Source organism: Maritalea mobilis, assembly GCF_004363175.1.
In the GTDB taxonomy this organism is placed as follows: Bacteria; Pseudomonadota; Alphaproteobacteria; order Rhizobiales; family Devosiaceae; genus Maritalea; species Maritalea mobilis.
Map to the genome: position 1 here is coordinate 1,326,446 of NZ_SNYR01000001.1, position 113,890 is coordinate 1,440,335.

General features: G+C 50.8%; 118 protein-coding genes, 1 tRNA gene, 1 other RNA gene, 1 pseudogene and 1 riboswitch (1 of these 122 only partly in view). Of the genes and pseudogenes, 50 read left to right on the forward strand and 71 right to left on the reverse strand.

Annotation, left to right across the window (positions count from 1 at the left end):
* Positions 1-31 precede the first annotated feature (31 nt).
* Positions 32-108: transfer RNA gene (locus ATL17_RS06325), tRNA-Met, on the reverse strand.
* Between the two features lie 251 nt (positions 109-359).
* Here ATL17_RS06325 and ATL17_RS06330 point away from each other — a divergent pair.
* On the forward strand, positions 360-1,004 hold the full coding sequence (locus ATL17_RS06330; RefSeq protein ID WP_133571898.1) for a YiaD family glycine zipper/OmpA-like lipoprotein: 645 nt from the start codon (positions 360-362) through the stop codon (positions 1,002-1,004).
* Between the two features lie 70 nt (positions 1,005-1,074).
* Here ATL17_RS06330 and ATL17_RS06335 read toward each other — a convergent pair whose 3' ends face one another.
* Positions 1,075-2,301 carry a retropepsin-like aspartic protease gene (locus ATL17_RS06335; RefSeq protein ID WP_133571899.1) on the reverse strand — a complete coding sequence of 409 codons (1,227 nt, stop codon included), beginning with the start codon at positions 2,299-2,301 and terminating at the stop codon, positions 1,075-1,077.
* Positions 2,302-2,479: 178 nt separating this feature from the next.
* Here ATL17_RS06335 and ATL17_RS06340 point away from each other — a divergent pair, with 178 nt between their 5' ends.
* Together ATL17_RS06340 and ATL17_RS06345 are read left to right on the forward strand one after the other, a co-directional pair.
* Positions 2,480-3,709: a putative DNA modification/repair radical SAM protein gene (locus ATL17_RS06340; protein WP_133571900.1), complete on the forward strand. Its 1,230-nt coding sequence runs from the start codon at positions 2,480-2,482 to the stop codon at positions 3,707-3,709.
* A complete protein-coding gene (locus tag ATL17_RS06345) occupies positions 3,706-5,181 on the forward strand; it encodes a UdgX family uracil-DNA binding protein (protein WP_133571901.1) in 1,476 nt (491 codons plus the stop codon). Before ATL17_RS06340 ends, ATL17_RS06345 begins: the two co-directional genes overlap by 4 nt.
* On the opposite strand, the gene mnmA is transcribed toward ATL17_RS06345, so the two are convergent.
* Positions 5,178-6,317 (reverse strand): tRNA 2-thiouridine(34) synthase MnmA, encoded by a 1,140-nt coding sequence (mnmA, locus tag ATL17_RS06350; protein WP_133571902.1) that lies wholly within the window; start codon positions 6,315-6,317, stop codon positions 5,178-5,180. The two genes, ATL17_RS06345 and mnmA, sit on opposite strands and share 4 nt — an antisense overlap.
* A gap of 282 nt (positions 6,318-6,599) precedes the next feature.
* Here mnmA and ATL17_RS06355 point away from each other — a divergent pair, with 282 nt between their 5' ends.
* The 11 genes from ATL17_RS06355 to ATL17_RS06405 all read left to right on the forward strand — a co-directional run bounded on the left by ATL17_RS06355 (position 6,600) and on the right by ATL17_RS06405 (position 17,461).
* Positions 6,600-8,135, forward strand: coding sequence for a flagellar hook-length control protein FliK (locus tag ATL17_RS06355; RefSeq protein ID WP_166638913.1), 1,536 nt, complete (start codon positions 6,600-6,602; stop codon positions 8,133-8,135).
* An 11-nt stretch (positions 8,136-8,146) separates the two neighbouring features.
* Positions 8,147-8,818 carry a flagellar hook assembly protein FlgD gene (locus tag ATL17_RS06360; protein WP_133571904.1) on the forward strand — a complete coding sequence of 224 codons (672 nt, stop codon included), beginning with the start codon at positions 8,147-8,149 and terminating at the stop codon, positions 8,816-8,818.
* Between the two features lie 148 nt (positions 8,819-8,966).
* Positions 8,967-9,245, forward strand: coding sequence for a CtrA inhibitor SciP (gene sciP / locus ATL17_RS06365; RefSeq protein ID WP_133571905.1), 279 nt, complete (start codon positions 8,967-8,969; stop codon positions 9,243-9,245).
* A gap of 204 nt (positions 9,246-9,449) precedes the next feature.
* Positions 9,450-11,084, forward strand: a complete 1,635-nt coding sequence (gene fliF, locus ATL17_RS06370) for a flagellar basal-body MS-ring/collar protein FliF (RefSeq protein WP_342775928.1) — start codon at positions 9,450-9,452, stop codon at positions 11,082-11,084.
* Between the two features lie 3 nt (positions 11,085-11,087).
* A complete protein-coding gene (gene fliG / locus ATL17_RS06375) occupies positions 11,088-12,155 on the forward strand; it encodes a flagellar motor switch protein FliG (protein WP_133571906.1) in 1,068 nt (355 codons plus the stop codon).
* Positions 12,156-12,872: a FliH/SctL family protein gene (locus ATL17_RS06380; RefSeq protein ID WP_133571907.1), complete on the forward strand. Its 717-nt coding sequence runs from the start codon at positions 12,156-12,158 to the stop codon at positions 12,870-12,872.
* Positions 12,872-13,231, forward strand: coding sequence for a flagellar motor switch protein FliN (fliN, locus tag ATL17_RS06385; RefSeq protein ID WP_425462417.1), 360 nt, complete (start codon positions 12,872-12,874; stop codon positions 13,229-13,231). The genes ATL17_RS06380 and fliN overlap by 1 nt, the downstream gene beginning before the upstream one ends.
* 10 nt (positions 13,232-13,241) lie before the next feature.
* A complete protein-coding gene (gene flbD, locus ATL17_RS06390) occupies positions 13,242-14,612 on the forward strand; it encodes a sigma-54-dependent transcriptional regulator FlbD (protein WP_133571908.1) in 1,371 nt (456 codons plus the stop codon).
* Between the two features lie 29 nt (positions 14,613-14,641).
* Entirely contained in the window at positions 14,642-16,783 is a 2,142-nt protein-coding gene (gene flhA, locus ATL17_RS06395) for a flagellar biosynthesis protein FlhA (protein WP_133571909.1), read from the forward strand.
* A 9-nt stretch (positions 16,784-16,792) separates the two neighbouring features.
* The gene (locus tag ATL17_RS06400) at positions 16,793-17,092 is read left to right on the forward strand and encodes a YciI family protein (protein WP_133571910.1); all 300 of its coding nucleotides are present in this window, start codon (positions 16,793-16,795) and stop codon (positions 17,090-17,092) included.
* 6 nt (positions 17,093-17,098) lie between these two features.
* Entirely contained in the window at positions 17,099-17,461 is a 363-nt protein-coding gene (locus ATL17_RS06405; protein ID WP_133571911.1) for a GFA family protein, read from the forward strand.
* A 37-nt stretch (positions 17,462-17,498) separates the two neighbouring features.
* Here the strand turns inward: ATL17_RS06405 and ATL17_RS06410 are convergent, their stop codons facing one another.
* Positions 17,499-18,716: an MFS transporter gene (locus ATL17_RS06410; RefSeq protein WP_133571912.1), complete on the reverse strand. Its 1,218-nt coding sequence runs from the start codon at positions 18,714-18,716 to the stop codon at positions 17,499-17,501.
* Between the two features lie 179 nt (positions 18,717-18,895).
* Here ATL17_RS06410 and ATL17_RS06415 point away from each other — a divergent pair, with 179 nt between their 5' ends.
* Positions 18,896-19,486, forward strand: coding sequence for a HupE/UreJ family protein (locus tag ATL17_RS06415; RefSeq protein WP_133571913.1), 591 nt, complete (start codon positions 18,896-18,898; stop codon positions 19,484-19,486).
* 38 nt (positions 19,487-19,524) lie between these two features.
* Here ATL17_RS06415 and ATL17_RS06420 read toward each other — a convergent pair whose 3' ends face one another.
* From ATL17_RS06420 to ATL17_RS06435, 4 genes are all read right to left on the reverse strand, one after another.
* A complete protein-coding gene (locus ATL17_RS06420) occupies positions 19,525-20,919 on the reverse strand; it encodes an L-serine ammonia-lyase (RefSeq protein WP_133571914.1) in 1,395 nt (464 codons plus the stop codon).
* 147 nt (positions 20,920-21,066) lie between these two features.
* Positions 21,067-22,104, reverse strand: coding sequence for a permease (locus ATL17_RS06425; RefSeq protein ID WP_133571915.1), 1,038 nt, complete (start codon positions 22,102-22,104; stop codon positions 21,067-21,069).
* A complete protein-coding gene (locus ATL17_RS06430) occupies positions 22,097-22,441 on the reverse strand; it encodes an ArsR/SmtB family transcription factor (RefSeq protein ID WP_133571916.1) in 345 nt (114 codons plus the stop codon). Before ATL17_RS06430 ends, ATL17_RS06425 begins: the two co-directional genes overlap by 8 nt.
* 183 nt (positions 22,442-22,624) lie before the next feature.
* Positions 22,625-23,050, reverse strand: a complete 426-nt coding sequence (locus ATL17_RS06435) for a hypothetical protein (RefSeq protein WP_133571917.1) — start codon at positions 23,048-23,050, stop codon at positions 22,625-22,627.
* A gap of 182 nt (positions 23,051-23,232) precedes the next feature.
* Between ATL17_RS06435 and ATL17_RS06440 the strand changes: the two genes are divergently transcribed.
* Complete coding sequence (locus tag ATL17_RS06440) at positions 23,233-24,948, forward strand: ABC transporter ATP-binding protein (RefSeq protein WP_133571918.1); 1,716 nt, start codon at positions 23,233-23,235, stop codon at positions 24,946-24,948.
* An 8-nt stretch (positions 24,949-24,956) separates the two neighbouring features.
* Here ATL17_RS06440 and ATL17_RS06445 read toward each other — a convergent pair whose 3' ends face one another.
* Positions 24,957-25,880, reverse strand: a complete 924-nt coding sequence (locus ATL17_RS06445) for a cation diffusion facilitator family transporter (protein ID WP_133571919.1) — start codon at positions 25,878-25,880, stop codon at positions 24,957-24,959.
* Positions 25,881-25,894: 14 nt separating this feature from the next.
* Entirely contained in the window at positions 25,895-28,066 is a 2,172-nt protein-coding gene (locus ATL17_RS06450) for a heavy metal translocating P-type ATPase (RefSeq protein WP_133571920.1), read from the reverse strand.
* Between the two features lie 225 nt (positions 28,067-28,291).
* Here ATL17_RS06450 and ATL17_RS06455 point away from each other — a divergent pair, with 225 nt between their 5' ends.
* From ATL17_RS06455 to ATL17_RS06470, 4 genes are read left to right on the forward strand one after another with little or no spacing between them, the layout of a single operon-like run.
* On the forward strand, positions 28,292-29,182 hold the full coding sequence (locus ATL17_RS06455) for a siderophore ABC transporter substrate-binding protein (RefSeq protein ID WP_133571921.1): 891 nt from the start codon (positions 28,292-28,294) through the stop codon (positions 29,180-29,182).
* A gap of 6 nt (positions 29,183-29,188) precedes the next feature.
* A complete protein-coding gene (locus ATL17_RS06460) occupies positions 29,189-30,148 on the forward strand; it encodes an ABC transporter permease (protein ID WP_133571922.1) in 960 nt (319 codons plus the stop codon).
* The gene (locus ATL17_RS06465) at positions 30,123-31,082 is read left to right on the forward strand and encodes an iron chelate uptake ABC transporter family permease subunit (RefSeq protein ID WP_208111129.1); all 960 of its coding nucleotides are present in this window, start codon (positions 30,123-30,125) and stop codon (positions 31,080-31,082) included. The genes ATL17_RS06460 and ATL17_RS06465 overlap by 26 nt, the downstream gene beginning before the upstream one ends.
* Positions 31,079-31,831 (forward strand): iron ABC transporter ATP-binding protein, encoded by a 753-nt coding sequence (locus ATL17_RS06470; protein ID WP_133571923.1) that lies wholly within the window; start codon positions 31,079-31,081, stop codon positions 31,829-31,831. Before ATL17_RS06465 ends, ATL17_RS06470 begins: the two co-directional genes overlap by 4 nt.
* 75 nt (positions 31,832-31,906) lie before the next feature.
* On the opposite strand, the gene ATL17_RS06475 is transcribed toward ATL17_RS06470, so the two are convergent.
* The 9 genes from ATL17_RS06475 to ATL17_RS06515 form a co-directional block, all read right to left on the reverse strand.
* A complete protein-coding gene (locus ATL17_RS06475; protein ID WP_133571924.1) occupies positions 31,907-32,659 on the reverse strand; it encodes an ATP-binding cassette domain-containing protein in 753 nt (250 codons plus the stop codon).
* 1 nt (position 32,660) lies between these two features.
* Positions 32,661-33,866: an alanine racemase gene (locus tag ATL17_RS06480; RefSeq protein ID WP_133571925.1), complete on the reverse strand. Its 1,206-nt coding sequence runs from the start codon at positions 33,864-33,866 to the stop codon at positions 32,661-32,663.
* An 8-nt stretch (positions 33,867-33,874) separates the two neighbouring features.
* Positions 33,875-34,816: an ABC transporter permease gene (locus ATL17_RS06485; protein WP_246028635.1), complete on the reverse strand. Its 942-nt coding sequence runs from the start codon at positions 34,814-34,816 to the stop codon at positions 33,875-33,877.
* 102 nt (positions 34,817-34,918) lie between these two features.
* On the reverse strand, positions 34,919-35,968 hold the full coding sequence (locus ATL17_RS06490; RefSeq protein WP_133571926.1) for a substrate-binding domain-containing protein: 1,050 nt from the start codon (positions 35,966-35,968) through the stop codon (positions 34,919-34,921).
* 20 nt (positions 35,969-35,988) lie between these two features.
* Positions 35,989-37,236, reverse strand: a complete 1,248-nt coding sequence (locus ATL17_RS06495) for a M20 family metallopeptidase (RefSeq protein WP_133571927.1) — start codon at positions 37,234-37,236, stop codon at positions 35,989-35,991.
* Positions 37,229-38,443 carry an ROK family transcriptional regulator gene (locus ATL17_RS06500; protein WP_133571928.1) on the reverse strand — a complete coding sequence of 405 codons (1,215 nt, stop codon included), beginning with the start codon at positions 38,441-38,443 and terminating at the stop codon, positions 37,229-37,231. The genes ATL17_RS06495 and ATL17_RS06500 overlap by 8 nt, the downstream gene beginning before the upstream one ends.
* A 206-nt stretch (positions 38,444-38,649) precedes the next feature.
* Entirely contained in the window at positions 38,650-39,063 is a 414-nt protein-coding gene (arfB, locus tag ATL17_RS06505; protein WP_133571929.1) for an alternative ribosome rescue aminoacyl-tRNA hydrolase ArfB, read from the reverse strand.
* A gap of 83 nt (positions 39,064-39,146) precedes the next feature.
* Positions 39,147-39,557 (reverse strand): VOC family protein, encoded by a 411-nt coding sequence (locus ATL17_RS06510; protein WP_133571930.1) that lies wholly within the window; start codon positions 39,555-39,557, stop codon positions 39,147-39,149.
* An 8-nt stretch (positions 39,558-39,565) separates the two neighbouring features.
* Positions 39,566-39,934, reverse strand: a complete 369-nt coding sequence (locus ATL17_RS06515; RefSeq protein ID WP_133571931.1) for a VOC family protein — start codon at positions 39,932-39,934, stop codon at positions 39,566-39,568.
* A 39-nt stretch (positions 39,935-39,973) separates the two neighbouring features.
* Here ATL17_RS06515 and ATL17_RS06520 point away from each other — a divergent pair, with 39 nt between their 5' ends.
* Positions 39,974-40,510, forward strand: a complete 537-nt coding sequence (locus tag ATL17_RS06520) for a winged helix-turn-helix transcriptional regulator (protein ID WP_133571932.1) — start codon at positions 39,974-39,976, stop codon at positions 40,508-40,510.
* Here the strand turns inward: ATL17_RS06520 and ATL17_RS06525 are convergent, their stop codons facing one another.
* The 5 genes from ATL17_RS06525 to fliI all read right to left on the reverse strand — a co-directional run bounded on the left by ATL17_RS06525 (position 40,511) and on the right by fliI (position 45,323).
* A complete protein-coding gene (locus ATL17_RS06525) occupies positions 40,511-41,545 on the reverse strand; it encodes a glutathione S-transferase C-terminal domain-containing protein (RefSeq protein ID WP_133571933.1) in 1,035 nt (344 codons plus the stop codon).
* A 103-nt stretch (positions 41,546-41,648) separates the two neighbouring features.
* Positions 41,649-42,296: a hypothetical protein gene (locus ATL17_RS06530; protein WP_133571934.1), complete on the reverse strand. Its 648-nt coding sequence runs from the start codon at positions 42,294-42,296 to the stop codon at positions 41,649-41,651.
* 95 nt (positions 42,297-42,391) lie between these two features.
* Positions 42,392-43,381: a phosphoribosylaminoimidazolesuccinocarboxamide synthase gene (locus tag ATL17_RS06535; RefSeq protein WP_133571935.1), complete on the reverse strand. Its 990-nt coding sequence runs from the start codon at positions 43,379-43,381 to the stop codon at positions 42,392-42,394.
* Between the two features lie 168 nt (positions 43,382-43,549).
* Positions 43,550-43,963 carry a flagellar export protein FliJ gene (fliJ, locus tag ATL17_RS06540; RefSeq protein WP_133571936.1) on the reverse strand — a complete coding sequence of 138 codons (414 nt, stop codon included), beginning with the start codon at positions 43,961-43,963 and terminating at the stop codon, positions 43,550-43,552.
* A gap of 28 nt (positions 43,964-43,991) precedes the next feature.
* Positions 43,992-45,323, reverse strand: a complete 1,332-nt coding sequence (gene fliI / locus ATL17_RS06545) for a flagellar protein export ATPase FliI (RefSeq protein WP_133571937.1) — start codon at positions 45,321-45,323, stop codon at positions 43,992-43,994.
* Between the two features lie 389 nt (positions 45,324-45,712).
* Here fliI and ctrA point away from each other — a divergent pair, with 389 nt between their 5' ends.
* Positions 45,713-46,414, forward strand: coding sequence for a response regulator transcription factor CtrA (ctrA, locus tag ATL17_RS06550; RefSeq protein WP_133571938.1), 702 nt, complete (start codon positions 45,713-45,715; stop codon positions 46,412-46,414).
* A gap of 61 nt (positions 46,415-46,475) precedes the next feature.
* Here the strand turns inward: ctrA and ATL17_RS06555 are convergent.
* The 8 genes and pseudogenes from ATL17_RS06555 to ATL17_RS06590 all read right to left on the reverse strand — a co-directional run.
* Positions 46,476-47,045: pseudogene (locus tag ATL17_RS06555) on the reverse strand (CheR family methyltransferase); the annotation flags it as partial.
* 15 nt (positions 47,046-47,060) lie between these two features.
* A complete protein-coding gene (locus tag ATL17_RS06560; protein ID WP_166638914.1) occupies positions 47,061-47,294 on the reverse strand; it encodes a protein-glutamate O-methyltransferase CheR in 234 nt (77 codons plus the stop codon).
* The gene (gene cheB, locus ATL17_RS06565; protein WP_246028662.1) at positions 47,287-48,384 is read right to left on the reverse strand and encodes a chemotaxis-specific protein-glutamate methyltransferase CheB; all 1,098 of its coding nucleotides are present in this window, start codon (positions 48,382-48,384) and stop codon (positions 47,287-47,289) included. Before cheB ends, ATL17_RS06560 begins: the two co-directional genes overlap by 8 nt.
* Positions 48,385-48,411: 27 nt before the next feature.
* Positions 48,412-48,777 carry a response regulator gene (locus tag ATL17_RS06570; protein ID WP_133571942.1) on the reverse strand — a complete coding sequence of 122 codons (366 nt, stop codon included), beginning with the start codon at positions 48,775-48,777 and terminating at the stop codon, positions 48,412-48,414.
* A gap of 14 nt (positions 48,778-48,791) precedes the next feature.
* Entirely contained in the window at positions 48,792-49,247 is a 456-nt protein-coding gene (locus ATL17_RS06575; RefSeq protein ID WP_133571943.1) for a chemotaxis protein CheW, read from the reverse strand.
* Positions 49,247-51,916 carry a hybrid sensor histidine kinase/response regulator gene (locus ATL17_RS06580; RefSeq protein ID WP_133571944.1) on the reverse strand — a complete coding sequence of 890 codons (2,670 nt, stop codon included), beginning with the start codon at positions 51,914-51,916 and terminating at the stop codon, positions 49,247-49,249. Before ATL17_RS06580 ends, ATL17_RS06575 begins: the two co-directional genes overlap by 1 nt.
* Positions 51,917-52,048: 132 nt before the next feature.
* Positions 52,049-52,699, reverse strand: a complete 651-nt coding sequence (gene chpT / locus ATL17_RS06585; protein ID WP_133571945.1) for a histidine phosphotransferase ChpT — start codon at positions 52,697-52,699, stop codon at positions 52,049-52,051.
* A 126-nt stretch (positions 52,700-52,825) separates the two neighbouring features.
* Positions 52,826-53,356 (reverse strand): YHS domain-containing (seleno)protein, encoded by a 531-nt coding sequence (locus ATL17_RS06590; protein WP_133571946.1) that lies wholly within the window; start codon positions 53,354-53,356, stop codon positions 52,826-52,828.
* 132 nt (positions 53,357-53,488) lie between these two features.
* Between ATL17_RS06590 and ATL17_RS06595 the strand changes: the two genes are divergently transcribed.
* A complete protein-coding gene (locus ATL17_RS06595) occupies positions 53,489-54,061 on the forward strand; it encodes a DUF1134 domain-containing protein (RefSeq protein WP_133571947.1) in 573 nt (190 codons plus the stop codon).
* A gap of 155 nt (positions 54,062-54,216) precedes the next feature.
* Positions 54,217-55,374 carry a coiled-coil domain-containing protein gene (locus ATL17_RS06600; protein ID WP_133571948.1) on the forward strand — a complete coding sequence of 386 codons (1,158 nt, stop codon included), beginning with the start codon at positions 54,217-54,219 and terminating at the stop codon, positions 55,372-55,374.
* Between the two features lie 12 nt (positions 55,375-55,386).
* On the opposite strand, the gene ATL17_RS06605 is transcribed toward ATL17_RS06600, so the two are convergent.
* Entirely contained in the window at positions 55,387-55,743 is a 357-nt protein-coding gene (locus ATL17_RS06605; RefSeq protein ID WP_133571949.1) for a DUF6476 family protein, read from the reverse strand.
* Between ATL17_RS06605 and ATL17_RS06610 the strand changes: the two genes are divergently transcribed.
* Together ATL17_RS06610 and rpoH are read left to right on the forward strand one after the other, a co-directional pair.
* On the forward strand, positions 55,742-56,752 hold the full coding sequence (locus ATL17_RS06610; RefSeq protein WP_133571950.1) for an RluA family pseudouridine synthase: 1,011 nt from the start codon (positions 55,742-55,744) through the stop codon (positions 56,750-56,752). The genes ATL17_RS06605 and ATL17_RS06610 overlap by 2 nt on opposite strands.
* 185 nt (positions 56,753-56,937) lie before the next feature.
* A complete protein-coding gene (rpoH, locus tag ATL17_RS06615; protein ID WP_133571951.1) occupies positions 56,938-57,810 on the forward strand; it encodes an RNA polymerase sigma factor RpoH in 873 nt (290 codons plus the stop codon).
* An 11-nt stretch (positions 57,811-57,821) separates the two neighbouring features.
* Here the strand turns inward: rpoH and ATL17_RS06620 are convergent, their stop codons facing one another.
* Together ATL17_RS06620 and ATL17_RS06625 are read right to left on the reverse strand one after the other, a co-directional pair.
* Entirely contained in the window at positions 57,822-58,451 is a 630-nt protein-coding gene (locus tag ATL17_RS06620) for an FMN-binding negative transcriptional regulator (protein WP_133571952.1), read from the reverse strand.
* Positions 58,429-59,139, reverse strand: a complete 711-nt coding sequence (locus ATL17_RS06625) for a thiamine diphosphokinase (protein WP_133571953.1) — start codon at positions 59,137-59,139, stop codon at positions 58,429-58,431. The genes ATL17_RS06620 and ATL17_RS06625 overlap by 23 nt, the downstream gene beginning before the upstream one ends.
* Before the next feature lie 39 nt (positions 59,140-59,178).
* Positions 59,179-59,270: riboswitch (TPP riboswitch) on the forward strand.
* 71 nt (positions 59,271-59,341) lie between these two features.
* Between ATL17_RS06625 and thiB the strand changes: the two genes are divergently transcribed.
* From thiB to ATL17_RS06640, 3 genes are read left to right on the forward strand one after another with little or no spacing between them, the layout of a single operon-like run.
* Positions 59,342-60,352, forward strand: a complete 1,011-nt coding sequence (gene thiB, locus ATL17_RS06630; RefSeq protein WP_133571954.1) for a thiamine ABC transporter substrate binding subunit — start codon at positions 59,342-59,344, stop codon at positions 60,350-60,352.
* Positions 60,324-62,009: an ABC transporter permease family protein gene (locus ATL17_RS06635; RefSeq protein ID WP_166638915.1), complete on the forward strand. Its 1,686-nt coding sequence runs from the start codon at positions 60,324-60,326 to the stop codon at positions 62,007-62,009. Before thiB ends, ATL17_RS06635 begins: the two co-directional genes overlap by 29 nt.
* Positions 62,002-62,619: an ATP-binding cassette domain-containing protein gene (locus tag ATL17_RS06640; RefSeq protein ID WP_208111131.1), complete on the forward strand. Its 618-nt coding sequence runs from the start codon at positions 62,002-62,004 to the stop codon at positions 62,617-62,619. Before ATL17_RS06635 ends, ATL17_RS06640 begins: the two co-directional genes overlap by 8 nt.
* 4 nt (positions 62,620-62,623) lie before the next feature.
* Here the strand turns inward: ATL17_RS06640 and ATL17_RS06645 are convergent, their stop codons facing one another.
* Together ATL17_RS06645 and ATL17_RS06650 are read right to left on the reverse strand one after the other, a co-directional pair.
* Positions 62,624-64,939, reverse strand: a complete 2,316-nt coding sequence (locus ATL17_RS06645) for a hypothetical protein (protein ID WP_133571957.1) — start codon at positions 64,937-64,939, stop codon at positions 62,624-62,626.
* Positions 64,940-64,998: 59 nt separating this feature from the next.
* Entirely contained in the window at positions 64,999-66,291 is a 1,293-nt protein-coding gene (locus ATL17_RS06650) for an adenylosuccinate synthase (protein ID WP_133571958.1), read from the reverse strand.
* Positions 66,292-66,457: 166 nt separating this feature from the next.
* Between ATL17_RS06650 and ATL17_RS06655 the strand changes: the two genes are divergently transcribed.
* Both ATL17_RS06655 and ATL17_RS06660 read left to right on the forward strand, forming a co-directional pair.
* Positions 66,458-67,441 (forward strand): DMT family transporter, encoded by a 984-nt coding sequence (locus ATL17_RS06655; protein ID WP_133571959.1) that lies wholly within the window; start codon positions 66,458-66,460, stop codon positions 67,439-67,441.
* Complete coding sequence (locus tag ATL17_RS06660) at positions 67,434-67,646, forward strand: SlyX family protein (RefSeq protein WP_133571960.1); 213 nt, start codon at positions 67,434-67,436, stop codon at positions 67,644-67,646. The genes ATL17_RS06655 and ATL17_RS06660 overlap by 8 nt, the downstream gene beginning before the upstream one ends.
* A gap of 100 nt (positions 67,647-67,746) precedes the next feature.
* On the opposite strand, the gene serA is transcribed toward ATL17_RS06660, so the two are convergent.
* From serA to ATL17_RS06675, 3 genes are all read right to left on the reverse strand, one after another.
* Positions 67,747-69,330: a phosphoglycerate dehydrogenase gene (gene serA / locus ATL17_RS06665; protein ID WP_246028636.1), complete on the reverse strand. Its 1,584-nt coding sequence runs from the start codon at positions 69,328-69,330 to the stop codon at positions 67,747-67,749.
* A 77-nt stretch (positions 69,331-69,407) separates the two neighbouring features.
* Entirely contained in the window at positions 69,408-70,568 is a 1,161-nt protein-coding gene (locus tag ATL17_RS06670) for a phosphoserine transaminase (protein WP_133571962.1), read from the reverse strand.
* A 172-nt stretch (positions 70,569-70,740) separates the two neighbouring features.
* Entirely contained in the window at positions 70,741-71,442 is a 702-nt protein-coding gene (locus tag ATL17_RS06675) for an outer membrane protein (protein WP_133571963.1), read from the reverse strand.
* Between the two features lie 165 nt (positions 71,443-71,607).
* On the opposite strand from ATL17_RS06675, the gene ATL17_RS06680 reads away from it, so the two are divergent.
* Positions 71,608-72,543, forward strand: a complete 936-nt coding sequence (locus ATL17_RS06680) for a DMT family transporter (RefSeq protein WP_133571964.1) — start codon at positions 71,608-71,610, stop codon at positions 72,541-72,543.
* A gap of 19 nt (positions 72,544-72,562) precedes the next feature.
* Here ATL17_RS06680 and glmM read toward each other — a convergent pair whose 3' ends face one another.
* From glmM to ATL17_RS06740, 12 genes are all read right to left on the reverse strand, one after another.
* Positions 72,563-73,906 carry a phosphoglucosamine mutase gene (gene glmM / locus ATL17_RS06685; protein WP_133571965.1) on the reverse strand — a complete coding sequence of 448 codons (1,344 nt, stop codon included), beginning with the start codon at positions 73,904-73,906 and terminating at the stop codon, positions 72,563-72,565.
* A gap of 107 nt (positions 73,907-74,013) precedes the next feature.
* Positions 74,014-74,646 carry a LysE family translocator gene (locus tag ATL17_RS06690; protein ID WP_133571966.1) on the reverse strand — a complete coding sequence of 211 codons (633 nt, stop codon included), beginning with the start codon at positions 74,644-74,646 and terminating at the stop codon, positions 74,014-74,016.
* A 103-nt stretch (positions 74,647-74,749) separates the two neighbouring features.
* On the reverse strand, positions 74,750-76,687 hold the full coding sequence (ftsH, locus tag ATL17_RS06695; protein ID WP_133571967.1) for an ATP-dependent zinc metalloprotease FtsH: 1,938 nt from the start codon (positions 76,685-76,687) through the stop codon (positions 74,750-74,752).
* Between the two features lie 166 nt (positions 76,688-76,853).
* On the reverse strand, positions 76,854-78,152 hold the full coding sequence (gene tilS, locus ATL17_RS06700) for a tRNA lysidine(34) synthetase TilS (RefSeq protein ID WP_133571968.1): 1,299 nt from the start codon (positions 78,150-78,152) through the stop codon (positions 76,854-76,856).
* The gene (gene ybgF / locus ATL17_RS06705; protein WP_166638916.1) at positions 78,146-79,186 is read right to left on the reverse strand and encodes a tol-pal system protein YbgF; all 1,041 of its coding nucleotides are present in this window, start codon (positions 79,184-79,186) and stop codon (positions 78,146-78,148) included. The genes tilS and ybgF overlap by 7 nt, the downstream gene beginning before the upstream one ends.
* 146 nt (positions 79,187-79,332) lie before the next feature.
* Positions 79,333-79,821 carry a peptidoglycan-associated lipoprotein Pal gene (pal, locus tag ATL17_RS06710; RefSeq protein WP_133571970.1) on the reverse strand — a complete coding sequence of 163 codons (489 nt, stop codon included), beginning with the start codon at positions 79,819-79,821 and terminating at the stop codon, positions 79,333-79,335.
* A gap of 185 nt (positions 79,822-80,006) precedes the next feature.
* Entirely contained in the window at positions 80,007-80,825 is an 819-nt protein-coding gene (gene ygiD / locus ATL17_RS06715) for a 4,5-DOPA-extradiol-dioxygenase (protein WP_133571971.1), read from the reverse strand.
* A 90-nt stretch (positions 80,826-80,915) separates the two neighbouring features.
* On the reverse strand, positions 80,916-82,229 hold the full coding sequence (gene tolB / locus ATL17_RS06720; RefSeq protein WP_246028637.1) for a Tol-Pal system beta propeller repeat protein TolB: 1,314 nt from the start codon (positions 82,227-82,229) through the stop codon (positions 80,916-80,918).
* 56 nt (positions 82,230-82,285) lie between these two features.
* Positions 82,286-83,320, reverse strand: coding sequence for a cell envelope integrity TolA family protein (locus ATL17_RS06725; protein ID WP_133571973.1), 1,035 nt, complete (start codon positions 83,318-83,320; stop codon positions 82,286-82,288).
* A 2-nt stretch (positions 83,321-83,322) separates the two neighbouring features.
* Positions 83,323-83,772 carry a protein TolR gene (gene tolR, locus ATL17_RS06730; protein ID WP_133571974.1) on the reverse strand — a complete coding sequence of 150 codons (450 nt, stop codon included), beginning with the start codon at positions 83,770-83,772 and terminating at the stop codon, positions 83,323-83,325.
* A complete protein-coding gene (tolQ, locus tag ATL17_RS06735; RefSeq protein WP_133571975.1) occupies positions 83,772-84,476 on the reverse strand; it encodes a protein TolQ in 705 nt (234 codons plus the stop codon). The genes tolR and tolQ overlap by 1 nt, the downstream gene beginning before the upstream one ends.
* A gap of 198 nt (positions 84,477-84,674) precedes the next feature.
* Positions 84,675-85,700: a DUF418 domain-containing protein gene (locus ATL17_RS06740; protein ID WP_133571976.1), complete on the reverse strand. Its 1,026-nt coding sequence runs from the start codon at positions 85,698-85,700 to the stop codon at positions 84,675-84,677.
* Positions 85,701-85,778: 78 nt separating this feature from the next.
* Between ATL17_RS06740 and ATL17_RS06745 the strand changes: the two genes are divergently transcribed.
* Complete coding sequence (locus tag ATL17_RS06745) at positions 85,779-86,330, forward strand: TetR/AcrR family transcriptional regulator (protein ID WP_133571977.1); 552 nt, start codon at positions 85,779-85,781, stop codon at positions 86,328-86,330.
* On the opposite strand, the gene ybgC is transcribed toward ATL17_RS06745, so the two are convergent.
* The 14 genes from ybgC to ATL17_RS06810 all read right to left on the reverse strand — a co-directional run bounded on the left by ybgC (position 86,327) and on the right by ATL17_RS06810 (position 96,088).
* Entirely contained in the window at positions 86,327-86,749 is a 423-nt protein-coding gene (ybgC, locus tag ATL17_RS06750; RefSeq protein ID WP_133571978.1) for a tol-pal system-associated acyl-CoA thioesterase, read from the reverse strand. The genes ATL17_RS06745 and ybgC overlap by 4 nt on opposite strands.
* Complete coding sequence (locus ATL17_RS06755) at positions 86,749-87,204, reverse strand: hypothetical protein (protein WP_133571979.1); 456 nt, start codon at positions 87,202-87,204, stop codon at positions 86,749-86,751. Before ATL17_RS06755 ends, ybgC begins: the two co-directional genes overlap by 1 nt.
* Before the next feature lie 14 nt (positions 87,205-87,218).
* On the reverse strand, positions 87,219-87,704 hold the full coding sequence (locus ATL17_RS06760) for an NUDIX hydrolase (protein WP_133571980.1): 486 nt from the start codon (positions 87,702-87,704) through the stop codon (positions 87,219-87,221).
* 3 nt (positions 87,705-87,707) lie between these two features.
* Positions 87,708-88,196, reverse strand: a complete 489-nt coding sequence (locus ATL17_RS06765; protein ID WP_133571981.1) for an NUDIX hydrolase — start codon at positions 88,194-88,196, stop codon at positions 87,708-87,710.
* Positions 88,197-88,209: 13 nt separating this feature from the next.
* A complete protein-coding gene (locus ATL17_RS06770) occupies positions 88,210-89,022 on the reverse strand; it encodes a metallophosphoesterase (protein WP_133571982.1) in 813 nt (270 codons plus the stop codon).
* Positions 89,023-89,090: 68 nt separating this feature from the next.
* On the reverse strand, positions 89,091-90,134 hold the full coding sequence (ruvB, locus tag ATL17_RS06775; RefSeq protein WP_133571983.1) for a Holliday junction branch migration DNA helicase RuvB: 1,044 nt from the start codon (positions 90,132-90,134) through the stop codon (positions 89,091-89,093).
* 2 nt (positions 90,135-90,136) lie between these two features.
* Positions 90,137-90,655: a hypothetical protein gene (locus tag ATL17_RS06780; protein ID WP_133571984.1), complete on the reverse strand. Its 519-nt coding sequence runs from the start codon at positions 90,653-90,655 to the stop codon at positions 90,137-90,139.
* A 1-nt stretch (position 90,656) separates the two neighbouring features.
* Complete coding sequence (gene ruvA, locus ATL17_RS06785; RefSeq protein ID WP_133571985.1) at positions 90,657-91,274, reverse strand: Holliday junction branch migration protein RuvA; 618 nt, start codon at positions 91,272-91,274, stop codon at positions 90,657-90,659.
* Complete coding sequence (gene ruvC, locus ATL17_RS06790) at positions 91,271-91,780, reverse strand: crossover junction endodeoxyribonuclease RuvC (RefSeq protein WP_133571986.1); 510 nt, start codon at positions 91,778-91,780, stop codon at positions 91,271-91,273. Before ruvC ends, ruvA begins: the two co-directional genes overlap by 4 nt.
* A gap of 120 nt (positions 91,781-91,900) precedes the next feature.
* Positions 91,901-92,890 (reverse strand): copper chaperone PCu(A)C domain-containing protein, encoded by a 990-nt coding sequence (locus ATL17_RS06795; protein ID WP_166638917.1) that lies wholly within the window; start codon positions 92,888-92,890, stop codon positions 91,901-91,903.
* A 40-nt stretch (positions 92,891-92,930) separates the two neighbouring features.
* Complete coding sequence (locus tag ATL17_RS16880) at positions 92,931-93,335, reverse strand: DUF2946 family protein (protein WP_166638918.1); 405 nt, start codon at positions 93,333-93,335, stop codon at positions 92,931-92,933.
* A gap of 26 nt (positions 93,336-93,361) precedes the next feature.
* Positions 93,362-94,108, reverse strand: coding sequence for a YebC/PmpR family DNA-binding transcriptional regulator (locus tag ATL17_RS06800; RefSeq protein WP_133571988.1), 747 nt, complete (start codon positions 94,106-94,108; stop codon positions 93,362-93,364).
* An 81-nt stretch (positions 94,109-94,189) separates the two neighbouring features.
* On the reverse strand, positions 94,190-94,978 hold the full coding sequence (locus ATL17_RS06805; RefSeq protein WP_166638919.1) for a CPBP family intramembrane glutamic endopeptidase: 789 nt from the start codon (positions 94,976-94,978) through the stop codon (positions 94,190-94,192).
* Positions 94,979-95,014: 36 nt separating this feature from the next.
* Positions 95,015-96,088: an NAD-dependent epimerase/dehydratase family protein gene (locus ATL17_RS06810; RefSeq protein WP_133571990.1), complete on the reverse strand. Its 1,074-nt coding sequence runs from the start codon at positions 96,086-96,088 to the stop codon at positions 95,015-95,017.
* A 92-nt stretch (positions 96,089-96,180) separates the two neighbouring features.
* On the opposite strand from ATL17_RS06810, the gene ATL17_RS06815 reads away from it, so the two are divergent.
* Positions 96,181-96,747: a TetR/AcrR family transcriptional regulator gene (locus ATL17_RS06815; protein ID WP_133571991.1), complete on the forward strand. Its 567-nt coding sequence runs from the start codon at positions 96,181-96,183 to the stop codon at positions 96,745-96,747.
* Here ATL17_RS06815 and ATL17_RS06820 read toward each other — a convergent pair.
* The 5 genes from ATL17_RS06820 to ATL17_RS06840 form a co-directional block, all read right to left on the reverse strand.
* Positions 96,744-97,562: a TIGR00282 family metallophosphoesterase gene (locus ATL17_RS06820; protein ID WP_133571992.1), complete on the reverse strand. Its 819-nt coding sequence runs from the start codon at positions 97,560-97,562 to the stop codon at positions 96,744-96,746. The genes ATL17_RS06815 and ATL17_RS06820 overlap by 4 nt on opposite strands.
* Positions 97,563-97,583: 21 nt before the next feature.
* Complete coding sequence (locus tag ATL17_RS06825) at positions 97,584-98,201, reverse strand: 5-formyltetrahydrofolate cyclo-ligase (RefSeq protein WP_133571993.1); 618 nt, start codon at positions 98,199-98,201, stop codon at positions 97,584-97,586.
* A non-coding RNA gene (gene ssrS, locus ATL17_RS06830) (6S RNA) lies at positions 98,198-98,356 on the reverse strand. Before ssrS ends, ATL17_RS06825 begins: the two co-directional genes overlap by 4 nt.
* 43 nt (positions 98,357-98,399) lie before the next feature.
* On the reverse strand, positions 98,400-98,780 hold the full coding sequence (locus tag ATL17_RS06835) for a cell division protein ZapA (RefSeq protein ID WP_133571994.1): 381 nt from the start codon (positions 98,778-98,780) through the stop codon (positions 98,400-98,402).
* A 13-nt stretch (positions 98,781-98,793) separates the two neighbouring features.
* Positions 98,794-99,081 (reverse strand): DUF4164 family protein, encoded by a 288-nt coding sequence (locus ATL17_RS06840; protein ID WP_133571995.1) that lies wholly within the window; start codon positions 99,079-99,081, stop codon positions 98,794-98,796.
* A gap of 218 nt (positions 99,082-99,299) precedes the next feature.
* Here ATL17_RS06840 and tkt point away from each other — a divergent pair, with 218 nt between their 5' ends.
* The 16 genes from tkt to ATL17_RS06920 all read left to right on the forward strand — a co-directional run.
* Complete coding sequence (gene tkt, locus ATL17_RS06845) at positions 99,300-101,279, forward strand: transketolase (protein WP_133571996.1); 1,980 nt, start codon at positions 99,300-99,302, stop codon at positions 101,277-101,279.
* A 41-nt stretch (positions 101,280-101,320) separates the two neighbouring features.
* Positions 101,321-102,328: a type I glyceraldehyde-3-phosphate dehydrogenase gene (gene gap / locus ATL17_RS06850; RefSeq protein WP_133571997.1), complete on the forward strand. Its 1,008-nt coding sequence runs from the start codon at positions 101,321-101,323 to the stop codon at positions 102,326-102,328.
* Positions 102,329-102,426: 98 nt separating this feature from the next.
* A complete protein-coding gene (locus ATL17_RS06855; RefSeq protein WP_133571998.1) occupies positions 102,427-103,626 on the forward strand; it encodes a phosphoglycerate kinase in 1,200 nt (399 codons plus the stop codon).
* Between the two features lie 115 nt (positions 103,627-103,741).
* A complete protein-coding gene (locus ATL17_RS06860; RefSeq protein WP_133571999.1) occupies positions 103,742-104,734 on the forward strand; it encodes an NAD(P)-dependent alcohol dehydrogenase in 993 nt (330 codons plus the stop codon).
* A 164-nt stretch (positions 104,735-104,898) separates the two neighbouring features.
* The gene (locus tag ATL17_RS06865; protein WP_133572000.1) at positions 104,899-105,345 is read left to right on the forward strand and encodes a hypothetical protein; all 447 of its coding nucleotides are present in this window, start codon (positions 104,899-104,901) and stop codon (positions 105,343-105,345) included.
* A 2-nt stretch (positions 105,346-105,347) separates the two neighbouring features.
* The gene (locus tag ATL17_RS06870; RefSeq protein WP_133572001.1) at positions 105,348-105,587 is read left to right on the forward strand and encodes a helix-turn-helix transcriptional regulator; all 240 of its coding nucleotides are present in this window, start codon (positions 105,348-105,350) and stop codon (positions 105,585-105,587) included.
* A gap of 81 nt (positions 105,588-105,668) precedes the next feature.
* Positions 105,669-106,298: a class I SAM-dependent methyltransferase gene (locus ATL17_RS06875; protein WP_166638920.1), complete on the forward strand. Its 630-nt coding sequence runs from the start codon at positions 105,669-105,671 to the stop codon at positions 106,296-106,298.
* Between the two features lie 9 nt (positions 106,299-106,307).
* Complete coding sequence (locus ATL17_RS06880; protein ID WP_133572003.1) at positions 106,308-107,312, forward strand: NAD(P)-dependent alcohol dehydrogenase; 1,005 nt, start codon at positions 106,308-106,310, stop codon at positions 107,310-107,312.
* Positions 107,312-108,028: a DUF4386 domain-containing protein gene (locus tag ATL17_RS06885; protein ID WP_166638921.1), complete on the forward strand. Its 717-nt coding sequence runs from the start codon at positions 107,312-107,314 to the stop codon at positions 108,026-108,028. Before ATL17_RS06880 ends, ATL17_RS06885 begins: the two co-directional genes overlap by 1 nt.
* A 250-nt stretch (positions 108,029-108,278) precedes the next feature.
* The gene (gene fba / locus ATL17_RS06890; RefSeq protein ID WP_133572005.1) at positions 108,279-109,346 is read left to right on the forward strand and encodes a class II fructose-bisphosphate aldolase; all 1,068 of its coding nucleotides are present in this window, start codon (positions 108,279-108,281) and stop codon (positions 109,344-109,346) included.
* A gap of 182 nt (positions 109,347-109,528) precedes the next feature.
* Entirely contained in the window at positions 109,529-110,119 is a 591-nt protein-coding gene (locus ATL17_RS06895) for a thiamine phosphate synthase (protein ID WP_133572006.1), read from the forward strand.
* Positions 110,116-111,105, forward strand: coding sequence for a tetratricopeptide repeat protein (locus tag ATL17_RS06900; RefSeq protein WP_133572007.1), 990 nt, complete (start codon positions 110,116-110,118; stop codon positions 111,103-111,105). The genes ATL17_RS06895 and ATL17_RS06900 overlap by 4 nt, the downstream gene beginning before the upstream one ends.
* Before the next feature lie 130 nt (positions 111,106-111,235).
* Positions 111,236-111,799 carry an elongation factor P gene (gene efp / locus ATL17_RS06905; RefSeq protein ID WP_133572008.1) on the forward strand — a complete coding sequence of 188 codons (564 nt, stop codon included), beginning with the start codon at positions 111,236-111,238 and terminating at the stop codon, positions 111,797-111,799.
* Between the two features lie 11 nt (positions 111,800-111,810).
* On the forward strand, positions 111,811-112,602 hold the full coding sequence (locus ATL17_RS06910) for an inositol monophosphatase family protein (protein WP_133572009.1): 792 nt from the start codon (positions 111,811-111,813) through the stop codon (positions 112,600-112,602).
* Between the two features lie 188 nt (positions 112,603-112,790).
* Complete coding sequence (locus ATL17_RS06915; RefSeq protein ID WP_133572010.1) at positions 112,791-113,810, forward strand: flagellar motor protein MotA; 1,020 nt, start codon at positions 112,791-112,793, stop codon at positions 113,808-113,810.
* Positions 113,811-113,890 carry the beginning of a peptidoglycan -binding protein gene (locus tag ATL17_RS06920; RefSeq protein ID WP_133572011.1) on the forward strand. The gene runs 943 nt beyond the window's last position, so only the first 80 of its 1,023 coding nucleotides appear in the window; the start codon lies at positions 113,811-113,813; its stop codon lies beyond the right edge, outside the window.

The window sequence follows — 113,890 nt, forward strand, 5'->3', positions numbered from 1 at the left end:
TCACAACCGGCTGTATTAATGAGAAAAATTTTGGTAGCGGGAGAGGGACTTGAACCCCCGACACGCGGATTATGATTCCGCTGCTCTAACCAACTGAGCTACCCCGCCCCGAAAGACATATCTATAAAGATAGGACAAAGCTGTTTCGCTTTGCTGCGGGGGATATAATGCGGGGCAAGCCTTAATGTCAAGCTGCAATCATGCAAGAAATTTGACATTTCTCAACTTATTTCCCACCCTCCATGCAACGGTGAGGATTCCCATCAAGAAAAAATTATGTAAACAAAATTGAACCATCTTTTTCCTGCCGCATTATCATTTAAGATACAGGTAAATTTTGCCAGCAAACCGAGGCCAATATGAAAAAAGAATTATTACTCGCAACCGTGGCTGCATTCAGCCTTTCGGCTTGTACAACAACAGGGTGGAACTCTAACGCCGTTAAGGGCGGCGCAGGTGGCGCAGCCGCTGGCGCAGTGGCCGGCTTGGTTTATGCATCCGTTGCCAACAAAGACGCCCGCACAGCCGCGCTGGTTGGCGCTGGCCTAGGCGCTCTTACTGGCGCAAGCGTTGGCGCTTACATGGACCGGCAAGAAGCCGAATTGCGCAACAGCTTGGCGAACACAGGCGTAACCGTTACTCGCCAAGGCGACCAGATTATTCTGAACATGCCATCGAACGTAACGTTCCGCACAGACCAGTCTAATGTTGAGCCGCAGTTCTATGAGACATTAAATTCAGTGGCTGCTGTGTTGCAGAAATATCCAAAAACATTGGTTGATGTTTATGGCCACACCGATTCAACTGGCTCAGATCAATATAACCTTGAGCTGTCTAACCGTCGCGCCATGTCAGTGGCCAACTATGTTTCTGGCCGTGGTGTAGACCCACGCCGGGTATATGTGACTGGTTACGGCGAGTCTCAGCCAATTGCGTCTAACGCAACAGAAAGCGGCCGCGCGCAAAACCGTCGGGTAGAAATTCAGATTTCACCTTTGACTTAGTCAGCACGGCTGTCGAATCTAAAACGCCCCGCAAATTTTGTGGGGCGTTTTTTGTTGAAGACCTTACATCTCAAAGCTTAGGCACATGAATGCGCCGCACTTGGCCATCGCGCACCACACGAAGATCAGCGCTTTTGCGAGGGTCAAATTGCCCGATCAACCAGTTAATCTGCCCGCACCTGTTACCCGATTTTGGCAATGCCGCCGAACGACCATTGATGCTGTGCACCTTATCGCCCAATTGCAGCCCAGCATTCGCGGCCTTTGATCCTTTATAGAGTTGCACCACTTCGGCCTGCCCATTGCGATAAGAAATTGAGTAGCCCGCTTCAGCCTTCGCGGAGGCGGCACGACCACGCGGCTCCAAAATAAAGGCACCATTGGGATAATCCAATGTCACAACATGGTCCTGCATGATCCCGGCGCCAACCAATGTGGGGGGATGCGCCCGAGTTGTGGCACGCACATCGCGCAATATATATGAGCCAATTTCAAACTGCTTGAGGGTAAACCGCGCCAACTCCTCAACTTGCCCCATGCCCCCTGCACTTTCCCCCTGATAGCCTGCCCCAATCATGGTGGTGCCAGGCGCAATTGCACCATGCACCTGCGGATTATTCGCTACGGCTTTAAACAAGACGACATGCTCGGAATTACCCGTATCGAACAAAGCTTTTTCCGCTACGCCGCCCACGCGATAGTCAATGATGGGCAAATGCGGATATCCCGTATCATAAAGCTTTTCACGCCGTGCTTTGGTCGACACGCCCAAAGCAGTTGCATTGGCGGCGATAGAAAGTTTTGCTGCCGCATGATCAATGCGCCACGCGCTGCCCGGCAGCAATTCCGAACCCAAAACGCCGTCGGTGATAAAACAATGCCCAACATCCAATCCGCTAAAATCATGCACCAACACGGGCACATTTCGAAAGATGCTGCCGCCTAAATCCAGACGTTCCAATACCGCAATGTCCATGGTCAATTGTGTGCCGTTGGCATCGACACCCTTATTGCGCCCCACAGCGTTTAAGCCGATCTTTTGTGCAAATTGGCTGGAGAAAATGGTTGGCGATCCGGTGTCAAAAATAAACTCGCCCTTGGTGCCATTGGCAACCGCCTGAACATAATATTTGCCGCGTTTAATCTCCATCGGAATATGGCTGACCGCAACCGTGCGCTCGATCATTTTCTTTGCAGGTGCCGGCTTTTCATCCAAGGAAATATCGCCACGAAATTTGCATCCTGCCAACCCGACGCATAATGCCAACGCTACTACCGATAAAACAGACTGTTTCATCCAAAACTCCTAATACTCAACTCAACGCTATATAGCGTTTAAATTTTAAAAATTCAAATAATACTTTAATTTTATAATGCAATAATTATGAACCTTCGATGACAACACTTTAACAAGCATCTGCAATCGAACTCCAATTTCCATTGACATTTTCACCTGGAACATATAGGGAACATTTATGCAAAAATCTTTGAAAGAACGATTGGCCATTTTGTCCGACGCGGCAAAATATGACGCTTCCTGCGCCTCAAGTGGCACCACAAAACGTGATGCGATGGAGAGTGGTGGCCTCGGCTCCACCGAAGGGATGGGCATTTGCCATGCTTACACGCCAGATGGGCGTTGCATCTCGTTGCTGAAAATCTTGATGACCAATTTCTGCATTTATGACTGCGCCTATTGCATCAATCGCTCCTCCTCCAATGTGGCCCGTGCCCGCTTCACGCCAGAAGAAGTGGTGTGGCTCACTTTGGAGTTTTACCGCCGCAACTATATTGAAGGCTTATTCTTGTCCTCGGGCATTATCCGCTCATCAGATGACACGATGGAGCAAATGGTCAAAATCGCTCAAACATTGCGGCAGGAACATAATTTTCGCGGATATATTCACCTCAAAACCATTCCCAAAGCGTCAGACGATTTGATCGAAAAGGCCGGCCAATTTGCCGACCGCCTGTCGATCAATATCGAACTGCCGACAGATAAGGGACTGGAGACCTACGCCCCTGAAAAGCAGCCGCAAAATATCCGCAAAAGCATGGGGCAATTGCGGTTAAAAATCGAAGAGCATGGCGAAAAATCATATAGCGGCAAACGCAAGCGCTTTGCCCCTGGTGGCCAAAGCACCCAAATGATTGTGGGCGCAGACGGCGCAAATGACGCGACGATTTTGGGATCCAGCGCACGCCTCTATTCGAGCTACGGACTGAAACGCGTTTATTATTCCGCGTTCAGCCCCATCCCCGACAGCTCAAAAAACTTACCCCTGATCAAGCCGCCGCTCATCCGCGAACATCGACTGTATCAGGCCGATTGGCTGTACCGTTTTTATGGCTTTGACGTGCACGAAATCACGCAAATCGGGCAGAACGGTATGCTGGATTTAGAGCTTGACCCGAAGCTGGCCTGGGCCTTGGGCAACCGCGGACGTTTTCCCGTTGACGTGAACCGCGCCGATAAAGAGATGCTGCTGCGCATCCCCGGCTTTGGCTTAAAAACGGTCAACCGCATTTTAAGTGCCCGCAAACATAAAAATCTGCGCCTTGAAGATTTAGGGCGCTTTGGCGTGTCCACCGCAAAAGCGCGATATTTTATTGTCGCTGACGGGTGGTCGCCACACCGCACCCTAGACCGCGCGAATTTACGTCAGCTTTTCGCACCACAACCTGAGCAATTACAACTGCTATGAGATATCAGGTCATTTTGGAAGGCCGAGGTGATCTTGAAGAATGGCGCAATGCCGCTAGGGCCTATGTTTGCGCAAATATTCGGCCTGAATATATGGAATGGGTAGTTGAAAAGTCAGCGCCAGACCTGTTCAGCGCGACTGAGCGGCAGCACACGCCCGTCTTGGCACATTTGCGTGAGCATATATTTGTGCCTCCGGCTTTTTTGAAGCTGGCTGAAGCCGCAATATGCCACACCGCACCGGACCGTTTTGATACTCTATATAAGGTACTGTTTCACCTGCAAGATGATCGGTTTCTGCTGAACGACCGCAGCAACTCAAACATCGCACGCCTCCATCAATTGGCCAATAATGTGCGCCGCGATAGCCACAAAATGAAAGCCTTTGTACGCTTTCGCGAAGTGCCCAACGCAGCGGCAAACAGGCGACGCTTTGTGGCCTGGTTTGAACCGGATCATTTTATTGTCGAGCGCACCGCTCCCTTCTTCCAAAAACGCTTCACCGATATGGATTGGCTGATTGCATCTCCCAAAGGCACCGCCGCTTGGGATGGCACGACCCTTAAAACATCACGCAAACCCTCGCCGCGGCCAGAAGCGACGGACCAGATGGATGAACTTTGGCAAACCTATTTTGCCAATATTTTCAATCCGGCAAGATTGAAGCTGAAAGCCATGCAATCTGAAATGCCGAAGAAATATTGGAAAAATATGCCAGAGGCGGCGTTGATCCCTGAACTCATCGAAAAAGCAGAGGCACGGGTGCGCAACATGCATGCAGCACAGGCAAAGCAACCGCCAACATTTCACCAGCGTTTACAAGAAAAATGGAAAGCAGAAGGTGAAGTGCCCTCGCTTTTGTCGCCCTTTGAGCAGTTGCAGCACCAAGCCGCGCAGTGCACAGCCTGCAGCCTGCACTGCAACGCAACCCAAACGGTGTTTGGTGAAGGCGCAACTGATGCATCAATCATGTTTGTGGGCGAGCAACCCGGCGACCATGAAGATTTGACAGGCCGTCCCTTTGTTGGCCCCGCGGGTGAATTGTTTGATCAAGCGCTCAATGCTGCAGGGATTGATCGTTTAAAGATTTACGTCACCAATGCAGTGAAGCACTTCAAACATATCCAGCGCGGCAAAAGACGACTGCATGAACGCCCAAACACGCAAGAAATTGAACATTGTCGCTGGTGGCTGGCGAAGGAATTGGGACTGGTGCAACCCAATGTGGTGGTCGCCATGGGCGCAACGGCCTATCTGTCCCTTTCGGGAGAGCGGAAACCCATTGCGGAAATTCGCGGCGCACCCATTCCCATGGCCAACAATATAATGATGCTCGTCACCACCCATCCGGCAGCGATTTTGCGCATGCCGGATAAGAGAAAGCAGGAAAAAATGCGGGAGATATTTGTGCAAGATATACGGGCAGCCACACATTTATGCGCAACGCTGCCCGCAAGAAACTTAAGCCCTTAAGCGGCTGCGCTCACAGCTTCGGCAATCCAGCCGCCGCCAAGCACTTGGCTATCTTCGCTGTCATCAGCGTAAAATACGCAGGCCTGACCAGGCGAGACACCATGTTCTCCGGCAACCAGCTCCACTTCCACTTCACCATTTACAACGCTAAGCTGCGCGGGCTGTGGTGGGCGTGTGGACCGCACTTTTGCTTCAATGCGAATGGGGCCCATTTCTTCAATTTCACTAAGGCTCATCCCGCCCAGCCAATTCACTTGCTTAAGCTTCACCGCACGGGTGGCCAGTGCTTCATAAGGGCCAACAATCACGCGTTTTTGCTCAGGATCAAGCTTGACCACATAAAGCGGCTCGCCCGCTGAAATACCCAAACCGCGGCGCTGGCCGATGGTGAAATGGATAATGCCATTATGCTGGCCGAGCACACGCCCATCCATATGCACAATATCGCCCGGATCAATAGCTTCAGGGCGCAGCTTTTGAATGATCTGCGCATAATTGCCATTGGGCACAAAGCAAATATCTTGGCTATCGCTCTTCTCGGCCACCACTAGCCCCATATCGCGGGCAATGTCGCGCACTTCATCTTTGGTCATCCCGCCCAGCGGAAAGCGCAAATAGTCGAGCTGTTCCTGGGTGGTGGCGAACAAAAAGTAGCTTTGGTCACGGCTGTGATCGATGGGACGATAAAGCGAATATTGACCATTGCTTTGACGCGACTGAATATAATGTCCTGTCACCAACACATCCGCGTTCAATTCGCGAGAGGCTTCTAGTAAGTCCTGAAACTTGACCGTCTGATTGCACTTCACACAAGGGATAGGCGTTTCGCCGCGCAAATAGCTGTCGGCAAAATCGTCAATCACGCTTTCGCGGAACTTGCTTTCATAGTCAAAAACATAATGCGGAATGTTCAACGACGCAGCCACGCGGCGCGCATCGTGAATGTCCTGTCCGGCACAGCAGGCACCTTTGCGGTGAATGGCCTCGCCATGATCGTAAAGTTGCAAGGTGATGCCGATAACATCGTAACCTTCGCGTGCCATAAGCCCGGCCACAACCGAACTGTCCACGCCGCCCGACATGGCCACCACAACACGGGTGTCCTTGACGGGTTTATCAATACCCAGAGAATTCATTTTACCATCCTAATTGGGGTTAAGGGCCAACGGATAAGGCTCTGCTCATACCAGCAGATGCAGTAATATTCAATCAATTTGCATGAGCCTCGGCAAGCAATGCTGGGCAATTAATGCCGCGTCATCCGGTTAGATTTGCCGCCGAACCATATTCAACGCGCATGCACAGCCAAACGGAACCAACAAAATCGTTACATTTCAATATCTTACAAAAATTACTAAAACTGGCCCGTTACTTGCATGGTTAATGCTGGATAATTGTCAGGTTTGATGGGTGCACACGTGCAAGTAGGTCTACAAAACACACCATTGGTTGATTTTCTTAGTTTCGCGGGCGACGCACAAGGTGCGCTTGAAGGCGACGAAGATGCCGTAAACGGTTTTGAAGCGATTTTGGATGCGCTCATGGGTGGCGATGCGAGCGATATGCGCGCAGCCTTGCACCTGAAAGCCGAGCTAGGTCCATTGACCGGCGAAGGCGAGGTTGAAGTAGACATGAGCGCCATTAAAGATGCGCTTGAAAAGCTGAAGAACGCCCTAGCCCCAGTCGCCGCAGCATTTGATCAATTGCTTGTGCCAGCCCCAAAGCAAATTGCTGATGCCCAAAATGCGTTTGCAGAACTGGCAAGAGCGGTGAACAACCACCCCAAACGTTATGATGCAGCGACCTCGCTGCCAATGGGTATGTACACCGATCAGTTTGGCGCGCTACGTCAGGCAGAAACGGCACAAAACAGTCAAGGCAATCTGCTGCAATTGGGTAAACTGCTGCAACGCTTAGACACCTTACTCGGCGATATGGGCGCGCAAAATGGCAACGCCAATAAAGCAAATATTGACGCGCAACTGGCTGCCCTAGGCACGGACACTGAATTGAGCCCAAAGGAAAATGAAAAACTTTCGCTCAATATTCACGAAATGATCAAACGGTTAGAGGGGCTATCTGAAAAGCTGCCTGAAACCGCCCAAGCCGCCATCGCCAAACTCATTGATAAAAAATCTGCTCAGATTGGCACCGACGGCGAAGCCGACCCGATGGCCAAATTGATGGCAAGTGAAGATGCTGGCTCTAAAAAAGCACTGCAAAATAGCAGCGCCTCAAATTTGATCACCGCAGCCTTGGAAGGCAAGGAAGCGGGCCAAAAAACTGAATTTGGCACCAACCGTGATGGCGCATTCACGCAAAATCAATTGATGGCAGATCAGCGCTATGCAGCGCAACGCCCCGCCCCCAATTTGGCCCAAGCGGCAAAAATGGCCAGCGAACTGGATGTGACCGAAACAGTGGGCGACAAAATACTCAATATTCAGCGCAGCGAGCAATTGCAGCAAACCCAAATCCATTTGGACAAGGTTGCCCATCAACAAGCGCCACAAAAGCAGATCAATCTGCCGGCAATGGCTTTTGAGGTGGTGCGGCAAATTCGCAATGGCGCACAGCGGTTTGAAATTCGCCTCGATCCTCCCGAAATGGGCAAGATTGACGTTCAACTTGAAATGGAGGGTAAAAATGTAACCGCCCGCCTGACCGTTGAACGTGCAGAAACACTAGACTTTTTGCAGCGCGACCAACGTGCTTTGGAACGCGCCTTGCAGCAAGCCGGCTTGAATACAGATAAAGCCAACCTGCAGTTTTCACTAAAGCAGGACCAAAATGGTGGCCAAGGCCAGCAATTTGGACAAGAGCAAAAGCAGCAACAAGCTGGCTTAAAGGGTGACACAGACACCTTGGCCAACAACGCACAAAGCATCACCGAAAACCCATCTCTTGTGTTGCGCGGCACCGCGCGACCGGATGGATTAAACCTTTGGGTTTAGGAGAATAGATTATGGTTTCACCCACATCATCAGTAGGTTCTGGCGCTGGGGCTGGACAATCAGAATTGGCAAACTCCCGCAAAACCATTGCGGAAAACTTCGATACATTTTTGTCCATTCTGACAACACAGCTTAAAAACCAAAACCCGCTGGACCCGCTGGACACAAACCAGTTCACTTCGCAAATGGTGGAATTCACAGGTGTTGAGCAACAGCTGAAAACCAATGAATATCTAGAAGCCTTGATCAACGCGAACCAGCAAAATTTCGCGTCTCAAGCTGTATCCTATATTGGCAAAGAGGTTACCGCCTTTTCTAACCAGGCATCGCTGGAAAATAGTGAAGCAAAGTGGACTTACGGCATGACCCAAGATGCCGAAGAAGCCAACATCACCATTAAAAACAGCGCAGGCGCAGTTGTGTTCACCGAAAAAACAAAGCTTGAAAGCGGCGAACATGATTACACTTGGGATGGGATCGCAAATGACGGCTCCATCGCGCCAGATGGCAAATATTCAATTCATATTGAGGCCACAAATGCTGATGGCGGTAAAATTGACCTTTACACCATGACCGCAGGTATGGTGGAGACCGTGGACTTTGCCGGCAGTGAACCAATTCTGGTTGTAAATGGCACAAAAGTTGAAATGTCAGCCGTCGCAAAAATCGGTTTGCCGAGTTAATCACCTCGGCCAACCCCAATATTTTCCGGGACTTCCGGGCATTTTTCTCAACTCTTAATCAAATCTGACCAAGGCCTTAGCCAAATTTTAAGAGCATCAGGCTAGGCTAGCTCTATTAGTTTTAGGTCAGGTTTGAGTAGTGAGTAAAATGACCGCACAAATGCGTCCACGAGTAAAATATGTCATCGGGCCTGATGGCAGCCCGTTAACAATTGCCGATCTTCCCCCAACCAACACCAAACGTTGGGTGATCCGTCGTAAAGCAGAAGTCGTTGCCGCGGTACGTGGTGGTTTGTTGAGTCTTGAAGAGGCTTGCACCCGCTACACCCTTAGCGTTGACGAATTTCTGAACTGGCAAGCTTCCATTGATAAACATGGTTTGGCCGGACTGCGCACTACTTGGGTGCAGCATTATCGCGACCACTAGGCAAAAATCGCTCTAAAGCGACTACAAATTTTCAAAAGCCCGCCATTTCTGGCGGGCTTTTGTTTTTTACACCACTTTTTTCCCAAATTAATGCACTTTGCGCGAATAGTTAATACAATGTTTACCTTCTGCTAGGTAATTTTTGCCGAGTGGGGTTTTGGATGGTTTCCCCTCGAATCAGACATTTGTAACTCGGGTGGTATTGTGAATAGTTTTTCAGCGATTTTGGCGAGAATGGGAATGGCACGGGTGGCGGCGATGGCCGTAACCGCTGTGCTAATGATCGGCTTCTTCGCATTTTTGATTTTCCGCGTTTCAACACCGCAAATGGCCCCGGTTTATTCAGGCCTGTCCTTTGACGATTCCGCAGCAATCACCAAAGAATTGCGCGCCATGGGCATCCCATTCGAAATCCGTGGCGATGGTGAAGCCATTTCCGTACCGCGCGACCAAATCACCACCATCCGCATGCAACTGGCTGAAAGCGGCCTGCCAACCCGCGGCCAAGTTGGCTATGAAATTTTTGACCAGCAAAACACATTGGGCGCCACAAGCTTTGTGCAAAACGTAAACCATTTGCGCGCACTTGAAGGCGAATTGGCCCGCACAATCTCTTCACTCGCTCGCGTAAAATCTGCACGGGTGCATTTGGTGTTGCCTGAGCGTGAATTGTTCCGCCGTGAAGCCAAGCAGCCTTCTGCCTCTATCGTTTTGGAAGTGCGTGGCGCACTTTCCGCTGGCGAAATTCGCTCCGTACAACATTTGATCGCCTCAGCCGTTGATGGCTTGAGCCCAAACATGGTGTCCATCGTTGACAATGCAGGCACCTTGCTTGCTGCGGGGACAGACGGCGGCGAAGACACATTGGTTTCAACCGCGATCGAGGAACGCACATTGGCAGTGGAAGGCCGATTGCGCAATCGCTTGGAAGACTTGTTGGAAAATGTTGTTGGCGCAGGCCGTGCACGGGTTCAGGTTAGCGCTGAGCTGGACATGAACCGCCTCACCCGCACTTCTGAAAGTTTCGACCCGAATGGCCAAGTTGTGCGGTCCGCCCAAACTCGCGAACTTGCCAATGAAGCCCAGGGCCCAGCAAACAATGGTCAAGTTTCAGTAGCAAATGAATTGCCGGGTGCCACACAAAATGCAGGCGACAATGGCGGCAGCTCAGAACAATCTTCAACCACTGAAGAGACCATCAACTACGAAATTTCCAAGGTCACTGAAACTCAAATCATCGAAGCGGGTGCCATTAAGCGTTTGTCTGTCGCAGTTGTAGTTGACGGCATTTATGAAAACACACCAGAAGGCAATGCCACCTACGCGCCACGCTCTCAGGATGAAATCAACCAAATCCGCAATTTGGTGAACTCAGCCATCGGCTTCGATGCAGACCGGGGCGACCAAGTTGAAGTGGTCAACATGCAATTCGCTGATCGGCCAGACCTAAACTTTGAACCATCTGAATCAAGCATTTTTGACTTTACCCGCGACGATATGTTTGCAGCGCTTGAGATGGCTGTTACACTTCTCATCGGATTGGCATTGGTCTTCTTCGTCATGCGTCCATTGATCAAACGTGTGCTAGAACCAGAAGATCAAACCCCACTTTTGATGGCCGCAGCCGAGGCAGCAGCCGCTGAAAAATCAAAAGCCGTAGCTGATCAAAGCGAGCAAGCCGGTGGCAAAACAGGCGGTGCAAAAGATGCTTGGTTGGAAGAGGTGCAAAGCCTAGGCCAAGCACAAATTCAAGCGATTGAAAAAGTAGGTGCGCTTGTTGAGGAAAACCCCAAGCAAGCCTCAATGATCATCCGCAATTGGTTAAATCAGGCAGCGTAATAAATGGCCGAAGCACAATCAAAAGAACTAGCAACACCGGGCAATCAACTTGTTGTTGAAGAATCCGCCAATCAGCGCGAACTGGCTGGTGACGAGAAAGCCGCTGTGCTGCTTTTGGCGTTGGGGCCTGATTATGGCAAACCAATTTTCCAAGAGTTGGATGATATTGAAATTCGCCAATTGTCTCGCGCCATGTCTCAGCTCGGCCCGATTACCCAAGACATGCTGGACACGCTTTTCGTTCAGTTCATCACCAGCCTCACCACCAATGGTGATTTGGCGGGCAACGTTGATTCAACTGAACGCTTGCTCCTCTCCTTCCTGCCGCAAGAGCGGGTGGATATGATTATGGAAGAAATTCGTGGTCCTGCAGGGCGGAACATTTGGGAAAAGCTGTCAAACGTTCAAGAAGACGTGTTGGCAAGCTTTTTGAAAAACGAATATCCGCAAACCATTTCCGTGGTGCTGACGAAAATTTCAACCGAGCATGCCTCAAAAGTGTTGGCAAACCTGCCAGACGATTTGGCCTTGGATGTGATCCAACGCATGTTGGCCATTGAACCGGTACAAAAAGAGATCGTTGAAAAGATCGAGACCACCTTGCGCACCGAATTTATGTCGACCTTGTCGCACACCCGTCGTCGCGACAGCCACGAGCAAATGGCCGACATCTTCAACGCATTTGACCGCCAAACCGAAGCTCGCTTCCTCACCGCATTGGAAGAACGCGATCTGGAATCTGCCGAACGCATCAAAGCCCTCATGTTTACATTCGAAGATTTGGGCAATCTGGACGGCACCGCCATTCAAACTGTGTTGCAACAGGTGGAAAAGCCATTGCTTACGCTGGGCCTCAAAGGCGCCAACGACGAAACCAAAGAGAAATTCTTGGCCAACATGTCCGCCCGCGCTGCCAAAATGCTGCGCGACGATATGGAAGCCATGGGGCCTGTGCGGCTTAAAGATGTGGATGAAGCCCAATCTAGCATGGTGAATCTGGCCAAAGACCTTGCAGCCAAAGGTGAGATCGTGATCACCAAAGGCGGCAATCAGGAAGAGATGATCGGATAGATGATGGCGCAACCTGCGAAATTCAACTTTGATCTCGACCTCTCCAAGGCGACACGCGATTCTCAACTTATTGAAGACCGAGAGTTGCAGCAGATGCTAGATCGCGCTCGCGCTGAAGGCCATGCCGCAGGTTATGCAGAAGGCGAGCAAAGTGCGCAAACACTTGCATTGCAACAATTGGTAGCGGCAACCCAAAGCCTTGCCAACCAGGCAGGTGCCTTTAACCAAGCAATGGACGAAGCCCAAAACGAACATTTTGCCACAGCGGCGCAACTTGGTGCAACGGTGGGCAAAAAACTGGCGGCACACCTTGTGGCCGCACAGCCTAGCACTGAAATTAAAGCGCTTTTGGCCGATTGCTTATCTACTCTTACACGCGCAGGCCACGTTGCCATTCGCTGCAATGAAGAACTAAGCACCCACATTAAGGAAATCGCTGAAGAACATGCAGCAAATTCTGGCTTTGAGGGTCGACTGATTATTTTGGGTGAACCAGACATTCCACCCGGTGACTGCCGCATCGAATGGTCAGATGGCGGCTTGGTGCGCGAATTTGACACCATCAATGCCCAAATTGAAGAAAAAGTGGCCCAATATGTGATGGCCAAAACGGGCCGTGCGCCCCACCCCGAAACACCCAATACAACCGATCAGGCCCCGCAAGCCAATTATGATGACTTGCCAGCTGATGACATGTTGATTGGAGAGGAAGTGTAATGAGCGATACCGACGATCCAATTGAAAATGAAGGCCCTTCCCTCGCAGATATGGCCGATCAACTAGAAGAAATGCAGCCTGCAGGCGGCGACCAGCAGGACGACAATTCAGACAAAACAGCTTCAGATCTTGAAGCTGTGTTTGACGTGCCTGTGCGCATTTCTGCCGTGCTTGGGCGCACCCGCATGCCGGTTTCTAAATTGCTGCAAATGGATGCAGGCACAATTGTAGAGCTGGATCGCCAAGTGGGCGAAGCCATCGATATTTACGTAAATGATCGCCTTGTGGCGCGTGGTGAAATTGTGTTGGTCGAGAACAAACTCGGCATCACCATGACCGAAATCATCAAGGCGAATTAGGAGTAATAAAATGCGACTTCTGATTATTGGCGCTCTGGAAGGCCAATTAAGCGAAGCGACGAAATTGGCCATGCAAGGCGGCGCAAAAGTTGCCCATGCTGACAGCATTGATGTGGCACTGGCCGCATTGCGCGCGGGGCGCGGCGCAGACTTGCTTTTGGCTGACGTGATGGCCGATATCCCGGGTCTATTGGCAGCGCTTGAAGCCGAACGCATCCATATCCCCGTTGTCGCATGCGGCACCGAAACCAATGCTGCCGCGGCCGTGAATGCCATTCGAGCTGGCGCGAAAGAATATATTCCGCTGCCGCCTGATGCAGAATTGATCGCTGCGATTATCCAAGCCGTTGCGCAGGAAAATTCTGACTTCGTCCACCGCGACCCAGCAATGGCGCGATTAGTGAAACTGGCCGACCAAATTGCACCATCAGAAGCCAGCGTGCTGATCACAGGGGAAAGCGGCACGGGTAAAGAAGTGATCGCGAAATATGTGCACGCCCATTCAAAGCGTGCTGCAAAGCCTTTCATTTCGATCAACTGCGCAGCGATCCCAGATAATTTGCTGGAATCTGAATTGTTCGGCCATGAGAAGGGCGCCTTCACAGGCGCGGTTGGCCGTCGTATCGGCAAGTTTGAAGAAGCAAATGGCGGCACATTGCTGCTCGACGAAATCTCGGAAATGGATATACGCTTGCAAGCAAAGCTGCTGCGGGCCATTCAAGAGCGTGTCATCGATCGCGTGGGCGGCACAAAACCTGTGCCAGTGGACATTCGCATTTTGGCCACATCGAACCGCGATCTCGCGCAAAGCGTTAAAGACGGCCATTTCCGCGAAGATTTGTTGTTCCGCCTGAACGTCGTAAATTTGAAAATCCCAGCCCTGCGCGAACGCCCCGGCGACATCGCAATTTTGGCTGAACATTTTATCAAAAAATACGCCAAAGCAAACGGCGTAGAGGAGCGCCCGCTGTCGCAAGAAGCACGCGAAGAGCTGCTACGCGCGCCTTGGCCGGGCAACGTGCGCGAGTTGGAAAACACTCTCCACCGCGCCGTACTGTTGGCCACCGAAGATGAAATTGACGTGCAGTCTATCCGCTTGCCAGATGGCACCGGATTGGCTGAAGCTGCCGCAGCAAACAATATTGCGGCGCAGGCGGCACAAACAGCGGAAACCGCAACCCGTGCCATGGTGGGCCGCACAGTGGCCGATGTTGAAAAAGAGCTTATTCTCGACACGCTGGACCATTGCTTGGGCAATCGCACCCACGCCTCCAACATTCTGGGGATATCTATCCGCACCCTGCGGAATAAACTCAACCAATATGCACAAGAAGGCGAAACTATTCCTGCGCCCGGCGAGAATCGCGGCAGCGCAGCATAATGATCCAATTTTAAAGGCAAATCACGTCCATGAGCGACAGCCAAACCACGCAACAAGCTGAGCAAACAGCACCATCACGCGGCTTGCCATCAATCGGCCGTATGGTGGAATTGTTGCGTCAGGGCGATTTTGCCTTGGCCTTCGGCATTATCTTCATCCTCGTGGTGCTGATCATGCCTATGCCTGCCATCATGCTCGACATGTTGTTGGCAGTGTCCATCGTGTTCTCTGTGCTGATCATGATGACCACCTTGTTCATCCGCACACCACTGGAATTCTCGGCCTTCCCGACGGTCTTGCTGATTGCCGCAATGCTGCGGCTGGCGCTAAACTTGGCGTCAACGCGTCTGATTTTGGCCAATGGCCACTTGGGCACCAACGCCGCTGGCAATGTGATTGAGGCATTCGGCAACTTCGTGATGCAAGGTAACTTTGTCATCGGCATTATCGTTTTTGCGATTCTAGTGATTGTGAACTTTGTGGTGATCACCAAAGGTTCTGGCCGGATTGCTGAAGTGGCCGCGCGTTTCACCTTGGACGCCATGCCGGGTAAACAAATGGCAGTGGATGCCGACTTGTCCGCTGGCTTGATCGACGAAGATGAAGCCCGCAAGCGCCGCAAAAATCTCGAAGACGAAAGCGCCTTTTTCGGTGCGATGGATGGTGCCTCTAAGTTTGTACGCGGTGACGCTATTGCGGGCCTTTTGATCACCTTTATCAATATTGTGGCTGGCATCATTATCGGTGTGGGTCAACAGCAGCTTTCGCTCGCAGAAGCCAGCAATAACTACACTTTGTTGACCGTGGGTGACGGTCTCGTTTCGCAAATTCCAGCGCTGATCGTGTCCACCGCCGCGGGCTTACTGGTGTCCAAAGCAGGCGTCACCGGCAGCGCCAACCAAGCGCTCGCCGAACAGTTTTCCGGCTATCCCCGTGCCCTTGGCATGACCGCTGGCGTAATGGCCATTATGGCCATCTTACCCGGCATGCCTGCCATTCCGTTTTTGGCCCTCGCCGGCGGCATGGGCTATCTCGCCTATAGTTCGCGCGGCCAAAAAGACAAAAAGGAAGCGATGGAAGTCGCCGAGAAAAAAGCCAAAGAAGTCGAAGAAGAAAGCAGCAAGCCAAAAGAAGCGCCAATCACAGACGCGTTAAAAATGGACGAGCTAAAGCTGGAGCTGGGCTATGGCTTGCTGTCTATGGTGAAAGAGGACGAAACGGGCACTGATCGCTTGACCGAGCAAATCAAAGCCCTGCGTCGCCAACTGGCCACAGATATGGGCATTTTGATGCCTTCTGTCCGCATTTTGGATAATATGCAGTTGCAGCCCAACCAATATGTGGTGCGGATTAAAGAAGTCGATTCCGGCGGCGGTGAGGTCTATCCAAGCCAATATATGGTGATGGACCCGATGGGCAATCAGATTGAATTGCCGGGTACACATACGATTGAACCGACATTCGGCTTGCCTGCAACTTGGATTGATAGTGGCCTGCGGGATGAAGCGGAAATCAAGGGCTACACCATTGTAGACCCAGCTTCGGTGATCTCCACCCATTTGACCGAAATTCTAAAGGCAAATGTGTCTGACCTTCTGTCCTACGCGAACGTACAAGAGCTATTGAACAATCTACCCGCTGAGCAGCAAAAGCTTGTCGATGATATTGTGCCAAATTTGATCTCAGTATCCGGCATCCAGCGCGTACTTCAAATTCTGCTAAGCGAACGTATCTCAATTCGTGACCTGCCCACCATTCTGGAAGGCATTGCCGAAGTGGCTGGCAGCGCCGCCACCGCCAAGCAAATGGCCGAACATGTGCGCACCCGACTTTCACGTCAGCTTTGCGCTGCCAATTCTGGACCCGATGGCAATTTGCCCATCATCACCCTGTCCCACGATTGGGAGAGCGATTTCGCAGACGCTTTAGTTGGCGACGGTAGCGAGCGGCACTTGGCGATGGCCCCTACCCGGTTGCACGAATTTATCAAGGCGGTGCAGCAGGCGTTTGAAGAAGCCGCACAAGTTGGCGAACTGCCCGTGCTGATCACTTCGCCCTCAATCCGCCCGCACGTACGCGCCATTATCGAACGGTTCCGCCCACAAACCGTAGTGATGAGCCAAAACGAAGTGCACCCGCGCGCCAAGCTCAAAACCATCGGAAGCATCTAGGAAACAAACATGAGCGCCCCAACTTCCCACTTTGTCATTTTCCATAAGAAAGGGCCAAAGTGGCCAAGCGAAGGCCTCTCACTAAGTGACCCGATTGCACAGGAACATGCGCAATATTTTGCGCAATTTGTATCTCAAGGAAAATTGCTTGAAGGCGGTCCTTTTCCCGGCCATTCTGGCGGCATGATGATTTTCGACTCGGGCGTTGGCGAAGAAGAAGTCCGCACCATTGCCGAAAACGATCCCGCAAGGATTGCGGGAGTTATGGATTTTGAGATCAAACAATGGATGCGCGTTTTTGGCGCGTAAAGACTTATGATTAAAGGCCAGTGCCATTGCGGCACCATTTCTTATGAATATCGTGACACGCCACCTTACGCCAATCGTTGCAATTGCTCGATTTGCCGCCGCTTGGGCGCACTCTGGATTTATTCTGACGCGAGCAACATCACGATAAATGGATTAGATGACAGCACCAGCATCTCCTATTCTCATGGAGATATGGAACTCGATTTCCGCACCTGCAATAAATGCGGCACCACCATCCTATGGCAAAGCCTTGAAACGCCCGGTGAAGGCCGCATGGCGCTCAACTTGAATATGGCCGATTTGAATGTGATCAATGAGATCCGGGTTCGCCATTTCGACGGTGCAGATACTTGGACCCATCTAGACTAAATTAAATGGCCGCCCTCAACAGAGCGGCCATTTTTATTTATTGAGCAGGGGCCAATTTCGCACTGCGGACAATCAATGCACGCGCCGCAGCAATAGCGGCAAAGACCGCTAAGCTGATCGCGAGCAAACCATAAAGCCCGGAAAATCCGATTTGGCCGATAATGGCCATGCTGGCAAAGGGCGAAACAACCTGCCCCAAAAACACAGACATGGTGAGAAATCCGCCCGCTCTGCCACGATGTTGTGCAGGCGTCACTTTAAGCGCGATCGAGACGAAATTGGGCATAACTGTCGCCAAGCCCCAGCCGACCAGAATTGCCCCAGCCAAGACAGGCCAAAAGCTCGTTGCCAAGGCGAGGATCAAGAACCCGGCGCTCATAAAGACATAGCCAAGCCCCAGTATGCCCGCCGCACCAATTTGCTTATGCAACCGCGCATAAAGCAACGCGGCGATACCGCCAGCAATGGTCAACGCCCCCAATGCGTTGCCCGTCGCCAAAGCTGCATCCAGCCCAAGGCTCTGCAAAAAGAACGGCAATTGGGTCGGCATCACAAAGAACATCATGCTGGTGAGCATTTGCAAAAAGATCATACCGAACAGGATCAATTGCCAGCCTGCTTTTCCAGCTTGTAAATTCTGATTGCTAGCTGTTTTTTGTGTTTCTACAAATCGCTGCGGATCTCTGATTACGCGCCACATCAGAGGCAAAAAGAACGCCGCTAATCCATAAAGCAAAAATGCATATTGCGGAGAAAAGGCCGCCAAAAGTCCCGCCACGAAAATGGCAACAAAGCCACCAAAGTTTCGTGCGGAAATCTGAAGGCCCATCAATTGCTGGCGTTGATCGCCTTCAAAATAATCTCCAATCAAGGCCGTCTGCGCTGTCATGATCAAGGCTACCGCCACGCCCATCACCAGCCGTGACGCAAAAATGCTATTTAGATCAGGCAGAACGACACCTGCCAAACCACTCAACACAAATAGGATAACACCAGAAAGCAGCAAAGCGCGCCGCCCCAGCTTGTCAGCAAGCACACCGATAAAAGGTGCGCACAACACAACGCTGATTGAGGGTGCCGGCACCAACATGCGGGTCAGCAATTCCACTTGTGGGTGATCGGCAAAGCGCATCTCTAATCCGGCAAGTGCTGGGCTTATGGTGGCATTGGCCATCGTCGTCAGCGTTGCAGCCAACAACAAAGCAATACCGCGCGGATCACGCAAAACAGAGTTTGAAGATAATGAAAAGGGCATAGCTAAATCCTTTAAATATGAGCCATGCCCTCCTATTTACAACTTCAAGCTAACTTTAGGTCAAGAGCTTTATTGCCATCAATTTCATTCTGCAGCTTGAATCAAATCTCAATCAGCTTAGAAGTGACATTGCGTGACTCAATTCGAGGCGCAAGATTGACTTAAACAAAGGATCGAAAATGAAGAAATTTCTGACATCGCTCATCTTTTTGCTCAGCTTCACAGCACCAGCATTTGCCCACCTCAACCCAGCCGAACATGGCTCGTTTTCTGCCGGGTTTACCCACCCGATTTTCGGCATGGATCATGTGTTGGTGATGTTCGCCGTAGGCCTTTGGGCATGGCAAATTGGTGGTAAAGCCATTGTTGCTGTACCATCAGCTTTTGTAGCGGCAATGATTGTGGGCTTTGCCCTTTCACTGCTTGGTGCCCCGTTGCCATTTGTAGAGCCAACTATCCTAGCGTCAGTTGTCGCACTTGGCTTGTTGCTCACATTCGCCGTTAAGTTGCCAAGCACCACGGGTGCTGTGTTGGTGGGTGCATTCGCCTTATTCCATGGCCATGCTCACGGCAGTGAGTTGGGCGGCGCCACGGCGCTTAGCTATGCACTTGGCTTCGCGCTGGCCACTGCAACACTACACGCAGGCGGCATTGCGCTTGGCCTCACCATCGACAAACTGTTTGGCACCAAAAATCAAACAGCAATTGCCCTCAGCCGCGCAGTCGGCGGCATGACTGTGTTTGCTGGCTTAAGCCTATTCTTTGCATAGAGATTGATGGAATGGGCGTGAACCTCACGCCCATCTCGCTAACACGCCGTGTAGTTTACGGATAACCCGCCAAGCGACGTTTCTTTATAGCGGTTATCCATATCTTTGCCGGTCTCATACATAGTTTTAATACAGGCATCGAGCGAAATGATATGCTCGCCATCACCATTCAGCGCCAACGACGCAGCGGCAACTGCTTTGATCGCGCCAAGCCCGTTGCGCTCGATGCACGGCACCTGCACCAACCCGTTTACTGGGTCGCAAGTCATGCCCAAATGGTGTTCAAGCGCAATTTCTGATGCGTTTTCAATCTGCTCATTGGTGCCGCCCAAAACCGCGCAAAGTGCGGCGGCCGCCATCGCAGACGCAGAGCCGACTTCACCCTGACAGCCAACTTCAGCACCGGAAATAGAAGCATTATGCTTGATCAGACCACCAATGGCCGCCCCGACCAAAAGCATGTCATATACCTTTTTCTGCGTGGCCCCCGGCACATGCTCTAAATAATATTTGGTCACCGCAGGGAACACCCCCGCCGCCCCATTGGTGGGCGAAGTCACCACTTGGCCGCCAGCCGCATTCTCTTCATTTACCGCCATGGCGTATAGTGAAATCCAATCATTCACCGCATGAGGCATTTGCAGATTAGTGCCACGCTCTTCCAGCAATTTACGGCGCACACCCGCCGCGCGGCGGCGTACTTTCAAACCGCCGGGCAAAATACCATCCAGCTCCAACCCTCGACCGATGCAATTATTCATCACATCCCAAAGCTTTTTCAGCCCCAACTCTAGATCTGTTTCGCTCATATGCGACAGTTCGTTAGCGCGTTTCATCTCGACGATGCTTTTGCCGCTCTTCTTGCCCATCTCAAGCATTTGATTGGCATTTTTGAAGGGGAACGGCACCGACACCACATCGGTAACAGGCAATTGTTCAGACGATTCATACTCATCTTTCGTCATCACAAAGCCGCCGCCAATTGACAGATAGGTCTGGCTGTACCGAACCTCCCCCGCCTCATCTTTAAGGCTCAATACCATTGTGTTGGGGTGCGCCATCTCCTTGGTGTCGTAGTCAAAAATGATGGCGTTATCGCCCTCAAGCCCAATCTTAAAGCCTGAAACAGGTTCAATGCTTTTGCCAATGCGCAACAGCTCAAGCTTGTCTTCAGCTTCTGCACGATCAAAAGTTTCCGGCGAAAAGCCCAACAAGCCGAAAAGCACAGCTTGGTCTGTGGCATGGCCTTTGCCAGTGAAGGCAAGTGACCCTTGCAATTGACATTCAATGTGGCATTTATCGCCGCGGTCAAAGCGGCCTTTATTTTTGATGAGATGTTCTAAAAACTGATTGGCCGCAACCATCGGCCCCATCGTGTGCGATGAGGATGGGCCAATCGACACTTTAAAAACGTCAAAGACGCTAACAAACATTTCAACTCTTCCCTAGCTTATCGCAATACTCAAAATTGATATGCAATTTTGGATGCTTTTGTTTTGCCCTAGGAGTAACGTTGAAAAAGGGCCAGTGCAAAGGAAATTGCACTGGCCCTCATGTAAACTTTCGTCGGTGCGACAATTCTAGCCAGCGGCAATCATCTGATAGATAATGCCGAATAGAATGGCCCCACCAATGCCAAACCCCAGATAGGTGGCAAAGATTTGCTTTTTCACCAGCGAGAAAACCGCTGTCATCGCTGGAATTGAGCTAACCGAACCCGCAATCATAAAGCTCATTGCAGCCCCAACACTCATGCCCTGGCCCACAAGACCATCCACCAGCGGCACCGCCGCATAGGAGTTCAAATAGGCTGGCGCGCCCACCAAAGCAGCAATCGCGATTGGGATAACCCCCTCACCACCAACGAGCTGCACCACAAGCGACGCCGGCACATAGGTGACCAACAAAGCCTCCAACACATAGGCAAAGGCAAGCCATTTGCCCAAGAAGGTGAGATTGCTCAAACCTTCTTTTTTGAAGACTCCAATGCGACCTTGCTCTTGCCAGAATGCCCATTTGGGTTGGCCCTTAAACTTGGACGCACCGCAAGTGGATTTGCGATAATCTGGCTTTAGCGGGTCAGCCAACGCGCCGCGCTTGCCGATAAATTTGAGGCCAAAGCCACCCAAAAGGCCAAGCGACACGGCGAACACGGCTTTGGAGATGGCAAACTCCCAACCGAGCACAGACCCGGTGATGACAAAGGTGGGCGGGTCAATCAAAGGGGACGACAGCCAAAAGGCCATAACTGCCGAAATTGGAGCACCAACCGTCAATAAACCAGCGATAAAGGGGATTACCTGGCATGAACAAAATGGTGCCAACCCGCCCACAAGTGCGGCCGCAAATATCATCTGAACTTCGCGACCTTCAAAAGCTTTGCCGATAACACCTTCAGCACCTGTTGCTTTCAAATATCCGATCAGCAGCACCGCGACCAAAAGAAATGGCAGCGTAGAAAGAAACGCTCTGCTTGCGAATTGAACGATGGGCATAAAGTTCGCCCAATCCAGCACCGCGACAAGCGATAAGATGATGGCAATCATCACCGGAACTTGCGTTAGAAACTTTAAAATATGCCCCGGTGTAACGGGCTGTCGTGCCGAAATGTCAGACATCGCTTTTCTCCCTAACGCCAACTTCGCGCCCATTGTCTGCAAGGCACGCATCAGCACAGCATTGATCAATGATGAAGCTGCCCACATGATTTAAGAAATCAAAATTGGCGCGGCTCACAATTGTGCGCCCCTGCTTTTCTTGATCAATCAGGCCTGCTGCGGCCATAAATTTAAGATGATGATTGAGCGTTGACGCGGCGATACCTGTGCGAGCTTGAATATCCCCCACCAACAAACCGGCCTCGCCAGCACGCACCAAACATAACAATACCTGCAATCGAGGTTCTGACCCCATGGCCGAAAAAGCCTGCGCTGCGCGCTCCAATTCCACAGTCATGTTTTTCTCTTTTCCAATATTTCTATATTTCTAGATATATCGAAATATTGGATCTGTCAAATTGGAAAATGTTATGCATACAGAGATAAATGGGTTTCGTAAGCGCTAGAGTCGCAAATGAAGTAGGGAGACGATCACTTTTTCGCTCTGAAAACGCTGGCAGACATTTCCACTTACAAACGCCTAATCATCGTCGCGAGGTATTGCTGCATATCCTATTTCAGAGATACTTTCCGTTCCCTCTGGTGGCAGACCTCGCCACCTATCTTGACGGCTATCTCCAAAGGAAAATATCGGCAGAAACAGAAATACGAAGCCTACAATCCATGTAAAGAGACGCGCAAAATCAGGCCCTGTCAGCGCTGCAAATATAAAAAGCGCTAACAGGATCACATCAACAACCCAGTTTTTCTTGATTTTATTCATTCGCCTTGCCACCAAAATTATAAGGCCAAGCATGCTGCTTCCAAACAAATACATCACTGGCGAAATATGAGTGGGATATTGCAAAGGAAGGAACACATCAAAATACAACGCGCTCCCAGCCCAAACACAGATTGCAGACACTGCAATTAAGATGAGCGACAGCAATTGGTGGCGAATATGCATAAATCAATCCTAATTAGTGTTTCATCTAAATTGACCCTCGACAATTTTGCCACAGCTCAGAATTAATCGCTAGATTGAGCCACAAAAAGATCGCGCCTCATTGCCATCCAGCCCAATAGCTGAAATTCTGATCAGCTCTCCTGAGCACAATCCTGTTCGACTCCAGCCTTTGGCCTTGCAAAATGTTACGTCGTTTTTTTAGCTATTATGCCCCTTATAAGGGCTTGTTTTTCCTTGATTTCGGCTGCGCCGTTTTGGCGGGTTTGCTTGAGCTCGGCTTTCCGGTTGCCGTACAAGCCTTTGTGGATCAATTATTGCCCAGCCAAAATTGGCCGCTTATTTTTGGTGCCGCTGCCCTTTTGCTGTTCGTCTATTCTGTAAATACGGGGTTGATGGGCATCGTCAATTATTGGGGCCACGCTTTGGGCATTTCTATCGAAACAGATATGCGCCGACAGGCATTTGACCATATTCAAAAACTCAGCTTCAGCTATTTCGATAACAACAAGACTGGCAACCTGATCACCAATGTGACCAAAGATCTGGAGGAGGTTGGCGAGATCGCTCACCACGGTCCCGAAGACCTGTTCATCGCCATCATGACCTTTGTTGGCGCATTTGCACTCATGTTTATGGTGCACTGGAAACTTGCGCTGATCTCAGTATTTGTTGTGCCGATCATGACGTGGACAATCGGCCATTACGGCACGCGCATGACGCAAAATATGCGCACCCTGTTTCGTCAAGTGGGCGACTTCAACACCCGCATTGCTGAAAGTGTGGGCGGCGTACGCGTGGTAAAAGCATTTGCCAATGAAGACCATGAGCGGCACCTGTTCGAACATAACAACGAAAACTATCGCAACACTAAGCTAAGTGCCTATCGCTATATGACAGCGAGCATTGCCCTCACCTATTTCAACACCCGCTTCATCATTGTGCTGACCATGTTGGCTGGCACCTATTTTGTCACCATAGGCGAATTGAGCTATGGCGGCTTTGTTGGATTTCTTTTGTTGGTCAACCTGTTCTTCCGTCCGATTGATAAGATCACGTCGGTGCTGGAAAGCTATCCCAAAGGCATTGCCGGTTTCCGCCGCTTCACCGAATTGGTGGACACACGGCCAGACATTGCCGACAGCCCAAACGCAAAAGAACTGGGCGCGGTTAAAGGCGACATTAAATATAAAAATATCCGCTTCGGTTACGGAGACGACCGCATCTTCAATGATCTATCTTTCGAGATAAAAGCCGGAGAAACCATCGCTTTTGTTGGCCCATCCGGCGCAGGCAAAACCACTTTGTGTTCCTTGCTGCCCCGGTTCTACGAATTGGATGGCGGCGCCATCACCATTGATGGCATCGATATTCGCGACGTGACACAAAGGTCGCTGCGGGCACAAATCGGGATTGTTGCGCAAGATGTATTTCTATTTGGCGGCACCATTCGCGAAAACATTGCCTACGGCAAATTAAACGCCAATGATGAGGAAATCATGGAAGCGCTGCGCCGCGCGGCACTCGACACTTATGTGCTGTCCTTGCCAGAAGGACTAGATACAGTTGTGGGCGAGCGCGGCGTAAAACTTTCGGGCGGACAAAAGCAACGTTTGGCCATCGCGCGGATCTTTTTGAAAAACCCGCCCATTCTGGTGCTGGATGAAGCCACCTCAGCACTGGATACGGCCACGGAAGTCGCCATTCAAAATGCGTTAAACGAACTCTCCAAAGGCCGCACAACCCTGGTGGTCGCCCACCGCCTTGCCACCATCCGCAATGCCGACCGGATCATGGTCGTCAGCAACAACCGCATCATCGAGCAAGGCAGCCATGACGAGCTGTTGGCGAAAAAAGGAGCATACGCGGAACTACATTTCGCACAATTTGGGGAGGGATAGCGGCGTGATTAAGCGCCTGCGTCCTGATGCCCAATAAGTTGCGGATCAGTGCAGGGTTCGTTGTGGGCTTCGATTTCCAGCGTAACATGGGCAATGTCGAATTGATCGTGAAGTTGCTTCTTTAGGGTGTCACGCAACCAGCCAGCAGCCTCCACATCATTGATATTCAACACAAGATGCGCGCTTAACGCGCTTTGATGTTCTTGCATATGCCAGAAATGCACGTGATGAACGTCGGCTACCCCTTCGGTTTGGCGCATGGTTTCAATCACCGCATCAAGGTCAACATCCTCCGGTGCGCCGAGCATGAGAATGCGGATTACACCACCAATCTCAGCAAAGCTTTGCCATAAAATATATCCGGCGATCAAAAGTGTCACGGCTGGATCAATCAAGCGCCAATCATAAAGCAAAATCAACGTACCTGCGAAAATAACCGCGACTGAGCCCAAAGCATCCGCAACATTGTGCAAGAAAGCGGCGCGTATATTCACGCTAGTTTTTGACATGGCGAAGGTGAGCATTGCGGTGACCAAATCGACCACCAACGCAATGCCTGCGATGATGACAATCAACCAGCCATCAACTGGTTGCGGATCAAAAAAACGCATTACGGCTTCATAAGCGAGGTAAAGGCCAATCACGATCAATGTTGTGTAATTGATCAATGCGGCCACCACCTCAGCGCGACCATAGCCAAAGGTCATGCTCTTATCGGCCGGCCGACGCGCAATTTTGCGCGCAACAAAGGCGATGATGAGCGAAATCGCATCAGAAAAATTGTGCAATGCATCTGCGATAAGCGCCAGACTGCCCGCAAAGATGCCGCCAATAATCTGCGCCACGGTCAGCCCCAAATTGACCATAATGGCCCAAAAGACTTTCGCGTCCCCATCATTTGGGTCCACATGATGATGGTGATGATGCCCCATAATCTTACTCCAACTTAACTGGTTTGCTCAGGTCGATACCCAAGCAAGCGCAACGCGTTCAATGTGACCAATACGGTGGCGCCAGTGTCGGCCAAAATGGCGATCCAAAGCCCGGTAAATCCAAAAATCGTCGTAATCAAAAAGATCGCTTTGAGCCCCAAGGCGATGGACACATTTTGCTTGATATTGGTCATCGTAGCTCGCGCAAGGCGGATCTTGCCGGGCACATCCACCACTCTGTCACGCAATATGGCCGCATCCGCCGTTTCCAGCGCCACATCTGTACCTGACCCCATGGCCACACCCACATGAGCTTGCTTCAGCGCCGGCGCATCATTGATGCCATCGCCCACCATCATCACCTGATCATGCTGGGTAAGGCCTTTGATCACCTTCAGCTTATCCTGCGGCATCATTTCTGCTTGAAAATCCACACCAAGGTCATCCGCGATAGCCGATGCGGTACGCGGATTGTCGCCCGTAAGCATGATTGATGCGACATCTAATTGCTTCAATTGTTCAATGGCTGAGCGGGCATCCTCACGCGGCTCATCTCGCAAAGCGATTAAGCCCAGCGCCTGTCCTTCACGATATACTGCAACCACGGTTTTGCCTTCGGCCTCAATCTTTGCCGCAACCACCAAATCAGTTTCGGTCAGAGCACCTTTGCTGAAGGCATATTTCGGACTGGTAACAAAAGCAGTTACGCCCTCAATTGTGGCCCGCACGCCTTTACCTGCCAATGCTTGCTCATCTTTAGACCTGGCAATGTTGAACCCCAATTCCTTCGCACGCGACACAATCGCCTGCGCCAAGGGATGGCTAGAGCTTTGCTCAACTGCGGCCGCAAGTGAAATCACCTCATCTATTTCTGCATGCAGCGGGATAATATCTGTCACTACGGGGCGCCCATAGGTGAGCGTTCCGGTTTTATCGAATGCGACGCGCGTGACCTTTGCGGCTGCCTCAATGACCGCGCCGCCTTTCATCAACAAGCCATTTTTTGCCCCAGTGGCCAATGCAGATGCGATGGAGGCTGGTACCGAGATCACCAAGGCGCAAGGGCAACCGATCAACAACAGCGCCAAACCGCGATAAACCCATGTGCCCCAATCTTGAGCAAAGGCCAACGGCGGTACCAAAACCACCAGCACTGCCGCAGCAATAATGGCTGGCATGTAATATCGGGAGAACCGATCAATAAACCGCTCCGTTGGAGCACGGGCACTTTCAGCTTCCTGCACCAACTGAATAATCCGCGCGATTGTATTGTCTTCCGGATTTTTGGTTACACAGACCCGCAAAGTCGCTTCAGTGTTGATCGCCCCAGCAAACACCTCGTCACCTGGCCCTTTTGCACGCGGCACACTTTCGCCCGTGACCGGACTTTCATCAATGCCACTTTGGCCCTCCACAATCTGCCCGTCCGCTGGCAATCTGTCTCCTGGCCGCACAATCACGATTTGGCCGATCCGCAAATTGGCAGCGGATATTTCCTGCGGCCCAGTTTCTGTTTCCAACAGAGCCGTTTTGGGCACCAAATTTGCAAGGGCCTTAATGCCCTCCCGCGCACGATTGGCCGCCACGCCCTCCAGCAATTCACCGACAGCAAACAGAAAGACCACCAACGCCGCTTCTTCCGCCGCATTGATAAACAAGGCACCCGTGGCGGCAATGCTCATCAACATTTCAATGGTGAAGAATTGTCGCGTTTGCGCCATGGCTAGCGCCCGACGGGCAACTGGAAAGAGGCCAACCAAACAGGCGATGATAAATGCCCAATGGCCAATCTCCGCGCCGGACATCATTTTGATGGCCCAGGCGACCGCGAGGAGCAATCCTGAGCCAATGACCAGCTTACCTTTCGGGGTTTGATACCATTTTGCAGCTGGTGCTGCGCGTTCACTCACTTCCGGCGCGTCGCAGCTTTCCTTATGCACATGTGCATCACTCTCCTCGCGCGCCGCCTGCACGCCAAAGCCTAGCTTTGTGACGATATTCTCAACATCCTGGCGCTGGGTTTGGGCTTGATCCAATGTTACCCGCAATCGCTCATTCATCAGCGCCACATCAACATTTTCCACACCTGGCAAGCGGTCTAAAGCTGTTTTGATTTTGTTCGCACAAGAGCCGCAATCCATTCCGGTTACGGTCCATTCGCACATTTCTTTTTCGACGCGGTCCATCAGATTTTCCGTCTCGTTTTGATGAGTCGGCAATCAAGATAGAACCTCAAGTGACTAGAGCTTCAAGCCCTAATTCGAGAAATTTTATACGAGCGTTCGCCCAACAGGAGTAGAAATTCAATAACAGGATCAAAAAACTCATATTTAATCTAGACTCTTAATTTATTATGAGTTATCCGCTCCACTTAAGGGTCGCACCACACAAAATCCGTTCTGGAGAACAACATGCTACGCTCAATTTTAGTTGCCGCCTCCCTCTTGGCAACGCCCGCATTCGCCGAAACTGTGACCGTAAAAACCTATCAAGGCGACGTCGAAGTACCAGCCAACCCAACCAGTATTTCTGTCTATGACGTATCAGCGCTCGACACGCTGGATGCCCTTGGCGTGAAAGCTGAAGGTGTATTAAGCCCGCACTATGTGTCCTATCTCGATGGGGCCGTTGAAGGCGCAACACCAGTTGGCTCATTCTTTGAACCAGACTTTGAAGCCCTCGCCGCCCTGAACGCTGATCTGGTGATTGCCGGTGGCCGCTCTTCAACCCATGTTGAAGCCTTCACAAAAATCGCCCCCACCATCGACATGACCATCTGGGAAGATACTGTCGGCCAAGGCCTTGAGCGCTTGGATGCCTATGGCAAAATTTTTGGCAAAGAAGACAAAGCCAACGAATTGGCAGACGCGTTTAACGCCAAATTGGACGAAACCAAAGCCTTGCTGGACGGTAAAGGCAAAGCCTTGATCTTGATGACCAACGGGCCAAAAGTTTCAGCCTATGGCGCAAGTGGTCGTTTTGGCTGGTTGCACACCAACCTCGACCTGCAAGAAGCCGCCAAGGATGTTGAACAGTCCACACACGGTGAAGCCGCCAGCTTTGAATTTATCAAAGACACCAACCCAGATATTTTGATCGTCATCGACCGACTGGCCGCCATTGGCCAAGATGGCGAAAGCGCCAAAAAGACTTTGGACAATCCATTGGTGCACGAAACCAACGCCTGGAAAAACGGCCATGTCGTCTATTTGTCATCCGCCCCGCTTTACATTGCAGGCGGCGGCATTCAGTCCATGAACATTATTTTGGACGATATTCAAGCCACCTTTAAAGGCGAATAAATCCAAATGAATCGGGTGGCGACAACATTGATGGCCCTGTTGGTGCTTTTGGTGATCGCCACCCTTTCCCTTTTTGTTGGGGTGATCGACCTTCAACCGAAAAATCTATTCAACCCCGAAGAGTTGGAACTGTTGCTCGTTAGCCGATTGCCACGCACCTTGGCCGTGTTAATCACCGGCAGCGCGCTAGCGGTATGCGGCACCATAATCCAGCTGCTGGTGCGCAATCGATTTGTGGAACCGATGACCGCGGGCACGGGCCAAGGCGCCATGCTGGGCATTTTGATCGCCATTCTCTATTTCCCTTCCGCCTCGCTGATCGTGCAGATTTGCATCGCCGCAACCATGGCATTGATCTCAAGCATTGGCCTAATGCTGATCGTGATCAAACTACCCGCCACCAAGCCGCTTTACATTGCGCTGGTGGGGCTGATCTATGGCGGCATCATCGGCGCCGGGGTCACCTTTGTCGCCTATCAGGCAGACCTTCTGCAATATATTGAGATTTGGACCACAGGTGAATTTTCTGGCGTTTTACAAGGCCGGTACGAAACCCTATGGATCGCCGCCATCGTTGCGCTGCTCGCCTATCTGATCGCGGATCAATTTGCCATTGTCGGTATGGGCCGCACCACCGCCATCAGCTTAGGGCTGAACTATAATCAAGTGGTGGTGCTGGGCCTGATCACCATTTCCATCGTCACGGCACTGACCGTGGTCACCGTCGGCATGATCCCCTTTGTGGGATTGGTGATCCCCAACATTGTGTCCCGCCTCTATGGCGATAATGCGCGGCTTACCCTGCCGATCACTGCCTTTTTCGGCGCAAGCCTCGTGCTGATTTGCGACATTATTGGACGTGTGGTGCGCTATCCATTTGAAATTCCGGTCGGCACCATTATGGGCATCATCGACGCATTGATCTTTTTGTGGATTCTGTATGGGCGAGAACGACATGCCCGTTAAACGCCTTTCATTCCTTGCATTATTGCTTGCCCTCTCAATGGTGCTTTACATGACCATTGGTTCGCGCGGCAATTGGGATTTTGTGCTCGCATTTCGCGGCACAAAATTGCTGGCAATCATCGCGGTGAGCGTCGCTGTTTCGACCTCCACTCTGCTGTTTCAAACCATCGCGCAAAACCGCATTCTTACCCCCTCCATCATGGGATTTGATGCGCTTTATGTGCTGATCATCACCATGATGGTGTACTTCTTTAGTGGCCAAGGCATGTTGTCCTTCGGCTCCTATGGCCTATTTGCCTTCAACACACTGATCATGCTGCTCGCCTCGTTCCTCCTGTTCGGTACGTTGATTTTCGAACATGGTCGCGATCTAACCCGCATGATTTTGACGGGGGTGATCTTGGGCACCCTATTCCGCTCGCTCACCAGCTTCGCCACCCGCATGATCGACCCAAATGAATATGCCCATATTCAAATCGCATCTTACGCCAGCTTCAACAGCTTCAACACAGAGCTGCTCTATATTGGCGTCGCCGTCATCATCGCTTGTCTGATCTTTGTGTGGACCATCCGCCATCGGCTAGACGTAATCTCGTTAGGCTATGATGTGGCGGTCAATTTGGGCGAGAATGTCCGGACCGTGCAATTGCTCGCGCTGGCGGTGATCGCCATTTTGGTGTCGGTGTCCACAGCGCTCGTCGGCCCAGTGGCCTTTCTGGGTTTGCTGGTGGTCAGCATTGCCCACCTGCTCACCCCAAGCCCCAATCACTCCACCCTACTGCTTAGCTCAGCACTTATCTCCTGCATCATTCTGGTGGGAGGCCAAACCATTATGGAACGGATGTTGAGCCTGAGCACACCACTTGCTGTGGTGATCGATTTTGTCGGCGGTCTTGTCTTCTTGCTGCTTCTATTACAAAGGTTGAAAAAATGATCTCTGTACGCAACCTCACTCATCAATTGGGCCAACAAACCATCTTGGATGATCTGAGCCTAACAATTCCCAAAGGCAAAGTGACGGCTTTGGTGGGGGCCAATGGCGCAGGCAAATCCACCTTGCTATCGCTGATCACCCGGCTGATGAAATTGCAAGACGGTCAAATCCTGATCGATAATATGAACGTTGGCGAAACACCCAACGATGCTTTAGCGCGCAAACTTTCCATCCTACCTCAGTCGATACAATTAGAACCGCGCCTCACCGTGCGCGAGCTGGTGAGTTTTGGCCGCTATCCCCACGCCAAAGGCCGGATGCAAAAGCAGGACTGGAACAAGGTGGACGAAGCCCTGACGGTGCTAGATTTGAACGAGTTGGCTGATCGTCAGTTGGACACATTATCCGGGGGACAGCGGCAACGTGCTTATGTGGCGATGACTTATGCGCAAGACACAGAATATATGTTGTTGGATGAACCGCTCAACAATATGGATATTGCCGCGTCTCGCTCACTCATGCGGGTTCTTCGCGAACTTTGTGAACATCATGGGCGCACCATTGTGATCGTGTTGCATGACATCAACTACGCCAGCGGCTATGCCGACAATGTGGTGGCGTTGGCGGACGGAAAAATTGATCAAGAAGGCACCCCACTCGATGTGGTGGACAGTGCATTTTTGCACCGCATTTATGGCACAGACGCCAAAGTGCATATTTTGGACGACCGGCCCTTTGTGCAGGTGTAAAAAACCGCGCTATGACGACAACACAGCGCGGCTTTATGCCCAATGATCGTGGGTAAATTGGCGTGGGTTAGGGACCTAGACGCCGGTGATCATCGAGACAATTTCGTTCTTGTCCGTCTTCGCCGTTTCGCGCACACCAATCTGTTGGCCACGCCGCAAAACACAAATCCGGTCAGACAGGCGGAACACTTGATCAAGGCTGTGGCTGATAATCAACACCGCCAAATTGCGCTCTTTCAACGCCGCGACGTTCTCTTCCACCTTGGCCGTTTCCGCCACGCCCAGCGCCGCGGTTGGCTCGTCCAGCAAAACCAGCTTGGTGGCCCAATGGGTGGCGCGCGCAATGGCGACACCTTGCCGCTGACCGCCAGATAAATTGCGGATCGTGGTTTTGGCAGACGGGATACGCACATCCAGCTCTTTCACCAAATCTTCGGTTTCCTGCACCATGCCTTTACGGTCCAATTGGCCAAACGGCCCCTTGGTTTTCTCGCGCCCCAAAAACATATTCATATAAACCGCTTGCTCGTCCGCCAGCGCCAAATCCTGATAGACCACCTCAATGCCAGACGCACGCGCCTCAGTGGCATCCTTAAAACTGGTTTCCTTGCCATCAATGGCGATGGTGCCCGAGGTGGGCGCATGTACGCCGGAAATGATTTTGATCAGCGTCGATTTACCCGCCCCATTGTCACCCACTAGGGCAACAATTTCACCAGCCTTGAGATTGAGCGAAAAATCCTCAATCGCCACCACGCCGCCAAAGGCTTTGTGGATATTGGTGAGCTGCAACACATCGGCAGCTTGAGTGTTTGAAAGATCCATCATGCTACCTCGGATTTGGCCAGTTTTCGGCTTGACCAAAGATATTCTCAATGGTCTCGACCTTTGGGTTGCCAGTTGAAATGCCCGACACACCAACTGTATAGGCCCGCTTCACAAAAGCCTGCCCGCGGAAGCCGAACACAACGCTGTCGCCTGATTTGGGCTGAACGCTGCCTGTGCAATCGATCATGCCGTAATAATCAATCGCGCTAGTGGGTGGAATATCGACGCTGGCAAGCGCCTTTTCCTCCACCGTTGGCGCGCCGCCGACCAGGGCTTTCACATCATAGTCGGGAAACACCGGATCAATGTAAAGCCCGCCACCAAAGCAATAGGCCTTGTCTTCATGCAGATGCGACACCTCGCTGATATAGAGCACGGCTGGCAGTTCCGGCAAATCTTTGATCGCATGCAATGGCGTGGTGCCGTGCAAGCCATTGCCCGGCTCGCACTGGGTTGCGCCTGCTTTGGCTAAGGCTTCCAACACAACTGAAGAGGTGGTGCCCGGCGCGTTAATCTCAATATCGGTGAACTCAGCATCAATCAAGGCCGCCGCCGCATTTTCCAACGTGGTGAGGTTCGGCGTAGGCTGCACTTCGTGCGTGTCCTGATCAAACAAAAGCGCTGGGAATGTCGTGATCCCCGCAAAGCGCGCGCCATCCATCGAGTCTACCTTGTGGGCAAACTCAACAATCTCGCTCGCCTTGATGCCGCCTTCATGGCCCTTATAAAACACATCGCCATCGGACTTGATGCGCACCAGAACATCCTGCTGACGCCCAGCCTTATGTGCCGCTGCCGCTGCTTCTTGTGCTTTTTCAAGGCTGAACACAGTCCAATATTGCGGCTGCAAATAGCTGGCTACCATCTCCGCTTCAAATTTGGGCACCTGCACCAGATGGCCGATATGACCAACATCCATGTCGGCCCGTTTGCAGGCCACGGCGCAGGCCACATCCACCGCCACCGCTTGATTGACACCACCGCGCATCGCCGCTTGGCAAAAGGCCGAGTTGCGCCCAACCTGCTTGGTCATCGCAAAAACTTTCATGCCCAGCTTGTCGCCTTCGGCGCGCAAGATTTTGGCGTTGTGCTCGACCGCATCCAAATCCAACACATAGGCATTGGCAGGGATTTTTCCCTCTTGATGCAACGCCATGGCCGCTTCGATAAATTTGGGGTTACGTCGCCGCAAAAGATCTAAAAACATGGCTTACCTCAATTGTTCACGTCGCGTAGCGAAATCGCCACCGCGATCAAAATAATCACGCCTCTGACAATCATTTGGTCAGATACGGAAAGGCCCATCAAAATCAGGCCATTGTTCAACATGCCCATCATCAAAGAGCCAACCAGCGCCCCGATAATGGTGCCTTTACCGCCCTTAAGGGCAGTGCCACCAATGATCACCGCGGCAATCACGGTCATCAAATCGCTTTCGCCCAGCGTATAGCGCGCCGCTTGCAACCGCCCGGCATAAAGCAGCCCGGCCAAGCCCGCGAGGCCGCCACAAATCATCATCACTAACAAGCGCACATGCGGCACCTTAATGCCCGTGACTTGCGCAGCGCGGGCATTGTCACCCGTGGCCAACACGTGGGCACCGAATTTGGTTTCGCGGAACACAAAGTGCCCCAGGGCAACCGCACCAATGGTCCACAACACCAATGATGGCACGCCGAACAAAGAGCCCGAGCCAAACATATTGACGAAGCTCTCATTCAACACCGGCACGGAGCGCAGATCAGTCATGGAGCGAGCAACACCAGCAAAAAGCCCCATGGTCGCCAACGTCACAAGGAATGAAGGAAGGCGCAAATAGGCCACCAGCACGCCGTTAAAAAAGCCGATCGCCAATCCGATGCCAAGGCCAGCTAAAACGCCAACAAAGAGCGGATAGTCGCCCAAAACAACAGCACTACCAAGCGCGGCAACGGCCACGATGGAGCCAAAAGAAAGGTCAATTTCACCCGCCGCCAACACAAACACCAAACCAATAGCCATGATGGTGATGGGCGCGGTTTGCAAAACAATATTGGTCAAGTTGCGCTGGGTCAGAAATCCATCATTCCCCAACGTGACCGCAAAGAAGAGAAAGATCAGCAAAAAGCCGATATAAACGACATACTGCGATAGATTGAGCTGCCGTAATTTTTGCATGGTCGATTGCATCATAAAATCCGTTTCGCTGGATGCGCGGTCCCTCCCCGCATCGACAAGCTAGAAGCGTGCCGCGCCCATAAGGCGCGACACAAAAGTTGGTTATTTCGTCACGCTTTCAGGCGCATCGCGATGCAATGATTGCATCCAACCTTCTGACACATTGTCGGCTGTCACAGTCACCGCTGGGGCAACCACAAAGGCTGGGCTTTCTTGACCCAACAAACCGCGTGCAGCAGAGGCGGCCATGGCGCGACCAAGCTCATAAGCTTCGTCTGCAACGATGGCAGACACATTGCCACCACGTACCATGTCGAGTGCAATCGGCTCAGAAAGATCAAGCGTCACCACTTTGGTGGTTTTGTTGCCATTGGCACGCAAAGCAGACAACACGCCTTCAGCAGGGCCCGCCCAGGTGACATAAACACCAGCCAAATCAGGATGCTTCAGCAACATGGCGTTGGCGATATCTTCCGCCCGCGCAGGATCGGAAATGCCAGCCTGTGCCACGATTTCCATGTTTGGATAATCGTTTTCAATGGTGGTTTTGAACGCGTTGTCGCGCTGGTTGGTCACATAATAGGTCGCATCATGATAGATCCAGCCCACTTTACCTGTTTCACCAAGGTCAGCTGCCAAAGCATCAGCCGCTTGCTTGCCCATGGCATACAAATCATCGGTCACGATGGAAGCATAATGCTCACCATGCTTGTACCCGTCAGGCACGTTGGACAAGAAAACAAGCTGAACGTCATTATCAACAGCTTCTTTAAATGCAGCGGCCGAGGCAACTGGATCAAGCGGCAAAGCCAGTACAATGTTTGGCTCTTTGGTCAACACAGTTTCAATGTCTGAACGCTGTTTAGCCGTATCAAAACTCGCATTGGTTGTGGCCACAACTTTAATGCCCAAACGCGTGAATTCGTCTGTTGCACCTTGTGTAACTGCGTTCACAAAATCAGACTGATCGTGCCAAACAAGCGCGGCAGAATAGCCACCACTTTTCAGCGCTTCAACATCACCATCAGCAACCACAACCTCAGTTGAAGGGGTTGCTGTTTCACCATTTGGTCCAATGGTTTGTGCAAAAGCGCCACTGTTCATCAGCAGCGCAGCCAAGCCACCTGCCATCATTTTTGTTAGATTTTTCATGGGTTTCCTTCCTCCATAAATTATTCATCCACGCCACAATAGTGTGCGATGAATTCTGCGAAGGCCGTTATGCCGGCCAAATATTCATTGATTGAAACGCGCTCTTCTAAAGTGTGGCAGTTCGCAATATTGCCTGGCGCGCAATAAACCGTTGGGCATCCCAACCGATCGATCAAAAACGGTGCCTCAGACCAGTAGGGGGCGCCATTAATGACGCCCCGATCAGGCATGGCGCGGTCTAGCGCCTGAGACAATTGATCAATTGCGGGGTTTGAACGGTCAATATCAGTGGGGGAGCCACCGAACTTATGATCCCGACCAGCGGGATATGAAATCTCAAAGCTGCAACCTGTGTCCGCAATGCCGCGGCCAATGGCAGCTTCCAAGGCGGCTACGGCCTCATCCAAGCTTTGACCCGGCAGCACCTTGCAGATCAGCGACAATTTGCAATCGCCCGGCACCGCAATATAGCCGCCGCCTTCAATTTTGGTGATCAGAATAAAGGCTTCGCCCACCAAATCATGATTGGCCGCTTTGCCCATCTGCTCTGAAAGGGTCCAAATTTCCTGCATCACCTGATGGCTGGCTTTCAGCGCATCAATGCCTTGCTCAGGCACGCCAAAGTAGGCGGTTTTGCCCTTAATACTGATATCAGCAATGAAAAAGCCCATTTGCGCAGGAAACACCTGCAATTGGGTTGGCTCTACATACACGGCGAAATCTGGTTTATGTGCATCCAAAAACTTTTGTGAGGTGGTAAGGTGATCAATGCCCGCGCTAATGCCCGTGCCTTCCTCGCCGCTCTCTTCATCACCGATAAAAGCAAAACTCACATCGCCCTTAAGCTTGATGCCCGCCTTATCCAGCAAATCAATCGCAGCCAAACTGGTGCAAATGCCTGCTTTCAAGTCACCTGTGCCGCGCCCCCAAATTTCACCATCAATGATGGCACCGCCAAACGGATCTTCACGGTGATCCCCTTGCCAAAGCTCGCGCCAGCCATCCACATGCACCGTATCCGTATGGCCAATAAACAATAGGTTTTGTCCGCCACCGCTACCTGCGCGTTTACCAAAAATATTGGGGCGACCGGGCAAAAACTCTTCCCAAACAGGCGCCAGCTTCCGGGCCGACATCTGCTCATCCAAATAGCCAACAAAGTTCGCCTCATTGCCCGTGATGCTCTCGCGGGCCACAGCGCCACGCAGCAACTCAACAGCGAGGTTTTCATCAAGGAATGAGCGGAAATCTGGCATGGATTTAGCCATTGGAGACAACTCCCAATTTTGCAAGTTTGGCAGGGGGCAGCGTGATTTCGGCCCCTGGCACGCCACCCGCCAAAAGGGTAGCGTGCACATGGCTCAGGCCCAGGGAGGCGGCGCCGATAAGGGCAGCTTTGCCACCCAAGTCACTGATGTAAAGCTCAACAGGCGATCGCGTGATCAGACCAAATTGCGCCTTAATGCGCGAGAACAACTCTTCCCGACGACCAATCGAACCGCCAAAAACAATCTGCTCCGGATCGATCAATGCGCTGATGGCGGCCACCGCCCGCGCGGTTTCTCGCGCTGTTCGATCCAGCACTTTTTGCGCATGATCATCCTGATCGAGCCGATCAAAAATCTCAGGCACTTCGATCTTTTCGCCTGTCAATTCAAAATAATAGTCGCGCATGGCGTCGGTCGCCGTAACACGTTCCAACGCCCCTTGGCGCAATGATGCATCTTCAAATGGATCCGCACCGAACGGCAAATAGCCCAATTCGCCCGCACCGCCATTTTTGCCGCGCACCAATTCGCCATTGACGATAATGCCCGCACCAATACCCGTGCCGAGCGCCACATAGGCCAAATCGTCCACATGTTGCGCCACGCCGCCCCAATGCTCGCCCAAGACCGCGAGGTTCACATCGTTTTCGATGACCACATCAAAGCCGAGCGCTTTAGATAGCTCGCCAGCAAAATCAATCTCATCCAATTGCGGAATGTTGGGCGCCATATGCACGGCGCCACTTTCATGATCCGGCACACCCGGTACGCCAACCACAGCCAATCGCAACCGATCTTGCTGCAATCCATGCTGGTCCATCATCTCGCGACACAGGCGCGCAATTTGATCAACGACAGCGCCGCCGCCCCTTGGATCTGTCTTCTCGGTAGCCTCGCCAAAAATCTGGCACGCCAGATTAGCAATGGCGACTTTTACCTTGGTGCCCCCGAGGTCAACCGCTGCCACAAAGGCCGCGTCGGGCACCACCTCAAAATTCATTGCCGCGCGGCCCACATTGCCGCGCTCAAGCCCCACTTGCTGCACCCAACCTTCGGATTCCAGCTCTTTTGCGACTTCGGATAAGGTCTGTTTGGAAAGGCCCAAGCGCTTTGCAATAGCAGCGCGAGAGATTGGCCCTTCATGAGCAATCACTTCAAAAACATTACATTTATTAAGTCTGCGAATATTATTTGCCGTTTCGGTCATATAATCACTTCTATTAATTCGTCAACTTACCGAACTAATAGATCGAAACGACAAATACGTCAATTAGAATTTGTTTTGACAGCGAGATCAACTAAGTCAAGATGTATAAAAATTTATTTATATTTCAGCATGTTAGAAGAGATAAAACTCAAAAATATATTTACAAGCACACTGTGGATGAGCATCAATTGCTGGATTTATGCGCCCTACTCCTCAACCTTCCCGCGCAGCTTTTTCACCTCGCTTCTGGCTTTCTTCGCTGCGATACGACGCTTGATCGAGCCATATGTTGGCTTGGTCGCGATGCGTCGTTTGGGCTTTTCCAAGGCACTTAAAATTAGCGCTGTCAAACGTTCACGCGCAATCTCTCGATTGCGTGCTTGCGAACGTGTATCTTGTACGGAAATGATCAACGCCCCATCTTGCGTCCAACGCCGCCCGGCCAAGCGTTTTAACCGTCGTTTCACAGGGTCAGGCAAATGAGGAGATCGCTCAGCTTCGAACCGCAATTCTACGGCAGTGCTAACCTTATTCACATTCTGCCCACCCGGACCGCTGGCCCGAGTGAACTGTTCTGACAATTCCCACTCTTCAATGCTGATCTGGTCGTTAATGCGCAAAAGACTGCCTTTGGCTCCTCATCTTTACCAGATCAACCACATATGAAGCACAAACGCAAAGATGTCGTTTGCTTTGCCGCAGACTAAGGCAGGTCGTAAAGGCTCATGGCATTGCCGAATGGATCGGTAAAGTCGCTATAAATGACCACACCCGGCACCTCAATTGCCTCACCAACATCAATGCCTTTTTCGGCATAGCTGGCTTGTGCTGCAGCCATATCATCAACCAAAAAGCGGATCACAGCGCCTGTTTCCGGCATCTTTTCGGTTTCATAAAGCTGCAACCACATATCGGGCGTGGCTTTGACTTCAAGCACCCCAGGTACAGGCTCGATTATCTCGGCATCTTCACCGAGAAACTTACCATACCAAATTTTCGCTTCATCCAGCGATGTAACCGGCACGGCCACAGTCGCTTCGCTGAATGCTTGCGCTGCAGCGTTACTGGCCAATGCCAGCCCCAATGCCGCAGACAAAATTAAAACACGCATCATTTAGCCCCTTAGCTCAAATCTTCGGCCAACATCAGCGCATTGCCGTCAGGATCATAAAACGTTGCAGTTTTCACCATGCCTTCCACGACATCGGTTTCGCCGTCAAACTTCACGCCAGCGCCTTCAAGCTTGGCACGCGCAGCATCCAAATCATCAATGCCGAAAACTGGCACACAATTGCCCGGCGCTGTTTCCATATGCTCGCCAAGCCCAATCACAACGCCTTTGGTGTTGGTTTTCACTTCAGACCAACCCGCCTCATCTGCGTGATACATGGTTTCAAATCCGAGCATGTTTTGATACCAATCTGCGCTAACATGGCGATCTTTAACCGAAAGCGCGATAGTGATGGTGTCGTTTAATGAAATTAGAGACATGACTTGTTCCTTTGTCTAAAAATATGGTAACTATAAATAATGGACATTAAACAGCTTGTCAATATCACATCGCGGGCATGGGCGGTGCCAATTCTGGCAGCGCTGCATGAAGGTGTGCCGGGCAGACAGGCACCATTATTGACAGCAACAGGCGCCGGGCGCACCGCCTTTGCGCAAAGCATGTCTCACCTAATTGAAATTGGCCTAGTGGAACGCAATCCCGGCCACGGCCATCCATTGCGCCCAGAATTTCGCCTCACACCTCCCGGTAAAATCGGCGCCGAGATTTCTCATAATATTTGGACCCTTGCAGGCGAAGAAAACCAAAATCTTTTGCGCAAATCGTGGACATTGCCGACACTCGCCATCCTCCACACGCCCCATCATTTTAACGACATCCAACGCGCCCTCGACCCGATAACCGACCGCGCCCTCTCCCAAATACTTAAATCACTTGAAGAATGTGAATGGGTGCACCGCAATGTCGATAATGAAGCACGCCCACCTCGCCCCATCTATAGCGCCGCTAACACTGGCAGTAAGATCAGCGCGATTATGGCGCCTTATCTTGCATAGCTAAAAACGGGCTAAACTCGGATCGCGATAAGCTTCGGGATAAGGCTTCGGCGCAAAAGGACCAAGTGGCACCACATTGTTCCACGAGCGGCCAAAATAGCCTTGGCGACAATGGATCAGCGATCCACTTTCCGCCACACCATCCAGCGCATAGACGCGGCAGAGCCATTGCCACAAATAGGGATAATCGAGAATTTTCGCGCCGTTCAATTTCATGCGCACATAATAAACCGGATCATGCCGGTAGAGCGTGGGGAACAACCGCAAATCTGCATCGGCGAAAACATCACCCGTGAGAAAAGGCCGCCCATCGGACAGCAAATCATTGAGGCTGGCCAATGTTTCAAAATAGGCTTCAAACGCCTTTTGATAGACCGCTTGATCAGATGAAAAGCCCGCCTTATAGGCCCCATTATTGATATTGGTGTAAATCAGCTCATTTAGCTGATCAATTTCATCGCGCAGCGCATCATCTTCTGGATAAAGCACCGGGCGTTGTTGATCATCCAACGCACTACCAAGCGCGACCGCATGCCGATCTAACATGCGAATAATCTCCGCACTCTCATTATTCACAATGCGCTTGGAGTGCTTATCATAAAGAATGGGCACCGACTGCTCACTCGCCCCCTCGGCGCGATAAATATCCTTCGCGATCCGAAAGCCATCACCCGTCGCCGTCTCACGCGTACATTCAGACAAAATCTCGCCCGTTAAACTGGCAACCCGATCAGGGCTAAATTCCCAAAGCCCCGCCCCGGCTGGATCATCTTCACCCGTGCGATTGGGAAACGCCACATCCATCGAGATCACATCCTGCAACCCCAACACATTCCGCGCCAAAATCGCTCGATGACACCACGGACAATTGAGCGCCACAAACAAATGATAGCGCCCCGGTTCCGCCGGAAAATCGCCATCGCCAATCTGATCGCGAAACCCGCTGACCCCGCGGACGAACTCCCCCTGCTTGCGCCGGGCGGCGGCGTTGGTTTGATCTTCTTCAGTGGAGGTGTACGTTTTGGTGTTTGTCATTGACGGTCTTTCGAATTTCTCTTTTGGCTAACAGAAAAACATATGGTTTACAGTTGGGAATGCAATGAGATCACCGAAGTGTGATGAATGCCCTGGAGTCCCCCTATAACCGACAATCTAAAATTCCACTTCCCTCCAAATTGATGTGAACTTCTTCGGGAATGCTATACCAATCCAAATCGCGATAGCTCCATCCCAAACGTTGCCCGTTTTCGCGTATAAATGCGTGTATCTCAAACTGGTACTCCTGAGGTGCATGACGTAAACTCCATCTAAAATCACGCCGCGCTATTGAAGAAGCACCCCTCTCAAGCGCCGTACGACACATCAAAATTTTAGATATATCTTCGGCTACCGACACACAGACCAACAAGGTAATTGTTAAAGAGATACTTAACGTCCAAAGTGTTAGGCGCGGCATCAGACACAACACCAAAAACAAAATCAAAAACGTCACTGCTGCAAAATGAGCTAGCTGCGACAGGAAGGGTAGATACCCCATCCAGTCTAAGAGCATTCTCCATAACACAATTGGGGCCACCAATATATTTTGGAACGCGATAAGGTAATCCATTCGAAGGGCAGAATAGACAAAAACTAAAATCGCGAGATGCGTTGCAATGAGACTAGCAAGCCTACGATTTCCGCCCTTGCGAATTCCAAGCAAAGCCCAAAGCCAAATCCCTATTGAAAACGTGGCAGCCAGAAACTTAAAAATTGCAATTGAAATGAAGAAAACCTTCCCCGCCAAACCCGAAATCCAAGCGCAATGATATGACCCTTTTGGGCCAAAGGATGTCCTGACAACAGTTAAAGTGCGACTTTCACTTAATCTTTATAAAGTCATCAGCCAAAACACTCCGGCAATTCTTTCGCCAACGCCGCACGAATACGGTCGCGTGTGGGGACGGAGAAATCAGGCTTTTCGAATTTGGTTCCGGTCAGCTGCTCGTAAAGCGCGATATATTTGTTGCTGAACTCAAGCAATGTTTCCTGTGGAATTTCCGGTATCGGCTCATTGTAGGGATCGCATTGGCTTGCAACCCATAGGCGCAAAAATTCTTTATCCAGACTTTCGGGCTCCTCGCCCGCAGCGAACCGGGCTTGATAGGTATCGGCCAACCAAAAACGGCTGGAATCTGGCGTATGAATCTCATCTGCAACGGTGACTGTACCATTTTCATCCAGGCCAAACTCATATTTGGTGTCAACCAATATCATTCCCCGCTCCGCTGCCAATTCCTGCCCGCGTTTAAACAGCGCAAGGCTTTTCCGCGCCATGTCTTGCCATTGCGCAGTTGTCACCAATTGCGTGTCCAAAATTTCAGCTTCGGTGATCGGCGCATCGTGGCCGCCATCCGCCGGTTTTGTTGTTGGGGTGATAATTGGCTGTGCAAGCTTTTGGTTTTTGCGCATTCCTTCGGGGAACTGATGACCATAAATGACGCGCTCGCCCGATTTATACATCGGCCAAATACTCGTGTTTGTCGACCCTGTCAGATAAGCGCGGACGACAACTTCAATTGGCAGCATTTTCAAATCTTTAGCCAAGACCACATTCGGGTCCGGATAGGAAATCACATGATTGGGGCAAATATCTTTGGTGTGATCGAACCAATAACGCGCAATTTGCGTCAATACCTGCCCTTTAAAAGGAACCGCCGCCAAAACCTGATCAAACGCCGATTGACGATCTGTGGTGACAAGCAAGCGCTGACCATTCGGAAGCTTATATGTGTCCCGCACTTTATTGCGTGTGTAATTTGGCAATTCTGAAAATTCAGCGTCAATCAAGCAATTATCTAAAAATGAAGAGGAGTTGTTTGAATTTGTCATCAATAAGTTCCACTGCGCATATTCAGGAAAACGCGCAACGTAACACCAAGCATCAAACAAAGCATCATAATACTTTGTCTACCCCCAACGCCAAAAAGGTCGCACAGCTTATGCCGTGCAACCTTTCCCAATCTGGGTAAGATCATTGGTCTTTGTTGCGACTTTTGCCTAGCGGCGGTGCTGCCGCATTAGGGCGATTTCATCCATTTCGGCTTGTTCGCGCTTGGTTTCTGCTGCCGCTTCGCGCGCATGTTCGCGCTGATCGAGCAGTTCCACCTTTTTCAAATCTTCCACTGCTTCTGCCAATTCGTCCTGCGCAGCTTCAAGCTTCTCCCGCATTTCATCAGCAGAGGCCATCAAATTGTCGCGACGGGTTTTGGCCGCCTTGGCAAAGGTGGAATAGGCGAAATGATCCATATCGGTGATGCCGGTTTTTTGGTGCTCCACCTCGATCTGCTGATCAAGCTCGGAAGCCATCCGCTCAAAGTCGGCCACCATCATTTCAATTTGCATTACGGTGCGACGCTTTTCGTCCACCTGAAATTTTTTCAACCGAATGAGGCTCTCATTCCGTGATTTCATGACTTGTACTCCTTACCCAACCAAGCCGTCATTGTTCACTGCCCCCAACGCGGGCAACAATTTCTTCGAGCGTTTGATACCCTTCTAAAAGGTTCACCCGCTCTTCTTGACGCTGCGATAAAAACGCATCGAGCGCCGGTGCAATGGAAATGGCGTCATCCACTTTCGGATCTGACCCTGAGCGATATGCCCCCAAACGGATCAATTCCTCCATATCGGCATAAACCGACATATATTCCCTTGCCTTGGTCAATACCGGCTGAAATTCAGTCGGCACACACCCAGGCATGGTGCGTGAAATAGACCTCAAAACGTTTACCGCCGGGTATCTTCCCCGCTCGGCAATCGCCCGTTCCATCACAATGTGACCATCAAGAATCCCGCGAACGGCATCCGCAATGGGCTCATTATGATCATCACCTTCTACTAAAACGGTAAAAAGTCCGGTAACAGAACCGGAATTTTTTAACCCTGGTCCCGCCCTTTCCAATAATTTTGGCAATTCCGTGAAAACGGTGGGCGGATAGCCCTTCGCCGTAGGCGGTTCTCCCGTGGCCAAGCCAATCTCACGTTGGGCCATGGCGAAGCGGGTTAAACTGTCCATCATGCACAAAACGCGTTTGCCCTGATCGCGGAAATATTCCGAAAGAGTCAGCGTCATATAAGCAGCTTGCCGCCGCATAAGCGCGGGCTCGTCAGAAGTTGCCACCACGATAATCGCGCGCTTCAACCCTTCCGGCCCCAAATTATCTTCAATAAATTCCTGAACCTCACGACCACGCTCGCCGATCAGGCCAATAATGGCCACATCAACGTCGGTGTTGCGCGCCAACATAGACATAAGCACAGATTTACCCACGCCAGACCCAGCGAAGATGCCCATCCGCTGCCCATCGCAACAGGTGGTGAAAGTGTTGAGCACCTTAACGCCCAAATCTATTGGGTTGCCAACGCGTGCCCGATCATGCGCCGCAGGAGGCGATGCCCGAAGATTATAAGAGGTAGCCCCACGCATAACCGGACCACCGCCGTCAATCGGCTCGCCTTTTGCGTTGACCACGCGGCCAAGCCAGCTTTCATCCGGCTGCACGGTGCCACCATGAGAATAAAAGATAGCTTTACACCCAAGGCGCACCCCTTCCAGCGCACCAAAAGGCAAACAAAGTGCATGATCATCCTGAAAGCCGACAATTTCGCACATCACGCGACCGCCGCCGCGGGTCTCAATCGCCACCCGACCACCCACGCGCAACTCGCGCACCGGGCCAATAATTTCCACCAGCAAGCCCTGCACGGTTTTCACCCGTCCATAAACTTCCTCGGCATCCATGGCCGCAATATCTGCGATGAGTGATTTCACGTCGCCCCAATCCTTGTGATTCGGTTAATGCTAACGATTCCTTAACCCGGATTCACTATTTTACGGTGAAATCGGCAAAAAAATTTCAGTTTTTGCCCAACAGCTTTTCCCACAGATTCATCGCCAATTCCCCGAGTCGCAAGAGTCGGTTACAATACTTTCTTAAACTAAATTATTAAGTTGATAACCATCATTTTTATCATATTTTTCAAGCACTTAATCTAATTATGTGATAAGTGTAAATGCATATTGCAGAACTGAATTAAACTTTGTTAACTATTTCATATTAGGGTTGAATCAATATCCAGTAGGATTTGTTAACGATCAGGGGCATCGCGAAGGTGTCGTTGGTAAAGGTTCCAAGACGGGACAGGAATAAGGGGAACGACATGCGGGTACTCCTAATTGAGGATGACAGCGCCACAGCGCAGAGTATTGAGCTGATGCTCAAATCAGAAAGTTTCAATGTGTACACCACCGACCTTGGTGAAGAAGGCGTGGATCTGGGTAAGCTTTATGATTATGACATCATTCTGCTTGATCTGAACTTGCCCGACATGAGCGGCTATGAAGTGTTGCGCACATTGCGTGTAGCGAAAGTGCAAACACCGATCCTGATCCTTTCAGGTCTTGCTGGCATTGAAGATAAAGTACGCGGCCTCGGCTTCGGCGCCGACGATTACATGACCAAGCCATTCCACAAGGATGAATTGGTTGCACGTATTCATGCAGTTGTGCGCCGGTCTAAGGGCCACGCGCAGTCAGTTATTCGCACTGGTGATTTGACCGTGAATTTGGACACAAAAACCGTTGAAGTTGGCGGCCAGCGTGTTCACCTCACTGGTAAAGAATACCAAATGCTCGAATTGTTGTCCCTGCGTAAGGGCACAACTCTCACCAAAGAGATGTTCCTGAACCACCTTTATGGCGGCATGGACGAGCCAGAACTCAAAATTATTGACGTGTTCATCTGTAAGCTGCGCAAGAAGCTTTCAGTGGCCACCGGCGGCAAGAACTATATCGAAACCGTTTGGGGCCGCGGCTATGTGTTGCGCGAGCCAGATGAGAACGAACTCTCAGAAAGCGCCTAATCTTAGCATCTGCTTTCAACCCAAATTTCAAACCCCGCTTCGGCGGGGTTTATTTTTGCCCCTAATTTGGTGATTTGAGACGAAACACCATCGGCAAACTTGGGTCGGCAATAAATTTGTCGGTCACCCCTACCAACGTTTCAGATGCGCCTAATACCAAGGCACCACCCTTTGGCAACTGCTGCGCAAGATAGTCGAGAATGCGTTGCTTGGTCTCTAGGTCAAAATAAATCAAAACATTGCGGCAAAAAATCATGTCAAACCGGCCCAGCCGCGCTGGATTGTGCAGCAAATTATGCGGTTCAAACTGCACCATTTGTTGCAATGCAGGCGCAATGTGCCATTCGCCATCTTGTTGGGTAAAGAACTGCACCAAGCGCTGGGCACTTAAGCCCCGCTGCACCTCAAATTGGGTAAATAAGCCTGACTTGGCGCGTGCAAGTGCCGTTTGACTCAAATCGGTAGCCACCACTTCCGCCCCCACATTCAACCAGCGATGCTTCTTTTCCGCCAACAGCATCGCGAGACTATAAGGTTCTTGCCCCGTTGCGGCCGCAGCGCACCAAATACGCAAAGGCCGATTTTCATTCCGCGCGCGCTCAACAGCCTCGGGCAGCAGATCCCGCTCAAACGCATCAAAGGGTTTTTAATCTCGAAAAAAGAAACTTTCATTTGTGGTGAGCGCATCCACCACCGCCTGCTGCACTTCACCTAAGGCCTGCGGCAAACTTGCAGCCAAATGATCGATATGCGCAAAGCCAAAGCGTTTAACCACCGCCTCAAGGCGAGCTTCAATCATATAAATTTTGTTGGCCGATAGCTTAATGCCTGCCTTTGCCTGCATAAACTGACCTATGGCTTGAACACTTTGATCAAGCATATCGACCAGCCTTTTGCCCAGCAGATTGAGAAAGCAGAATTTCCAGCTCATGTCCAAGTTGAGCTAGCCCAACAATTTTATGAGCACTCCCATTGGCAACAGCGGCCCCTGGCATCCCCCAAACCGCGGAAGATTGCTGATCTTGAGCAAACACCCAACCACCAGCTTGCCGCACAGCCAAGGCCCCAGCTGCGCCATCGCTGCCCATCCCTGTAAGCACGCAAACTGCACCTTGCGGGCCATAATGTTTAGCAAAGCTTGTGAGAAAAGGATCAGCGGCTGGACGACAAAAATGTACAGGTGGCGATTGATCCAAATGAAGTTCTAAGCCAGTTGTTTCTGACGCTAGCCGCATATGATAATCACCTGGCGCAACATATAGCTGACCAGTCGATATTGCCTGCCCATGAACCGCCTCGCCACCATCGAAATGGCTGAGCGCACATAAATCTTTCGCCAACAAAGGCGTAAAATGCGCAGGCATATGCTGCACAACAAAAACACTGATTTGCTGACGAAACGCACGCAAATGCGGCATCAACTGCGATAGCGCCAGTGGCCCACCAGTGGATGCCACCAAGGTTAGGCCAGTTATCGGTTGCGACGGAGAAAGTGCAGATTGCTGCTGGCCGGATGAGATAGGCTTATTTCTGGTAGTCGATTTCGGTGCGAGCGCATGGAGTTTGGCCATCAACTCTCGTTCAAAATCGCTTTTAGAAATTGATCCCACACCTGGCTTTGCCAAATAGTCAGCAGCACCAAGTCTTATTGCCTCCAGCGAAATTTTTGCATTTCGCGTTGAAAGTGTGGAAGCCACCAAAATTTTGCATTGGGGCAAAGCCTTCAGCAAATGCGGCAAGGCCGAAACCCCATCCATAACGGGCATTTCCAAATCTAGAATGATGAGATCAGGTTGCATTTTCTTCGCCAAATCAATGGCTTCTGCCCCGTTAGAGGCCGTGCCGACAATATTGAGACGACCATCAGCGTCGATCCAACGACGCATTAAACCGCGCACAATCGCTGAATCGTCGACAAGTATCACCCGTGCCGCCCCCGCTGAACTCGCGGTCGGTTCGTGACCTACCATCAATTTAACTCCTGGTTGGGCTAAGCCCTAATTCTGGTAAAGTCCCAGAAATTTGCCTTCCAAAATCTCACGATCAAAAGGCTTCATCATATATTCATCCGCCCCGGCTTTGAGCGCCATGGCGATGTGGCCCACATCATTCTCAGTGGTGCAAAACACAATTTTCGGCATTTCACCACCAACGTAAGACCGCAATTTCTTTAAAAATTCGAGCCCGGACATAACTGGCATATTCCAATCCAGCAAAATGGTATCGGGCATATTTTTGGTGCATTTCTCAAAGGCTTCTTGGCCGTCTTCAGCCTCATCCACCTCAAAACCAATTTCTTCTAAAATCCGACGCGCAACCTTTCGGATAACGGAGCTGTCATCAACAATAAGGCAGGTTTTCATAATTTTCCCCCGGATCACGCGCAATGCAATAAATCGTGCGATAGCATGCTTTCTATCATGCCATCCACTTTCAATATAGTCATCAGCCGCCCCTTAAAACGCACTGTACCCTGAGCAAATCCGGCCAATTTCGGATCAAAATTTTGCGGACAAGGTTGCAATTGCGCTGACGTAAGCGAGACGACGTCGCTGACACTATCCACCAAAAATCCATACGATTCGTTTAAAAACTGAACATTTATCATTAAATTGGCTGATTTTTCCGCCGACGCGCAGCGCAAAAATTGCCCCAAATTTAACGCCAACACAATCCGCCCGCGCAAATTCAAAACGCCAGCCACAATTTGCGGTGCTTTCGGCACCGGGGTTAGCCTGTCCAGCTTATGCACGTCATTGACCCAGGCAACATCAACGCCAAAAAGTTGGCCGCACACTTCAAAGCAAACAATTTGCATATGATCGTCTTCCATTAGGCCACATCCTTTTCAAGGCGGTTGCGCATTTGGCTCAATGTATCGTCCAACCGCGCGCGGTCATTTTTGGCAATATAGGCCGACATGCCCAGAGCCTTTGCCTGATCACGTGCCTTTGGCTCATCATAAGACGTGAGAGCAATGATCGGTGTTTTGGACGCGTTTGGGGCATCGGCGATCGATTTCGCCAACCCGAACCCATCCATCCGCGGCATTTCAATATCGGTGACGATCAGATCATAGCTTTCGCCGCCTTTAACCCGCTCCATAGCCTCCATGCCATCATGACAGACCGTCACGTCAAAGCCCGCGCTTTGGAAAATGGGCACCAGCATATTGCGGAAGAAGGCGCTATCTTCGGCATATAGCAAACGTTGCCGCTGAGGGCTTGCAGTTTGCCCCTGCCGCTCAAACAGTTTTGGATGTTCCTGCGCCATGAAATACGCCAAGTCCAAAATTTCGGTGGCCTTACCATCAAGAATGGCTGAGCCCAAATATCCGGCCCCTGCCCCATCCAAATCATAATGCGGCGGCGCTTTACAGATATCGAGCACTTGATCAACCACGACACCAAGCAAAAATCCATGATCTTCAAAAACGAGAAGCGGCTTTTGCCGCACACCATTCCAAGATGCTGGGTCAGGCTTTTGCAAAAACACAATCGGCATTAATCGTTCTGTATATTGAAGCGTAAAGCGGCCACCGACCTGCTCAATCTGGTTTAAATCGATCAATTCCAAGCGATGAATAAGCGACAGCGGCACAGCTTTTCGACCCGCCCCTTCAAGCGCAAAACACAGCAATTCTATCTGTTCATTTGAGGTAGGGTCAGCCTGCACATTTTGATGAGCATCGCTATGCTCACTCAGTTCATTTTGCGTGATCAGACTCGCCAAACCTTGCGCGTCCAAAATCATGATCACGCTGCCATCGCCCAATATTGTCGTACCGGAAAAGTGCTTTAAGTCTTTCAACGCACCCACCATCTGCTTCACAACAATTTCCTCTGTGTGGAACACTGCATCCACACAGAGGCCAAAGCGAAACGTGCCAATTTCCAAAACCACAACAAAACCAGTGTCCGCACTGTCCTTTGGCGAAGGATCCATCTGCACGCCCAACGCTGCATCAAGCCGCAATACAGGCAAAAGCTGATCGCGCAGCTGTAAAACCTGCGCCCCATTCATCTCTTCCAAGTAGGCAGCATCTTCACCATGTGACGTATTGTTACCTGCATGTTGAGGCGTTAGCCGCACCAACTCACGCACTGCGCGCTGCGGCACCGCAAACCGTTCATCATGACTGGCCACAATCAAGGCTGGCACAATTGCAAGGGTCAGCGGAATATTGAGGCTAACATTGGTGCCTTCGCCCGGGGTCGATTGCAGTTCAATTGTGCCACCAATCATTTCAATATTGGTGCGCACAACGTCCATCCCCACACCGCGTCCGGAAACGCTAGTCACTGCTTCAGCAGTTGAAAAACCGGGATGAAAGATCAATTGATGCGCCTGTGCGTCTGACATATTGTCGAGTTCGCTCTGTGTGGCCAAGCCACGCTCAAGCGCTTTTTGCTTTAGCTTTTGCGCATCCAACCCACGACCATCATCGCGAATTTCAATAACGATTTGTCCGCCCTTATGAAAAGCATTCAGCTCAATACGCCCCATCTCAGGCTTTTTCGCAGCCAACCGATCTGTTGGCGTTTCTAATCCATGATCAGCCGCATTGCGAATCATATGCGTCAGCGGGTCCTTGATCTGCTCCAAGACCTGCCGGTCAAGCTCGGTTTCTTCACCGCTCATTTCAAGGGAGATTTGCTTACCCAGTTCCTTGCCTAAATCTCGCACAATGCGCGGCATTTTTTGCCACAATGCAGAGATGGGCTGCATCCGGGTTTTCATCACCCCGTCTTGCAACTCCGCGGTAACAGAACATAAACGTTGCAATGGCGTATGGTACCGCGCATCCTCATGCTCACGACTTACCGCCATCAGCTGATTTCGTGTCAGCACCAGCTCTGACACCATGGTCATCAACTGTTCCAGCACGCCAAGTTGCACCCGTATGGCACTTGGTGCCGCCATATGCGCTGGCTCTTTGTTCAAAACAGGCTCCTGAACCACCGAAGAGGCTGAAGGCGCAACTGGTGGCAAAGGATCGTCCGGTCCTGGCGCATTGCGGAATGCTTCCTCAAGCGGATCTAATGGTGCTCTGGCGGCAATTTCTGGTTCTACAACAGACTGATAAGGCGCTTCATCACCGAATTGATCATCCTCCTCCTCCGGCGCACCATCGGCCAGCCGGTTCAGGACATCAATCAACTGTTGATCATTGCCTTCAGGTTCAGCCCCCTCATTATTTTGCATAAAAACCAAATGCGCCTTGATCTGGTCGATCACCTGCAAAATCGTGCTGACACCCTCGGTAGGAACGGGCAAACCATCCCGATATCGCCCCATCAAATTCTCAGCCGCATGGGTTAGCGCTTCCAAGCGACCCAGCTCCAAAAATCCACAAGTGCCTTTAATGGTATGCACCAGCCGAAACACTTGCCGCAATATGGCCTGATCATCTGGCTGCTGTTCAAACGCGACCAATGCCGCGTCGATTTGCTCAAGGTTTTCGCCCGTTTCAACAATAAAATCGCTAAGTAACTCGTCCATGGGCACACACACCAAGGTAAAATCATACTAAATAGATGATTAGCGTGCGCCAGAACGGTTAATGACACATTGAAAAAACGGCCCCTAAGTAGTCGTACTTAGGGGCCGCTTAATGCTTGTAGCTAGATAAATTTACTTCGCGGCGTAAGCGTCAAACTCAACGGCTTCGTCAACCAATTCAAGCCGAATTTTCAACCCGCTTTCCCGTGCCAAAAGCCCTGTGTAGAAGGGTTGGATCACTTGCGCATCAATGCGGCCATCTTCTGGCGTGCCATTCAGCAAAGCCACATTACCGCGCGGAATAAATGTCTTTGGTCCCGTCGCGCGAATTTTAAATCCTTGGTCTTCGGGAGCAGCATCATCAAGGCTCACCACAATATTGCCACCACGTGGCACCGCGCTGCCTGCAATCAAAAGCATATTAAGCAGCAATTTCACCTTATTCTTTGGCAAAAGCACGGGCTCAATGGTCCACTCGAGATCGGCCTTTTCGCCGTCCATATAGCCATGGGCCACTTTTTCAGCGTCGCGCGTATCAATCTCGGTGCCTTGTGTGGAAGACGCGCCAAATGCCAATCGCGCAAATTCAAGTTTAGACCGCGCCTGCTTTGCAGAATTGTTGATCAATTCCTGTGCAAAATCCGCCATTTCAGCCTGATCGGGATCGCTAAGCACTTCCAAACCATTGCCGATTGCCCCCACCGGACTAATCAAATCGTGACACACCTTTGAGCACAGCATGGCCGCTAGGTCAGGTCCGCTCACTTGCACAATATCCGCCATTTTCATTCCTTAAAGCTGGTTGAACGCGCCACATGCCTGTGTTTTGGCGCGATTCGCTAGCCCCAAGTTTTACCCGCACATAATGGCGGGGCAACACTGAATGCTTAATTTCTTGTGATTTTTCGCCTAGCGACGGGCAAGCCGAACCTTCAACCCATCCCAATTTTGCAGCGCGTAATTCAACATGGCTGCTTTTTCAAGCAGAAAGGCCTCGCGGTTACCTGGCGAATAAAACAGATAAAGCCGCTGATTGTGGATCACATAAATGCGCGGATTGCCCTTGGACAAATATCCACGTGCAACGCCGGCTAGACCATAACCACCAAATTGCGGCGCGTAGGATTCTGGCGACGCCATAAACACTTGCTTGTTGGCCTCAGTCGCAAAAAACCAGGACACGCCTTCCCACTCATATTCAAATCTGGGGGAACCAACCAGCGGCTCATCTTCAGTGAAATAGCTAACCGGGTCCATGCCCTCAATTGCGGAGCCGGACAATGGATTGGTGACGTAAATGTCGAGAATATAGCGCTCTGTGCTGGCAGAAAGCGGTGTGGTGAAAATAAAGCTGCTCAAAAGCACGAAGAAAATGCCCCAAAGCCCCTTTATCGTTAATGTTTGTTTACCGAATTGCCGCATCATTGCCTTGATTTGCATCTATTCTGGTTGCAATCGGCAATACCTTAACACCAAGGGGTGTCGCCAAGGTTAATGCAATACCACTCTTTTGCTTTAAACCTTCTGCGGGGGAGGCTAAAGCAGCAAAAAAGCCAAAGGACCACTAGTGCAATGGTGAAACGCTTCGCTTTAATAATCTCAATATTCCTCACTCTTGCCTTCGCACCACTGAGCGCCCATGCGCAATCTGGCGCGCTCTCGGACAATTATTCAACCGATGAGCTTGTGAATGCAGGCGGCCAATTCTTCGGCAAAGTCTCGCAGGGCCTCGCCTCTGTGGTCGAACGCGCCGTGTCTCAATATGGTTTGCCAAACGGCTACATTCTTGGCCAGGAAGGCTCCGCAGCCCTATTTGGCGGCGTGCGCTATGGCGAAGGGCAACTCTATACCAAAAACGCTGGCAACCACCCGCTATTCTGGCAAGGGCCAACGCTTGGCTTCGATATTGGTGCCGATGGCTCAAAAACCATGATGCTGGTGTATAATCTACCGTCAACCAACGCCATTTATGGCCGTTATCCGGGCGTTGAAGGTTCAGCCTATATGGTGGGCGGCATAGGCATGACGGTGATGAAATATAAAGACGTCTATATCGTGCCGATCCGTTCAGGCGTGGGTGCCCGTTTGGGCGTGAATGTTGGCTATTTGAAATTCACCCAACAGCCCACTTGGAACCCGCTATAAGCCTTGTGCTTTCACCACATTAGCCTCGGTCACCGCAATTAACTATTTAGCGACATAGTGGTGACCTAGGCTGTTATTTCTTGTAAACTGCACCATATAAGAATAAGTCAATGACGCGCGCGCAGACCAAGCGTGCAGTTTCAGGGAGTTGGTGCATGTTAATCGAGAATTTGATGTTTGCCGCTTTAGGCTTTCTATCAGCATCAATTCTTGCGCTGTTGATCATGCCGTCTGTTTGGCGCCGTGCCGTGCGCCTAACCAAGCGCCGCATTGCCGCTGCCACCCCCGTTACCCTTACCGAATTTAAAGCTGAAAAAGATCAGCTTCGCGCCAAATACGCGCTCGATATGCGCAAGCTTGAGCTACAGCTAGACGATCTCCGCAACAAACGCGCCGCGCATTTGAACGAACTCACCGAAATGCGCGAAACGCTTGAGCTTCAAACCCGCGAATATGACGAAGCCATTTCCATTGCTGACGAGCTTGAAGAACGCAACGAAACTTTACGCGACCAAGTGCGCGCCTATGAGGTGGAAACCACCAATCTTTCTCAGCGCCTACGCGCGCGTGAACGCGACTTGGCCGACAAAATTCAAGAGTTGGACGAAGCCCGCGCCGTGGCGAATATCGCCAATTCCGCAACAATTTCTGCCTTCAATGAAGCCAAGCTGACGGGCGACTATGATCAAGATACAGGCAATCTTTTGAACGCTGTGCAGGTGCAAAGGCAGCGTGCAGATAATATTGAAAAGCGTTTCAAAGCCAGCATTGAACAGATCAAGCAAATCAAGGCGAAATACAAACTTTCGGCGCAAGATTTGTTGGATAAAGGCATCCCCGACTTAATCGATGAAGCGGAAGCCCAAATCCGCATCACTGCTGAGCGGTTTAAGCGGCTCTCCGAAGAAGGTCTGAACGAAGAAACCCCATCCAGCGACAAACCTTCAACAAATGCACAGGCAGATGCACCAAGCCTCGCACGCGAACTTTCGCTAGAAGATGAGCTTGAGGATATTGGTGGACGGATCAAAGATATTGAAGAAGATATTCTATCAAACTTTGACCGTAAGAATGCCGATCACGATGCCATGCGTCGTCGTTTGGAAGATATCGCTGTAGACATCAGCCACATCGTTTACGCCAATGATGCCCATGAGGCTGGTGAACAGGAAGAGAGCCTGTTTGATCGCGTCCGCAAATATGCCGATGATGGTTTAGAAGAGTTGGAAAGCCCAGAAAAAGAGCGTGAAGCTAAATCCGGTCGTGTATCAGACCGTATGGACGCGCTTAAGCGCGTCGCCGGCCATCAATAATTTTAGCTTCAGCTATTCAGCAAGCTCTGGTGAAAAGCGTACATCTTGCAACACAAGGCCAGACTTCGCATCCACAATGCGCAGCATCGCTTCGCCATTGACCTCAAGTGTTAGTGTGATGGTGCCTGATTGCGCCACAGCAGACTTAACCACCGCCCCTTGCGGCAGTGCAATTGTTTGGGCTTGATATTGATTGGCAGCAGAATTTTGCGTGACCCGATAGACAAGCGCGCCAGCAACCGCCATAAAGCCAACCAACATGATCATCATCGACACACCAAATGAGCGGCGTGCACGTTTGATCACTGCTTCAGCTTCAGGGCTAAGCGGTTCTTGATCCTCATTTGAATTCGGAGTGTTATTTGACATGACCGCATGCTCCTCGGACGCGCAACAAGTGCTAGACTTTACGGTTTCCGCCGAGTGGGCCGGAAAGCGCTTGGATGTTGTGGTGGCTCATTTTGCTCAAGATATAAGCCGCTCACGCTGCCAAGATCTGATCAAGCAAAATGCCCTCACAATTGATGGCGCGACCATAAGCGAGCCGAAATTCCGCGTCAAACAAGATCAGCAAATTTGCCTCAATTTGCCCCAACCAATTGATGCAGCGCCAGAAGCGCAAAAAATCAGCCTGGATATATTGTTCGAAGATGATGCGCTTATCGTCATCAATAAGCCTGCCGACATGGTGGTGCACCCCGCCGCTGGCAACGAGGACGGCACATTGGTCAATGCGCTACTCTACCATTGTGGGGATAGCCTTTCTGGCATCGGCGGCGTAAGGCGCCCGGGCATTGTCCATCGATTAGATAAAGACACAACCGGCGTTATGGTGGTGGCGAAAACTGAACAGGCCCACAACCACCTCGCCGCGCAATTCGCAGACCATGGTCGTACAGGGCCGTTGGAACGAGAATATCTTGCCCTGGTCTGGGGCGAGCCGCGACCGGCAAAGGGCACCATCAAAACCCAAATTGGCCGTGATCCCAAAAACCGCATCAAGCAGGCAGTTTTGAAAACTGGTGGTAGAAATGCCATCACCCACTTCCAGCTGGACCACACATTTGGCGGCCACAAATGGACCGTCTCGCGCGTCAAGTGCCGCTTGGAAACAGGACGAACCCACCAAATTCGCGTGCATATGACCCACATTGGTCATCCGCTTTTAGGCGACACAAATTATGGCGCTGGCATGGAAAGCAAAATGCGCAATCTGCCAATGCCTGCCCAGCAAGCGTTAAAAGCACTCGGCAGACAAGCACTACACGCCACCTTACTGGGATTTGAACATCCAATCAGCGGTGAAAAATTGACCTTCACCGCGCCTTTACCTGACGATATGCAAGAGTTGGAAAATACACTTCAAGCTGAAATTTAGGGTCATTTTTCACAATAAATGCAAATTTGCATGATATTTTTTCACCTTTAGGGGATGAAAACCCCTATATCGAACCTATATACTGTCCAATGGAATGATTTGAGCGTGTTCGATTGTCGAAGCGCTGCATTGCCGTTTGATGCGCAAAGCATAAATGGCAATTGTCATAGGAGTGAGGGTGCTATATGGCCCAGTCTAATTTGCCAACCTTATCGTCCGATAGCGGCCTTTCCCGCTATCTGCAGGAAATTCGTAAATTTCCAATGCTGGAGCCGGACGAAGAATTTATGCTCGCCAAACGCTATAAAGAGCATGAAGATCCAGAAGCAGCACAAAAGCTGATCACCTCGCATTTGCGACTTGTGGCCAAAATTGCCATGGGTTATCGCGGCTACGGCCTGCCCATCTCAGAAGTGATTTCAGAAGGCAATGTCGGCTTGATGCAGGCTGTGAAACGGTTTGAACCAGACAAAGGTTTCCGCCTGGCCACCTACGCCATGTGGTGGATTCGCGCCTCGATCCAGGAATATGTGTTGCGCTCATGGTCTTTGGTGAAAATCGGCACCACCGCCGCGCAAAAGCGTCTGTTCTTCAACTTGCGCAAAGTAAAAGGCCAACTGGCCGCGCTAGAAGATGGCGCGCTGCACCCTGATCAGGTCAAACAAATTGCCACAACTTTGGATGTGTCCGAAGATGATGTGATTTCAATGAATGAGCGGCTGACCGGCGACGCATCTCTAAACGCACCAATGCGTTCAGATGAAGGTGCCTCACAATGGCAAGATTGGTTGGTGGATGAAGCGCCAAGCCAAGAAAAAGTGCTCGGCGACAGCCAAGAATATGATGAGCGCATGCAGCTGCTCAGTGACGCTATGGGCGTTCTGAACGAGCGTGAGCAAAAGATTTTTGAAGCCCGCCGTTTGAAAGAGCCACCACTTACACTGGAAGAGCTGGCCCAAGAATTTGATGTATCGCGCGAACGTATCCGTCAAATTGAAGTGCGTGCTTTCGAAAAGGTGCAGGCAGAGGTCAAACGCGCCATGCTGGAAAACGCATAACCCGCGAGCGCTTAGAGCTTTGATTCGATGAGGTCGGCCATGCGCTGGGCCTCATCACTACCTTCCTGCTGCAATCCATTCACGACACCAAGCCGATCTTCAACAGCGCGGTTTTGGCTAGCTTTCCACTTGCCCAACATTTTGGTGATGCGCAATTCAACGCCATAAATGCCTTTAAGTTGGCGTGCCATATAATCATCTGGCGCGTCGCTGACTTTCCAAGGCGTTTCACGCCCCTTTTCCATTTGATCGGTCAACCCATTCAAATGATCCAACAGCCAATTTGCATCTCGGTGAAAGTGAAGTGTTCCCTCAAGATGCGCCACCATATAGTTGTAGGTTGGCACTTCCTTGCCATGGTCTTTTTTGCCCGGATACCAGCTCGGCGTGATGTAATGCGTTGCCCCTTGGAAAATCGCGAGCCCCTTCTGCCCATCCCCAACTTGCTTGATCAGATCATTTCCACGCGAGAGATGCATCAAGAGGCTTGCATCATCACCATCATTCACCCAAATCATGGGCAAATGGTGCACAATTGGCACCTCGCTACCATTTACCGTGAGCAACCCTAAAGGATGCGCGCGCACCAATTCTTCAATGACTTCCGGGCGATCTTCTCTAAATGCTGGTGGCTGATACATGATGAGTCTCGATTTCAATTAAAGCGTCTAAATATTCGTTGGGCAGAATCAACAAAAAGGGCTTTGGTGCCGTCTTGTCTTGTACAATTTTGACCTGATTTTTATTGGCGCAATTTGATGTACCGATCAATTCGCCTTGCGCCAAGGTTAAGCCATTGAGCGGATATTCCAAACCATATGAATATTCCATTTGCGTCGGTGCCAATGGATAAACAGAAACCCGAGTACCCACAGGCACGGAAAACTCAACAGCGCCAGAAACAACCGCGATAACGTCAGTCTGATCCATCAAAATCAGGTTTTTCTCTACACCATATTTTTGTGCCGCATGTAGCGCAGCTAAACTATGGTCAAAGCGCTTCCCCATCATCCCCAAACAAATATAAAGCGGCGCCGAAGTTCTATAGAGACACTTTTCAAAATCCGTGGTGGCTTGTTCCGCAACTTCGACAATCTGGGTATCGGCAGACAAATCGGGATCTGGGTCATATGAGTCCATATCGCCAATAATCGCCACTAAGGGTACGCCAGCAGCCAGCGCAACATGGGCTGCACCATCAGCAGCGACAACGGGATAACTCCTTGCGGCCAAGGTCTTCAACAATGCCTCATCCACAAAACCACCGCCCAAAACGATAAGCGGACGATCAAAGGTCAGCGATGATGAAATGGAGGAATCTTGCGGCATATTGGCTCTTGAATCTTATGACATTTCAGATAGGTTGGCCCTGTCTCACTGGGGTGCTCATTTGAGCTGAGATTTTACCCATTGAACCTGAACCAGGTCATGCTGGCGGAGGGAGTTTGAGCGAAAAGGAACAAATGTTCCCCACTTCGACTTTCCCCTTTCAAGCACGATCGCAATATGTCCTGTTTCTAAGGAGAAATAAATGTCTTTTCAAAAAATCGGACTTGCGGCGCTTGTAGGCTTTTCAACCCTTGTATCTGCCGCCGCAGCGCAAGATAAGCCCACACTCACCATCTACACATATGATGGCTTCGCCGCAGAATGGGGCCCGGGCCCACAACTCAAAGCCGGCTTTGAAGAAAACTGCGAATGTACAGTTGATTTTGTCGGTGCCGATTCATCAATTGGTGCATTGCGCAAGGCGCAACTAGAAGGCCCTGGCACTCAAGCCGACATCATTCTAGGTCTCGACACAAGCGTGGCTGCAGAAGCAAAAAATACCGAATTGTTCGTTGATCACAATGTTGATCTCTCAGCGCTTGAATTGCCTGTTGATTATGCCTCAAGCCAGTTTGTGCCCTTCGACTATGGCTATTTCGCATTTGTCTATGACAGCAGCAAAATCGAAACACCGCCTACTTCATTTGAAGAATTGGCAGCGTTGAGCGAAGAATTCAAAATTGCCATCCAAGACCCGCGTTCGTCCACACCAGGCCTTGGCCTTGTGCTTTGGATGCAAGCCGCAAAGGGCGACCAAGCTGACAAGCTTTGGGCCGACATTGCGCCCAACATTCTGACCGTTACGAAAGGCTGGTCTGAATCTTACAGCCTGTTCCTTGAAGGCGAAGCGGATATGGTTTTGTCATACACCAGCTCCCCTTCTTACCACCGCATTGCTGAAGAAGAGAGCAAATATCTGGCGGCCCAATTCGAAGAAGGTCACTACGTGCAAATTGAATTGGCGGGCATTTTGGAAAGCTCAGACCAAAAGCAGCTGGCCAATGACTTCCTGACCTATTTGGTCAGCCAAGCTGGGCAAAGCATTATCCCAACAACCAACTGGATGTTCCCAGTTGTGCCGCTGGACAATGGCTTGCCTGAAGGGTTTGATACCCCATTGCCAAAAGAGAACAGCCTCATTTTGGACGATGAAACAGTGGGTCAGAACACAAAGAAATATATTGATGACTTCTTTGCCGCAATCGGCCAATAAATCAAAATCAATCAATGCGTCGCCGCATAAAGCGGCGGCGCATTCGCCCATCAACTGGCGGTTTATCAGTGGCCTCGCGATCACTTTTTTCGTTTTTGCAACCATCTTTCTAGTGCTGTTCGTCATTGTTAATGCCGCGCAGAACCTACCCTCGAACCAAAGTGCGTTGAGCGCCAATATCTGGCATTTGCTCCGCATGAGTACGATACAGGCAGCCCTATCTGTTCTGTTTTCCCTAATTGTTGGCATCTTCACTGCCGTTGCGCTTTACCGCTTGAACTTTCGCGGCAAAAACTTCGCCATCGCCTTAATGTCTGCAGGCTTGGTGCTGCCCACGATTATTGTCGCGTTTGGATTGCTGGCCGTTTGGGGCCGCGCGGGCTGGCTTCGCACCGCTTCAAAAACTCTCTTTGATCAAGACCTCAATTTTTCGATCTTTGGCCTTGTCGGCATTCTAATGGCGCATACGCTTCTAAATGGATCGTTCGCGGCGCGTCTATTTTACGATCGTCTTGCCAGTACGCCAACAACCAAACTGAAACTGGGTCGATCCCTCAATCTTAGCCCCTTCGCACGATTTATCTATGTGGAATGGCCCACCCTAAAACCGGCCATCCCGGGATTGGCTGCAACCATTTTCCTCATGTGCTTTACCTCATTTGCCTTGGTGCTCTTGCTAGGTGGCGGCCCTGCCAATGCCACCTTCGAAGTGGCCATTTTCGAAGCCGTAAAGCTCGACTTTGATTTGAACCGCGCGGCCCTGTTGGCTGCAAGCCAGTTGCTTTTTTGCTTAATCATCATTGTGCCTGCCGCCAATTGGAACACCAAAAGCATGATGATCGGCAAGCCGGGCACACAAAATATCTGGCCAGCATTCGGCCCGTCAAAATGGGCGCTCACCATCCTGCTGTTGGTTGTCGCAGCCTATTATTTGACCCCACTGTTCGCGATCATTCAAAAAGCGATTTCACCCGCACTTTTGCCCTATATGGCCAAAGAGAAATTCTTGAATGCATTGCAAGCAAGTCTGACCATTGCGAGTGTAAGCGCCAGCCTGACATTAGTTTTGGCAACACTTCTGGCGGTTGCTCGCGCCGAGCTCAAACGCGCCGAGAAATTGGGCACAGCCCGTTTCCCGCGCCTGTGTAGAATGATCTTAGGCGCGCCAATCTTTGCCTATATGGCCATGCCAGCGATGGTGTTGGGGCTCGGTTTTTTCCTAATCACGCGACATCTCGCCCTCTCCACGCAATCTGTTGGCGTGTGGGTGTTGATTTTGGCGAATGCACTTTTGGCCCTTCCACTGGCCAGCGCAGCTCTCACGCCTTCATTTGAGAAACTCGCCAACCGATATGGCAAATTGTCCATGTCGCTCAATATGTCTGGCTGGCAACGTTTCCGCTATATCGAATGGCCTTTGTCTCGTCGTGAAGCGGGATATGTGTTCGCCCTCGGCTTCACCTTTTCTCTCGGCGACGTTGGCGTAATCGCCTTGTTCGGCACCGACGAATTTTCAACCCTGCCCTGGCTTATGTATCGCGCCCTTGGCAGCTATCGCTCCAACGATGCAGCCCTTGTTGCCGCCATTTTGCTAGCGCTTGTCATTTTAAGTTTTTGGGCACTGCCCCACCTGTTCAGGATCAATCGCCGTGCTTAATATAAATCAACTACATTTTTCATACGATCCCAACGCCCCGGCATATGACTTTTCGCTAAACGTGGAAGCAGGCGAAATATTGGGCATCTCCGGCAAAAGCGGTTCTGGCAAATCAACCTTGTTGGATCTGATCACAGGATTTCTTCGCCCAAGTAGCGGATCAATTCTGCTGAATGGAGAGGAACTAAACGCGCTGAGAACAGAGCACCGTCCGATCTCAATCCTTTTCCAAAAAGACAATATCTTTGAGCACCTCACCGCCCAAAAGAATGTTGAATTAGGCTTAGAACAGCCCAGCGGGGCAGATGCACTGCTGAAACAAGTCGATCTAGAAGGATTTGAAAAAAGCCTTTGTGCTGAGCTTTCAGGCGGCCAACAGCAGCGTGTTGCACTTGCACGCACATTGGGACGTAACCGACCCATCCTATTGTTAGACGAGCCTTTCTCCGCACTTGATGATCAAACTGCGGACGAAATGCGTTCGCTAGTGCGCAAACTTGTCAAACAGAATGATTGGCACACAATTTTGGTCAGCCATCACCAGAAAGATTTGACGGAGTTAGCAACGCGGCAACTTGCCCTCAAAGAGGGAAAGTTGCACGCGGTCTAATCTGCTAGTTGGCGGCCCATTCGGCCAGCACTTCTTCAAAGATTTGAGTGCCTGCCGCGCCCTTTTCCAAGGTCAAAATCGCTTTGCGGCCAGTGCCATAAATCAGAGGTAAATCGAGCCAGCCATTTTGGCCGAGAAGTTCAAGGTTACGCGCCACATCATTTTCTGAACCGCTCATAGCGAACAGGAATGAGTTATCGACGATCCGCACGGATGCACCAACCAAGGTCGTGCCTTGCGCCAATTCCTGGTCTTTCATCAACACGCCAGGCAAACTGGCAATGCTGCCACCAAGGAAGCTATCGGTAACCGTGAAGTTCACTTCAACCAAATGGCTAGCAGGCAACGCCTCATCACTATTTTTGCGGATCAACATATCAACAGACAAGTTGCGCGCAGGAATAGACGCTGATGCGCGGATCGTTGGAATTCCCAACTCATCCACATCACGTGTCCACTGGGTTTGCCCCGAAAATGGAACGGCACCGCCAGCACCACTTGTTTGTTCTTCAATCAACAAGGATTGTGAACCAGCAGTTGCTTGCGCAGTCGGGTCCTGAACATTCAACGGATTTTCCGTCGTGTCTTCCGCCGAAACACTGTCATCTTCGCTAGGCAAGCGAGCATCATCTGAAGCAGTAGCCGTATCAGTGCCTGATGCATCATCCGTCGGCGTATCCGTTGCTGGCGTGTCAGTGCCAGTAGCGGCTGCACTATCGTCAGTCGTTGCTGCGTCAGTGGTCGCGCTATCTGTTTGGTCAGATGGCTCTTCTGGTGTCAAACGTGGCGCTTCACCGCCTGTGTCGCTTGTGCCCGGTGCAGTGTTGTTGCCGGTATTAGCCGGTGTCACATCGCGCACATTTGTTTGCGGAGGTGTTTCAGTATTACTTGTGTCTGTCGGCTGTGGGGTTTCGCCTGTGTCCCCATTTGTTGGATTTGAAATCAAATCACTCAACCCAACCTGCGCCAGCACTGGATCAAGGTTCACATAACCTTCACGCCAGGCCCAATAAGTGCCGCCACCCAATAGGCCAATCAACAAAACAAACACGCCAAGGAAAACCAACAAGCCGCCACCGCCGCCTGATTGCTCATCCTCAACAAAGTCTTCACTCTCTTCGACAAGCTCTGGCTTGCTCGTCTCTTTTTCGGCAGCCGCTGCAATTGCGCCTTTTGACGTTTCGCTCAACAGCGCTTCATCAGCGCTAGGCTCATGTTTACCCTCAGCTTCACGATCCAACGCCAACAGAGCGCGATCAATCGCCGCTTGCGCGTCGTCATCATCCTCATCAGATTGACGCAAGTCTTCGGGATCGACATCGACTTCCCGCACACTGGAAAGTGCCGCCTCAACATTATTATTTGCAACAGGTTCTGCGCTCACAACATTAGGTGTTGGGGCGTTAAGGCCCGCTGCAGCTCGCGCTTGCGCAATAACATCGTCTACACTGTTGGCGGTATATTCACTTGGCGTATCATCGCCAAGCTCTTCCAACTGCGCCACCAAATCGCTATTTTCATCGTCATCATCTGCAGTCTCGTCAATTTCCGATGCCTGCTCTTCTTCTTGAGCATCTTGTTCGACGTCTGCAACTTCAGGCTCAGATGCATCTTCTTCAGACACATCTGACTGGTCTTCAGGCTCTTCAACATCCACTTGCGAAGAAATTGGCGCTTCTTCGACAACAGCCTCAGTCTGTTCTTCCAGCGCATCTTCCTCTTCAGGTTGATGATCTTCAACCACACTCGAGGCATCTTGTTCTTCGACAGAAAACTCTTCTTCAATCGGCGCTTGCTCAAAACTATCATCAGCACCATCATCGCTGGCCACATGCTCTGCAGCATATTCCGCTTGTTCTGGTGCTTGCTCGGCTTCATCAACAAGTTCTTCGATTGTTGTCGAGGTCTCTTCTGCAGGTTCTACCTCGTCAACTGCAAGCGTTTCCGTCTCAACAGCAGTTTCAACCTCAGCCTCAACTTCTGCTTCAGGCTCCTCAACTGGCGCAGCAGGTTGCGGCTCAACCGCAACCTCTTCTGGCATAGAAGGTGTTGGCACGGCCTGCTCAACGGTTGCTTCTTGCTCCCGATGAGAAAGGCCCTGCAAAAGCTTTTCGGTTGCTTCTTGCTCAACTTGGCGAATGCAGTCTTCTAGCGTCAAGCGATGTTGGGTGATTTCCCGCGCAGGAATAGGCGGTTCAATCGCATGCAATTGCGTCACCAGCGCCGAACGCGCCTTTTCGTAAACAGCCCGACGGGCTGTGCCGTTATTCTCCGGCAAGGCGTCAATCGCCCGGCGCAAAAGCTCTCTATAATCTGCCATCAGCTACTTATACTCATTCCGTTGGGTCTTAACCCTTTATTAGTTGTAGCGAAAAAAACTTAGTCTTGAAAAGGGTCATGCACCAAAATGCTGTCTAAACGCTCTGGGGATGTGGATAGAACGGCAACAGGTGTGCCAATCAGTTCTTCAATCCGACGCACATATTTAACCGCTTCCGCTGGCAAATCAGCCCAAGACCGCGCCCCAGCAGTAGTGCCTTGCCAACCTTCCAAGGTTTCATAAATCGGCTGAACATTAGCCTGCCCCTGCATGGTCGATGGCAAATAATCAATGCGCTCGCCATCCAATTCATAGCCAACACAAACTTTGATTTCTTTCATGCCATCCAAAACATCAAGCTTGGTCAACGCAATGCCATTGATGCCAGAAACCTGAACCGTTTGCTTCACCAAAACAGCGTCAAACCAGCCACAACGACGCTTACGCCCTGTGTTCACGCCCCACTCATGGCCTTTTTCACCAAGATATTCGCCAATCTCATTGATTTGCTCAGTTGGGAAAGGTCCCTCGCCCACGCGTGTTGTGTAGGCTTTGGTGATGCCCAAAACATAGTCCAACGCACCTGGCCCCAGGCCAGAACCGTTAGCAGCCTGTCCACCGATGGTGTTCGATGATGTAACAAATGGATAGGTGCCATGCTCAATATCAAGCAACGCGCCTTGCGCACCTTCAAACAAAATGCGCTTGCCATCGCGACGCATCTGATTGAGCTTTTCCCAAACGCGACCAGAGAAGGGCAGCAATTCGTCGGCAACTTCCATCAATTCATCATAGATGGTTTCAGCTTTCACTTCATCAATGCCCAACCCGCGACGCAGTGCATTGTGGTGACGCAACAAGCGCTCAATCTTCGCTTTCAAAATTTCTGGATCAGCCAAATCAGCCACACGAATAGCGCGACGACCAACCTTATCTTCATAAGCTGGGCCCATGCCACGTTTTGTGGTGCCGATCTTCAGACCTGCATTTGAATTCTCACGGAAGCTATCCAGCTCACGGTGCAGCGATAGAATTAAGCATGCATTGTCGGCCACCATCAAATTCTCTGGTGAAATTTCAACGCCCTGGCCGCGCAACAATGCCAGCTCTTTCACAAAATGGTGCGGATCAACCACGACACCATTGCCGATAACAGAGAATTTGCCCGGGCGCACAACGCCAGATGGCAACAATGCTGTTTTATAAGTGACCCCATCGATTACCAAAGTATGGCCGGCATTGTGACCACCTTGGAAGCGCACAACAACGTCAGCGCGCTCGCTCAACCAGTCAACAATTTTGCCCTTGCCTTCATCGCCCCATTGGGAGCCGATCACAACAACATTTGCCATTTAACTTAATTCTCCTTCACGACCACTTTTATTGGCACAGGATTGGGACAGAATAATGCCCAAATTATATACCCAATGCCCACAAAAGCTGATCTTTCGGTCCATTTGGGTGTTTAGAACCGGTTCAAAACCTGATAAGCGAAGCTGATATAGCAAAAGTGAACCTATGACAAAACCACAATCCGCAGTAAACGTAAGAAAAAATCCGTTCCATCAACTGTTTAATCAGCCCTATCTGCTTTTGGTGCTCACCTCGCTGTTCTGGGGCGGCAATATGGTTGCCGGCAAACTCGCCGTGGACGACATTTCCCCGACCGCCCTAATTGCTGGTCGGTTTACGCTTGGCTTTCTTGTCATCCTGCCTTTTGCTTGGCCGCATTTGCGCAAAGACTTGCCTATATTGCTGAAAAACTTCTGGCTTTTGGCATTTTACGGTGCTGTTGGCTTCTCCGGTTTTAATCTATTTCTCTATCTTGGGGCACAACACACAACTGCCGTCAATGGAGCGATTGAGCAAGCCTCCATTCCCATGATGGTGATGATGGCCAATTTTGTCCTGTTCAAACAACGCGCCTACCCATTGCAGCTTTTGGGCGTTGTGTTGACGCTTGTCGGCGTAATTTATGTGGCAACAGCAGGCAATCCCATGCGGCTTGCCCGCATGGACATCAATATTGGTGACGGCCTCGTACTCATCGCCTGCGTGATCTATGCCGCCTATTCGGTTTGCCTACGCTATCGTCCAACCATCCACTGGATGACCTTTCTTGCGGTCACCTTCTTCTTTGCGACCCTAGGCGCACTTTTTTACCAGCTCTTTCTGGGTGGCCTGCCAGAGTTTGTTGCCGCAATCCCAAAAATCACACCGCTCGGCTGGGTTTTGGTGATCTATACTGGCCTTTTTCCGTCTATTCTCTCGCAGCTATTTTATGCCCGTGGCGTGGAAATGATCGGCGCTAATCGCGCCAGCCTGTTCATCAACGCGTTGCCACTCTTTGGCGCACTTCTCTCAGTGATCATTTTGGGCGAAGCCTTGCAAAGCTATCACTTTGTGGCGGCAATCTTTATTGTTGCCGGGATCACCATGGCAGAATATGCGGTGCGCTCCGCCAAAAAGCGCGAAGCCAAGAAAGAGGGTAGCAATGAGTGAAAATAAGGATTTGCGAGAACGCATCGAAGCGTTGGAAATGCGCATTGCCTATCAGGATCAAACCATCGAAGATTTGAACCAAACCATCACCAAGCAATGGACTGAGTTCGATAAACTCAACCGCGAAATTGCTAAGCTCTATGCCCAGATGGAAGAAATGGACAATAGCGGCGGCGAGATCGTAGACCGCCCACCGCACTATTGAGCCCTGCTAAAAAACGAAACAGGGAAAGCCTGCTCAACCACGCTTTCCCTGCTCTCATTAGATGCGCGCTGCAGCGCGCACCGGCTGAATTTCAATACACCTAGAATTTAAGCGGCTTAGCCTGCTTCACCCCTTCAAGGGCTGAAATTGTTTTCACTTGGGCGTCGCTCAAGTCACCATCAATATTGATCAGCGCAATCGCATCGCCGCCACTTTCCACGCGCCCCAAATTGAAGTTGGCGATGTTCACATCTTCATTGCCCAACAATGTGCCTAGGCGACCAATAAAGCCAGGTTTATCTTCGTTGGTGATGTAAAGCATGGACGGTGTAATCTCCGCTTCCATGTTCACGCCTTTCACTTGGATCAGACGCGGCTTGCCATCGGCAAACACGGTGCCCGCAACGGAACGTTCTTGCCGTTCTGTGATCACCGTCAGGCGGATATAGTTTTCATAAGCGCCCTGTTGCTCACGGTTGACCGTTTCAACATGCATGCCACGATCCTTCGCCAGAACTGGTGCAGATACCATGTTCACATCGCCCAACAAAGGCTTCAAAACACCTGTGAGCAAGGCAGAAACCATCGGCTTGGTGTTGAGATCAGCCACGTGGCCTTCAAACTCAATCCGCACGCCCTTAATGCCACTTTCCGTCAACTGACCCGCAAAGCTACCCAACATTTCAGCCAATTTCACAAATGGCATCAATTTCGGCGCTTCTTCAGCGGAAATAGATGGGAAGTTCAATGCATTAGAGATGGCCCCATGCATCAAATAAGCACTCATTTGCTCTGCGACTTGCAGGGCCACGTTTTCCTGCGCTTCAGTTGTGGACGCGCCTAGGTGCGGCGTTGCGATCAGATTTGGCGCCTCAAACAATGGATTGTCTGTTGCTGGCTCAACCTCGAACACGTCCATGGCCGCGCCCGCCAACTTGCCGCTCTCAAGCGCATCTTTCAATGCCGCCTCATCAACAAGGCCACCGCGGGCACAGTTGATCAAACGTGCGCCATCTTTCATCTTCGCAATATTTTCAGCGCTGATGATGCCGCGTGTCGCGTCGGTCAATGGTGTGTGCAATGAAATAAAGTCAGCGCGAGCCAACAATTCATCCAGCTCCACTTTCTCAACGCCAAGATCAAGCGCACGCTCGGGTGTAAGAAATGGGTCAAACGCAATGACCTTCATCTTAAGGCCTTGAGCACGATCAGCCACAATGGCACCAATGTTCCCGCAACCGATAATGCCGAGTGTTTTGGCCGTCACCTCAACACCCATAAATTTAGACTTTTCCCATTTGCCAGCGCGTGTAGACGCATCAGCAGCTGGAATTTGGCGCGCCAAGGAAAGCAACAAAGAAATGGCGTGTTCAGCGGTCGTGATGGAATTGCCGAACGGCGTATTCATCACAATAATGCCTTTGGCAGTGGCGTTTGGAATATCCACATTGTCCACGCCAATACCTGCACGACCAATCACTTTGAGATTGTCAGCGGCAGCAATAATTTTCTCGGTAACTTTGGTGGCAGAGCGGATCGCCAAGCCATCATATTGCCCGATGATCTCAAGCAATTTTTCTTTGTCTTTGCCGACATCTGGCAAGAAATCAACGTCCACGCCATTGTCGCGGAAAATCTGTACTGCTGTTTCGCTCAATTTGTCAGAAACAAGAACCTTAGGCATAAGTGCCTCCATAAATTTCAAAATTTTGGGAAAAAGGTTGGCAGCATTCCGCCAACCGGTCTCACTTTAGGAGGCGCCTAAAGCGCCGCTTTTTCCGCCGCAAAGGCAAAATCTAGCCAATGGGTCAGGGCTTCAAGGTCAGAAGTTTCAACCGTTGAACCTGCCCAGATCCGCAGCCCAGCTGGCGCATCGCGATATGCGCCAATATCATAGGCCACATCCTCTTTGTCCAACCGCGTTGCAATAGCCTTGGCAAAGGCAGCTTGCGCATCGGCATCAAGCGCAGCAATGTCGGGATCAACGATCTTCAAACACACTGACGTGTTTGACCGAGTTTCAGGCACTTCAGCCAGATTGGCCACCCAATCTGTCGCTTCAATCCATGCATTGAGCAAATTGAAGTTCGCATCGGCCCGCTTCTGAAGCCCGTTCTCGCCCAATGTTTTGGCCCATTCCATCGCATCAATCACATCTTCAATCACCATAAGTGATGGCGTGTTGATGGTCGCCGCCTCAAAAATGCCTTCAATCAATTTACCGCCTTTGGTGAGACGGAAGATTTTTGGCAATGGACGATCAGGCGTATAGCCTTCCAAACGCTCTACAGCACGTGGAGAAAGGATAATCACCCCATGCGCACCTTCGCCACCGAGCACTTTCTGCCAAGAGAAGGTGGTAACATCGAGCTTGGTGAAATCTAGTTCTTGCGCAAACGCTGCTGATGTCGCATCGCAAATGCTCAAACCTTCGCGGTCCGCAGCAATCCAATCTGCGTTGGGCACGCGAACGCCAGAAGTTGTACCATTCCAAGTGAAAACAACATCGCGTGTCCAATCCACTTGGGTAAGATCAGGCAATTGGCCATAATCAGCATCCAAAACGCGTACATCGTCCAGCTTTAGCTGCTTGACCACATCGGTCACCCAACCAGCGCCAAAGCTTTCCCAAGCCAACATATCAACGCCGCGCGCGCCCAGCATAGACCAAAGGGCCATTTCAACAGCACCAGTGTCAGAAGCAGGCACAATGCCGATGCGATAATCATCAGGCACATTGAGCAATTCGCGCGTCAAATCAATCGCATATTGAATGCGAGCCTTGGCAGGCTTGGCACGGTGAGACCGACCCAACAATTTGTCATTGAGAAATTCAGCCGTCCAGTTTGGACGCTTTGTGCACGGCCCAGATGAGAATCTGGGGTTCGCCGGGCGCACGTCCGGCTTCAAAATATCTGTCATGTCACTACCCTTTCAGATAGGCGCCCCTCGTTGGGGAGGGGTGGCCCACTGACCGGGATAGTTGCATTTATCATCCGCGTCAATATTTTTTATTGTCGGACAAAATTGGAACCAGCCAAATAAAAACCCCGGCGCAAGGACCGGGGTTTTTAAATTTGAATGTGCGTTGCGCTTAATAGAAGCGATAGCGAATGCTTGCACGAATTTCGTGCGCAACTGCATCCTGCACCCACATGCCAGAGCCTTGAGTTGAGAACCCTTTGTGCCACAATGCACGGTACCCAATATCAGCAACAGCAGCGCCCATATCATAGGCAACACCAGCCATCACAGCACCAGCCCAAGAGCGGTTACCAGCGCCAGCTGCAAGATCTGGGTTTGTCGCGTGGGTCGCTGATGTATAGTGCCAAGCTTTACCCAAACCTGCACCAACATAGCCCTGCCAACCACCGTCAGCGCTTAGGCCCATGCCGCCCAAATCGAAATCATAATAAACGTTTGCAAGAGCAACAGTTGAGCGCAAATCAGCTGAATAGCCATTGGCGGTCAAACCAGTGTTCCGCAACCAATCAACGGTCAAATCCGTGCGGAAACCGTTGCCAAATTCATAACCAGCACCTGCACCAAAGCTGTAGCCCCAGCCCATATCAGTCGGCGTGGCCGAGTTTGGACATGGACAAAACTCTACATTACGCGCCCACATTGCGTTACCCGCAACAGAACCACGCAAATAAAACGCACCGGAAAGGCCGTAATCTACTTCTGGCAATTCAGGATATTCTGGTTCAGGCTGTGGCCAATCGGCGGCCAACGCGCTTGTTCCAAACATTGAGGCAGCTGCAAACAACGCAGCACCAATCCACTTAAGCATCATTCTAATCCTTCTACGCAAGCCACTTTTCTTGACTTTCCGAGAAGGAGTATGCGTGCTCTTTCTTAAAACGCACTTAACCTAAAAATTTAACCCTAATTTTTTTTGAATATTTTGATATAGTTAGATTCTCTTCTTATCGATATTCCACTTTATTCAGGATCTATTATGGCTCAGCAATCACGCACATTTGGCGACTGGATTTTGCTTTTATTTCTGGTACTTGTGTGGGGTAGCTCCTTTGTGAGCATCAAATATATTGTCGAATATATTCCGCCCATGTGGATCGCCGCGATGCGGTTGACAATTGCTGCAATTTTAATGGGTTTATTTGCATTTTGGCGCAATATTCGCCTGCCAAACACCAAAAAAGAGTGGATTGCATGCGCGGCAATGGGTGCCTTGGGCACCGCAATGCCCTTCATGTTGATCAACTATGCAACCCAGTTTTTGCCCTCTTCAATCGCTGGCCTGATGATGGCTACTGTGCCGATCCAAGTCATGCTTTTATCGCTTGTCTTTTTGCCGGAGGAAAAGGCAACTCTTTTGCGGGTTATGGGCTTAGCTGCAGGTTTTCTTGGCGTCACCGCCGTTATTTTGGGCAACAATAATCAAGAAGCGGCCGCTGTCGCCTTCTCGCTGCTGCCGTTTATATTGTTGATTATTGCCACATCGGGCTATGCCAGCAATTCGCTGATTTCCAGACGCGTTTTGGAAATGCCCGCCATGACAAAGTCACTGGGTGTGTTGATTTTTGCAGCCATCACAGCTTCGATATGCGCGCTCATTTTTGAGCCTGTGCCCAACACCCCAAATATGGGCGCCTGGGCTGGCGTGATCTATTTGGCGTTGTTACCTACTTGGGCCACAACCATTGCCCTATATGTGCTGCTGGACCGCACAAGTGCAGCATTTGTAACTCTGTCGAATTACTTCATTCCTGCCGCATCTATTATCTTCGGTGCCGTATTGTTCCAAGAACAACTCAGCATCCTGCAGTTTGTTGGGTTCGGCATTATTCTGTTGGGCGTAGGCATTTCAGAAGGTGTGATACGCCCCCGGAAAAGAAAAAAGCGGCAGTATCCACCGCCGCCTTCAGCATAATCATCCGTTGGGCGCTTGCCTAAGCGATTCCCTCAATCACGTGGGCAATTTCACCAACAACTTGCTTCACAAGAGTTTCATCATCCCCCTCGCCCATCACCCGGATCAAAGGTTCTGTGCCTGATGGGCGGATAACCAAGCGACCTGAAGCGCCGAGTTTCTGTTCACCGCTAGCAATCGCTTTGATCACCCGGTCATCACGCAAAGGCGTGCCGCCACTAATGCGGACATTGGTCAAAAGCTGCGGCACCTGCTCAAACATTTTGCACACTTCTGAAACGGGCTTATTGCGCTTTTGCACAAGGCTCATCACTTGAAGTGCTGAAACCAAGCCATCACCCGTTGTTGAGAAATCAGACAAAATAATGTGTCCAGATTGCTCACCACCCAGATTATAACCGCCTGAACGCATACGCTCGAGCACATAACGGTCTCCAACTTTCGTGCGTTCCAACCGCAATTGGTTATCGCTAAGGCAACGCTCCAACCCAAGGTTAGACATGATGGTCGCCACCATGCCACCGCCATTCAACCGCTCCAATTCGTGCCAATAAAGCGCCAACGCTGCCATCAATTGGTCACCATCAATGATCTGGCCTTTTTCGTCCACAATCACCACGCGGTCCGCGTCACCATCCAGAGCAATGCCAATGTCTGCCCCTTCTTCGATCACGCGCATGCACAATGCTTTTGGTGACGTTGAACCGCAATTCTTGTTGATGTTGAAGCCATCAGGCTCCACACCCATGGCGATAACTTCAGCACCCAACTCCCACAAAGCTTCTGGTGCGGTTTTATATGCAGCACCATTGGCGCAATCCACCACCACTTTGAGACCTGTAAAGTCTGCGTTGCGCGGCAAAGTCCGCTTGGCAAACTCGGTATAACGGGTAGTCACTTCATTGATCCGCTTCGCACGACCAATATCAACGCCCTGGGTCAAACCAGCAGAAACGCCCTTTTCAACCAGCTCTTCGATCTTTTCTTCCACCTCGTCAGAAAGCTTAAAGCCATCCGGTTGGAAAAACTTGATGCCATTATCTTCAAATGGATTATGCGATGCGGAAATCATCACACCCAAATCAGCGCGCAGCGACCGGGTGAGCATTGCAACGGCAGGCGTCGGCACCGGGCCCAGCAAATACACATCCATACCAACAGATGTGAAACCACCAGTAAGCGCATATTCAAGCATATAGCCAGAACGACGTGTATCCTTGCCAATCACCACCCTGTGGCGGTGGTCACCGCGCCGAAAGGCCATGCCTGCAGCTTGCCCAACACGCAGTGCCAATTCTGGCGTGAGCTTTTCCCCATTGGCCAAGCCGCGAATACCGTCTGTTCCAAAATATTTCCGTGCCATACACCCATCCAATTGCGATAGGCTTGACCTATCGATGTCGAAATCAAAAATGCTTATTAAACAAAAACCAAAACTAAATTATGGCAATAATACCTTTAGCCGTTTGGTCAAGACCTTTCCAAGGCTAATTTTGCGCCAAGGCCGATCAAAAATGTTCCTCCAATGCGCTGAAGCCATGCAGAGCGGGCACTTGGACCCGTTAACCGTTTTAGCACCCAACCCGCAAAAAGTACGCACACCAAATCCGCGCTTGAAAACATCACATTCACGATGGTACCCAAAATCACCATTTGCGCCCAAATCGGCAAGCTCGCGTCAATCGACACAAATTGCGGCAGAAACGACACGAAAAACAATGCGGTTTTGGGATTGAGCACCTCAACGCTGATGCTCTCAAAAAACGCGCGTTTTGCACTCTTCGTTTGCGGCGCTTCGCTGTCGTGAACTTTCTTCTCCCGCCGAACGATCATCATCACACCCAGATAAACCAGATAAGCCGCACCAGCGATTTTAACGACCATATAAAGAGCAGGCACAGCCGTCAGCAACGCTGCCAAACCAAACGCGGCGAGCAGCACATGGGCATAGCCGCCCAAATGAACGCCAAGCGCAGCCATAAACCCGGCCCATTGTCCGCGTGCAATTGTTTGCGCGGAAACATAAATCATTGCTGGCCCCGGCAAATAGGAAAACATCGCAGTCGTGATAAAAAACGCGAGTAAAATTTCAAATGATGGCATGTGGCAATCTCCTGCTCCCAATGGGCAAATATTAGCACCCGACTACACAATAAAAAAGAGGCCCGAAGGCCTCTTTCAAATTCGCAATTAGAACTAGATCGATCTAATTTTCTGGCTGCGGCTCCGCATCACCTTCAGTGCCTTTGCCATCATCATTTGGCTTTTTCTTTGGCACGGCTTTGCCCGCCCGCGGCACACCTGTTGCTTTTGCGGTCGGCGTGTTGTCATCGTCAGACCGTGTAGGCTTTTTGCCATCGCGCAATGCGCGCAACTCATCGCCCGTCAATGTTTCGAACTCAAGCAATGCCTGCGCAATATCTTCAAACAATTGCTCATTCTCATTGATCAAATTACGCGCCTTGGTTTCAGCTTCTTCCACCAAAGACCGCACTTCTTCATCAATCAAACGCGCAGTGTCGTCAGACATATGATCCACATTAGCCGGGCCGTAAATACCCTGAGGGTCTGATTTATAAAGCACACGACCCAGCTTTTCAGACATACCCCATTCGGTGACCATAGAGGTCGCCAATTTGGTTGCACCCTGAATATCACCAGCTGCACCAGAAGTTACCTTCTCCGGCCCAAACTTATGGATCTCCGCTTCACGCCCACCAAATGCCAACACAAGCTGAGCCAATGCCTTTTCTTTGGAGAATGAATATTGGTCATTCTCAGGCAAGCTCATCACCATACCAAGCGCACGACCGCGCGGAATAATGGTGGCTTTGTGGATCGGGTCCAACACGTTGGACATCAAAAGTGACACCAAAGCGTGGCCCGCTTCGTGATAAGCCGTATTCCGCTTTTCATCTTCCTTCATGGCAAGCGTGCGACGTTCCGCACCCATCATGATCTTGTCTTTGGCATCTTCAAACTCAGCCATCGTCACAAAACGCTTATTACGACGCGCAGCCAACAATGCCGATTCGTTCACCAAGTTCATGATTTCCGCACCAGAAAAGCCAGGCGTACCACGCGCAAGAATTTTCAAATCCACATCAGGTGCCAATGGCACTTTGCGCACATGAACTTTCAAAATCTGTTCGCGGCCTGTCACATCTGGATTTGGCACAACAACCTGACGGTCAAAACGGCCCGGACGCAGCAAAGCAGGGTCCAAAACGTCTGGACGGTTGGTCGCCGCAATCAAAATGATGCTTTCATTCTCTTCAAAGCCATCCATTTCAACCAGCAACTGGTTCAAGGTCTGCTCGCGCTCATCATTGCCGCCGCCAAAACCGGCACCACGGTGACGCCCCACAGCATCGATCTCGTCAATAAAGATGATACATGGTGAATTCTTTTTGGCTTGCTCAAACATGTCGCGCACGCGGCTCGCACCAACGCCCACAAACATTTCAACAAAGTCAGAACCTGAAATGGTGAAAAACGGCACATTGGCTTCGCCAGCAACAGAACGTGCCAACAAAGTTTTACCAGTACCTGGAGGGCCCACCAACAATACACCGCGCGGAATCTTACCGCCGAGACGCTGGAATTTACCCGGATCACGCAAATAATCTACGATTTCTTCAAGATCTTGCTTGGCTTCATCAACACCAGCAACATCTTCAAATGTCACCTTGCCGTGGCTCTCGGTCAAAAGCTTCGCACGGGACTTACCAAAGCCCATTGCGCCGCCACGTCCACCGCCCTGCATTTGACGGATGAAGAAAAACCACACTGCAATGATCACGATGAAAGGCAACCATGATGACAAAAGAATTGTCCAGAACGGGCTTGATTCGGGAGGTTGAGCCGCGATGAGAACACCACGATCCTCAAGCCGAGACACAACATCTACCCCATTGGGCAAATAGGTCTCGAACCGTTGGCTGTTTTTCAACGTACCGCGCAACCGATTATCTGTGATTGTGACGCTTTGTACCGACCCTGAATCCACATCAGCAATAAATTGCGAATAGGTCTTTTGCGTCAGCCCCGCTGTTTGGGACGAGGTTTGGAAAATTTGGAAAAGGCCAAGCAACATAACAAGGATGACCATCCAAATTGCAAGGTTGCGAAAATTACCGTTCATTTAACCTGCCTTGAATAGATGTACGCTCTTTTTACGCACACAATTAGAATTTGGATCGAATGTAAGGTCCAATGCCCCCCGTTACAAGGGGCGCGGCCCGCAATTTGAGTACTGTTCTTAACACAATGTGTTTAACAATTAGCCGACCAATTGCCGCACATAGGATTTAAGAGAGTGCGTTGGGACCAAATGTGCGAAAAACGTCAATATTAGGGCCAAGCACATGTTCGCCCAAAGCAATGATCTCATCACCTGCTATCACCAACGGCGCGGCGCGCACAGCTTCCATCGGCACGAAGCTCAAATCGGGCAATAATTGATCAAACTTCGCCCGCGTAAAGTCGGATGCTGGACGCACAGTAACTGGACTTGGCGCATCCGAGGTCAAGATAATCTTGAACCGCTTGTCCCAATCAAGCTCGTCACCCGGGGCCAATTCATACACTTGATCATCCACCCGGCCAACTTCGCGGAACACTTGCACCAGCTTGCCATGCCCACGAATGCCGCACCCACCCAAGGTTTGCCCTCGTAAATGTGTCTGCCCCATGGTCAAAACATCATAAAGCGCTTCCACTTTTGCCAGTTCCGGCGCCGGTGTCGCGCCGCCAACGTCATCCAGCGCCCGCGCCAGCAGCCGGATGCCGATTTCGGCTGGCTCAGAAATGATCATTGCATGGTCAAATAAAACACAGCCAAATGGATCGATGAAAAATCGCTCGCTATACGCCACTTCCGCAATCGAATTTAATGCCGCATCGGCGCGACGCAAACGGCGAGCAGAAAGCCCAACATTGCTGCGTTGCAGGCCCAGGCGCTGCAAACCTTGCAAAGCCTGCCGCCACCGCACGCGCTCAAACTTTTCATCATTGTTCGACGGGTCATTTACATATTCGATGTTTTTGGCGCGCGCATAAGCCACCAAATCTGCCTTAGGTAGATCTAAAAATGGCCGCACAAGGTCCAGCCCAAATCCAACCGAGCGTCGGGCCATGGCCCCAAGGCCGGAAAGCCCACTGCCACGCGCCAACCGCATAAAAAAGGTTTCGGCCTGATCATCTAAATGATGTGCGGTGAACAATTGAGTTAGGCCAAGCGCCTGCATCTTCTGCTGCATCAAGCCATAGCGCACATCACGCGCACTTTGCTGAATTCTAGTTGTCGGGTTGAACTTTTCAGGCTTCAAAATATAGCAAGGCAGGCCTAGCTTTTCCGCTTGCACTTTAACCATTGCCGCTTCTTCAGCCGCTTCGGCGCGCAAACCATGATCCACAGTGAGAACGGTTAGTTCAATGGGCATCTCTTGCTGCGCAGAAAACTCAGCGGCGAGATACAACAGGGCCATGCTGTCTGGCCCGCCTGAAATGGCAAGCGCCGCCTTTTGGGTCTCAAAAAGCGGCGCAAAAATATAATTCAGCAAATCTGGCTCAGTTAAATACTCATGTTGTTGCTCGGTATTTAACATTGTGCCTTTCGCTGTTCCTCTGCGACCCTTTGCTTAAATGCTGTTGGTTGGTCGGGGTAACGACGCAACACCTCAACAAAGGTACGACATGCTGTCTCTCTTTCGCCAGCACTGTTTAGGGAAATCCCCAATTTCATCACCATGTCTGGCGAACGTGCAGCATTTGGGTAAGCTTCAAAGCCGCGAAGCAACACTTCTGCCGCCTCTTCATATTCACCGCGATTAAGCAAACTGTCACCAAGCCAATGGTAGGCATCAGGCGCCAACCGATTGTTCGGGAACAGGCCAATAAACTGCCGAAACTGGTCTTCCGCAAACACATAATCCCCACGCAGTAAGGCCTCATAGCCCGCATCATACTGCGCTTTCGCATCAGCGTCAGACAAAGCAGCACCGGGATCAAACTCTAAATCTAGTGGTTGCCCTGATCCAATGCCGCTCAAGGCATCATCTGATAATGTGCCCAAAGTGCCTTCAGGCGTGCCCAGAATAAACGCACCGCCATCATCATTTGTGGCCAAATTATCTGTGTTCAATTCTTCGGTTTGGGTCTGCGGCACACCCTCAGATGGCATCTCGCGATCTGATTGGGGCGCCGCACTAGTTTTTCCCGAAGCACCGCCTTCCAATTCCTGGAATCGGAATTCATAATCTTCCTGCATGCGCTCAAGCAATGTTTGCAATTGCGTCATTTGAAATTGCAAACCTTCCACTTGACCGGTCAATGTTCGCATACGCTCTTCAATGGCATCAATACGTACATTCACTTCAGCAACTTGCCGCGATTGCGCGACCTTCACTTTAACTGGGGCACGATCAGAAACACGCTCAATCCCCAAGCCTTCAAAACCTTGCTCTAACACAAGCACATGATTGCTCAGCAGATCTGCTTGCTGCTCAAGTTGAATCAAACGACCAAACATTTCATCATTTGGTTGGTTGCCCGCTTGGGCCACACCGGTAGCGCCAGCCAAAAGCAGGCCCACCCCTGCGGCGGCAATCCGACTTACCCAAACTTTGTTATTAACCGACATAAAGTCACTCCTTCGTTCATGACGAACCGTCATGCATAAAATCATTTCTTACGCCGTGGGTAAAACAAAATTGCGACAAAAAAACGCCGGGTCCGCTTGTCGCGAATCCCGGCGCCCGCCTCCAGCAGAGGATAGCTATGTTTGGCTTATGGCAGCAAAACTGTCACAGCACGGCGGTTTTGTGACCAACATGAAATGTCATCACAAACGGCCACAGGACGTTCTTTACCAAAGCTCTTTGTGGTGATGCGTGTTGAGCTGACACCGCGGCTCACCAAATAGTTTACAGCAGCTGTACCACGACGCGCACCCAAGGCGATGTTGTATTCGCGTGTGCCGCGCTCATCAGCATGGCCCTCAACCAAAATTCTGTATTGAGAGTGCTTTTGCAGCCAAACAGCTTGCTTATCCAATGTAGCACGTGCTTCAGCAGTCAAAACTGAACTGTCAGTTTCAAAGAAAACGCGGTCGCCAACGGCTACCAAAAATTCTTGCGGCGTGCCAGGCTGGGCCTGCCCCGGCCCCAAATTCCCTACACCAGCATCCGGCGTACGGGCACAAGCAGCAACAAATGCCACAAGCGCTACCATTGTAATGCCTTTCAAAAGGCGCATAAATTGATTTGCCATGGACATGGTCCTTAATAGCTCCAGAATAGGTCGAAATTTATTGACCCGGTTATACCCTTATTTATCTTAATTTGGGGTGTGCGAACGCGGTTAATGCGGTCTTAATCCGGCCATTTTAAGGCAGATTCACCGCATTTCCGTTGCTAAAATATCACCCTCAATCAAAACAAACGCACAAAGGTCATTTCGCTCTAATAATAAATGAAGGAGCGCATAGACAAAGACCCCATGTCAAACTGGTCATTGAAGAAAGCCAATTGGTCTTTTTGATCCACCAGACCAGCGCAATAGAATGCTGGCGCAAAATGCTCAACGCTTGGATGCGCCTGCGGCAGCAGGGTGCCATATTGATCTGGGTTCGCCATGTCCGCAAAATTTCGGTCCGTCAAATAGTCAGCAACCTTTTGATCAAACTCCTGTGCCCAATCAAACGCCTCAACATCGCGCGAAATCGCGCGCAAATTATGCACCAGATTGCCACTGCCCAAGATCAACACACCACGATCGCGCAGCGCTTTCAGGTCTCGGCCCAGAGCTACCTGATCCGCAAAACCCAAATCCCGATTGATGGAGATTTGAAACACCGGAATATCTGCATCTGGATAAAGATGCCGCAACACAGCCCACGCGCCATGGTCTAACCCCCACTCTTCCGTGGGGATGGCAGCATGGTTTTTCAGCATCAAAGCTACTTCTTGTGCCAACTCTGGCGCGCCAGCGGCAGGATATTGCACATCAAACAGTTCTTGCGGAAAGCCGTAAAAATCATGAATGGTTTTCGGCATGGCACCGACATGCACCAAGGTCGAATTGCGGGTTTCCCAATGTGCCGAGATACACAGGATGGCCTGCGGTCGCGCAAGTTTTTCGCCGAGCTGTTGCCAGCTTTTGGCAAAAGCGTTGTCGGTGATTGCATATAAGGGATTGCCATGCCCCAAAAACACAATTGGCGCCCGTTCAGCCGGCGCCAACTGATCTAGCATTTGATCAAATCGCAAAGATTTTAGCATCTGTACCATCCTAACCCACGACACAACTTGCCGCGTTCGTTTGAGCTAAGCATGATAGCTCAAACGGTCAAGAAGGCACAATTTTGTGCCTTAACCGAGCAGTGGTGACCACGTTGGGTCAGATGCGTAAGTCGGTGTTTGAATGCGGCGCTCATTGCGGCCCCACACATCAATCGTGTGCAACTGCGGCCCAGAATCACCACCTGGATCTTTGAAATACATCAGCACGCGGCCGTTCGGTGCCCAAGTCGGCCCTTCCATCAAATAGCTTGATGCCAATACGCGTTCGCCAGAACCGTCTGGCCGCATTGTACCAATATGGAATTGCCCATCTTTTTGCTTCGTGAACGCAATCAAGTCGCCTTTAGGCGACCATACAGGCGTTGAATACCGGCCATCTCCAAAGCTCACACGCTGCGCGCCGCCGCCTTGTGCACTCATAACATAAATCTGCTGACTGCCGCCACGGTCACTTTCAAATGCAATCCGCTGACCATCAGGCGAGAAGCTTGGACTGGTGTTGATCGACGCACCAGATGTCAATTGCATCGGATTACGTTGCTGCAAATTCATCAGATAAAGATTGGTGTCCGCGCCAGTCGTCACGCTGAAGGCAAGGTGTGAACCATCAGGTGAAAAACGTGGCGACAAAGTCATCTTGCCAAAATCGGCAACACGCTGTTGCTGACCAGTAGACAAATCGAGCAGATAAATCTGCGGCACGTCGCCGGAGAAATTCATGTAAGACAGCAAATTGCCATTTGGCGAGAACCGAGGGGTCAACACAATGGACCCACCATCAGTCAAATAACGGTTGTTGGCACCATCCTGGTCCATAATCGCCAAACGTTTGGTGCGGTTTGCCTTTGGCCCGCTTTCGGCAACATAAACAACGCGCGTATCGAAATAGCCATCTTCACCAGTCAGTGTTTTATAGATCGCATCTGATACAATATGCGCAACACGCCGTTTGTTGGTTTCGCTTGAAGCAAACGAGCGGCCAAAACCCTCTTCGCCAGCCACAACGTCCCACAAGCGCACATCAGCACGGATTTGGCCGCCAGTGCGCTGCACAGTGCCCATCACCAATGCGTCAGCACCCAATTGCCGCCATGCCCCAAATTCAGGCGAGTGATTAACATCGCCCATCTTCAACGGCATTTGATCAACAGGATATGGCGCAAAAAGGCCAGATGCCCGCAAATTGTCAATTACGATTTGTGTCAGCTCAGCGCCCAATTGCGGGTCAGCAGAGCTAAAAGTCGGGATGCCAATCGGCATCGGTTCAAAGTCACCACCCGTGACCACAATTTTCACCAAGGCTGCTGCAGGCTGGGCGAAAAGGGATGCACCCATAGTGGCAGCGCCCAATTTCAAGGCATGTCGACGTGAGAATGCTATCATTTCCATCTCCTTTTCCGCCCCAATAACGCAAAACTCGGACCGGCGTTGCATAATTTCTATCTTAGATCTCTTGGATCAAATGTGACATCAACTTGACGCCACTCTTCATATTTGTCCGCCGCAAGCTGGTAAGGGCCACAGCGACGTACCGCGCGTTGCGCTGCGGAAGCAGTTGCCTGCCCCACTTGGCCCGTCACCGAAATATCCATCACTTGCGGAGTGCCCGCAACTGAACCATCCCGATTCAAATCAACCAAAAGCCGCACGGTCAAGCCATCTACGTCCAAAGCTGAAATTGGCGGGTTCCAGCATTTGCGCATTTGCGCAGCCAATGCGGCCCGTTCAGATTGTGTCAAACGCGCGGCCGTGCCGGTTGTTTTACCAGCCGTTTTTTGACCACCCTGACCAGTGGTGCCACCACGGCTATCTTCTTTGTTGATAATGTCAGAAATCTTGTCGGCTTCTTGGCTCTTTTTCGCTTCTTCAGCCCGCTGAGCTTCTGCCAGGCGTTTCCGCTCAGCTTCTTGAGCCGCATAAGCTTGCCGCGCTTTTTCCACCGCGCTTGTCGCTGCTGGTGGCGACGGAGGCGCAGGGGTTGGTTCAGCGGCAGGCTCTTCGCTCACCACTGGTGTTTCTGTTGGCTCTTCAACAGGCTCTGGCGTTGGCTCCTGCACAGGTTCAGGCACGCTTGGCGTTGGCTCTTCCGGCTGTGTCGCTGGCTCAACAGGCTCTGGTGTCGGCGTTGGCGCAGGCGGTGTTGGCGGCGTCGGCTCTGGCGCCGAATTATCAGTCGGCGCAGGGCTTGGGTCTGGCGTATCTTTTGGCGTGATCTGATCTTCTTGCGTGTTGCCCGTTGGCTCTGCAAGTTCTGCAGGTGTTTCCGTATCCACCGCAGATGGGGTCTCAGTTTCAATCACATTGCTATCTAGCGAGCCCTGACGGATATTCGAGAACTCTTCGATCGGCACCAATTCAATTGGAATAGCTTCAATCTCTTGCGGGTCAAACGCATCCGCTTGCCCGAAAGACATAAGCCCAACAGCAATCAAAGCGGCGTGAGAAACCGCAGATATGGTGACCCCGAGGCGCATAGTTACTGGCTTTGCTCCTGCTCGGTAATCAGGCCAATTTTGCTATAGCCTGCACCAGACAATTGTCCCATGACCTGCATCACAGCACCATAATCGGCAACATTGTCGCCGCGTACAAAAATACGCTCTTCAGTGCCATTCACGGCAACTTCATCCAATTTCGCCAGCAGATTGCTGCGATCAACCAATTCTTCAAGAACATAGATTTGCCCGTCCGCAGTGATCGTCACCGTCACAGGCTCGCTTTCCGTATTCAAACTTTTGGCTTGGCTCTGCGGCAAATCAATTGGCACACCCACAGTCAAAAGCGGCGCGGCCACCATAAACACAATCAGCAACACCAACATCACGTCCACAAGTGGCGTAACGTTAATCTCGCTCATTGGCTGTTTACGGCCGCGGCGTCTGCCCCGGCGTCCACCGCCAGACCCGCCTGAAACACCCATACCCATTATTGTTGACCCCGGCTTTCCAATTGACGTGTCAAAATGGCTGAAAATTCATCGGCAAAGCCTTCCAACCGTGCGATCAATTTGTTCGCGTCAGAAGAGAGTTTGTTATAGGCGATAACCGCCGGAATAGCGGCCAACAAGCCAATCGCCGTCGCGAACAAAGCTTCGGCAATACCTGGTGCCACAACGGCAAGGTTAGTGCTTTCAGACGCGGCAATGGATTGGAACGAATTCATGATGCCCCAAACTGTACCGAAAAGGCCTACAAATGGCGCTGCCGAACCGACTGTGGCCAAAAAGCCAAGACGGGATTCCAGCAAATCACTTTCACGCCCAATGGTAATGTCCAGCACTTTGTCCAACCGTTGCTGCACGCCAATGTAAGAAGATGCGCCTTGCTCATGGCTGCGCTTCCATTCCTTCATCGCAGCCACAAAAACCGCACCCATTTCGCGTGGGTCGGAATCTGACAGGCGCTGATAAAGCTCTTCTAAAGATTGGCCAGACCAAAAATTCTTCTCAAACTTATTCATGCTGCGCTGAGCGCGACCATACATGACGCTTTTTTCGATAATGATTGCCCAGCTCCAGATCGAGGCAGCGAGCAGCCCAAGCATAACGGCTTTCACCACCCAGTCCGCAGCCCAGAACAATGCAAAAAGCGACAGATCGGCAGTGCCGTGCGCGGCCAGTTCTGCTTCCATGATTTTCCCCTAATCCTTCACAATTAAAGCGGTAAGCTTGACACACCTTACCCGTTGTCTTTGGCATGACGGGCAATTTTGTCAAATTTAAGAAGGGACAACCCAACATTGCTGGATTGCCACTTCAACATATGTGTTTAAGCCGCGCATGGTTCATTTATGGTTAATAAATCGTTGCTGAATGGAAAATGAATGGCCTCAACCACAAATTTTCCGCATCACGCTTTCTAGGGGACCGCGCTTGAATTTTTGTGACCACAAATATGCAAAAACTACCGCACCAAAACAAAACAATATTGCAGCTTGCCAAACACCTTCGATCGTTTGGCCCGAAAGCATATTCAACGCCTCCAAGCTCCCCATGCCGATGACAATATGTGCCATATAAAGCGTAAGTGTCTGCTGCCCCGCAGGTAGCAACAACGGCAACACTTTTGTTCTTTGTAGATAAGGGGCAATCAACAGCGAAAACCCAATAAGCACCGAGGCGCCGCTCATGCCCGCAACAATATAAAGCGGCGTTGGGGGTACTGGCGACGTGCCAAAAAGCAAAGCTAATTCCGCATCAGATGCTGCTTGTAACGCCCCAGCCAAAATCTGATTGATCAGATAGACGGCCAAACCAGCGATCAAAAGCCATAACTGCACACCTCTGGTCGCCAAATCTTGTCGACTAAGCCAAATGCCGAAAACCAGAAAACTCAGCCACGGCAAAACCGGATGCCAACCATTGAAAAATAGGTTTCGGAGAAACCCCTCTGCCGACCAAAAATCGCGATATTCAAATGTTTGCCAATTCCAACCCGCATCGTAATTCAAGAAAAGCAATCCGGCGGTGAAACCAACATTGATAACCGCAATCGCGCCCCACAATTGACCATCTTTAAAGGTCAGCAGCCATGCGGCAAAGATAAAATAAACCGCATAATAATGGATAATATCAGCGGGAAAGATCATCATATTGACCATACCGACCGCAAACAGAAAGCCTGCCCGTTTAAACAGCAATCGATGGTCGACACTTTTCTTAAATGCCAATCCAAGCCCAACACCGGCGAGTACGACAAAACTTGCCGCCGCCCGCCCTTCCACCCCGTGCGCGATGTACAATGCCAGATCGTTACCCGAAGCTGGCACCCCCATCACCAAATTAAAGTTCACCACCACCATACCGAAAAATGCGAACAGGCGCGCAAGATCCAAACCATCCATCCGTTGAGACATTTCAATTTCCATTTTCAATGAACATTCGTTCATTCATTTAATTATTGAAATGTCAAATGCAAGAAGTTAGAAAATTTCATGTCCGAGAAAGAGATCACCACTAGAGAAAAAGCAAAACGTGCCAAGCGGCGCCAAATCGTGCAAAGCGCGATGACTTGTTTTATCGAAAAAGGCATTGCCCAAACCGGCATTCGTGACATCGCCAATCACGCAAAGATCAGCCTCGGCAACCTTTACAATCACTTCCCAAGTAAAGATGCGCTCATTGCCGAAATCGCAGCAATTGAGGCCGCAGAAATTGCGCCGCTTATTTCCGAATTGGCAGAGGGACTAAGTTTGGAGAAATTTATAGTTCGCTATCTCAAACAGATCAGCAAGATTGAGCACGCGGTCTTATCAATCGAGATTTTAGCAGCATCATTGCGCCAACCGGGCTTGGCAAAACCCTTTGACGCGAATAGATCGGCGCTTGCAACGGCCATTCAAAATCAAACAAATGCAAATGCAGTGGATATAGAAATCCTTATCGATGCCATTGAAGCATTGGGCATGCGTTGCGGATTAGAACAGCGCAAGCCAAGCCGAAAAGAATTGGATCGTCTGCATAAAATCGCCAAGACGTTGGCTTAGCCGCCAAATCGGGCACGCAATGTATCCGGCAACCGCGTTGGACGGCCATTGCTTTTCATCGTGACCGCGACCACACGTGCCCGCGTGATCAATTCATCGTCCCGCCGCAAAATCTGCTCAAGAATAAAGCGACTGCCCTTCATTTCGATAATCTTGGTGGTCACCTCGACCAAATCATCAATATGGGCTGCACGATCATAATCGATCTGCATGGAGCGGACCGCAAATGCGATCCCCTCCTCTTCAAACAGTTTTTGGTGATGCACATCATGCGCCCGCAAAAACTCGGTGCGCGCCCGCTCAAAAAATTTCAAATATGCCGCGTGATATACATTGCCGGAAAAATCAGTGTCTTCATAATATATCCGCACCGGAAATTTATGTGACCCATCATCCTGCAGCGCACCACCAAATTGCATTATTCAACCACCTTTGCACATGTGCCATCTCCAACGCCTTCGCAGGGTCGGAATGTAATCATGTCGGTTTCCGTATCATCTTCAAACACTGCCTGCACCGAAATTGTTTTCGCGACACCCGGCTCCAAAATCAAAGCAATATCTTCAACGCCACCATCGGTGGGGATCATAAAGGGCGAATCTGGAATACAGGCGGGCATGTTAAATGTTTGATCAAGTGTCTCTTCATTGATGGAAAAGCGAATTTCCTTCAACCGACACCGTGAGGTGAGCATATTGGTGAAATAGATTAGCTGCTGCCCATTATATTCTCTAAACGCAATCCAACCTGTCTTATTGGCATCCAACATCATTTTGAACATAGACACTTCCGGCACCCCGGATTTGTCTTGTGCCAACCCGTTTGACGGCATTGCCAATCCCACCATCAAAATCAAAGCCATAAAATGTTTCATCAACTTTCCCTCCATCAGCCATTAAACATAATGTGCAGCGGCTTCGGCGGCAGGTCAATAAAATGAGCGTGTAAGGCGCGCGGCTGAAGATCAATTTCCGAGAGCATTTCGGGCGAAAGCTCAATCCAACGATAGCGATAATGCCGTTCACCTTCGATCAAATGATGGCAATCTTTACCCACGATAAAGGGCAGGTTTGGCGGGCAACTCACCGCAAAATAAAATGCCAATTCATGATAGTGCAGATGATCAAGTGAGAAAAAACTTTCTGCAATGATGTGCGGTGCAACAACGTCCACATCGGCATTTAATTCTTCTCGCAGTTCACGCTTAAGTGCAGCTGCAGAACTCTCTCCTCGTTTCAGCCGACCACCCGGCAGAAACCAAAATCCTAGATCATCCGCTGTTGTGCAAAGAATATGCCCTTCTTTTTGAATGATCGCCGCACTGCGCACATTGAAGTGCTGATCGAACGCGCGGAAACTTAAATCAACCGTCATGGATCAATAATCCGGATCCACAACACATTCATGCACGAAACTTTGCGGCAAATCCAAAATGCGGGTGCGCATTGAAATAGGATGCAAATTGATCGTAGCCAACGCATCTGGCCCAGTTTGCACCCACTCAAAACTCAACGTTTTGCCATCATCTTCACCGGTTATGCATACACCCGGCTGAAACGGCACATGTTGAGGTTTTTCAACCTCATAATAAAACGCAAATTCGTGAAATCGCTTACCATAGCGCCAAAAGAAATTCTCCAGCACATAACGCAGCTGCGGCGTTTTAATCTGCGCATTAAGCTCTTCATCCATCTCGCGGTGGATGGCGTCTAGCGAGCTTTCGCCGCGCTGTACTCGACCGCCCGGCAAACACACAAAATCATCATCATCCTCGCGCACAACAAGCACATGATTTTCGTGGCGAATAATCCCTGCGCAACGCACATTGACCCGTTCATTGCCCTCATCAAATGTCAAATTGCTCATGAGAACCCCTAAATCAGCCCAGCTCAATCAGATTTATTTCAGGCGGCACCCCAAAGCGCAATGGCAAAACCGAATATCCAAGGCCACCAGATACAAGCAGATGGCGTCCCTCTTCCACCACATGGCCATAAGCATATTGATTGCCATAGCGCGACGGCACGGCCGGTGCCCGCCCGCGGACCCGCACCTGCCCACCATGGGTGTGGCCGCTCAGGGTGAGTGAAACACGCTCCGGCACTTCGGGAAAAATATCTGGCTCATGGGCCATCAACACAACGGGGTCGTCATTAGTCACCTGCGCCAATGTTCCCTCCAAATCATCAAGGCCCACCACGCCACGTCGTGGAATGCGCCGATTGGCCAACAAAGCAAGCTGACTCTCCAGCCCTGCCAGCCAAAAGCCATAGCCATCCTTTCGAAAATGCTTCGCATCATTGCTGTAAAGTTGAATGCCAACTTCTTCCAATGCATTGCCTGCCATTGTCGGTCCGCCACGACGCGCCTGTGCCTGCAAATCTTCCCACCAATCATGATTACCAAGAACAGCATGCACGCCCAAGGACGCCTCAAGCCGCGCCAAAGATTCGGCCCAATGATTATGTGGCAGGCTTTTAAACATCAAATGCATGCCGGAAAGATAATCACCCAACAGCACCACAATGTCCGGCTTTAGCGCGTTCGCCTGAGCTACAATTTTATCGATACGTGGGACATTCATCCACGCAGTGCACGCGTGAATATCCGCCAATGCGACAATGCGCAAAGACATGCCAATCGGCCAATTATCAGGCTTAATACGATCTTTTTTGATATGCAGCCGAACCATTGAGGGCCTTTCTTGCGGAGGGAACCTGCCCCATCATTGCAAAAAGTTAGGCGCCAATGGGGCGAAATCTATTCTGCGTCTTTTTCTTCTTCAAACAGGCTAGCCTGCACGCCAATAAATCCTTGCGGCACACCCATATTGAGATGCTGAAACGCTTGCGCCGTGAGCATGCGACCGCGCGGTGTGCGCTGAATAAAACCCTGCTGGATCAAATAAGGTTCCACAATTTCCTCAATTGCATCACGCGGTTCAGATAAGGCGGCAGCAATGGTTTCAATGCCCACAGGCCCACCACCATAATTTGTGGCGATTGTGCCCAAATAACGCCGATCCAACTGATCCAAGCCGCGGCTATCCACATCAAGGCGCCCCAACGCTTTATCCGCAATCGCCGCGTTGATGATTTCAACATCATCTACTTGGGCAAAGTCAGCAACCCGACGCAGCAACCGACCAGCAATCCGTGGCGTACCACGCGAACGCCGGGCAATTTCCATCGCGCCATCGTCACTCATGCCCACACCCAGCAGCCGTGCGCCGCGTCGCACAATCTTCACCAGCTCTTCCGGCGTGTAAAACTGCAACCGAACCGGAATGCCAAAACGATCACGCAATGGCGTGGTCAAAAGCCCTGCCCGCGTTGTCGCCGCCACCAGCGTAAATTTCGCCAAATCAATCCGTACCGAGCGGGCAGCAGGCCCCTCACCAATGATCAGATCAAGCTGGAAGTCTTCCATCGCAGGATAAAGCACTTCTTCAACTTGCGGATTCAAGCGGTGAATTTCGTCAATAAACAGCACATCGCGCTCTTCCAGATTGGTCAGCAATGCCGCCAAATCTCCCGCCTTTGAAATCACCGGGCCCGAAGTTGCGCGAAAACCAACGCCCAATTCTTTCGCCACGATCTGCGCCAATGTGGTTTTGCCCAATCCGGGAGGGCCAACAAACAACACATGGTCAAGCGCGGTGCCGCGCTTTTTCGCCGCATCAATAAAAACCTGCAAATTTTCACGCGCTTTTTCCTGCCCAACGAAGTCGTCGAACAAGGAAGGCCGCAAGCTAACATCAAGTTCGCCGTCGCGACCGGCTGTGCTGTCAGTAATATCAGTCATATCTAGTTTATCCATTTCGCCAGTCGGCCAATTACAAGGCAAATATGGCTAGCTACAAAACTCAACATTGCACCAATTATTGTGCTGATTACGACTGAAATAAACATTTCCCCCCTTATGGATGCAAGGTCAGGCTTGGACGAAAACACCTCAAATACCAGATTGATCGCTATCGCGAAAAGAAATCCAAAAATTGCGCCAGCCATTGTTGCGTTCATAACAAAGAATTGGTGGGGAAACGCCTCAAACGAAGGTAATTTTTTTATCAATCTCCATAAAAATAATCCGCTTACAGGCAACGCACAAACACCGAGAAATAAGGCGAAAAGTGTAGGTTGATAAAAAGCTGCGGAAAAATAATACCAACTTGGTTCGTTCACCAATTGGCTCAATGCGCTTCCATTGAACAACATCAACAACAAAAACGCTGCAAGCGCCGGGCCACCAATCATGCTTACCCATGCAAATGCGCGTGGGTGTTTTCCCATTTCAGCTACATTATCCTGCACATCATCCGTCATGTTATGAGCTCAATTCCTTTAGTCCCAAGCGAATGAGCTTTTCTGTTTCGAGATCATCACCTTCTTTTGCGATAATCCGCGCCACTGCCGCGCTGGCTTGCGCTTGCGCATAGCCCAAATTGGTGAGCGCAGAAACGGCGTCTGCCACATTGCCAGTCGCCACACCCTCGCCAATCGCTTCTTGCAAGCCTTGAACGCCCGCATCGATGGTGCCGCCAACAGGTGCTTTGCCTTTAAGTTCTGAAACGATCCGCTGTGCCACTTTTGGGCCGACACCGGGTGCGCGGCCCACCATGGCCTTGTCTTGCAACGCGATTGAAGAAGAAAGCTCCGATGCGGAAAGCGTGGACAAAATGGCAAGCGCCACCTTTGCGCCAACGCCCTGAACGGTCATCAACAGCAAGAACCACTGTTTTTCACTTTCGGAGATAAACCCGAACAATTTGAGCTGATCTTCGCGTACATAAGTTTCGATAAACAAAGCAACGGCTTCGCCTTTGGCCGGCATCGAAGTGAGCGTGCGGCCAGAACAATGACATTCATAACAAACGCCATTCACATCAATAAGCGCCTTGTCATCAGCGATGCTTTCCACCAAGCCTTTTAACTTGCCAATCATAGACTTGCCTCTCTCCGATTTAACGCAGGGCGATGATGTGCATGCGCGACAGCAATCGCCAATGCATCTGCCGCGTCCGCGCCATTAAACTTGGCGGTTGGCATCAGCACCTTAATCATCATTTGAACTTGTTTTTTATCCGCGTGGCCAGCACCCACCACAGATTTTTTCACCTTGTTGGCGGCATATTCTCCCACACGCAACCCGCAAGATGCTGGCGTGACTAGACAAACGCCACGCGCCTGCCCAAGCAAAAGGGTTGAGCGGGCCCCTGCGTTCACAAAGGTCTCCTCAACCGCTGCTTCGTCAGGTCTAAATTCTTCAATCAATTTTTTAATTTCGTCGTGCAGCCCCAGCAGGCGCAGGCTCAAATCTTGGTCAGTGGGCGGCTTGATGGTGCCAGAGGCGACAAATTTCAATCGATTGCCATCGGCATCTAAAATGCCCCAGCCCGTGTGCCGTAACCCTGGGTCCAACCCCAAAATGCGTATCGAATGCGCGCTCACCGCAGCTCCAAAAGATGAATCAAAAAACGGCGCACATGCAATATGTACGCCGTTTCAGTTTGAACATGTTCTCGTTCTGTACGCAAGTCAGAACGGGCTAATTACGCCAATTTGCGCAATTTAGTGGTTTGAATGATCCATCGTCGGAGCGCCCAATTGGGCTGCGGGGAACATCACTTCAACAACACCTGCTTTTTCAAACTCCAAGCTGATTGTTACTAAGTCACCCTCAGCAATCGCCTTGTGCAAACCCATCATCATGATATGGAAACCGCCGGGTTTCAGCTCAACTGTTTCGCCAGGTGCGATCTCCAGCCCTTTTTCCAGCTGCTGCATTTTCATCACGCCGTCATTCATGCTCATTTCATGAATTTCAACTTTTGCCGCCACATCTGAGCTCGCCGCGATCAAACGATCTGCCGCATCACCAGTGTTTGTGACTAATACAAATGCACCACCTGCTTTTGCACCTTGTGGCGTGGCCCGGGTCCAAGCTTTTTCAATTTTGATGTCACCAGCCATCACCACTTCAGCCATTTTGTCTTTAGACATATCGTGGCCAGCATGAGCTTGATCATCTGATCCGCTATCTGCAATTTTAAGCGCAAGTGCCGGATGCGCAGGGTGATCATCGGCAGAAGCTGGAATTTGGTCCCACGCCACGCTGGCATCGTCACCACAATATTGAGTGGCTTTGAAATATAGCGTATCGCCAGCTTCTACGTGGGCAAGTTTGCCGCGCATGACAAATTCGTCATAGGCCCAATCTTCAACTGCGCCGCCTTCCCAAATCACGCGCTTCACGCCTGCATTATATTCTTTGCCATGTGCGGTGAAGGTTTGTTCATACGCCCCTTGCTCAACGCTCATTTTAAACCCGTGATGGGCCATGGGCTTCACATTATAGAAGCCTTCAGGCACCTCAACCACCAGCTTATCGGTAGCCTTGCCATCGCACCCATGTGGCACACGCACCACAGCTTTATAATAGCTATCGGCTTGAGCCACAGGTGTTTCTAAAGTTGCATGAGCGAACGCACCGCCAGTTAAAACGGCAAGTGTGAATACTGCAGCACTCAAGGCTGCGATTGATTTAGATGTATTAGTCATTTTGGTCTCGTTAATTTGAATTGAAAGAAGAAAGTTCAAATCAAACGAGAGGCGGCGCCCTTTGAGACTGCGGCTCAAACAAATCCAACCGCGTAACATCGGGAATGTCATATCCCAATTTGGGCAGCACAATTGCTTCAGCGAGCAAACTGTTCTGGCCAACCTCTGGAGCAGAGGCAACCGCAAAGCCAGCCATTTGTGCCAACACGCAAAGCCCATCATCTGCTTGCACAGTTGCGGGTTGATGGGTGTTGCGATCAAGCTCGATCAGCCCATGGGCTGAACAAATGATGATCCGATCTTCAGGATTTGCGGCGGAAAGCGCAGCGGCATAGCTGGGCAAAAGGGCCTGGACCACCAAAAAAATAGCCAAGGCCACGCCGCGCTCTTGTCGATCAAAGCGCGGCAGCAGTTCCTTGGCTATTTTCAAAAACCGACGAAACATTGTTCGCCCTTATGTTGATGTGTCAGCTATTCCGACAATTTCGCCATATCTTCATCAGACATGTCGTAATTGACATATACGTTCTGCACATCATCATCATCTTCTAGCGCGTCCATCAACTTAAATAATGTCGCACCCTTTTCCGCATCCACTGGCGTTAGGTTTTGCGGCTTCCAGATAGGGTTTACAGATTTTGGCTCACCCAAGCTGGCCTCAAGCGCAGAGGACACTTCGTTCATATCTTCGAAAACGCAATAAATGATGTGGCCATCTTCGCTTGATTCCACATCTTCCGCGCCCGCTTCGATGGCCGCTTCCATCACCTTATCTGCATCGCCAACTTCGGCCGGATAAGTGATTTCGCCCACACGGTCGAACATAAAGCCAACTGAGCCAGTTTCGCCCAACGCACCACCATTTTTTGAGAAAATAGCGCGCACATTTGCTGCTGAACGGTTGCGGTTGTCCGTCAATGCTTCAACGATGATCGCCACGCCACCCGGGCCATAACCCTCATAGCGGATTTCATCATAAGTTTCCGCATCGCCACCAGTCGCCTTCTTAATCGCACGCTCAATATTGTCTTTCGGCATGGATTGAGATTTGGCGTTGTTAACGGCCAAGCGCAAACGCGGGTTCATATCCGGGTCCGGCATGCCGCTTTTCGCAGCTACGGTGATCTCTTTGGAAAGTTTAGAAAACTGCTTAGAGCGCGCCTTATCCTGACGGCCCTTGCGGTGCATGATGTTTTTAAACTTGGAATGGCCTGCCATGGTTTACGGACATCCTTTATAACGACATGATGAATTTGGCTTCTTATATGGCGTGACGCAGGGAAAATAAAGTCTCCCGTTTCAATTTTCGCGCTCTTGATGCCAATCCCAAATAATGTACGCCACAACAAGAAACTGCAATGGCCATAAAAGCGTTGCTGCCACGTCATTTTCCAAGGTCGGAAACATATAGTGCGTGAAGTTAAACATGGTGTGGAGCAGCAGCATGGCCCAAATAGAACCATTTGTCCGTTTATAAAGCCACGTAAACATAAATGAGATCAGTGTCGTAGAGAGAACCAACCCCCAAATTGGACGCTCATAATAAAAGCTTTGCGCCGGCATAAAAAACAAGGGCAAGTGCCAAATACCCCAAACAAGGCCGATGCAAAGACTTGAGAGTGTAAGACCAATTTTCTCCAACAAAATCGGCAACATGGTGCCGCGCCAGCCAAATTCTTCCTGCAAGGGGCCACCTAAGAAAAAGATAAATAAGAAAGCAATCGGCAAAATCTGCGGCGCATTCCATGCCTCACCCAAAGCGATTTCTTGACCGAGAAAAAGCGCCAGCGCATACGCACCACCGATCAATAGCGGGAAAAGCAAAAAGATCAGCAGGTAATATTTGGCAGCAAATTTCACTTGGACGCCACGCATCAAAAGCGATTTCAGGCCCCCAACGCCATGAAAAAGAATGGCTGTTGCCAAAGCGGCAACGAATGGCCCCCATGCCGCCCATTGATGGGCCGTTTCAAAAAAAGGTCCTAGCCCAAACGGCAAAGACCCACTGCGCAAATAAACCACATATGGCCACCAGAGCCCCCAGCTCCAAGCCCATGTGATGATCAGAAATGTCGAAATCTGTGCCATTTGCCCTTCCCCCGTGGAGGAAGGGCAGCACATTAGTTATTTTTTGACAAGTCCCGCATCCAGAACTTGCTGGAACATCGCCTCAATCGCAGGCTCAACCGGATGATAGGTCAACCCAAGTTCACGCTTAGATTTTGTATTGTCGGCGGCCCATGGATGGTCCACATTTTTCGCCACCATTTCCCGCGTCAGCGCCTTATTGGCAACCGGACCAATCAACCACACCAGCCATTTGGGCAAATAGCCTTTGGCAAACGGATATTTATCGCCATATTTCTGGCGCAACACCTCACAAATATAAAGAAAGTCATGCGTGTCATTTGACACAATGTGACGCCCTTCAGCAGCCTCAATATAGCCCGCACGCAAATGCGCCTCAGCGACATCGCGCACATCCACCATGCCGATCTCCATCTTCGGCACACCCATTTTAAAGGTGCCATCGCCAGCCTGCTTCACAAGATTAAAGCTCTCTGAGGTTTGGGTTTTAGCGGTGCCTGACCCCAAAATAAGTGACGGATTAATGGTCACCAATTTCCAGCGGTCCTGTGCCTTAGCCTTCTCCCAAGCGGCTTTCTCTGCCTCTACCTTAGAATAGGCATAGGCTTGGTGGTCCAGCCGAGAAGTGGTGTTCCAATCTTCCTCGGTCAAAACATGGCCCGGCGATCTCGACACATCGACCGCATCACCATAAATGGCGGCGCAAGAACTGGTCACCACCACACGTTTCACGCTGTCTGTGCGATTGGCAGATTGCAGTACATTTCTTGTGCCTTTCACCGCCGGGTCGACCAAATCCCGCTGCGGGTCAGTGATGTTTGAGGTAAAGGGGGATGCCGTGTGCATCACCACCTCGCAACCAGCCATAGCCTCATCAAAGCTGCCCTCGTCAAGCAAATCCGCTTTGAAATATTTGATTTCCCCCGGCAGTTCAGCTGCCATCTCATCTAAATGCGCAATCTTTTGCTTATTGCTGGGGTCACGCACCGCCGCGTGAACTGTTTTCCCTTCCTCCAGCAAGCGTTTCACGATCCACCCAGCCAAATAGCCAGTGGCACCGGTCACCAAAACAGGCGCTTTTGAAGAATAATCGGGAGTAGGTTGGGACATTTCATCCTCCATTGGGCATTGCCTCTGGTCAAACTTGTAATCAACTGTATACTTAATCATGATTTCAAATAAGTCAACAACTGATTACTTAAATGCCTCATCCTACGCCAAAGCGCCGCAACGCGGAAAAAACTCAACAAGCGATTTTAGATGCTGCCTGTCAGGTCTTTTTCGAAAAAGGCTATGATGCAGCAGGTACGCGCGAGATCGCCGATCGGGCCAATGTAAATGTTGCTCTGATCAGCCGCTATTTCGGTTCGAAGGAAGGCTTGTTCAAAACCGCCATCCTGCCAAAGCTCAATATCGACTTTATGCTTGAAGAGGAGATGGACAATTTCGGCCAGCGCATAGCTGAAATGTTCGCCGCAAAGTCTGGCGAAAAACAATTTGACCCAGTGATCGCCCTTTTGCGTGCCTCCACCAGCAAAGAAGCCATTCCACTTTTGCGTCAAACAGTGGAAGAGCAAATTATCAAGCCTTTGGCTGCAAGGCTCAAGGGAAAAGCTGCCTATGAACGGGCAAGCCTAATCGTCACCCAGCTCACGGGCTATGATTTGCTCAATCGCATTGTAAATGTGAAAACAATCAGCACCAATAATGCTGAAGATATGACCCGGTTGTTGGCCAAAACTTTGCAAGATTTAGTGGACGCATCCTAATCAAAGTCAGGCAAAGCCTGCCCGATTGACCCGCCAATCCGTAAGGGTTGAATAGATGCACAAAGGCCCGTGCTATTGTCAGTCTCAATGGCAACGCCACATAGGCTGGGGCTGCCTTCAGCGGGGGTAAACCGCTCACGCGTCATGCCTGTAAGAAAACGGTTTACCGGTTCCTCTGCATCCATGCCGATCACGCTGTCATAATCGCCGCACATGCCCGCATCGCTCATCAAGCCTGTGCCGCCTTTTAGCACCCGATGATCTGCCGTCGGGATGTGCGTATGCGTACCCACCACCAGGCTCGCTCGTCCATCCAAAAACTGTCCCATAGCCTGCATCTCAGATGTGGCTTCTGCATGGAAATCAACAATCACCGCATCGGCCACTTCACCCAGCGGGCAGTCGGCAATCGCTTTTTCAACCGCGAAAAATGGATCATCAATCGGGTTCATAAACACCCGGCCGAGCGCGTTAATCACCAACACGCGTTGCCCACTTGGCGCGTCATAAAGCATGGCGCCACGCCCCGGAGCTGCATCGCTCATATTAATTGGGCGCAGCAACCGATTATCGCGGGCAATTACCCCATATGTCTCGCGCTGATCAAAGGCATGGTCCCCTAGCGTGACCATATCCGCACCAGCCTCCAACAGACATTCAAAATGCTTTTCGGTCAGCCCGCGGCCATGGGAAGCGTTTTCCCCATTCACGATCACAAAATCGAATTGAAAACGGCGCTTAATATCAGGCAGCATATCAGTTACTGCCTGCCGCCCAGCGCGACCCATCACATCGCCTAAAAACAAAATCCGCATAGATTGCGCCCTGCTGTGCGGTTAGGAGAACCGCCTCACTCCATTTTCTGTAACCACCATATCCAAGGGCACATCATGCGTGTCACGCGGTAAATGGTCAAACTCCTGCACGCCAAAGGCGTAGCCCACCAATAAGGGCTTTTGCGGCCAATATGCAAGGCTGCGATCATAATATCCGCCTCCATATCCAAGCCGCGTGCCCACCGCGTCAAAACCTAACAATGGCGTTACAACAATATCAGGGATCACTTTTGCAGCGCTAGCAGGTGGCGCTAACGTGTTAAATCCGCTTGGGATCAGTGGCTCGCTTGGCGACCATAACCGCATTTCCAACGGCTGATCAGCGCCCATAACCACAGGCAAGCACACTTGATGCCCGTCATCCATAAAATGGGTGAGCAAAGGCTTACAATCCAATTCATCGCGTATCGCCCAATAAATGGAAATGGTTTGCTCAAATGGCACAGGCACAGCGGCGATAAAGGTTTCTGCCGCCGCCAACGCTGCCTCTTTTCTAAAAGAAGCCGACAAGACTGCACGCCGAGCATGCGCCTCTTTGCGCAAATCGGCTTTCAGTGCATCAACCGCTTGCTGTTCTTCTTGGGTTTTCTCGTTCAACGGGATGACCTTTAAATTCAAGTGCCGCCCTGGCCGTCGGAAAACTTGATCCTGGAACCTACAAAAGTAGGTGGGCGCCGTGTGAAAAAGCCCACGAGCCTAATCAGTGACAGCTCCCTAAAGGATCGGTAAGGCCCCGTGGATGCTAGTTTCCGGCACGAACCGGGCAGCGGGTTAGATATAGTGAAGCTAAGCGAAAAACAAAAGCCCAAATCGCAGCTATTTTTGCTCGTCTTGCTCCGCATCCAATTCAAGCTGTTTTGCAAGGGTTTCCACCCGTTCCGCAATCATTACCACTTGATTGGCAAAATTCTCTTCCAATTGATCACGGTCCGCAATCAATTTGTTTGACTTGGTTGAAAGCTGATCCAGCGCACTTTTCGCGTCTTTAAGCTCATCTTCCAGCGCTTTCAGATCGTCCATAACGGTCAACGCAGCCATTACGGTAAGCCGCACATCACCCACTTGGCCAAATTCAGACTTCAGGCCTTCAACATAGCCAGAAAAGCGATCTGCCAGCGAACGCACATGGCCTTCCTGGCCATCTTCGCATGCCATGCGATATTTGCGCCCATCAATTTCCACCTGAATTTCTGCCATATATTAGGGTCCGCTACGCTTCATTTTCCCCATTAAGGGCAACCTGTACTTTTTCCATGGCACGCATAATGCGCACGGAAACATCTTTCGCTGAGCTTTCAACCTTCTTCGCATAGGCCTTGGTTTGATCCAACTCATTGGCCAACCGCGAGCGGTCGGTCGCTAAATTTTGCACCTGGTGCTCAATCTTGCTGGCATCAATCACCTTCGACCGCGCACGATGTGCAAGCCGTTCCAAACGATCCAGCGCATCATCCAACCGTCGATTGGCGTCATCAATCGAATATTTTTGTTCGCCCATCACTCATCCACACTCAGCATAGGTAAGGCTACCTATGTCGAACTTTATTTTGATTCTCATAGATGTATAGCTAAAAGCTCACCTAAAAGACCATATTCGACTAGCTTTGTACAACAAAGTTGGCGAAATTGGGGGAATTGACTCAAAAGGTGTACCTGCTATGAGTGCGCCAACAAATATCTTGCTTTAGCAACAGATCTAATCGGGGCAGCATTTAAATGACTGATCTAGCCAAAACAAGCGCAATGGCCAACGCAATTCGCGCACTCTCAATGGACGCGGTTCAAAAGGCCAATATCGGCCACCCTGGCATGCCAATGGGCGCCGCAGATATTGCAACAGTTTTGTTCACCAAAATCATGAAGTTCGACCCCAAAGCGCCAAACTGGCCAGATCGGGATCGCTTTGTGCTGTCAGCTGGTCACGGCTCTATGCTGCTTTATTCTGCCCTGCACCTGCTGGGTTATGAAGATATGACCATGGAAGAAATCAAAAACTTCCGTCAATTGGGGGCAAAAACAGCTGGCCACCCTGAATATGGTCACGCTACTGGCATCGAAACAACAACCGGCCCACTTGGCCAAGGCATTTCAAATGCGGTTGGCATGGCCATGGCCGAAGCCAAAATGGCAGCCGACTTCGGCGAAGACATTGTGGATCACTACACATATGTGATCGCTGGTGATGGGTGCTTGATGGAAGGCATCAGCCAAGAAGCGATCGGCTTGGCTGGTCACCTTAAGCTCAACAAGCTCATCGTCATCTGGGACGATAACGACATCACCATTGATGGCAAAGTCTCCTTGTCTGACTCAACTGACCAACATGCACGCTTCCGCGCTGCTGGCTGGAACACCATCGCAGTTGATGGCCACGACGAAGATGCGGTTGAAAAAGCAATTCTGGAAGCACAGAAGTCAGACAAGCCGACCATGATCGCAGCAAAAACTGTGATCGGCTTCGGCGCCCCAACCAAAGCTGGCACTTCTGCCGCACACGGCGCGCCTTTGGGCGAAGACGAAATTGCTGGCGCACGCGCTGCACTTGGCTGGGACTATCCTCCATTTGAAATTCCTGAAGAAGTATTGGACGCTTGGCGTTTGGCAGGCTGCCGCTCAACCAAGCACCGCACCGCTTGGGAAGATCGCTTGGCTGAAAAAGACGCCGACACACGCGGCGAATTTGAACGTCGCATCAGCGGTGAATTGCCTTCAAGCTTTGCGGCTGAAATCAAAAAGTTCAAACATCAGCTTGCTGATGAAAAGCCAAAATGGGCAACCCGTGTTGCGTCCAACAAAGCGCTCGAAGTAATCAATGGCATAATGCCAGAAATGTTTGGCGGCTCAGCCGATTTGACCGGCTCAAACAACACCAAATCTGGTGGCCAAGGCATTTTCACTGCTGAAGATCGCTCCGGCAATTATGTTTATTACGGCATTCGCGAACACGGCATGGCAGCGGCCATGAACGGCATTGCTCTGCATGGTGGCCTTATGCCATACGGCGGCACTTTCATGGTGTTCACCGATTATTGCCGCCCTTCCATTCGCTTGGCGGCCTTGATGGGTATTCGCTCTGTATTCGTGATGACTCACGATTCAATCGGCTTGGGTGAAGATGGCCCAACCCACCAGCCTGTTGAGCATTTGACAGCCTTGCGCTGCATTCCAAATCTTTCAGTGTTCCGCCCAGCCGATGCCACAGAGACATTGGAATGTTGGGAATTGTCGCTGAAGCAAAAAGACAAGCCATCAATCTTGGCATTGACCCGTCAGGGTGTGCCAGCTTTGCGCACAGAGTTCGTTTCAGAAAACCGCTGTGCCAAAGGCGCTTATGTGCTGCGTGGCAATGAAGATGCAGACGTTGTGTTGTTCGCCTCTGGTTCAGAAGTTTCTGTGGCGATTGACGCTGCAAAGCAGCTTGAAAGCCAAAAAGTGAGCGTGCGTGTTGTATCTGTGCCGTCTATGGAGTTGTTTGAACAACAATCAGATGATTACAAAGCGCAAATCTTTGGCAATGCCAAAGCCCGCGTGGCAGTTGAAGCTGGTGTTGAAATGAGCTGGCAGAAATTCTTGGGGCCTACCGGCAAGTTTGTTGGCATGGATTCATTCGGTGCAAGTGCACCTGGCGATCAACTGTTTGAACACTTTGGTATTACGGCCAAAGTCGTGGTTGATGCCGCACTTTCCCAACTCTAGTTTACGCAAAAATTTCCTTCCCTCGCATTTGGAGAACAAAAATGGCAGTACGGGTAGCAATTAACGGTTTTGGTCGCATTGGCCGCAATGTGTTGCGCGCAATCATCGAATCTGGTCGCACCGACATTGAAGTTGTGGCAATCAACGATTTGGGTCCAGTTGAAACCAACGCCCACTTGATCCGCTATGACAGCGTGCACGGCAAATTCCCTGGCGAAGTTAAAGTGGATGGCGACACAATCGACGTTGGCCGTGGCCCAATGAAAGTTTATGCGATCCGTGATCCAAAAGAATTGCCTTGGGGCGAGTTGAACATCGACATCGCGATGGAATGTACTGGCATTTTCACTGCTCGTGATAAGGCAGCGATGCACTTGGAAGCTGGCGCAAAACGCGTATTGATTTCCGCACCTGGCGCAGATGCAGACATCACAGCTGTTTATGGCGTGAACCACGACCAAATCACAGCGGACCACAAAGTGATCTCAAACGCTTCATGCACCACCAACTGCTTGGCGCCTTTGGCCAAAGTGTTGCACGAAAAAGTGGGCATCGAAAAAGGCATGATGACCACGATCCACTCTTACACTGGCGACCAGCCAACATTGGACACAATGCACAAAGATCTATATCGCGCCCGTGCAGCCGCAATGTCCATGATCCCAACATCAACAGGCGCAGCGAAAGCTGTTGGCCTTGTATTGCCTGAATTGAACGGCAAGTTGGACGGCATGTCCGTTCGTGTACCAACACCAAACGTATCTGTTGTTGATTTGAAATTCTTGGCGTCACGCGACACCACCGCAGAAGAAATCAACGACATCGTTAAAGCTGCAGCTCAAGGCGAATTGAAAGGCGTGTTGGACTTTGATCCAGAATCAAAAGTTTCAATCGACTTCAACCACGACCCACACTCATCAAACTTTGCGTCACAACAGACCAAAGTGATGGATGGCAATCTGGTGTCTGTGATGAGCTGGTATGACAATGAATGGGGCTTCTCAAACCGCATGTCAGACATGGCAGTGGTAATTGCGAAAACCATCTAATCATTACAAGCATTGCTTATTTTGGAGGGGCTCTTTTGGGGCCCCTTCTTTTTAGCTACAATCAGAAGTGATTTGACCCTTTTTCAATGGGAAACAAAATGACCGATTTTAAAAAACTCGAAGATTTCGACTTCAACGGCAAAAATGTGTTGGTGCGTGTTGATCTGAACGTACCAGTTGCCAATGGCACTGTAACGGACGCAACCCGCATTGAGCGCCTTGCCCCAACCATGTCTCATATTGTGGAGCAAGGCGGCAAGCCGATTTTGCTCTCTCACTTTGGCCGCCCGAAGGGCCAGGTCAATAAAGACATGTCTTTGGCCATCGTCGTGCCTGCAATTCAAAAAGCATTCGGTCAGCCTGTTGAATTTGTAGATACTGATTGGAACGATGTTAGCGCCGCCAAAGAACAAATCGCCAATGGCGCCGTAGGCACCATCTTTGTGATGGAGAACACACGCTTCCATGCAGGTGAAGAAGCCAATGATGTTGAATTGGCAAAGCGCATGGCCAGCCTTGGTGACATTTATCTAAATGATGCGTTCTCAGCGGCCCACCGCGCGCACGCATCCACCGAAGCGCTTGCGCGCGAATTGCCATCTGGCGCCGGCCGCGCCATGGAAGCTGAGCTTTCTGCGCTTGAAGCCGGTTTGGGCAATCCGAAAACACCAGTTGTGGCCATTGTGGGCGGTGCCAAAGTTTCAACCAAGCTCGACTTGCTTGAAAATCTACTGACCAAGGTTGAAGGTTTGGTGATCGGTGGCGGCATGGCCAACACTTTCCTGCACGCTGAAGGTGTAGATGTGGGTAAATCTCTCTGCGAAAAAGACCTCGCTGACACAGCACGCCGCATCTATGACAAGTCGGCCGATGAAAATTGCGCCATCATCTTGCCAGTGGATGGCGTTGTGGCCTGGCACTTTGAAGCCAACGCCCCTCACCGCACTTATGGTCTTGAGGCGATGGACAAAGAAGGCATGATTTTGGATGCTGGCGAAAAGTCCATCGAGCGCATCAAAGGTGCCATCGATGAAGCTAAAACAGTGATCTGGAACGGCCCATTGGGCGCTTTTGAATTAGATCCATTTGGCCACGCGACAATCGAGGTTGCCCGCTATGTGGCAGAACGCACCAAGCAAGGTAAATTGGTGTCCGTTGCAGGTGGCGGTGACACAGTGGCCGCTTTGGCAAAAGCCGGAGTGGTGCATGATTTCACTTATGTTTCAACCGCTGGCGGCGCGTTCCTTGAATGGATGGAAGGCAAACCCCTTCCCGGTGTTGAAGCATTGAAAGCATAAATTTAAAGCCCCGCCCTGCGGGGCTTTTTGATTCTACCAAGGATTCAACAAAACGGGCTTGATCCAGCCATAATTCATGCACATGTTATTGAGCTAATATGTTTAAGAGGGCAGCATGAAAGCCTATACTTGCGATAATTACGGCGCTGCCGAAACACTCCAACTTCAAGAAGTCGAACAACCTCGCCCCAAGGCAGACGAACTTCTTATTCACTTGCACGCAACGTCGCTGAACAGTTGGGATTGGGACAAATTACGCGGCCATGTTCTCACCCGCTTTGAGGGGCTGCGTGCGCCAGCAGACCGCATTTTGGGCGGCGATGTCGCTGGCATCGTCACGGCAATTGGCGATGATGTTAAAAACTTCGCCATCGGCGACCGCGTATTCGGCGATCTCTCCCAGAGCGGATGGGGCGCCTTCGCAGAATATACCACGGGTAAAGCTCACCATTTTGCAAAAATGCCGGACAACATCAGCTTTGCCGAAGCGGCAACAATCCCTCAAGCTGGTCTATTGGCTTTGCAGGCGCTGCGAACCGCAGATGTGCAGCCTTGCATGCACGTCTTGATCAATGGCGGCGGCAGCGGCACAGGCATGTTCGCCATCCAATTGGCCAAATATTATGGCGCAACCGTGCACGCGGTCGACAATGCTGAAAAGCAGGAAGCCATGACCATTTTTGGCGCGGACCATGTTTATGACTATAAGCAGGTGAACTTCACTCGCCTTTCGCAAAAGTTCGATATTGTGATTGAACTTGTGGCACAACGCAGCCCCGCTCAATGCTTACGTTCCCTCAAATCCCGCGGAAAATATATCGTGGTGGGCGGCAAACCTCTCAATCTGTTGCGTCTGTTTTTGGCTGGCCGGAAAACAAGAGAAGATGGCAAAATTGTTAAAATCCTCATGTGGGAAAACAATCCAGAGGATATGCTCACCCTTGCTGAAATGGTGCGAGACAAGAAAATCCGCTGCTTTATCGAGGAAGTTTTCCCCTTTGAAAAACTAAAGTCCGCGGTCGATGCACAAGCCAATTACCTGGCTAAAGGCAAGCATGTGGTCCATATGCTCCCCGAAAATGCAGAAAATTCGACGACACAAGCCTAACATAACTCATTGAAATAAAATCATATCTTCTTGAGCGCGCCAAAATTGCGTCAAAAATTTACGTCTTTATGTCAAATATATTTGACATTATGTATGAAATTTAATACATGTAGTCCAAGAAACATGACAACATGTATAAATTTAGTGACATCAAGGACACGTAAATGTCTTATCAAGAACGCAACATTGTAACCTATTTGATCACCGGAATTGTTGTGATGGCGGTATATAGCTTTCACATGTACGGCCAGTTTGAAGCTGGTCTTTTAAACGGTGCAGATGCGGGCATTCAGATCGGCTGGAGCGCCATTAAATTGATCGGCGGCTCAATCATCGTCACCATCATTGTGAGCATTTTGGTGAGCATCGTAAACGCCATCATCACGCAGGAAACTGAATTTGACGCCGCTGATGAACGTGACAAACTAATTGACCTAATCGGCATGAAAGTAGGCTTCATCACCTTCTCAATTTTCTTTGTCGGCGGCATGATCTGGCTTGCCCTCGGCGCGCCTATGCAATTCATTTTGCTTGGCTTTATCTATGCCATGTTCATCTCTAGCCTTATTGAAGGCTCAACACGTCTCGTTCTTTATCGCCGGGGTTTTTAATCATGGCCAAAAAGAAAAGCAGCAAAGGTGAACTCACCAACAATATTAGGCGACTGCGGTTTGATCATGATGAGATGAGCCAAAAAGCCCTCGCTGAGAAAGTCGGCGTATCCCGCCAAACCATTGTGGCAATCGAGGCGGCCAAATACTCCCCTTCGTTGGAGCTGGCGTTTCAAATTGCCCATGCCTTTGAAACGCCAATTGAAGACGTGTTTGGTTATATTCCACCGCCGGATGAATAGCGATAGCCCCACCGCTTCAACACCCAAATGGACCATCAACCCAATTCGATTGACACGAGCAATTCGGAAAGCGCTACTTCTATGTCTAATGATACATCAACATTTTGGGACAAACGCGCCAAGCAATATGACCGTTCAATGTCCAGTCACGATCAACAATTTGATCAGCGCTTAACTCGGCTAAAATCTGCCCTTGCCTCAACAGATCATGTGCTGGATTTGGGCTGCGCCAGTGGTGAAATTGCCCTCAACCTGTCGCCTTTTATCAAAACCATTGAAGGCATCGACCCAAGCGCAAAAATGATCGAATTGGCCGCCCAGAAGGCCGCCAATCAAAACATCAAAAACGCAAGCTTTCTCGCTACCGATATTTTTGATCCACGCTTGGAGCCTGAAAGCTATGACGCCATTCTTGCGTTAAATGTGCTGCACTTGTTGCGCGACCATCAAAAAGTGCTGACCCGGGTCAACACCCTTTTGAAGCCAGGCGGCAAGTTGCTGGTGGAAACGCCCTGCATTGGCGAGTCCTGTTGGTGGCAAAAAGGCCTGATCCTAGCGGCAAGTCGCATTGGCCTTGTGCCGTACATTCACAGCTATCGCGCCGAAGAGCCGCAGCAAGAGCTAACACAATTCGGATTCACCATTTTGAACGCAACCTATGCGCCCCAACACGATCATCGCGCGACAATTACCGCGCAAAAGAAATTCTAGGAACACCACATGAAAAATCAAACCATGAAAACCGTTTATTACGAACGATTTGGCGGCCCCGAAGTTCTACAACTTCGCGATATGCCAATCCCAACACCAAAAGAGGATGAGGTGCGCATTCGGGTTGAAGCCGTGCATATGAGCAACGGCGATGCAATTGCCCGCACTGGCAAATCGCCGTGGCCACTTATGCGGCTGCCCGCCAAATTACTGATGGGCATCTTCAAACCCCGCAACCGGATTTTGGGCGGTGAGTTTGCAGGCGTTGTAGAAAGTGTTGGCAACAAGGTGAGCAAGTATAAGCCGGGTGATCGCGTTTTTGGGTTCACCGATATGCGCTTCGGCGCAATGGCTGAGTTTGTGTGCCTGCCGGAAAACGCTCCCTTTATGCATTGCCCTGAAAATGTATCCTTTGACGATGCAGCCGCCATCGGCGGATCGAACGCACAAACCGCATATTATTTCGTGCAGCAGGCCAATATCAAACCCGGCGATAAGGTGCTGATCAATGGCGCATCTGGCGGCATTGGCCGCGTCGCGGTTCAATTGGCAAAACATCTTGGCGCCCATGTTACCGGCACATGTTCTGCACAAAACAAAGAGCTTGTTTTGGCGCTTGGCGCAGATGAAGCAATTGACTACCGCGCGTCAGACTTTACCCAGCAAGGCAAAAAATATGATGTGATCTTTGATTGTGCGGGCTTCCTGCCCTTCAGCAAAGTTGCACCTGTGTTGACAGAAAAGGGCAAGCACCTCTTGGTGATGTTCTATATTTCGCACCTGCTGAAACAGCGCCAGACCAAAGGCAAAGGCGGCAAAGAACAGCTATGCGTGCTGGCCCCGTCATCTCCGGAAAGCCTTTCTGCCATCGCAGACCTCTTGGCAAATGGCGCATTAAAGCCTGTTGTTTCACACACATTCTCAATGGACCAAGCCATCGAGGCAGCCAAACTCTACGATACCAACCAGCAACAAGGGTGCATCATCATTCACCCGCAAACATGGACAAAATAATGACCCATATTCCCATGCAAAATTTGCGCAAAACGACACTTTTCACTGGCTTATGTTTTCTCATTCTGGTGGTCACCGGCCCCATAGGCCTTATGCTGATGCCAGAACAAATTTTTGTGGCGGATAATGCCGCCCAAACATTGGAAAACCTCACCGCAAAGTCGGACATGTTTTTCTATGGCATCGGCGCCCAGATCGCGATTTTCCTGACCGAAATTGTATTGTCTTGCCTGCTATATGTGTTGACCCGACCCGTCAGCCAAACTTTCGCGCTGATCGCTCTGGCCGCACGTCTGACCATGACAGTAATCATCGGCATGAACATAGTGCCGCTGTTGGGCGCTTACCATATGGCGACAACTGACTATGCAGCACTACCTATAGCAGAGCTAAGCAATCTAATGTTCAATCTGCACATCTATGGCACTTTGGCCTGGCAGTTCGCTTTCGCACTGCACCTGATCTTCTTGGGCTATCTCGTATTCAACAGCACCTATTTGCCGCGCCTAATCGGTGTCGCACTTTCCATCGGTGGCTTAGGGTATATGACAGATTCTCTCGGTCGCATTTCGGGCTGGATGGACATCTCGATCTTCTCCATTGCCTCAAACAGCCTTTTGGGCGTGGCGGGTGTTGGCGAAATCTCACTGGCCCTTTGGCTGCTGATCAAAGGCGTCAATATGGACAAGTGGAAAACGAAAACGCTCACAAGCTAAATCATTTGGCCCGCCACTGGCGGGCCATTTCATTTCAACAAGTGCCAATACCCGCGTCGTTCGTAATAATCTGCACAACAAGGAAATATGGTTACCGCGCCACTGAGTGGAAAAGCCATTGATTTCCATTGCTTAAACGCCATTTCACCATACCAAATTGATACCACCCTCACCGAAAAGTCTATATCGACTTTGCGCGCAATAAACGCCAGAACCCGGGGTGAGAAATGTCCAATTCAGGAGAGGTTTAATGGCCCGCATCACATTGCGCCAATTGCTCGATCATGCTGCCGAACATGATTATGGCGTGCCTGCGTTCAATATCAACAATATGGAACAGGCTTTGGCCATCGCTGAAGCAGCCGATAAAACCGATTCACCCGTCATCATCCAAGCCTCACGCGGCGCACGTTCATATGCGCATGACGTGATGTTGAAGCGGATGATGGACGCGATTATCGAAATCTATCCGCATATTCCAGTGTGTATTCACCTTGATCACGGCAACGGCCCTGCAACCTGCATGACCGCCATTCAAGCTGGCTTTACATCCGTCATGATGGATGGCTCTTTGATGGAAGATGGCAAAACACCAGCTGATTGGGACTACAATGTGGGCGTCACCAAAACAGTGACAGACACAGCCCATTTGGGCGGCATTTCCGTCGAAGGTGAGCTGGGCGTGTTGGGCAGCCTTGAAACTGGCATGGGCGACAAGGAAGACGGCCATGGCGCAGAAGGCAAATTGTCGACTGAGCAGCTTTTGACTGATCCAGAAGAAGCTGTGAAATTTGTGCAGGAAACCAAAGTCGATGCTTTGGCCATCGCCATGGGCACTTCACACGGAGCCTATAAATTCACCCGCCAACCGGACGGTGATATTTTGGCCATGCATGTGATTGAAGAAATTCACCGCCGCTTGCCAGACACACATTTGGTCATGCACGGCTCGTCTTCCGTGCCGCAAGATTTGCAGGACATCATCAACCAATATGGTGGTGAAATGCCACAAACTTGGGGTGTCCCAGTAGAAGAAATTCAGCGCGGCATCAAAAATGGTGTGCGCAAAATCAACATCGACACTGATAACCGCATGGCCATGACCGGCCAAATTCGCCGCATTCTTTCCGAACATCCCGGCGAATTCGATCCCCGCAAATATTTGAAGCCAGCGCGCGAAGCCATGACGAAATTGTGCATTGAGCGTTTGGAGCAATTCAACACGGCGGGACATGCTTCAAAAATCGGAAAAATCATTCCTTTGGCCGATATGGCCAAACGGTATGCAGATGGCCAGTTGGATCCGCAGCTCGGCTAGGTATTTAGGGACAACCTAGCCAGATTCGCGCACGACAGGGGCCAATGAGCCATCTGCTTCTAGAACCCCCGCTTTGGGACAAAGCGGGGGTTTTTTCTTGTCTTTTGCGTTCATCACTTGCATACGACCAACATTCTGCCCAAATTGCACGGCACGAAAAGTGAAAAGAAAGCCACGCCATTATGCAAATTTATTTGATTGTACCGCCCAAAGCTGATGAGCAAACGCAACAAACCTGTTTGGAGTTGTGCCAAACTGGACACGTTTCTGCCTTGCTTATTCAACGTGGCGAAATGGCCGAATATGACTATTTTGACTGGGCAAAAACACTGATCGGTCCAGCACAATCCAACGAAGTTGCGGTGCTGTTGGACAATGTGCCCCAAGCGGTGCGTAGCCTGAAAGCAGATGGCGTACACATCACGCAAAGCGCTAAGGAAACTGGCGAATGGTGCAAAAAGCTCAAGCCAGAATCCATTGTGGGTGCTGGCGAAATCTTCTCCCGTCATGATGCCATGACCAAAGGTGAAAAAGATGTCGATTATGTATTCTTCGGCCATTTAGACCCTGCAAAATCTGGTGACGATGAAGAGACCGCCGAAATGGCAAACTGGTGGGCTGAAACTTTTGAAGTGCCAGCAGTTGGTTTCGTTCACGAAACCGATTTGCTAAACAAACATGTCGAATTCTGCGCCGTGCGCTATCAAGTGTTTGGCACAGAGAACCCTGTCGCTGCCCTGCAAAAAATTGTTGATGAACTGAACAAGAAATGACCCGGCCAATCCAAAAGTTCTGCATCACACTTTTACTGAGCACCAGCCTCTGCGCTGCAGCAGTCGCGCAAGAAGAAAACGACATTTCACCAACGCCAGAAACGCCGCCAGCGGAAACCACCGCTGAAACAGGGCCGGTGGACGAGGCATATGGCGCCTATCAACGCGGCATGTATCTTACGGCGTTGGCGCTGGCACTGCCCCGCGCAAAGGAAGATGATGCTGCCGCCCAAACTTTGATCGCAGAACTCTATGCCAATGGCTTTGGCGTTGATCGCAATTTAGAGCGCGCCGCCGGCTGGTATGAAATTGCAGCACAAAATGGCGATGCACACGCCGCCTTCCAGCTTGGTCTGCTCTATCAAACTGGCGATGGCGTCGAACAAGATCGGGCACGCGCAGCAGAACTGGTAAAACAGGCCGCAGAAGCGGGATTGATTGAAGCAAAATACAATCTCGCCCAATTGCACATTGAGGGCCGATTTGTAGAACCCAATCTATCTTATGCCGCTCAATTGTTGGCAGAGGCAGCAGACAAAGGCTTGCCCGAAGCACAATATGATCTGGGTATTATGGTGATGGAAGGTGCGGGCGTGGAGCCAAATCCAGAGCGCGGCGCGGACCTTATCGGCGCCGCCGCCAGCGAAGGCCTTATCGCCGCGCAAATCGAATATGCAACGCTCCTGACTTTAGGCAAAGGCGTGCCGCAAGATTTCAAAACCGCCTTCTTGTGGTATCAACAAGCAGCGAAACGCGGCAACCCCGTTGCCCAAGCACGGTTAGGTCGGCTTTATGCGGCTGGCCAAGGTGTCGAACAAGATATTGTTGAATCGGCAAAGTGGCGTGCCCTCGCCCGTCGCCAAGGTCTTAAAGATGAGATTTTGGACAATCTGCTTGCGGGTGCGGATAGCACCATGATTGAGCAAGGCGAAGAATGGGCAAAAATCTGGCCTGAACAGCCAAGCGGCCAGAACGCCAGCAATTAAGCATTTATTGCGCTAAACGCGCTGAGAAGGCTTTGCCACTTGCACTTGCGCCAATTCTGAGGCAAAAGGCAGGCCAAAGTTTTTTGATGGCGCATGGCCATCTCTTTTTCAATCTGTCAAAGGCATATCCATGAAACTCAATGGCAATGAAATTCGCCCCGGCAACGTGATTCAACACAAAGGATCATTGTGGGTTGCAGTGAAGGTGCAAAGCGTGAAGCCTGGTAAAGGCGGCGCGTTCGCCCAAGTTGAGCTTAAAGACATTGTTTCCGGCACCAAATTGAACGAGCGTTTTCGCGCTGCTGAAACAGTGGAGAAAGTCCGTCTTGAACAAAAGGAATATCAATACCTTTACGAGCAAGGCGAAATGCTTGTCTTTATGGACAATGAAACTTATGAACAGCTTGAATTGCAGGCGGATTTCGTAGGTGATCGCGCAGCCTTCCTACAAGATGGCATGACCGTGACAGTAGAAAGCCACGAAGGCAAACCATTGGGCATTTCATTGCCACAATTTGTAACCCTGACCGTCACAGAAACTGAACCTGTAATCAAAGGCCAAACCGCAGCGAACTCGTTTAAGCCAGCACTTTTGGAAAATGGGATCAAAGTGATGGTGCCTCCTTTCATCGGTCAGGACGAAAAAATCGTGATCGACACCAACGAGATCACCTATTCTAAACGCGCCGAGTAGGACTTTTACCCATGGCACAATCTGCACTCCTCACAATTATGACAGCCGCTGCCCGCAAAGCAGCGCGGTCCCTCAAGCGCGATTTTGGCGAAGTTGAAAACTTGCAAGTTTCGCGCAAAGGGCCAGCAGACTTTGTGTCTGCTGCCGATAAACGTGCGGAAAGAGCCATCTACGAAGAGCTGCACAAATCTCGCCCCACCTATTCTTTCCTGATGGAAGAAGGCGGCGAGATTGAAGGCACTGATGGTCAGCACCGTTGGATCATTGATCCGCTTGATGGCACCACCAACTTTTTGCACTCCATCCCCATGTTCGCCATTTCCATTGGCTTGGAGCGGAATGGCCAAATGGTTGGTGGGGTGATTTACAACCCGATCACCGACGAATTGTTCACTGCTGAACGCGGCAAAGGTGCTTTCTTGAACAATCGCCGCTTGCGCGTTTCTGGTCGTGTACATTTGGCCGATGCGGTTGCCGTTACCGGCATCAAGCAAACTGCCAGCGCCCGTAACGATGCAACCACCATTGCCGAAGCGGCTGCAATGAATGCTGCATGTGCTGGCATTCGCCGCACAGGGTCAGCTGCATTAGATTTGGCATATGTGGCTGCAGGTCGCTTTGACGGCATGTGGGAGCGTGATCTTGCGCCATGGGACATTGCGGCAGGCATTTTGATGGTGCGCGAAGCAGGTGGCTTGGTCACCGATTTGAGCAATAAAGAAATCAAGCCCGAAAGCGGCTCTGTTTTGGCAGCGAATGAAAAACTGCACGCGCAAATGCGCAAGGCGCTCAAAGCAGTTTAAATCCAAACGATCATATCCCTGCCATAGTTGGCAGCGAAATTCATGAGCGCGTTGCACCAGCAGCGCGCTTTTTTGGTTTTGGCTCAACTTTGCACCATTGGCAATTTGCTGTTGTCAGGTGAAGGCACACTCTCTAGAATCGCGACCTAAGTGGTTCGCACTTTCGGGGAAGAGGGAATTTTTCAAGTATGGCACCGTCTTACGATCCTTATCGTTTATCCAGCCCAACCGTTTATCTGATCAAAATGATCATTTTTTTGATCATTGTGGCGATGATTGCCATCATCCTCACCCCGCAGCTCACTGAAGCCTTCTGGTCAAATCCATTCATCAATTTGGTGATTTTGGGCGCACTTGCTGTTGGCATTGTGCTGAGCTTTATTCAAGTTATTCGCCTGTTCCCAGAGGTAAATTGGGTCAATGGATTGCAGGACGGAAATCCCAATTCTGGCCAACCCCGTTTGCTGATGCCAGTCGCTGCCATCTTGCGCGATCAACTGGGTGAAACCGTCATTACCCCGGCTTCCATGCGTTCCATTTTGGACTCGGTGGGCAACCGTTTGGACGAAGCCAAGGACACGTCTCGCTACCTCACTGGCCTGCTGGTTTTCCTTGGCCTTTTGGGCACATTCTACGGCTTGCTGCAAACAGTGAGCTCTGTGGGTGACGTAATCGCTTCACTCGACGTGACCAATGGCGATTCCGGCAATCTATTCTCCAATCTGAAAGATGGTCTTGAAGCACCATTGTCAGGCATGGGCACAGCCTTTGCGTCGTCCCTTTTCGGCCTCAGCGGATCGCTGATTTTGGGGTTCTTGGACCTTCAAGCGAGCCAGGCGCAAAACGCTTTTTACACTGACTTGGAAGATTGGATGTCCTCCATGACGGAGCTGGATCATCCAATGACCCAGATGCAAGCCAACCAAATGGGTGTTGATGGCGCCAGCATGCAAGCCATGGTGGAGCAATTGGGCGCAACCATGCAAAACTCATCCTCGTCCCAAAACGCTATTCGAGCCATGGCCGAGTTGGCACACGGGTTGGACGGCCTCACAAAATTGATCCGCAAACAGCAAGAAGATTTGCGCACGCACATCAATGATCAGGCTGAAAACAACGCACAAATGCGCAAATTGATCGATGCCTTGCTGCAATCTGTTGACGATGAACAGTCCGGTAAAAAAGACAAGGGCAAGGGAGACGCATAAATGGCTCTTTCTCGCTCACGTCGCCAAGCGCGGCAGGATTATTGGCCCGGCTTTGTGGATGCTATGGCCAGCCTGTTGCT

Excerpts from the sequence above, each read along its gene's own strand:
- ATL17_RS06915 (WP_133572010.1), top strand. The coding sequence starts at position 112,791 with ATGGCACCGTCTTACGATCCTTATCGTTTATCCAGCCCAACCGTTTAT.
- ATL17_RS06580 (WP_133571944.1), bottom strand. The coding sequence starts at position 51,916 with ATGGACGAGTTACTTAGCGATTTTATTGTTGAAACGGGCGAAAACCTT.
- ATL17_RS06460 (WP_133571922.1), top strand. The coding sequence starts at position 29,189 with ATGAATCGGGTGGCGACAACATTGATGGCCCTGTTGGTGCTTTTGGTG.
- ATL17_RS06745 (WP_133571977.1), top strand. The coding sequence starts at position 85,779 with ATGTCCGAGAAAGAGATCACCACTAGAGAAAAAGCAAAACGTGCCAAG.
- ATL17_RS06660 (WP_133571960.1), top strand. The coding sequence starts at position 67,434 with ATGAGTGAAAATAAGGATTTGCGAGAACGCATCGAAGCGTTGGAAATG.
- ATL17_RS06740 (WP_133571976.1), bottom strand. The coding sequence starts at position 85,700 with ATGTCTCAACGGATGGATGGTTTGGATCTTGCGCGCCTGTTCGCATTT.
- ATL17_RS06435 (WP_133571917.1), bottom strand. The coding sequence starts at position 23,050 with ATGCATATTCGCCACCAATTGCTGTCGCTCATCTTAATTGCAGTGTCT.
- ATL17_RS06655 (WP_133571959.1), top strand. The coding sequence starts at position 66,458 with ATGACAAAACCACAATCCGCAGTAAACGTAAGAAAAAATCCGTTCCAT.
- ATL17_RS06475 (WP_133571924.1), bottom strand. The coding sequence starts at position 32,659 with ATGATGGATCTTTCAAACACTCAAGCTGCCGATGTGTTGCAGCTCACC.
- ATL17_RS06870 (WP_133572001.1), top strand. The coding sequence starts at position 105,348 with ATGGCCAAAAAGAAAAGCAGCAAAGGTGAACTCACCAACAATATTAGG.
- ATL17_RS06765 (WP_133571981.1), bottom strand. The coding sequence starts at position 88,196 with ATGAGCAATTTGACATTTGATGAGGGCAATGAACGGGTCAATGTGCGT.
- ctrA (WP_133571938.1), top strand. The coding sequence starts at position 45,713 with ATGCGGGTACTCCTAATTGAGGATGACAGCGCCACAGCGCAGAGTATT.
- ATL17_RS06865 (WP_133572000.1), top strand. The coding sequence starts at position 104,899 with ATGTCTTATCAAGAACGCAACATTGTAACCTATTTGATCACCGGAATT.
- ftsH (WP_133571967.1), bottom strand. The coding sequence starts at position 76,687 with ATGAACGGTAATTTTCGCAACCTTGCAATTTGGATGGTCATCCTTGTT.
- ATL17_RS06465 (WP_208111129.1), top strand. The coding sequence starts at position 30,123 with ATGGGCGAGAACGACATGCCCGTTAAACGCCTTTCATTCCTTGCATTA.
- mnmA (WP_133571902.1), bottom strand. The coding sequence starts at position 6,317 with ATGAATTCTCTGGGTATTGATAAACCCGTCAAGGACACCCGTGTTGTG.
- ATL17_RS06780 (WP_133571984.1), bottom strand. The coding sequence starts at position 90,655 with ATGACGGATGATGTGCAGGATAATGTAGCTGAAATGGGAAAACACCCA.
- glmM (WP_133571965.1), bottom strand. The coding sequence starts at position 73,906 with ATGGCACGGAAATATTTTGGAACAGACGGTATTCGCGGCTTGGCCAAT.
- ATL17_RS06535 (WP_133571935.1), bottom strand. The coding sequence starts at position 43,381 with ATGACAAATTCAAACAACTCCTCTTCATTTTTAGATAATTGCTTGATT.
- ATL17_RS06755 (WP_133571979.1), bottom strand. The coding sequence starts at position 87,204 with ATGAAACATTTTATGGCTTTGATTTTGATGGTGGGATTGGCAATGCCG.
- ATL17_RS06380 (WP_133571907.1), top strand. The coding sequence starts at position 12,156 with ATGATGGCGCAACCTGCGAAATTCAACTTTGATCTCGACCTCTCCAAG.
- ATL17_RS06795 (WP_166638917.1), bottom strand. The coding sequence starts at position 92,890 with ATGACTAATACATCTAAATCAATCGCAGCCTTGAGTGCTGCAGTATTC.
- ATL17_RS06560 (WP_166638914.1), bottom strand. The coding sequence starts at position 47,294 with ATGCTTGATCAAAGTGTTCAAGCCATAGGTCAGTTTATGCAGGCAAAG.
- thiB (WP_133571954.1), top strand. The coding sequence starts at position 59,342 with ATGTCTTTTCAAAAAATCGGACTTGCGGCGCTTGTAGGCTTTTCAACC.
- sciP (WP_133571905.1), top strand. The coding sequence starts at position 8,967 with ATGACCGCACAAATGCGTCCACGAGTAAAATATGTCATCGGGCCTGAT.
- ATL17_RS06625 (WP_133571953.1), bottom strand. The coding sequence starts at position 59,139 with ATGCCGCAAGATTCCTCCATTTCATCATCGCTGACCTTTGATCGTCCG.
- ATL17_RS06875 (WP_166638920.1), top strand. The coding sequence starts at position 105,669 with ATGTCTAATGATACATCAACATTTTGGGACAAACGCGCCAAGCAATAT.
- ATL17_RS06495 (WP_133571927.1), bottom strand. The coding sequence starts at position 37,236 with ATGGCTAAATCCATGCCAGATTTCCGCTCATTCCTTGATGAAAACCTC.
- ATL17_RS06510 (WP_133571930.1), bottom strand. The coding sequence starts at position 39,557 with ATGATGCGTGTTTTAATTTTGTCTGCGGCATTGGGGCTGGCATTGGCC.
- ATL17_RS06515 (WP_133571931.1), bottom strand. The coding sequence starts at position 39,934 with ATGTCTCTAATTTCATTAAACGACACCATCACTATCGCGCTTTCGGTT.
- ATL17_RS06855 (WP_133571998.1), top strand. The coding sequence starts at position 102,427 with ATGACCGATTTTAAAAAACTCGAAGATTTCGACTTCAACGGCAAAAAT.
- ATL17_RS06525 (WP_133571933.1), bottom strand. The coding sequence starts at position 41,545 with ATGACAAACACCAAAACGTACACCTCCACTGAAGAAGATCAAACCAAC.
- ATL17_RS06610 (WP_133571950.1), top strand. The coding sequence starts at position 55,742 with ATGACCGCATGCTCCTCGGACGCGCAACAAGTGCTAGACTTTACGGTT.
- ybgF (WP_166638916.1), bottom strand. The coding sequence starts at position 79,186 with ATGTCGGTTAATAACAAAGTTTGGGTAAGTCGGATTGCCGCCGCAGGG.
- ATL17_RS06470 (WP_133571923.1), top strand. The coding sequence starts at position 31,079 with ATGATCTCTGTACGCAACCTCACTCATCAATTGGGCCAACAAACCATC.
- ATL17_RS06410 (WP_133571912.1), bottom strand. The coding sequence starts at position 18,716 with ATGCCCTTTTCATTATCTTCAAACTCTGTTTTGCGTGATCCGCGCGGT.
- tolR (WP_133571974.1), bottom strand. The coding sequence starts at position 83,772 with ATGGGTATGGGTGTTTCAGGCGGGTCTGGCGGTGGACGCCGGGGCAGA.
- ATL17_RS06600 (WP_133571948.1), top strand. The coding sequence starts at position 54,217 with ATGTTAATCGAGAATTTGATGTTTGCCGCTTTAGGCTTTCTATCAGCA.
- tolB (WP_246028637.1), bottom strand. The coding sequence starts at position 82,229 with ATGATAGCATTCTCACGTCGACATGCCTTGAAATTGGGCGCTGCCACT.
- ATL17_RS06455 (WP_133571921.1), top strand. The coding sequence starts at position 28,292 with ATGCTACGCTCAATTTTAGTTGCCGCCTCCCTCTTGGCAACGCCCGCA.
- ATL17_RS06345 (WP_133571901.1), top strand. The coding sequence starts at position 3,706 with ATGAGATATCAGGTCATTTTGGAAGGCCGAGGTGATCTTGAAGAATGG.
- ATL17_RS06330 (WP_133571898.1), top strand. The coding sequence starts at position 360 with ATGAAAAAAGAATTATTACTCGCAACCGTGGCTGCATTCAGCCTTTCG.
- rpoH (WP_133571951.1), top strand. The coding sequence starts at position 56,938 with ATGGCCCAGTCTAATTTGCCAACCTTATCGTCCGATAGCGGCCTTTCC.
- ATL17_RS06680 (WP_133571964.1), top strand. The coding sequence starts at position 71,608 with ATGGCTCAGCAATCACGCACATTTGGCGACTGGATTTTGCTTTTATTT.
- ATL17_RS06420 (WP_133571914.1), bottom strand. The coding sequence starts at position 20,919 with ATGTTTGTTAGCGTCTTTGACGTTTTTAAAGTGTCGATTGGCCCATCC.
- ATL17_RS06650 (WP_133571958.1), bottom strand. The coding sequence starts at position 66,291 with ATGGCAAATGTTGTTGTGATCGGCTCCCAATGGGGCGATGAAGGCAAG.
- ATL17_RS06405 (WP_133571911.1), top strand. The coding sequence starts at position 17,099 with ATGATTAAAGGCCAGTGCCATTGCGGCACCATTTCTTATGAATATCGT.
- ATL17_RS06340 (WP_133571900.1), top strand. The coding sequence starts at position 2,480 with ATGCAAAAATCTTTGAAAGAACGATTGGCCATTTTGTCCGACGCGGCA.
- ATL17_RS06835 (WP_133571994.1), bottom strand. The coding sequence starts at position 98,780 with ATGGCAGAAATTCAGGTGGAAATTGATGGGCGCAAATATCGCATGGCA.
- ATL17_RS06400 (WP_133571910.1), top strand. The coding sequence starts at position 16,793 with ATGAGCGCCCCAACTTCCCACTTTGTCATTTTCCATAAGAAAGGGCCA.
- ATL17_RS06570 (WP_133571942.1), bottom strand. The coding sequence starts at position 48,777 with ATGAAAACCTGCCTTATTGTTGATGACAGCTCCGTTATCCGAAAGGTT.
- ATL17_RS06520 (WP_133571932.1), top strand. The coding sequence starts at position 39,974 with ATGGACATTAAACAGCTTGTCAATATCACATCGCGGGCATGGGCGGTG.
- flhA (WP_133571909.1), top strand. The coding sequence starts at position 14,642 with ATGAGCGACAGCCAAACCACGCAACAAGCTGAGCAAACAGCACCATCA.
- ATL17_RS16880 (WP_166638918.1), bottom strand. The coding sequence starts at position 93,335 with ATGTTTCGTCGGTTTTTGAAAATAGCCAAGGAACTGCTGCCGCGCTTT.
- gap (WP_133571997.1), top strand. The coding sequence starts at position 101,321 with ATGGCAGTACGGGTAGCAATTAACGGTTTTGGTCGCATTGGCCGCAAT.
- ATL17_RS06635 (WP_166638915.1), top strand. The coding sequence starts at position 60,324 with ATGACTTCTTTGCCGCAATCGGCCAATAAATCAAAATCAATCAATGCG.
- ATL17_RS06485 (WP_246028635.1), bottom strand. The coding sequence starts at position 34,816 with ATGCAAAAATTACGGCAGCTCAATCTATCGCAGTATGTCGTTTATATC.
- fliN (WP_425462417.1), top strand. The coding sequence starts at position 12,872 with ATGAGCGATACCGACGATCCAATTGAAAATGAAGGCCCTTCCCTCGCA.
- ATL17_RS06335 (WP_133571899.1), bottom strand. The coding sequence starts at position 2,301 with ATGAAACAGTCTGTTTTATCGGTAGTAGCGTTGGCATTATGCGTCGGG.
- ATL17_RS06440 (WP_133571918.1), top strand. The coding sequence starts at position 23,233 with ATGTTACGTCGTTTTTTTAGCTATTATGCCCCTTATAAGGGCTTGTTT.
- cheB (WP_246028662.1), bottom strand. The coding sequence starts at position 48,384 with ATGGTAGGTCACGAACCGACCGCGAGTTCAGCGGGGGCGGCACGGGTG.
- ATL17_RS06910 (WP_133572009.1), top strand. The coding sequence starts at position 111,811 with ATGGCACAATCTGCACTCCTCACAATTATGACAGCCGCTGCCCGCAAA.
- efp (WP_133572008.1), top strand. The coding sequence starts at position 111,236 with ATGAAACTCAATGGCAATGAAATTCGCCCCGGCAACGTGATTCAACAC.
- ruvB (WP_133571983.1), bottom strand. The coding sequence starts at position 90,134 with ATGACTGATATTACTGACAGCACAGCCGGTCGCGACGGCGAACTTGAT.
- fba (WP_133572005.1), top strand. The coding sequence starts at position 108,279 with ATGGCCCGCATCACATTGCGCCAATTGCTCGATCATGCTGCCGAACAT.
- ybgC (WP_133571978.1), bottom strand. The coding sequence starts at position 86,749 with ATGCAATTTGGTGGTGCGCTGCAGGATGATGGGTCACATAAATTTCCG.
- ATL17_RS06810 (WP_133571990.1), bottom strand. The coding sequence starts at position 96,088 with ATGTCCCAACCTACTCCCGATTATTCTTCAAAAGCGCCTGTTTTGGTG.
- ATL17_RS06725 (WP_133571973.1), bottom strand. The coding sequence starts at position 83,320 with ATGCGCCTCGGGGTCACCATATCTGCGGTTTCTCACGCCGCTTTGATT.
- ATL17_RS06500 (WP_133571928.1), bottom strand. The coding sequence starts at position 38,443 with ATGACCGAAACGGCAAATAATATTCGCAGACTTAATAAATGTAATGTT.
- ATL17_RS06450 (WP_133571920.1), bottom strand. The coding sequence starts at position 28,066 with ATGGACCGCGTCGAAAAAGAAATGTGCGAATGGACCGTAACCGGAATG.
- ruvA (WP_133571985.1), bottom strand. The coding sequence starts at position 91,274 with ATGATTGGCAAGTTAAAAGGCTTGGTGGAAAGCATCGCTGATGACAAG.
- chpT (WP_133571945.1), bottom strand. The coding sequence starts at position 52,699 with ATGGCGGATATTGTGCAAGTGAGCGGACCTGACCTAGCGGCCATGCTG.
- ATL17_RS06490 (WP_133571926.1), bottom strand. The coding sequence starts at position 35,968 with ATGAAAAATCTAACAAAAATGATGGCAGGTGGCTTGGCTGCGCTGCTG.
- ATL17_RS06425 (WP_133571915.1), bottom strand. The coding sequence starts at position 22,104 with ATGTCTGACATTTCGGCACGACAGCCCGTTACACCGGGGCATATTTTA.
- fliG (WP_133571906.1), top strand. The coding sequence starts at position 11,088 with ATGGCCGAAGCACAATCAAAAGAACTAGCAACACCGGGCAATCAACTT.
- ATL17_RS06605 (WP_133571949.1), bottom strand. The coding sequence starts at position 55,743 with ATGTCAAATAACACTCCGAATTCAAATGAGGATCAAGAACCGCTTAGC.
- ATL17_RS06690 (WP_133571966.1), bottom strand. The coding sequence starts at position 74,646 with ATGCCATCATTTGAAATTTTACTCGCGTTTTTTATCACGACTGCGATG.
- tilS (WP_133571968.1), bottom strand. The coding sequence starts at position 78,152 with ATGTTAAATACCGAGCAACAACATGAGTATTTAACTGAGCCAGATTTG.
- ATL17_RS06445 (WP_133571919.1), bottom strand. The coding sequence starts at position 25,880 with ATGGGGCATCATCACCATCATCATGTGGACCCAAATGATGGGGACGCG.
- ATL17_RS06820 (WP_133571992.1), bottom strand. The coding sequence starts at position 97,562 with ATGCGGATTTTGTTTTTAGGCGATGTGATGGGTCGCGCTGGGCGGCAG.
- ATL17_RS06645 (WP_133571957.1), bottom strand. The coding sequence starts at position 64,939 with ATGGCAGATTATAGAGAGCTTTTGCGCCGGGCGATTGACGCCTTGCCG.
- ATL17_RS06760 (WP_133571980.1), bottom strand. The coding sequence starts at position 87,704 with ATGACGGTTGATTTAAGTTTCCGCGCGTTCGATCAGCACTTCAATGTG.
- ATL17_RS06900 (WP_133572007.1), top strand. The coding sequence starts at position 110,116 with ATGACCCGGCCAATCCAAAAGTTCTGCATCACACTTTTACTGAGCACC.
- ATL17_RS06880 (WP_133572003.1), top strand. The coding sequence starts at position 106,308 with ATGAAAAATCAAACCATGAAAACCGTTTATTACGAACGATTTGGCGGC.
- ATL17_RS06770 (WP_133571982.1), bottom strand. The coding sequence starts at position 89,022 with ATGGTTCGGCTGCATATCAAAAAAGATCGTATTAAGCCTGATAATTGG.
- flbD (WP_133571908.1), top strand. The coding sequence starts at position 13,242 with ATGCGACTTCTGATTATTGGCGCTCTGGAAGGCCAATTAAGCGAAGCG.
- tolQ (WP_133571975.1), bottom strand. The coding sequence starts at position 84,476 with ATGGAAGCAGAACTGGCCGCGCACGGCACTGCCGATCTGTCGCTTTTT.
- ATL17_RS06620 (WP_133571952.1), bottom strand. The coding sequence starts at position 58,451 with ATGTATCAGCCACCAGCATTTAGAGAAGATCGCCCGGAAGTCATTGAA.
- ATL17_RS06800 (WP_133571988.1), bottom strand. The coding sequence starts at position 94,108 with ATGGCAGGCCATTCCAAGTTTAAAAACATCATGCACCGCAAGGGCCGT.
- ATL17_RS06430 (WP_133571916.1), bottom strand. The coding sequence starts at position 22,441 with ATGACTGTGGAATTGGAGCGCGCAGCGCAGGCTTTTTCGGCCATGGGG.
- ATL17_RS06415 (WP_133571913.1), top strand. The coding sequence starts at position 18,896 with ATGAAGAAATTTCTGACATCGCTCATCTTTTTGCTCAGCTTCACAGCA.
- pal (WP_133571970.1), bottom strand. The coding sequence starts at position 79,821 with ATGTCCATGGCAAATCAATTTATGCGCCTTTTGAAAGGCATTACAATG.
- tkt (WP_133571996.1), top strand. The coding sequence starts at position 99,300 with ATGACTGATCTAGCCAAAACAAGCGCAATGGCCAACGCAATTCGCGCA.
- ATL17_RS06360 (WP_133571904.1), top strand. The coding sequence starts at position 8,147 with ATGGTTTCACCCACATCATCAGTAGGTTCTGGCGCTGGGGCTGGACAA.
- ATL17_RS06670 (WP_133571962.1), bottom strand. The coding sequence starts at position 70,568 with ATGACAGATATTTTGAAGCCGGACGTGCGCCCGGCGAACCCCAGATTC.
- ATL17_RS06590 (WP_133571946.1), bottom strand. The coding sequence starts at position 53,356 with ATGCAAATCAAGGCAATGATGCGGCAATTCGGTAAACAAACATTAACG.
- fliJ (WP_133571936.1), bottom strand. The coding sequence starts at position 43,963 with ATGAAATCACGGAATGAGAGCCTCATTCGGTTGAAAAAATTTCAGGTG.
- ATL17_RS06840 (WP_133571995.1), bottom strand. The coding sequence starts at position 99,081 with ATGGGCGAACAAAAATATTCGATTGATGACGCCAATCGACGGTTGGAT.
- ATL17_RS06815 (WP_133571991.1), top strand. The coding sequence starts at position 96,181 with ATGCCTCATCCTACGCCAAAGCGCCGCAACGCGGAAAAAACTCAACAA.
- ATL17_RS06480 (WP_133571925.1), bottom strand. The coding sequence starts at position 33,866 with ATGTTTTTAGATCTTTTGCGGCGACGTAACCCCAAATTTATCGAAGCG.
- ygiD (WP_133571971.1), bottom strand. The coding sequence starts at position 80,825 with ATGCTAAAATCTTTGCGATTTGATCAAATGCTAGATCAGTTGGCGCCG.
- ATL17_RS06575 (WP_133571943.1), bottom strand. The coding sequence starts at position 49,247 with ATGGAAGACGATCATATGCAAATTGTTTGCTTTGAAGTGTGCGGCCAA.
- ATL17_RS06595 (WP_133571947.1), top strand. The coding sequence starts at position 53,489 with ATGGTGAAACGCTTCGCTTTAATAATCTCAATATTCCTCACTCTTGCC.
- ATL17_RS06895 (WP_133572006.1), top strand. The coding sequence starts at position 109,529 with ATGCAAATTTATTTGATTGTACCGCCCAAAGCTGATGAGCAAACGCAA.
- ATL17_RS06860 (WP_133571999.1), top strand. The coding sequence starts at position 103,742 with ATGAAAGCCTATACTTGCGATAATTACGGCGCTGCCGAAACACTCCAA.
- ATL17_RS06885 (WP_166638921.1), top strand. The coding sequence starts at position 107,312 with ATGACCCATATTCCCATGCAAAATTTGCGCAAAACGACACTTTTCACT.
- ATL17_RS06805 (WP_166638919.1), bottom strand. The coding sequence starts at position 94,978 with ATGGCACAGATTTCGACATTTCTGATCATCACATGGGCTTGGAGCTGG.
- ATL17_RS06675 (WP_133571963.1), bottom strand. The coding sequence starts at position 71,442 with ATGATGCTTAAGTGGATTGGTGCTGCGTTGTTTGCAGCTGCCTCAATG.
- serA (WP_246028636.1), bottom strand. The coding sequence starts at position 69,330 with ATGCCTAAGGTTCTTGTTTCTGACAAATTGAGCGAAACAGCAGTACAG.